The following is a 115,343-nucleotide window of genomic DNA, read 5'->3' as shown; positions in this document are numbered from 1 at the left end:
TTCATCAACTGGATGATGGCACCAGAAAACATTGCCATTGCATCTAATTTTACCGGCTATAACAACGCCATTAAAGGCTCTGACAAGTTCATGGATGAATCACTGCGCAGTGATCCGGCCGTGAATACCCCAGCAGCCTTCAAGAGCCGGTTTGTACCTAACAAGGTCTGTTCACCCAAAGCCCTGGCCTTGCGTGACAAGGTCTGGACCAAGCTGAAGAAGTAATTTCCCCCTATCCCCGTCGTGACTGAAACCGACTAGCCCCCTGCAGGTCAGGGGGTGACGGGGAGGGCTACGCATTTTTACCGGTAACCATGTTACCCAAGACGACTGGAGAACCTATGCTCAGCATATATAGTGATACCCATCGCCTGCATCACGGGCAGGCTGAATTGATGGACGGAAAACTGCAGCCCTGCTTCGAGATGCCAAGCCGCGCCGACATGGTATTGGAACGGGTAAAAAAGGTAGGTCTCGGTGATGTGCGCGGCCCGGACGAATTTGGCAAGTCGCCATTGCTGCGCGTGCACTCTGCAGCGTACGTCCAGTTTCTGGAAACCGCCTGGGCACAATGGAGCGCGCTGGGGCGTACCCATGATGCCCTGCCACTGGTATGGCCGGTCCGCGGTTTGCGTACAGACCGCATCCCGACTGATATTGATGGCCAGCTGGGGTATTTTGCCATGGACGCTGGCGTACCGATTACCGCCGGTACATGGGAAGCCATTCGCCAGAGTGCCAACGTGGCTCTGACGGCCATGCAAGCCATGGTAAACGGCGAGCAGAGCGCGTTTGCCCTGTGCCGTCCGCCAGGCCACCATGCCGCTGCCGACTATATGGGGGGCTATTGCTACCTGAACAATGTGGCCATTGCCGCCCAGGGTTTTCTGGACCGTGGCGCCAAAAAAGTCGCCATCCTGGATGTCGACTATCACCATGGCAATGGGACCCAGAGCATTTTCTATGACCGTTCGGACGTGATGTTTGTGTCGATTCATGGAGACCCGCTGGTGGAATACCCGCACTTCCTGGGTTTTGCCGATGAATACGGTGCCGGCCCTGGCTTTGGCTTTAACCACAATTATCCGCTGCCGCACGGGTCAGACTGGAAAGTCTATGAAGCTGCGCTGGCTGACTCTGTCCGCAAGCTGAAAGTCTATGCACCGGATGTGTTACTGATCTCTCTGGGGGTAGACACCTTCAAGGATGACCCGATCAGCCAGTTCAAGCTGGAAAACGATGATTACCTGAAAATGGGGCAATACATCAAGGATATTGGCTGCCCGACCCTGTTTGTTATGGAAGGTGGCTATGCGGTAGAAGACATCGGCATCAATGCCGTGAATGTTTTGCTGGGGTATGAGGGGCGATAATCTTCTGCAAGCAGTAGCCGATGTAACTTGTCGTAACCAAGAAAAACCTCACCGATGCGTGAGGTTTTTCTTCATGGTGCCGTCTCTGTCAACGGGTCTGTCAACAGACATTTTGTTCTGACATGCAGGCTGGTGTGCGCATTAATTTCTAACTTACACTTGACCCATGCAGCGGGCTCTCATATGCTGAATATGAATTAATATTATTTAGACATGCCTTTTGAATCTTGCTTGGGGGAAAAATGCGTCGTGGTTGTGTGGCCTTATTACTGTTGTTGACGGGTATGTGTGGCAGGGCAGAAACCGTCGTGATGGCAGGAACAGAGTGGCCACCATATATGGGCGCCACCTTGCCAAGACAGGGGGCTGCCACTGCCGTAGTCACGGCTGCGTTCAAGGCCATGGACATTGATATCCGCTATGACTTCCTGCCATGGCAACGGACCGTACAGGACGGGACAAGCAATCCCAAATATGCCGGCTATATGCCTGCCTATTACTCTCAGTCACGTGCACTCAGTGGGTATATCTCCGAGAAAATTGCTGCCAGCCGGGTCGGGTTTGCCGAACAACGCGCCAAACCGGTTTTCTGGTCAACAGCAAGACTGCTGCCGTCAACTCGTGTCGGGCTGGTGCAGGGCTATGTCAATACGCCTGAATTTGATCGCCGGGCCAGTGACAGGAATTTTTCCATCGACATGGCCGTCTCCGATGAGAACAATCTGACCAAACTTGCCGCCAACCGGATTGATCTGGCCCTGATCGACTTGTATGTGTTCAATTACTATCTGTCGCACTCAGCCTCGCTGGGTGTCAATGCAAAGTTATTGAGGTTCCAGGGGGAAGTGCTGGATGAAAAGCCCGTATATATCTTCTTCCAGAAGACGCCACAGGGCCTGCGCCTGCGTAACCTGTTTAACCAGGGCATTGCCAAAATCAATGCGCAGAAAGTGTTTGATGACGTGATGGCAGAGATGGCCCCGTCCTCATTTACGCCGTAATACCCAAAAGCGGCAACAAACAAAAAGCCGCCCGGTAAACGAGCGGCTTTTTGTTTGCCTATGGCGCCTATTGGGCCGTCTTGCTTACATGTTCGGGTAGTTAGGACCGCCACCACCTTCAGGCACCACCCAGTTGATGTTCTGGGTTGGATCCTTGATGTCACAGGTCTTGCAATGCACGCAGTTCTGCGCATTGATCTGCAAGCGGGATTCGCCAGAGGCCTCCTGCACAATCTCGTACACACCGGCCGGGCAGTAGCGCTGCTCGGGCGCGTCAAAATTGGCCAGATTCACCTTGATCGGTACCCCTGCATCCTTCAGGGTCAGATGGCAAGGCTGGTCTTCTTCATGGTTGGTATTGGACAAGAATACCGATGACAGACGGTCAAACGAAATCTTGCCATCCGGTTTCGGGTACTGGATACGCTCGCACTCGGCGGCTAGTTTCAGCTTCTCGTTGTCCGGTTTGCGGTTGTGCAGGGTCCATGGCGCATTGCCGCCCAGTACTTTCTGGTCGATCCCGGCCAGCAAAGTACCCCACCACAGACCGCCTTTGCTCATCCACGGCTTGAAGTTACGCGCGCGGTGCAATTCTTCGGCCAGCCAGCTGTCTTCAAAACGCTGGGTGTAGCCGGTCAGTTTGTCCTGGCTGCGTTTTGCCACGAGCGCTTCAAATGCGGCTTCGGCCGCCAGCATGCCGCTCTTGATGGCGGCATGGCTACCCTTGATGCGCGGTACGTTCAGCATGCCGGCATCGTCACCTACCAGTGCTCCCCCCGGGAAGCTCAGTTCCGGCAGTGCCTGAATGCCACCCGTCACAATGGCACGGGCACCATAAGCCACCCGACGCCCCCCTTCCAGATACTGGCGGATGGCCGGGTGCTGCTTGTAACGCTGGAATTCTTCAAATGGAGACAGGTACGGGTTGCTGTACCCCAGACCTACTACCATACCGATGGAGACCTGGTTGTTCTCTGCGTGATACAGGAAGCTGCCGCCATAGGTGTCGGTAGACAATGGCCAGCCAGCGGTGTGGATGGCCAGACCTTCCTGATGTTTGGCCGGGTCGATGTCCCACAGCTCTTTGATGCCGATACTGTAACTTTGTGCATCTTTGCCTTCGTCCAGGCCAAAGTGCTTGATCAGCTGCTTCCCAAGGTGGCCACGGCAACCTTCGGCAAACAGGGTGTACTTGCCGCGCAGTTCCATGCCCGGGGTGTATTCGCCTTTCTGGCTACCGTCTTTGGCCACGCCCATGTCGCCGGTAATGACGCCGCGAACACAGGTGCCTTCATCGTCAAACAGGACTTGCGAGGCCGTAAAGCCGGGGAAAATCTCCACGCCCAGTGCTTCGGCTTCCTGCGCCAGCCAGCGGCAGACATTGCCCAGACTGATGATGTAGTTACCATCGTTGTGCAGGGTAGATGGCAGTAGCCAGTTCGGGGCACGTGTCGCTTCGGTTTCGGTCAGAAAGAAGAAACGGTCTTCGGTCACCGGTGTATTCAGCGGTGCGCCTTTTTCTTTCCAGTCAGGGATCAGCTCAGAGAGGGCGCGCGGATCCATGATGGCGCCAGACAGGATGTGTGCGCCAATTTCGGACCCTTTTTCCAGCACGACAACGGAGAGTTCCTGGCCTTTTTCGTTGGCCAGTTGTTTCAGACGGATTGCAGAGGCCAGCCCGGACGGCCCGCCACCCACGACAACCACGTCGTAATCCATATATTCACGTTCCATGCCAGTCCCTTTCCTGCTGTTCAGGTGGTGTTGTTCCGCATTGCGGTATAAACCCAGCCTTTTAGATGAATTTTGCTGAAGATAAGTCTAATTTGACCGCTATTTTAACCGCAATTCGTGATTTAGCGGATAACAATGTTGCGACGCAATTATTCATTTTTTCTGAATACCGGGCTTGGGCTTGTGGGTGCTTCTGGCCAGCATCACCACTGCAAACAAGACCATGACCCCGCCAGCCCCTTGTTGCAAGCTGAAATGCTCGTTCAGGAAGAGGGCGCCCAGCGTGATGGTAACGACCGGTTCAAAGGTCGACAGGATGGAAGCCTGGCTGGGGCCAACGTGGCGCATGCCCATAAAGAATGTGGATACGGCAAGGACAGTGCAGATGGCTGCAATGGCGAGTACCGGCCACCAGCCCTGTGCAGTATTGGGCAGGTGCAGGCCTTCCCTGAAGGCAAACACCGAATTGGTCATAAAGGCCGTGGTCAGGATGATCAGCGTCCCGACCATCGGGTCTCCCTTCAGCCGGCTACCCATGACAATGTAGACAGAATAAGCAACGGCCGCCCCCATGCCCAGCATGATGCCCAGCGGCGAGCCGCCTAACTGGCCATCCAGCGTCAGCAGGGTGCCCAGCAGGGCTATCCCCAGCGGGATGACACGTTTGAGGGTCAGTTTCTCCCAACCCAGTGCAGCTGTAATTAAAGTGACCATGACCGGGAACGTATACAGCAATAAAGCGACTAACCCGCTACTGGCATACTGTAGTGCGCCAAAATAGGACTGGGCTTGCAGGGTATAGAGAACGCCCCCCATGATGCAAAAGCCGATAAAATGTTTGCGTTCCGGCACGCGGCCTTTTTGCAGCAATACAATCGGCAATACCATCAGGGCGGCAATGCCAAAGCGCAGCAGCAGTAGCGATGAACGGCTGACACCATCCGCGTAGGCTAGCTTGGCGAACAAGGCCATACTGCCAAAGCAGGCTGCGGACGTCAGAATCAGGATGATTCCGGCAAAAGTATGTTTGGACGTGTGTTGTGAATCTGGCATGTTTACCCGGCAATGTAGTCACGTTAAGCGTTTTGTCATGAACAAAGCGCATGATATGGCAAGCTAAAATAGCGGCAGGGTCAAGCTGGATCGTCAATGGATCCCAACAAAACCGGTTGCTACTTGTCTACGTTGTCTGGCAGTCAGTGGAAGGTACTACATGTCGCTTGTTATTGTGATGGCGGGCGACTGGCGGTGTAAGTCAGGGGTGACGGCGGTATCGCTACCGCCGGCCCCTGGAGGAGAGAGTCGAGTTCTTGCAAACTCAAAACGGATTCTAAAGACTTGCATAGTGTTGCGCAAACGGATATTTTTGTGCGTGAGACACAAAATTTTAAGGGCTAAGGGTTATGTCTGCACTCCCCATTGCGGCGGTCAGGGTATTTGAAGTGGCAGCACGGCATGAAAGCTTCCAGCGGGCCGGGCAAGAGCTGTTCCTGTCCGCAGGCGCTGTCGCCCATCAGGTCAAGCAGCTGGAAAACTGGCTGGGTGTGGCGCTGTTTTTACGGCAAGCCAGGGGCATTGTCCTTACGCCGGCGGGCAAGCGATATGCAGACAGCATTCGCCCTCACTTGTCGCAAATCGAGACGCTGTCGAAAACTGTGCAAAGTCGCCGGGGGGAAGACCGGCTGGTAACCGTGTCTGCAACACCCAGTCTGGTGACCCGCTGGCTCATGCCCCGACTGGGGCAGTGGCGGGAAAAGGAACCCGAAGTTGAATTAAGGCTGCTGGCATCCGTAGCGCCAGTGGATTTTCTACGTGATGGTACGGATGTGGCTATTCGTCTGGGGAGTGGTCCTTATCACGGCGTCATGTCAGACATATTAATGGCCGAAGAATTTTGCGTTGTCGCCAGCCCGGTTTTTCTCAAAAAGAACAAAAAAATTAATGCCCCCAAAGACCTGATCCATCTGCCATTGCTGTTTGATGAGGCGGAAAACCGCATTCCAGAGCAGATAGACTGGTTCCGCTGGCTGGCTGCGCTGGGGGTCAAGCTACCTGCAGGAACCACCGGTTTGCGTTTCTCGCACACGTATCTGACCATCGAGGCAGCTATTTCAGGGCAAGGCGTGGCCATTGCCTCATTACCAACGGTAATTGATGACATCCGTGCCGGCCGGCTGGTCGAAGTGTTGCCGCAGCGGGTGCGCGGCCCCTATTGTTACCACTTGCTACGACTACCGGATGCAGAGTGCCGGCCTGCCGTAAAATCCTTTTGTGATTGGGCCCGTGCAGAAGCTGTGTCATGCCTGCAACATGCCAGGCAGGGGTGATTATCTGGTTTATTGCAGTGCAAAAAAGCTGACATGGGCTACAGAGGGTCTGTTATAGTTTCTGCTATAACTTCTGGTGGAGTGTCTGGTGCGGATTGCTCATACTTTCTCTGGTTTGCCCCGGCAATGGTGGATGACGGCCGTGCCAGCAGCTTTGCCAGTAGCAGACTGCATTACACCCGCACAGTTGGAAACGTGGCTTGGTGGCGGACCAGGAGTGCTGGTGAGGGTGGGGGACGAGCACTGGCTACAGCCAGAGATGCTGACAGGTGCCAAAGACCTGCTGGTGATTGATGCCCGGGCCTTGTGGCTGGACGACGTACTCACCGATGGCAGGCACTTTCATGAGCGCCATATCGCTTACCTGGACCAGTGTCCGCCAGATGCCTTTACTGCAGGCATGCCGTGGGTGTTGTCGGGGGATGCGGTGGTGTACCAGCGTTTTGTGGCAGCCATTCAGCCATTCTTTGAGGGTGTGTTGCCCTTGTGGTTTGCCGGTCCGGCCGGTAGCGGCCATTTCTTGCATGCGGTACTAGAGCTGTGCCGCTATCGTACGCTGGTACAGTGGCAGGCCTGGATGGGCGATTATCAGGCACCTACACCCGAGCGGATTGCCATGATGTTCCGTCAGGATCGTCATTTATTGCAGCAATTGTTAGGGCTTTCCGAGTATTTCCTGCAACAGCAAACCGGCATTCCCGCCAATGACACACCTGCGTTCGCCTTGCAACTGGCGCAGTGGTGTGTCGATATGCTGCCAAAGTGGCTTGAAGCCATTCAATAACCCCTGTCCTTGCCGAGTGTCGCGACTTCCTGCTGCGACAAATCTCCTCCCGCCAGTCTGCCTGCGTCAACATGTCGCACCGGCATCTCATGCTGAATCACTATACTTTGGGCGGAAACCCGTGCAGGATAACGTCAATGATGGCTGTGCGCTCCGGATGTTGTCCGTTGCATGGTTGGACAAATCAAAACCTGCCAAGGTAAAAAGGAAAACAGGAATGAAGCGATGGTATCTGGGTGGTGTGCTGCTGCTGATCTGCGGACTGCTGATGGCGTGTTCGAAAAAGCTGGATTTCACGGCCTCGGATGTCACGGGGGGCGATATCGGCGGGGATTTCCGTCTGACGGACATGAATGACCAGCCAAGGTCGCTGAAAGACTTTCAGGGCAAAGTCGTGATTGTGTTCTTTGGGTACACCCATTGCCCGGATGTCTGCCCCACCACGCTGGGGGAGCTGTCGCAAGTGGCCAAGAAAATGGGGCCAGATTTCAAAAAGGTACAAGTGCTGTTTGTGAGCGCAGACCCGGAACGAGATACCACAAAAGTGCTGAAAGACTACGTGCATCTGTTTAATCCGGACTTTTTGGCCCTAAGGGCTACCGGCACCGCGTTTGAAGATTTCAAGAAGCGCTACAAGTTTGTGTCTGACAAACATCAGGAGGCGGGGCAGGAAGGGTACTCTGTAGATCATAGCGCGGGCTGCTATGTGCTGGATGCCACGGGCAAAGTCAGGCTATATGTACCACTGGGTTTTGGCGTAGACAACTGGGTGCATGACTTGAAATTGCTGCTGGATGCCTGAGTGGCGGAGGCGTTGTTACTCGCGCAAACCCCAAAATAACAAAAAGCCTGCGAAAGCAGGCTTTTTGTCTTGATGCAGCGTAATGGCTGCAGGATTACACAGCGAGTGCAACCAGCTCCTGCTTCATTTTCTGCAAGGCTTTTACTTCAATCTGGCGAATGCGCTCAGCAGAGACACCATACTCGGCGGCCAGCTCATGCAGCGTAGCGCCGCCTTCATCACCCAACCAGCGAGATTCGACAATGTGACGGCTGCGCGGGTCCAGTTTGTCCAGGGCATTTAGCAGGCCTTCGCCATGCAGGTGTGCCACTGCGCGGTTTTCGATCTGACGGGTTGGCTCGTTATCATGGTCTGCCAGATAGGCGATGGGCGCCACAAAGTCGTCTTCATCCGACTCCAGCGGTTCAATCGAAATATCCTGACCACTCAAACGGGTTTCCATTTCCAGCACTTCTTCCGCTTTGACGCCCAGTTGGTCCGCAATGTCCTGGGCTTCTTTGTAAGTCAAAGAGGCGAAACCGGTTTTCATGCTACGCAGGTTGAAAAACAGCTTGCGCTGGGACTTGGTGGTAGCCACCCGCACCAGACGCCAGTTTTTCAGGATGAATTCGTGGATTTCAGCTTTGATCCAGTGGACGGCAAACGAGAATAAACGCACGCCACGAGTCGGGTCGAAGCGTTTGACAGCCTTCATTAGGCCGATATTGCCTTCCTGGATCAGGTCAGCCTGTTGCAAGCCGTAGCCGGAATAGCTGCGTGCAATGGATACCACAACGCGCAGATGTGACAACACAAGCTGGCGCGCAGCTTCAACATCATTGTGTGCCTGCAGTTTTTCCGCCAGGGAAGTTTCTTCTTCCTGGGTCAGCATGGGCATCTGATTCACGCTATGAATATAGCTTTCCAGGTTGCCGGCATGCAGCGCAACGGGGAGCGTAGCGTTAACGGTCATCAGGTAAGCCTCCATTACATCAATTGTCAGAAGGAATTATTACTTAATCAGTAACAAGTTTAGCACTCTTCACGTCAGAGTGCTAAGTCTGTTTATAGTTCCGTTCGTGACCAAAACTTTTGACGGTGCCATCAAGTGGTGCAGCTAGACAAGGGAGGGTGGCCAGAGGGTATCTGGCCGGGTACTGCCTGCTAAATTTTATTTGCTGCCGTGCATCTTGATGTATTTTGCGTGCAGTTCGTCCTGGCTTTCCTGATGACTAGGGTCATGCGGAATGCAGTCTACCGGACACACTTGCTGGCATTGTGGCTCGTCGTAGTGGCCAACACATTCGGTACATTTGCTCGGGTCGATTTCATAAATTTCTGCGCCCTGAGAAATGGCATCATTTGGACATTCTGGCTCGCAAACGTCACAGTTAATGCATTCGTCGGTAATCATTAAAGACATCGTAAGTTCCTCAACTAAGGTCCGGAGATTGTATCGATTGGCCTGTCCGGTTCAGACCGCTGTTTCGTGGACAAGTTGCAGCAATGCGTAATGCACTTGTCCGGCCTTGCCCTGCCGGTGGATTTCCCATGGTGCGGAAATCTCCGGCAAAGCGGCAGATTCTATATACAGATAACCATGTGGTTTCAGCACCCGGGCTGCGCCAGCCAGTACCTGCGGCAGCAGGTTGGCTGCAAAGGGCGGGTCTGCAAAAATGACATCGAACCGTTCTTGCAAGCCTGACAGTTGTCGCAAGGCATCGCCTTGACGTACCTCAATCATGCGGGCATCCAGTTTTTTGCGATTATCCTGCAACTGGCGGTAGGCGTGTTGATTGAGCTCAAAGGTCAGTACACGCTCGGCAAACCGGGAGGCTGCTTCAAAGGATAATGCACCGCTGCCGCCAAACAGGTCCAGGCAATGCTGGCCGTGCAAGTCCTGCCCCAGCCAGTTAAACAGGGTTTCACGCACCCGGTCGCTGGTGGGCCGCAGTCCGTCCCCATCCGGAAAAGAAAGCAACTGACGGCGCCAACGGCCGCCAATAATCCGGATCTGGTTACGCAACATGATGGATGAATACAACTTCTAGCATGAAAATAGCAGGCTTATGGTGGCGGAGTAGTCAATCGCTCCGTACAATAGCGACTGACAAAACCGTCGCAAAATCCCGTAGGTTGAATGCGACCTGATTTACAGCAACCACTTAAAATTACTTTAATAAACACACCATTATAACCTACCCGGTGAATTGATGGGTGTGATAGGAACACCGGATGTTCAGTTTTTTTAAAAAAGACAAAAACAAAACGCCTGATGCGGGCGTTGCTGCCGATACACCACTAGCCAGCCAGCCAGAACCAGCGGTTGTTACACCCGTTGCCGAGCCGGAAACACCCAGGCTGGGCTGGGCTGCCCGCTTAAAACAGGGCCTGTCCAAGACCCGTCAGCAATTTACCAAGCAGCTGGCTGGCCTGTTTGGCGGCGGGCAGATTGACGAAGCGCTCTACGAAGAGCTGGAAACCGTGCTGCTGACAGCCGACATGGGTGTGGATGCGACACAAAGCCTGCTGAAAACCGTGCGGGATAATGTCACGCTTCGTGACCTGAAAGACCCGTATGCGTTGAAGGCAGAGCTGAAGGATGCGCTGAACGGGCTGATCAAGCCGCTGGAGCAGCCTCTGGACGTCACAACCCATCATCCGTTCGTGATCATGATGGTCGGGGTCAACGGTGCAGGTAAAACCACCAGCATCGGCAAGCTGACCCACTATTTCCAGAGCCAGGGTAAATCAGTCTTGCTGGCGGCCGGGGATACCTTCCGTGCCGCTGCCCGCGAGCAGCTGGCCGCCTGGGGGGAACGTAACAATGTGACCGTGATTGCCCAAGAGGGTGGAGACCCGGCTGCCGTGGCATTTGACGCCATTCATGCAGCCAAGGCGCGCGGCATTGATGTCGTCCTGGTCGACACCGCTGGCCGTTTGCCAACCCAGCTGAACCTGATGGAAGAGATCAAGAAGGTCAAACGGGTGGTGACCAAGGCTGATCCTTCTGCGCCGCATGAGATCCTGCTGGTACTGGATGCCAATACCGGGCAGAACGCGGTACAGCAGGTCAAGGCATTTGATGACGCGCTGGGGCTGAGTGGCCTGATCCTGACCAAGCTGGATGGTACGGCCAAGGGCGGCGTGATTGCGGCAATCGCCAAGATTCGCCCGGTACCACTGCGGTTTATCGGGGTGGGCGAGACGCTGGATGATTTACGCCCATTTGTGGCGAGCGATTTTGTGGATGCGCTCTTTGATGAAGAGTAAACCGGCCAGTTGCATGCCGGTGTTGTCCCATTCTTACATGATAAAAAGACGGTGCAAGTAAGGTGAATGCATGTCATTGATTAAACTGAGCCAGGTCAACAAGCGTTACCCGGATGGCCATCAGGCGTTGCAAAACGTCAGTATGGAAATTGCTGCGGGTGAAATGGTGTTCCTGACCGGCCATTCCGGTGCAGGTAAAAGTACCGTGCTGAAGCTGATGGCCGCGATCGAACGGCCAACCTCGGGTAGTGTGGTGGTGGCTGGCCAGAACCTGGCGACGTTAAAGCCGGTGGCGATTCCGTTCTTGCGCCGTAATCTGGGCTTGATTTTCCAGGACCATAAACTGCTGTTTGACCGCAGCATTTTTGACAACGTGATGCTGCCGTTATCGATTATCGGCTATCCGCCTTCCGAGGCCGCCAAGCGGGTGCGTGCAGCACTGGACAAGGTCGGGTTGCTGAGCCGTGAAAAGGCGTTGCCGATTACCCTGTCTGGCGGGGAGCAGCAGCGCCTGTGCATTGCCCGTGCGGTGGTTAATCGCCCCGGTATTCTGCTGGCCGACGAACCGACCGGTAATCTGGATGCCGAATACGCAGAAGAAATCATGCAACTGTTCAAGGCATTTCATCAGGTGGGTACCACCGTGGTGATTTCAACGCACGATGAGGGCATCCTCTCCCGCTACAGCGAGCGGCGTCTGCATCTGGACAAAGGGAGGCTGGTCGCATGAAAGCATGGTGGTGGGCTCATAAAATGGCACTAGGGGCCAGTGTGCGTGCATTGATGCGCCAGCCCGTGGCGCTGGTCATGACGTTGCTGGTGATCGGGGTGGCGTTGGCCATTCCTGCCCTGTTGTGGGTCTTGATCAGTAATGGCGAAAAAGTGGTGGCCAACATGCCGGTGACACCGCAGCTGACCCTGATGCTCAAGCAGGATGTGCGTCTCAAAGCCGCGCAGCCGCTGATCGAGGGATTGAAAAAGTTGCCGGGTGTGACGGTAGAACCGGTAGACCGTGATGCAGCTTTTCAGGACCTGATCAAGCGCGGTCAGTTGGGCGAGCTGGGTGAAGCCTTGCCGGATAATCCGCTACCGGACGCCATCGTACTGAAATTTGATGATATGGCTGCTCCGGCGCAATACCTGGCACAGCTGGAAGCCAGACCAGAAGTCGAAGAGGTGATTCATGATGCGGCCTGGGTTGAGCGCCTGTATGCGTTTGCTCGCCTTGGCCGTACCATCGTGATCTGGTTGGGTGGGTTGTTGGGCGTCGGGTTGCTGGTGATCATGGCCAATACCGTGCGGCTGCAGATTCTGCTGCGCAAGGATGAAATCGAAGTCAGCCAGCTGATTGGTGCCACGAACCGGTTCATTCGTCGGCCATTCCTGTATTTTGCAGCCTTGCAAGGCCTGCTGGGCGGCGCGGTTGCCTGGGGGCTGGTCACGCTGGCGATTTCACAGTTGCATGGCCCGGTGACAAAGCTGGCCAAGCTGTACGGTACCGACCTGGCCCTGACCGGTCTGCCCTTGCTGGACGGGCTTGTGTTGCTGGTGCTGGTGCTGTTGTTGTCCTGGACAGGAGCGTGGATTGCCGTCACCCGGCATTTGCGATCGTTCATGCCAAAGTAAGGACGATGGATTCTCCATGCAATACATGACAAGGACGCTTTATGCGTCCTTGTTTGTTTGTACCGTATTTTCTTTTACTGTGCGGGTGGCTCGGTCGTAACGACACCAATACTCAGCGCCGTTGCGTTCTCGACTGGCTGGCAGGTTTCTACTGTCAGGTCATCCTTGCAGTGCAGGACCGGGGCATTGAACGGAGGCAAGGGCTGGGGAAAGATGAACAGGCCGCCACCGTGGGTGAGCAGGTCGGCGTGATAGTGGTCCAGCAAGGGTTGGAGTTTGTCTTGCGACTGGGTTTTGAACCAGAGGTTGGACATGGCGGTGACACGCGGGATGGCATCGCCAAAGGTTTGCTCATACGGGAAGTGGATGCCGATGGCTTCTGCTCCCAGTGGCAAGCCGGGGAAAAAATAACGGTTCTTGCCCCCCATGAATATGGTGGCGCAGGCAGAGAGACATTGTCCGGCCACAATAGTATCTACATCGCCACGACTCTTGATGGCACGCCCAAGCGCCATGCCGGTCCATAAGTCGCCACCCGGCGAGTTCAGCAAGGTGACTTTGTGAATCTGCTTGCTAAAGGCAGCGTTGAATTTGACGTAGTCAGTGTCGATGATTTCCCCTTCCAGAAACAGAGTGTCATCGACGGTCTTGAAGGTCATGGCGTTTGCTGGGATACCGTGAGCCAAGACAACTGCCAGCATCAGGGCTTGCCGCGACATGATCAAACGGTTACGCATGTAGGCCACCCCTCTGGATGCAACGACGTAAATCAATGCACCAGCAGCACACCTGCCAGGATAACAGGCCCGATATGGGCCCCGAGCAGATTAGCAATTAGTGCTTCTTTCATCTGCGCAGGTTCCCCTTTGATTTGCCATGTACGGATCAGGCTCCACATTTGTGGCAGCAAGCCGATGACGGCCAGCATATTGAGCCAGTGCTGTCCAAAGAGGCCGCTGGCTACCAGTGCCATAAAGCTGAACTGGATGAGCGCCAGGTAGATCAGGCTGGCTTTGCCTGCGCCCAGGCGCACGACCCAATGATGCTTGCCTGCGGCCTTGTCGGCCTTGCGGTCCGGGTACTGGTTGAGAAACAGGACAGCCGTGGCCTGCAGCCCGAAATAGAGGCTGGCCGGTAATGCGTCTTCCAGCCGGGTGTGCAGCATGCTGGCGAGACCAAATGGGATCAGGCCAAACGCAATTGCGAGAGACAGTTCGCCCAGACCGCGGCTATTGAGCCGTAAGGGGGAACTAGAATAACCCCAAGCCAGTACGATGCCGGTCAGACCCATCAGCCAGAGTGATGGATATCGGGCAAGCAAGGTCAGACCGCACAGGATGGCCAAGCCGAAGCAGACCAGGGCGTTGCGGCGCACCTGTGTTAACTGCAGTATGCCGTTCTGGATGAAGCGGCTACCGCCGGTGAATGGACTGATACGGTCGGTATTCAGCCGGTCTGTGCCGTTATGTTCGTCGGCAACGTCGTTGATCAGATTGGCGCCTGCGTGCACCAGCAGCACCGTGATGATGGCGAGCAAGTCGTCGACCAACGGCAGCGGATGGCCGCTACTGACCTGAAGACCAAGACCCAGCAGCAAACCTGAGAGGCTTAGGGTAAAGAATTGCGGGCGGGCGGACTGGAGATGCGTTGCAAATGTAGGCATGTGGATGATGATCACTTACGTGCAGCAAAGTGGGAATGGGAGGACGAGTGCCAATTATAAACAGGGCAGGCAGGATTGTCTTTGTCTGGTTGGCGGCGGGGCAATTCTGGCTCGTGACGACTAAACGCCGGGTGCATAGTAAACTGACGGTTGTTAACGCCGGATGGTGATGGACATGAAATTTCAGCAAATCAGTGCATTCAAAGCGGTTTTTGAGCTGGGTACCGTCACCGCAGCGGCAGATTACCTGCATGTAACGCAACCGGCCATCAGCCGACTGATTGCTGCGCTGGAACGGGATGTCGGGTTTCATCTGTTTGAACGTATCAAAGGCCGGTTGCTTCCTACCAAGGAGGGGCAGGCGTTTTATCACGAAGTTGAAAGGTCTTTTCTCGGGCTGGATCGCCTGAAAAAAAGTGCCAGGGTGATCAGCCAGCAGCGACTGGGGTCATTGACCATTGCCGCCATGCCCTTGTTATCCAACCTGTTTTTACCCGATGTCTTGATCCGTTATGCCAGAGACGAATCGCCTGGCATGATCAGTTTGCGTACCTTTCGCAGTGAAGAGGTTGCTCAGCAAGTCGCCATTCAGGCATGCGATCTCGGCTTTGTGCTGGATACAGAGTTTGGCGCGGGCGTGACCGGCCTGAAAGTCTCATGTGATTGCGTGTGCATATTACCGCCGGGGCATGTGCTGGCGGACATGCCGGGGGAACTGACCCCACCCATGCTGGCAGGGACTTCGTTTATTCGTAACGAGAAAGATCCGGCTCAAAACCTGCTAGACCAAGCCATGCAGGAAGCTGGCATTCACCAGCAGGATTTCATCGAGGTATCTTTTGCCAGCTCGTTAGCCAGTCTGGTGGCTGGCGGATTGGGTGGCGCGATTACAGACCCGTTTACAGCACATATCGCCCGTAACCAGAACGAGCAGGTCACGATTCATCGTTTTTCTCCCCGTTTACCGTTCGAGTTTTATCTCTTGTTCCCGGCGCTACGTCCGCTTGCCTCCGCCGTGCGGCAATTTCTGACACTGTTTTTCGAGAATGCCAAAGATGAGGGCATTCATCTGCATGTAGCAGAATCGGCATCGGTAAGGGCCTTGTTTGAGTGCAACATGCCATGGGAAGTGACGGAGCCATAACTTTTTGGTATGGGTTGTGCTGATTCTGGCATTTGTGAGGCCTTGGCTGCACTCGCATAATCTTTCCAACACACACGGTTGGAAAGACGGGGTACATCATGCGGGTAACGGTTTTGGGGACTGGCAATGCGGCAATTACAGCCGCGTATCATCAGGCCCGCAACGGGGTGGATGTCTGTCTGTTTGGCATGCCGGGTTATGAAAAGCCGTTGCAGGACATCCATGAAGCAGGCGGTATAGAAGCATTGGCTCACCATGAAGGCAATGCACTGATTCTGCCAGGAAAAGCCAGCCCGCATACCTTGACCACGGATATCCAAACAGCTGTTTCGTTTGCGGATCTGATGATCATGCCGGTACCGTCGTTTGCGCAGGTGCCAGTGTTTCGGCAGATACTGCCATTTTTGAAAAGTGGCCAGACAATCTGCCTCATGCCGGGAAATTATGGCTCATTGGCCTTGAGGCATATCCAGCAGCAGGCAGGCTATGGGCATCTCATGCTGGATTTTGTGGATTGTATTTCCATCCCTTGGGCCACGCGTCTGGTAGGGCCAGCACAGCTGGCCATTTATGGCATGAAGCAGCAGTTGCCCGCCGCCACGCTGCCTGCCAACCGCAGCGAGCCTATTCTGGCGCGTTTATCTTCACTGTTTGGTCTGCCATTTACACCACTGGCTAATGTGATAGAGGCTGGTCTGGAAAACATCAATTTTGGCGGCCATCCATTAATGACCATTTGCAATATTGGTTTACTGGAAAACTTTGCCGGCGACTTTAATTTTTACCGCGACTGCTGTTCACCCTCCATTGCCCGGGTTGCCGACAAGTTGGACCAGGAAAGACTGTCGGTCGGCCGTGCCTTTGGCTTGACCCTGAAAACCGAGCTGGCTGCCATGAATGCGTTGTATGGCACAGATTTTTCCAGTGTGTATGAACTCAATCGAGGCAGTGAAACGCATGGAAAGATTAATTCGGCGCCTGCAAGTGCGGATTCGCGATACATCACGGAAGACGTGCCTTATCTGCTGGTGCCGTGCCTGGCGCTGGCCAGACTGGCTGGGGTGGAAACGCCAGTGCTTGAAGCCTGTGTTCAGCTTGCCAGTACCCTCAACGGGACGGATTACCTGGCGCAGGGCCGGACACTGGACTCGCTCGGGCTGGCTGGCTTGAAGGCGGTGGAAGTCTTGGAACGGTGTTAAAGCGTTGAAACAGTGTTACTGGTTGTGAATTCGCCGGGTACTTACCCGGTATAACAAAGGAGAGATGACATCATGAATCTTAAATCCATTCCGTTAGGGGTGTTGCTCTGCATGAGCCTTGGTCATGTGCAGGCGGCAGAACTTAAAACCATCCGTTTTGGCACCGAGGCGTCATATGCCCCGTTTGAGTCCAAGTCGCCCTCGGGGGAGTTGATTGGCTTTGATATTGATCTGGGCAATGCCTTGTGCGCAGAACTCAAAGCCAAGTGCGAATGGGTCGAGTCCAGCTTTGATGGGTTGATTCCTGCGTTGCAGTCCAAAAAATTTGACGTGATTAGTGCAGCAATGAACATTACAGAAAAGCGGCTGAAGAATATTGATTTTACCGTTCCACTTTATGTAGCGCCTACCCGATTGGTCGCCAGAACAGGCAGCCAGCTCTTGCCGGATGCGAATGCCCTGAAAGGTAAACGGATTGGGGTGTTGCAAGGCTCTGTGCAGGAAAACTATGCCAAGACCGTCTGGTCGCCTGCGGGTGTCGAGGTCGTCTCTTATCAGGACCAGAATCTGGTTTATTCCGATCTGGCGAATGGCCGGTTGGAAGGGACACTGGTAGATGCCATCTCTGCCAGCGATGCATTCTTGAAAAAACCGGCTGGCAAGGGGTTTGCATTCGCGGGCCCAAGGCTGCAAAACCCGGCCATTTTCGGTGTAGGGGTTGGTTTGGGGGTACGCAAGGGGGATGCATCGTTAAAAAATGCGCTGAATACGGCTTTTGCGCGCCTGAAATCCAATGGTACGTATGATCGCTTGATGAAAAAGTATTTTGATTTTGATATTTCCGCGGATTGACCTGCGTGAGCCTCTCTCTGTCTGGTGTTGGCGGAGAGGGGTGGCAGGTGACCCGTTAGCAGGAGGCGCGCAGCGCCTTTTGTACTTGTCGGCGCAGGTACGGAATGACCTCCGTTTCAAACCAGGGGTTTTTGCGGAGCCAGAGGTTGTTGCGCGGGCTCGGGTGGGGCAGGGCGATCATGCTGGCCGGATGCTGTTGCGAATGTGATAGCGTTTGGGCGACCGTCCGGGTGACGGATGTGCTGGCATCTGGCAGATGATAGGCCTGGGCGTATTGCCCAATCACCAGCGTCAATGCAAGGTCAGGCAACTGCTGTAGCAATGGCTGTCGCCAGGTGGTGGCGCATTCCGGCCTCGGGGGCAGATCGCCGGATGTGCCGGTACCCGGATAACAGAACCCCATCGGCAAAATGGCCACTTTGGTCTCGTCGTAGAAGTCTTCTTTCGATATGCCCATCCAGGCACGCAAGCGGTCGCCACTGGCATCATCAAACGGAATGCCGGATGCGTGCACTTTGCGGCCGGGGGCCTGCCCGGCAATCAGGATGCGGGCCTTTTCATGAATCTGCAAGACCGGGCGTGGGCCAAGTGGCAGGTGAGCCGCGCACAGGGTGCAGGCACGTACTTGCGCACATAAGGTGACGAGGGATGTTGTCATTTAACAGTCTGCACGTAAGGGGGTGGGCGTCAGAAAATGTACCATAGCCAGGGCCGGTGTGTGATCTGCTGCATATCTGACCGCATATTTTCTTGACCGCGGGTGGAATTAAGCGGGCGCAGCCTTGTCCTTATCCATGTCGTTTTCCTTTAAACCAGTGTCATCGCGTCTAGGCTTATGGCACACTGGCGACCTGACTCTTTGGTCGAACATGGTGATGTGTGCATTACTTTGAAATTCTGCTGGGGCTGCGCTACACGCGCGCCAAGCGTCGCAATAATTTTATCTCGTTCATTTCGCTGGCTTCCATGCTGGGGATCGCGCTGGGGGTGCTGGCGCTGATTACTGTACTATCGGTCATGAACGGTTTCCAGAAAGACATCCGTGCCAAGCTGCTGGGCGGGGCGTCGCATATCGAGGTGGGCGGCAACCCGCAACTGGACAACTGGCCCCAGGTGCTGGCGGCGGTCAGCCGGCAAGAACATGTGACGGGCGCCGCGCCGTATGTGTTCTCGCAAGGCTTGCTGACCTGGGAGTCCAATGTACGCGGGGCGATGATCCGCGGCATTGATCCGGCCATTGAAGGCCGGGTGGTGGACGTGGGGAGCCACATGCAGCAAGGCCGGCTGGATAGCCTGACGCCCGGCAAGTTCAATATCGTGCTGGGGAGCGAGCTGGCACGGCAGCTGGGTGTGTTTGTGGGCGACAAAGTGGTGCTGGTAGCGCCTGACGGGCAGGTAACGCCTGCGGGGGTGATGCCGCGCATGAAGCAGTTCCGCGTGAGCGGCATCTTTAACATGGATTTGTTCGAGTACGATGCCGGCATGGCGATGATCCATATCAAGGATGCACAGCGGCTGTACCGGCTGGGGGATGCGGTCACGGGGATTCGGGTCAAGGTGGATGATCCTGACCGGGCGCCCGCCATCCGCCAGATGATATTGAGGGATTTACCCAAAGAGGCGTATGCCACCGACTGGACCTTGCAGAACGCCACGTACTTCCGCGCGGTGCAGATCGAAAAGAACATGATGTTTATCATCCTGACGCTGATTGTGGCGGTAGCGGCGTTTAATCTGGTGTCGACACTGGTGATGTCGGTGACCGACAAGCAATCAGACATTGCCATTTTGCGAACCCTGGGGGCCAGCCCGTCCAGCATCATGGGCATCTTCATGGTGCAAGGGACGCTGACCGGTTTTATCGGTACCTTGCTGGGGGTTGTGGGTGGTGTCTCGTTGTCGTTGAATATTGATGTGGTGGTACCGTGGCTGGAGCGTTTGCTGGGGATTCACTTTTTGTCGAAAGAGGTTTATTTTGTGAGCGAGTTACCCAGTGATTTGCATTGGGGCGATGTTGGCGTGATTACCGTCATTGCCTTGTTGCTGTCGCTGCTGGCGACGATTTACCCAAGCTGGCGGGCGTCCCGCGTGCAACCTGCGGAGGCACTGCGCTATGAATAAGCCGGTCATTTTGCAGGCAACGTCTGTTAGCAAGCGGTTTGGCAAGGGGAGTACCGCTGTCGAGGTGCTGACATCGGTGAACCTGACGCTGGCGCATGGTCAGCGGGCAGCCATTGTGGGTGCATCCGGCTCTGGCAAGAGCACTTTGCTGCATGTGCTGGGCGGGTTGGACAAGCCCGATAGCGGGCAGGTGGTGTTGCAAGGGCAGGTATTGTCCGGTCTTGGGGAAGCAGCCCGGGGACGGTTGCGTAACCAGTCGCTGGGGTTTGTGTACCAGTTTCACCATTTGCTGCCAGAACTGACCGCGCAAGAAAACGTGGCCATGCCGCTATGGATTCGCCGCATGGACAAAGCTGCCGCGATGCAGAAAGCACTGGACATGCTGAAGGCGGTGGGGCTGGCAAACCGGGCAGATCACAAGCCGGGGGCATTATCGGGCGGGGAGCGGCAGCGGGTGGCGATTGCCCGCGCGCTGGTGACTCAGCCGTCGTGTTTGCTGGCCGATGAGCCAACCGGCAATCTGGACCGGGAAAACGCGAACCGGGTGTTTGACGTGATGCTGGAACTCAACGACCGGCTGGGCACGGCGCTCTTGCTGGTGACGCATGACATGGAACTGGCGGCCAAAATGCAGGATGTGTTCCGTCTGCAAGACGGGATATTGAGTCCCGTGTCAGCAGGGCACTAGGACAATACCAAGGCTTTGACCAGTGCCTGCATCTCGATGATCATGTGCTGGCGGTTCAGGGTCGGGTCCATGTGACTGCGGACCATCAGGCCTTCAAACAGGGCCATCATCATGTTGGCCTTGGAGGTCAGCAGGGTTTCGTCCGGCATAGGCAACCCCTGTTTCTGGATGGAGATGGCAATCAGGTCGTGCAGTTTCTGGCGGATGGCCTGATCAAAGTGCAACAGGATATCGTGCAAGGCGGTATTGCGGCTGGCTTCTGCCCAGACTTCGACCATCAGGCTGGTCTGCTCCGGGTCGGTGCAGTCGGAAACGCCTTCTGCCATGTGGCTGAGCATGGAAGCGAGCGGATCATCTGCTTCGCTGAAGCGGTCGAACAATTCATTGTGCTTGGCCTGATCCTTCTCGGAAATGGCCGTAATGATGGCTTCTTTATTCTCAAAATAATGATAAATATGTCCCACGCTCATGCCGGCGGCTTTGGCGATGATGGACATACTGGCCTTGTGAAAGCCATATTGGCGGAAACACGTCGAGGCGGCGGCAAGTATCTGCTCGCAGCGCTGTTCGTTTCGACTGGTGCTTTTTGCGGTTTCCTGGTTCATACGGCTCTCCTGAGGGGGGCTATTCTAACGGATTTTGTGCCGGATTTCTGAGTAAACATTTTTTCTATCTGGATGTTTGTCCATATGACATCTGAAAATTTTTTACATTTGTGCTGTTGAACAAAACTATAAACCAATTTAGAATGAACGCTCAATCTAAATTTTGATCTGTCGCAAACAATGATGAAATACGAGGCCAGCAATGAGTAAAAGGGACATACAACAATCGTCATGGATCTGGGTGCTGGGCCTTTCTGGCGTGCTGTTGGCCGGGTGTGGCCAGCAGCAAGGACAGGGTGGTCAGGGCATGGGGGGCGGCAAGCCCGAGGTGGTAGTGGCAGACATCAAGCCGTTACCGGTGACCATGACCTCTGAACTGGCCGGTAGAACATCGGCGACCGAAATTGCAGAAGTCCGGCCACAGGTGAGCGGGATTATCCGCAAGCGCCTGTTTACCGAAGGCGGTAGCGTCAAGGCGGGCGAGGTGCTGTACCAGATCGAGCCGGACAGCTTTCAGGCCAATTACGACAGTGCTGCCGCATCGCTGGCGCGTGCTGAAGCAAATCTGGTGTCGGCCAAATCCAAGTCAGAACGCTTGTCCGAACTGGTCAAGATCAATGCCGTCAGCAAGCAGGATGCCGATGATGCCGCCGCTGCCTATAAAACTGCGCTGGCCGATATTGCCACCAGCAAGGCCGCGGTGCAGTCTGCCCGCATCAACCTGAACTATACCAAAGTCGTGTCACCGATTTCTGGCCAGATCGGCAAATCCTCCGTGACGGTAGGGGCTTTGGTGACAGCGAGCCAGGCGACAGCCCTGACGACCGTACAGCAACTTGACCCGATCTATGTCGACCTGACCCAGACTTCCAAAGAACTGCTGGCACTGAAACAGCAACTGGCTTCCGGCGCATTGCAGGCCGAAGGCGAGGCTAAAGTGCATCTGAAACTGGAAGACGGCTCCGTGTACCCGCAAGCCGGCAAGCTGGCCTTCAAAGACGTGACGGTAGACCCGAGCACCGGTACCGTGACCTTGCGCGCCGTGTTCCCGAACCCCAAGCATGAACTGCTGCCAGGCATGTTTGTAAAAGCCATGCTGGACGAAGGCGTGCGCAAGGATGCGCTGCTGGTGCCGCAACAGGGCGTTAGCCGCACCCCGACGGGCGATGCGGTGGCAATGGTGGTTGGCAAAGGCAACAAGATCGAACCACGTGTACTGAAAGTAGAGCGGGCCATTGGCAACCAGTGGCTGGTAAGCGGTGGTGTGCAGGCAGGCGATAAAGTGGTGGTGGAAGGCCTGCAGAAAATTGCACCGGGCGCAGAAGTCACGATCGCCGCCCCAGGCAAAGCACCGGCTAAACCATAAGGATAACGCGTCATGGCACGTTTTTTTATTGACCGTCCCATTTTTGCATGGGTGGTCTCGATTCTGATCATGCTGGCGGGGGTGCTTTCGATCACCTCGCTGCCGGTATCCCAGTACCCCAGCATTGCGCCGCCGGCGATTGCCATTCATGCCAGCTACCCTGGTGCATCGGCCAAGTCTGCCGAAGATGCCGTCACCCAGGTGATCGAGCAGAAAATGAAAGGGATTGACCGTTTGCGCTACATGTCGTCTAACAGCGACAGCGCGGGCAATGTGAACATTACCCTGTCGTTCGAGGCCGGTACCAACCCGGATATCGCGCAGGTGCAGGTGCAGAACAAACTGCAACTGGCTACCCCGCTGCTGCCGCAAGAGGTGCAAAAGCAAGGTGTGCAGGTCAGCAAGGCCACCATGAACTTCATGATGGTGATCGGCTTTGTATCGACCGATGGCAAGCGCAGCAACATCGATCTGGCCGACTATGCCGCCAGTAACGTGGTGGATGTGCTGAGCCGGGTGGAAGGCGTGGGCGACGTGCAGCTTTTTGGTGCCCAATACGCGATGCGCATCTGGATGGACCCGGCCAAACTGTTGTCTTACCAGCTGACGCCGGCGGACATCAAGACGGCTTTGCTGGCCCAGAATACCCAGATTTCTGCCGGTCAGCTGGGTAGCCTGCCTGCGACACAGGGGCAGCAGCTCAACGCCGTGGTCACGGTACAGAGCCGGCTGAAAACACCGGAAGAGTTTGGCAACATCCTGCTGAAAACGTCGGCTTCTGGTGCGACGGTGCGCTTGCGTGATGTGGCGCGTATCGGCATCGGGTCCGAGAGTTACGACATTGTGTCCCGCTTTAACGGCCAGCCGGCCGCCGGTGTGGCGATCAAGCTGGCATCCGGCGCCAATGCGCTGAGTACCAGCCAGCGGGTTAAAGCCAAACTGGATGAACTGCGTCCGTTCTTCCCGTCGGGCATCAATGCAGTGATTCCTTACGACACCACGCCGTTCATCAAGATTTCCATTGAAGAAGTGGTGAAAACCCTGGCCGAAGCGATTGTGCTGGTGTTCCTGGTGATGTGGCTGTTCCTGCAGAACTTCCGCGCTACCCTGATCCCGACCATTGCCGTGCCGGTGGTGTTGCTGGGGACGTTTGGCGTGCTGTTTGCCGCAGGGTATTCCATTAACACGCTGACCATGTTCGGCATGGTGCTGGCCATCGGTTTGCTGGTGGATGATGCGATTGTTGTGGTGGAGAACGTCGAGCGGATCATGTCCGAAGAGGGCTTGTCGCCGCGCGATGCTACCCGCAAATCCATGAGCCAGATTACCAGTGCGCTGATCGGTATCGCGCTGGTGCTGTCGGCCGTGTTTGTACCGATGGCGTTCTTTGGCGGTTCTACCGGGGTGATTTACCGTCAGTTCTCGATCACCATCGTGTCTTCCATGGTGCTGTCGATTCTGGTGGCGATGACCCTGACACCGGCCCTGTGTGCCACTTTGCTGAAACCGGCCGAAAAAGGCCATGTGTATACGCAAAAAGGCTTCTTTGGCATGTTCAACCGCTGGTTCGAGCGGAGCAGCAACCGCTACCAGAGCTGGGTGGGTGGCATTCTGAAGCGTGGAGTCCGTTTCATGCTGGTGTATGGTGGCCTGGTGGCGGTGATGGGGTTCCTGATCGTGCGTCTGCCAACCTCGTTCTTGCCGGATGAAGACCAGGGCATCATGTTCACCATGATCCAGCTACCAGCCGGCGCCACGCAAGAGCGGACACTGAAGGTGGTGAAGGCGGTTGAGCAGCATTACATGAATCAAGAGAAAGAGAACGTCGACAGTATCTTCTCGGTCGCCGGTTTCAGCTTTGCCGGTAATGGCCAGAATGCGGGCTTTGCGTTTGTGCGCCTGAAGGACTGGTCCAAACGTCAACGGCCGGACCAGTCGGTGGCGGCGGTGGCGGGGCGCGGCATGATGATGCTGTCTGCCATCAAGGATGCATTCGTTTTCAGTTTTGCGCCGCCAGCGGTGCTGGAGCTGGGCAGCGCCAACGGGTTTGACTTGCAGTTGCAGGACCGGGCCGGACTGGGACATGAAACCCTGATGAACGCCCGCAACATGTTGCTGGGCGTGGCCTCTCAAAGCAAGGACGTGATGGCGGTACGCCCGAACGGCCAGGAAGACGGCCCGCTGTTCCGGGTGGATGTTGACCAGAACAAGGCGCAGGCACTGGGCTTGTCGACCTCGGATATCAACGATGTGATTTCGACGGCCTGGGGTGCCAGCTACGTGAACGACTTTGTGGACCGCGGTCGGGTCAAGAAAGTGTATCTGCAAGGGGCAACCGATAGCCGCATGGCGCCGGAAGACCTAGGCAAGTGGCATGTGCGTAACAACAAGGGCGAGATGGTGCCGATGTCCGCATTTGCTTCTACCACCTGGGACTATGGTTCTCCGCGCCTGGAACGCTACAACGGCATGTCGTCTGTCAACGTGCAGGGGATGGCCGCGCCAGGAAAGAGTACCGGCGAGGCAATGAAAGCCATGGAGGCCATGATTGCCAAACTGCCACCAGGCATCGGCTATGAATGGACCGGTGTGTCGTCAGAAGAGCAGGCTTCCAGCGGGCAAACACCTTTGCTGTATTCACTGTCGATTCTGGTGGTGTTCCTGTCGCTGGCGGCGTTGTACGAGAGCTGGTCGGTGCCGTTTGCGGTGATCCTGATCGTACCGCTGGGGGTACTGGGTGCTTTGCTGGCGGCGTATGGTCGCGGTTTGTCCAACGACATTTACTTCCAGGTAGGTCTGCTGACGACTATTGGTTTGTCGGCCAAGAACGCGATTCTGATCGTCGAGTTTGCCCAACACCAGCTGGAATTGGGCAAGGGGCTGGTAGAAGCCACCCTGGCGGCGGTGCGGTTGCGGTTGCGTCCGATCCTGATGACGTCACTGTCGTTCGCGCTGGGGGTGATGCCGCTGGCGATCAGCTCCGGTGCCGGTTCCGGTAGCCAGCATGCCATTGGTACCAGCGTGCTGGGCGGCATGATGTCGGCGACGATTTTAGGCCTGTTCTTTGTGCCACTGTTCTTTGTGCTGGTACGCAAAGTATTCAAGCAAAAAGCGGTTCATCACACTGATGATCAGGCAAGTGTAGACGCTAACGAGGAGTCCGCTCGATGAAACATATTGCATTAACCCTCGTTACCTCGGGCCTGCTATTGACCGGTTGCGGTTCAATGGCGCCAGAGTACAAACGACCGGATGCGCCGGTACCGCAAAGCTACCCGGGTGAAGCCGGGGGCCAGCGTGCCGAGCTGGCGGCCTGGAAGCAGGTCATCCTGCAACCGCAGCTGCAGCAACTCGTTGCACTGACGCTACAGAATAACCGCGACATTCGCATTTCTGCCCTGAATATCGAGGCGGCCAAAGCTCAGTACCAGATTACCCGGGCGGACAGCTTCCCGGCAGTCAACGCAACGGGCACCAATACGGCGACCGGATCGCTCGATGGTGGCAATACCTCCCATGCTTATGAGGTGGGTGTGAGCGTACCGTCTTTCGAGCTGGATTTCTTCGGGCGGGTCCGTAGCCTGAAGAACGCCGCGCTGGACAGCTATCTGGCATCGGAAGCCGCGCACCAGACAGTGCAGATGTCGCTGGTGACGTCTACCGTGCAGGCGTGGATGCAGCTATCTGCCGACCTGAACGGGGTAGAGCAGACGCGCAACAGCCTGAATGCCCACATGAAGACGCTGGAACTGACCCGCGCCCGGCAGTCTCGCGGGGTGGCAAGCGAGCTGGATGTCCGTCAGGCAGAAACTGCCTTGCAGGCTAGCCGTATCAGCCTGATCGGGTATCAGGGCCAGGTTGCGCAAGACAAGAATGCCCTGCGCTTGCTGGTGGGGGCGGATGTACCGGAGAACCTGCTGCCGGATGCTCATGCGCTGCAACAGCCGCTGCTGGCGGATGTGCCGGCTGGCATGCCGTCCGACCTGTTGGCCAGACGCCCCGACATTGTAGAGGCAGAACATAACCTGAAAGCAGCCAACGCCAATATCGGGGCAGCCAAAGCGGCTTTCTTCCCGAAAATTACGCTAACCGGTTTTGCCGGTTCTGCCAGCAGCAGTCTGGATGGTTTGTTTGACAATGGTTCCGGTATCTGGCGCTTTGTCCCGCAAATCAGCCTGCCGCTGTTTAATGCAGGGCAGAATCAGGCCAGTCTGGATCTGGCGGAAGTGCGCAAGAACCAGCAGATTGCCAGTTATGAGAAAACCATTCAGACCGCGTTCAAGGAAGTTGCCAATGCATTGGCATTACGCAGCCAGCTGACCGAGCAGCAAGATGCGGTGGATGGCCAGTTGAAAGCGGCAGAACGGGCACAAGTATTGGCAGAGGCCCGGTATACACAGGGTCTGGACAGTTATCTGCCGCTACTGGATGCACAGCGGACCGTTGATGCTGCGCGCATCAGCCAGATTAACCAGCTATTGCAAAAGCAGAAAAACAGCATGTACCTGTTCCAGGTATTGGGCGGGAAAATGAACGACTAGTCATTGCCTGTCGATACCGTGATCTACCAGCCGCCCTGTCTTGCCAACAGGGCGGTTTTTTTATGAATTTTGTTTACAAACCTACTGCTGAAGGGCATTCAGAGGGCTTTTTTTGCCATTTTGTTTGTCGATTGGTCCAGAATATGTTTACACTGAAACATGAAACAGCACTGGCAGAAATATGCCAGCAATGCGTATTGACAAGAATGATCAGGCATCTGGAAATCTATGGCAGAACATATCGGGCGATTTGAACGGGTACGCGAGTTGGGGCATGGCGCTCAGGGGACAGTATTTCTGGCCAATGACCCGGTACTTGGACGTCAGGTCGCCTTGAAGCAGATGCGTATTGCCGGGGCCAATGAGCAGCAAAGAGCCGCCTTGCTGAATGAAGCCCGCGTTGTCAGCAAATTGCAGCATCCCAATATTGTGCAGCTGTTTGACGTAGTGGAGCACCAGCAGCAGCACGTGCTGGTATTCGAGTTTGTCGATGGCCTGACCCTGAAAGACTGGCTGGTGCAGCACCATCAGATGGAGGCCGGGCAGGCCGCCAGCGTATTAAGAGATGTATTGTCCGGCCTGTGCGCCGCACACGACCAAGGCATTTTGCACCGGGACATCAAGCCAGCCAATGTCATGCTGGACAAGGAAGACCGTGCCCGGCTGATGGACTTTGGCATTGCCGTGCCAGCCAATGCCAAAGGACAGCCGGAAGTCTCCGGTACTTTGCAGTACATGGCCCCCGAGTATGTGGCCGGCCGCCCGGCCGGGGTGAATGCTGACCTGTTCTCCGTCGGCGTGCTGGGTTACGAATTGCTGACCGGTAAAAACCCGTTTGAAGGCAGTAACCATTTTGAGGTGTTAAACCGGATTGCCAATGTTCCGGTGTCACCGCCATCGCAGCTGATCGCTTCGGTGCCGGTGGCGCTGGAACACGTCATCATGGTGGCGCTGAACAAAGACGCTGGCGAACGCTACCAGACGGCGGCCGAGATGCTGGCCGCCATCGAGCAGTATCTGGCGCCCGGTGAAAGTGGGCAGGACAGTTCCGGCTCGGCTACCATCGATTTTCTGTTGCGTCGTCTCAAGCATTCGCAAGACTTCCCGGTATTGTCGCAATCGGTCAGCTCCATCAACAAGCTGGTGGCGGCCGATGCCGAAAGTATTCACCGGCTGGCAGAAACCATCCTGCACGATTTTTCGCTGACCAATAAACTGCTGCGGCTGGTCAACTCTGCCGTGTATGGCCAGTTTGGCGGCACGATTAGCACCATTTCGCGCGCGGTACTGATTCTGGGTTTCGAGACGGTTCGTAACCTGGCAATCGGTCTGATCGTGTTTGAACATCTGCAAAACCGGAATCAGGCCGTCAACCTGAAAGACCTGATGCTGGGGAGCTTCCTCAGCGGCCTGATTGCCCGCAAGGTGTCCAAGAAGGTAGGGCTGCGGGGCGTGGAAGAAAGTTTTATTGGCGGCATGTTTTACCACATGGGCAAGTTGCTGACCGCTTACTACCTGAACGAAGAGTTTCAGGAGATTACCCGCCGCGTGCAGCAAGGCATGCCGGAAAACCAGGCCGCCTCGCAGGTGCTGGGGGTGGAGTTTTCTGCGCTGGGTATCGGCGTGGCCCGTGAATGGCGCTTCCCGGACAAATTGCTGAACGCCATCATGCCGTATCACGGTAAAGTGCCTGCGCTGAAGTCAGATGCAGATCGCACCCGTCTGACAGCCAATTTTGCCGGGGAACTGGCACAACTGGCAATGGGTACCCAGGTAGCTGACCGGGACAAACGCCTGGCTGAACTTACCCAGAAGTATGGCGAAGCCTCAGGCATCAGCAGTAATGACCAGATCACGTTTTTGCAGGATGGCCTGAAAGACCTGGTGGCAGAAGCACATTATTTTGGGCTGGATGCCAGCAAAGGCCAGCTACTGACCAAGATGAAGCAGTTTGCCGGTATGGCAAGTGCAGCCCCGGCCACGGCTGCCAGTAGTGCGCCGATGGATACGCTGGAGCGGGTCAGCCATGCCTTCCAGGAGGCTGAAGTCCAGGCCATGACGCAGGACAAGCCGGATGCAGAAGGCATTCTGTCTGCCGGTGTTCAAGACATTACCAACACGCTGGTGAGCGATTTCAAGCTCAACGACCTGATCAACATGATTCTGGAAGCCATGTATCGCGGTGTGGGGTTCCGCCGTGTGCTGTTCTGCATGCGGGATGTGCGCAAGAACCAGCTGGTAGCCCGTTTTGGCTATGGGGAAGGCATCCCCGAGATGAAGCAGTTTTTTGTGGTGCCGCTGGACGGCGTACACGATGTTTTCCAGCTTTCGCTGAACAAGAATCTGGATGTGCAGATTGATGATGTCAGTACCGGGTCGCTCGCCGACCGCGTACCCGCCTGGTTTAATACCCATGTCAAAGCGAAGGCGTTCGTGGTCTTGCCGGTGGTGATCGACAAGAAAGTCATCGGCATGTTTTATGGCGACCAACCCGACGCCAATACCCTCAACCTGTCGCCCAAATCGCTGACCTTGCTCAAAACCTTGCGCAACCAGGCGGTACTGGGCATTCGTCAGCGCCAGGGCTAAGCCCGCGAACCCTTGCAAGCCACCATCCGGACGCAGGTCGTCCGGATGCGATCCTTTATTGCGATCCCGATAGGCTATAATACCGGATTGAATCAAATCACAGGAGTATCGCGGTGGAACCCATCCGACTCAGTAAACGAATGGCCGAGCTCGGCCTGTGCTCCCGCCGGGAGGCCGATGATTATATTGCCAAGGGCTGGGTGAAAGTCGACGGTGTGGTCATCAGCGAGCTGGGCAGCAAAGTATTGCCGAACCAGAACATTGTGCTGGATCGCAAGGCAGAAGCCAAACAGGCGCAGCGCGTCACCATCCTGATCAACAAGCCGGTTGGCTTTGTGTCCGGCCAGGCCGAAAAAGGGTACAAACCGGCGGTGACGCTGGTTACGCCCGAAAACCACTTTGCCGGTGATACCAGCGGCATCGAGTTCACGCCTAAACACCTGGTGGGTCTGGCGCCAGCCGGCCGGCTGGATATTGATTCGGTGGGCTTGCTGGTGCTGACGCAAGACGGCCGGGTGGCCAAACGCATTATCGGTGAAACCTCTGAACTGGAAAAAGAGTATCTTGTGCGGGTGAGCGGTCGCTTGTCCGACCAAGGCTTGCGCCAGCTGAACCATGGGTTGTCGCTGGATGGCGAGGCACTCAAGCCGGCCCGTGTCTGGTGGCAAAACCAGGACCAGCTGCGGTTTATCCTGCAGGAAGGCAAAAAACGTCAGATCCGCCGCATGTGCGAAATGGTCGGTCTGCGGGTCGTGGGCCTGAAGCGTGTGCGCGTGGGCCGGGTGATGCTGGGTGATCTGCCGCAAGGCCAATGGCGCTATCTGCGTGCAGACGAGCGTTTCTGATGCTGCAACGAGTCGACGTATTACTGGTTGAAAAGGGGCTGGCGCAGTCGCGCAGCCACGCCCAGCAGATGATCGAGGCCGGGCGGGTCAGCCATGTGTCGGGCAGCGCACCGGTACGGGTGAGCAAGTCGTCACAAAAGCTGCTCGACGATACGGTGTTTGAGGTATTGCCTGATGAAGGCGACCGCTATGTGTCCCGTGGCGGCCTGAAACTGGCCGGGGCCATTGCGCATACGGGTGTGTCTTTGCAAGGTGCTACGCTGCTGGATGTCGGCATGTCGACCGGGGGCTTTACCGATTGCGCTCGCCAGGCAGGGGCCGCCAAGGTGGTCGGAGTGGACGTGGGGCATAGCCAGTTGGCTGAGCGCTTGCGACACGATCCTGCGATTGTCTGCATTGAAGGCATCAATGCCCGGAACCTGACCCCGGACATGCTGGGCGACCATTTGCCTGCTACCGGGTTTGACGGGATCGTGATGGATGTCTCGTTTATTTCCCAGACCCTGATTTTGCCGCAATTGCCGGTCTTGCTGAAAAAAGGCGGCTGGATACTGAGTTTGGTCAAACCTCAGTTTGAAGTCGGCCGCGAAGGCTTGGGCAAAGGCGGTATCGTGCGCGATACTGCTTTGTACGGCAGCGTCAAGGACAAGATCGAGCAATGTGCGACCCAGCATGGACTGATGTTGAACGATTGGTTCGACAGCCCGATTCTGGGTGGCGACGGCAACCGCGAGTTTTTCCTGTATGCAAGCCGTTAACAAGCGCAACCGGCCCGATGACCGGACCGCGGGAAGACGGGAGTTCATGAAGTGAGTCAGATGCTGGATTTATCCTCTCCGGATGGATTGTCTGCGGTGGTGGACGCACTGGCCGAGAAGGGCTGGGCGGTTACGCGGGGTTTGTTGCCGGCTGAAACGGTGGCCAGGTTGCGCGAAGAATGCCTGGTCGCGCATCGTCAGGGCGGTTTTCATGTGGCAGGCATTGGCCGTGGCGGTGATTTTACCGTCAGGGAAGGCATCCGTTCTGACGAAGTGATGTGGCTGGATGCTAGCACTGCTACGCCAACCCAGCGGCAATACTTCGAGCGACTGGATGCTTTGCAGCGCGAGATCAATCAGGGCTTGTATCTGGGGTTGTTCGAGTTTGAAGGCCACTTTGCCATTTATGACGAAGGCGCTTACTACAAGAAGCATCTGGATGCGTTCCGTGGCGACAAAGGCCGGGTGGTGACAGTGGTGTATTACCTGAACCCGGACTGGCATCTGGGCGATGGCGGGGAGTTGCGGCTGTATCTGGATGAAAAAGGCGAGACGGATTTTATCGATATCGAACCGACGGCCGGTACGGCGGTGATCTTTTTATCGGAACGTTTCTGGCATGAAGTGTTGCCATCGTGCAAGGACCGGGTCAGCATTACCGGCTGGTACAAGGTACGCCCGGTCTGAACCGGTTCGGGCGGGCAAGCTGCGAGTTGCAAAAATACCAATAAACATTTTCTGGCCATAAAAGTGGATGAAACCCCTTTACTTATAGAACGATCGTTCTATAATAAAGTCATCGTCTCAACCACTTCAGGAGCATGGCCATGAACTATATCCGTCAGATTACCGGTGATTCTGCCCGTTTGTCTACCCTGGGCGATAAAATGGTATTTACCGCCTCGACCCTGGTGGGCTTTTATCTGATTTTCATCACCGTGACGGGTTAACTCGCTTCATTCATCCAAATCCGCTTCGCGTTTCTTTTTCAGTTCATATAACAGTTCCAGCGCCTGTCGCGGGCTTAGCTCATCCGGCTGGATGTCATCCAGATACCGCAGGGCTTCAGACGCAGGGGCAGCAGGCTCTGGCAGGTCTTCCAGGGCCTGCATGGCAAACATGTCGGCTTGCGGGCCGCCCGCACCGATGCTCATGGCTTCTAGCTGCTGCAAGTGGCGGCGGGCAACGCGGATGACACTGCCGGGCACGCCGGCCAGTTGAGCTACCGCCAGCCCGTAACTTTGGCTGGCCGGGCCATCTTTCAGCGCGTGCAGAAACACCACGGTATCTTTGTGCTCGACAGCATCCAGATGTACGTTGGCAATCTGCGGGTAGTCCTGTGCCAACCGCGTCAGCTCGAAGTAGTGGGTGGCAAACAGCGTGTAACTGCGATTCTTGTCGACCAGCTGCCGCACGATGGCATAGGCCAGTGCCAGACCGTCAAAGGTCGATGTCCCGCGACCTACTTCATCCATCAGTACTAGGCTGTGCTCAGTCGCGTTATGCAGAATGTTGGCGGTTTCCGTCATCTCCACCATAAAGGTTGAGCGGCCCCCGGCCAGATCGTCCGATGCGCCGATACGGGTGAAGATACGGTCAATCGGCCCCAGGCGCGTACTGGTGGCCGGCACAAAGGCGCCGACATGCGCCATCAGGACGATTAGTGCGGTCTGACGCATATAGGTCGATTTACCGCCCATGTTCGGGCCGGTAATCAGCAACAGTTTGCGCAGCAGCGACAGGGAGGTGCCATTGGAAATGAAATGGTCAACCTGCGCTTCGACGACCGGGTGACGCCCTTCTTCGATCTGGATGATGTGGTCTTCGACAAACTCGGGTTTGCGCCAGCCGAGTGCATCGGCTCGCTCGGCAAACGAAGCCAGTACATCCAGCCCCGCTACCGCTTGTGCCAGTAGTTGCAGATTGGCCAGATGCGGCTGCAACGCATCCAGTACGGCTTCATAGAGCTGCTTTTCCAGCGCCAGCGAACGATCCTGGGCAGATAGCGCCTTATCTTCGAAGGTTTTCAGCTCGGGCGTGATATAGCGTTCGGCGTTTTTCAGCGTCTGGCGACGGCGGTAATCGTCCGGCACGTTATCGCTTTGGGCTTTGCTGACCTCAATATAGAACCCGTGTACGCGGTTGTACTCTACTTTCAGGGTGGCAATGCCGGTACGCTCGCGTTCGCGGGCTTCCAGTGCCAGCAAGAATTCATCACAGTTGTTCTGAATGTTGCGCAGTTCATCCAGGTCCGGCGAGTAACCCTGATTGATTACGCCGCCGTCGCGTATCAGGGTGGCTGGCTCGGGCAAGATGGCGGCGACCAGCAGGGCCAGCACATCGGCAGGGGGCTGCAGGTGGCGGGCCAGCTCGGCAATGAGCGGGGCATCAATGCCATCCAGTAGGGGGGTCAGACTGGTCAGCCCGCGCAAACTGTCCCGCAGGCCAGACAAGTCTCTCGGGCGGGCACTGCGCAGCGCAATCCGGCTGACGATGCGCTCGATGTCGACAATGCTCTTCAGTTGCTGACGCACAGACGTCAGCTTGCCAGAATCGATCAGGGCTTCGATGGCCAGATGGCGATGTGCCAGTTTCTGCCGGTCTCGCAGCGGATGGTGCAGCCAGTGGCGCAGCAAGCGGCTGCCCATGCTGGTGACACAGCTGTCCATGATTGATGCCAGCGTCGGCGCGGGTTCGCCGCGAATGGTTTCTGTCAGTTCCAGATTGCGGCGGGTGGCCGCATCCAGCTCGACATACTGGCCGCGGGTCTCCACATTCAGGCCTTGCACATGCGGCAGCTCAGACCCCTGGGTGCTGCGGGCATATTGCAGCAAGGCGCCGGCAGCGCCAACCGACAGGGTCAGTTCTTCTGCACCGTAGCCTGCCAGATCCTGGGTACCAAAATGCTTGCACAGTTGGCGATGCGCGGCTTTTTCATCAAAGTGCCAGACCGGCAGGCGTTTGGTCGGGGCACCGGTCTGCTGTAGCAGGGAGATGTCCAGGTCTTCCGGCATCAGGATTTCGGCCGGGCGCAGGCGCTCCAGTTCTGATAACAGGTGGTCGATCCGGGTTTCCAGCAGCGAGAAGCGGCCGGATGCCAGTGACAGCCAGGCCAGGCCCAGTTTGCCTTTTAGCGGCAGCACGGCCAGCAGCAGGTTGTCTTTTTTATCGTCCAGCAGGGCGGCGTCGGTTAGCGTACCGGGCGTGACCACCCGCATCACCTTGCGCTCGACCGGCCCTTTGCTGGTGGCGGGGTCGCCGACCTGTTCGCAAATGGCGACCGATTCACCCAGTTTGACCAGTTTGGCCAGATATTGCTCGGCCGCATGATAAGGAATGCCCGCCATCGGAATCGGCTGCCCGGCGCTTTGCCCGCGGGCGGTCAGGGTAATGTCCATCAGACGGGCGGCTTTTTCTGCATCACCATAGAACAGCTCATAGAAATCCCCCATCCGGTAAAAGAGCAGCTTGTCCGGATGGTCTGCCTTCAGGGCCAGGTACTGCTGCATCATCGGGGTGTGCTTGATGGCTTCCGTGGAAGAGGTTGGGGTATTTTCTGTGGTCATGGTCGCTGCAGGTCGGTGCATGAATGCATACAAATGTCGGGATGCCCGATTTTATGACAGATTGCCCCTGCTGCGTTAGCCGGACACGGATATTTCGGTACTGCTGAGGCGCGTGGTGTGTATGCGAATCGAAAAAGGTGCGCGGAAAGACAAATTTTTATTCCTCCTGCTGCAAGCGGTAAAGCCGCCGACTCCCTAGCATGGATGACACGATGGTTGCCGGTGTTTTGCCAAACCGGTGACTGTCATGCATTTCGCTAAACCCGTCCAAGGGTGGACGGGGCAGCAATCACAGACTGGGAGAGTCTTATGGCATCAATTCAAACGTCCAAGGGAGGCGCGCACACCGGCAAGGATATTGCCGCACTGGCTGTGCCTCATGATGCGCGCATGTCGCGCGGTGCACTGACCATGGCCTGGTGGGCCGTGTGCAGTGCCATGTTCTGGCTGGTGGTCTCGGCCACCCTGGCATTGTATTACGGGGCAGTAAATACCCTGATTGGCCTGGTATTGTCTGCCGTGGTCTATAGCGTGATCAACGCAGTGCTGGCCCGGCATGCCATCAAGAGTGGTTTGTCCGTGGCGCTGTTTTCCAGAAAGCTGTTTGGCAGCGGCGGTGCAGCACTCGCCACACTGGTGTTTTTTGCCACGGCCATTTATTACGGTGTATTCGAGGGGTCGGTGATTGCGGTGGCGATCAATGCGTACTGGCCGGGCATCAGCCTGAAAATGGCTTACCTGATTGTGGTGCTGTATAGCGCACCGCTGGTGTTTGGCAGCGTGCAGCAATGGCTGGACAAGCTGAACGGTGTGTTGCTGCCGTTTTACATTTTGGGCTTGTTGGCGGCCGTCGTACTGACTCTGAGCAACTACGGTTATAGCGATGCCTGGCTGCAACTGGCGCCAGCAGGTGGTGCACCGGCAGACGGCTGGTGGCGCTGCTTTACCTATTTCATGGGCGTATGGATTCTGATGATGTACACCTGGGATTACGCCCGTTTTGGCAAGCGTGAAGATGCGGACTACCATGCACGGCTGAATTTCGGCATGCCGTTTTATGTGTTTACGTTTGTGCTGAACGGCGCAGCCGGCATTTTCCTGGCCACCAGCATTCCGCATATCGGCGCGGTGACCGAAGTATCGGTGGTGCTGGGCTTGCTGAAACTGATGGGCTTTGCCGGGCTGCTGTTTGTGTGGGTCAGCCAGACGCGTATCAACACCGCCAACTTCCATCTGGCCACTGACAACATGCAAACCTTCTTTGACCGCACCATGGGCATTCAGGCTCCCCGCATTGTCTGGGCGTCTGTGGTGGGTGTGGTAGTGTACCTGCTGATGCTGACCAATGTGTTCAGTTTCATCCTGCAGGCGTTGGCGTATCAGGGCATTTTTGTGGTGTCGTGGGTAGGTATTGCCATGACCTACATTCTGGTCGACCACGCGTCGCTGGAAGACCTGGAGTCACCCAAGCATCGTCGCCTGAGTTTTACCGCCTGGGTGTTGTCGTCTGGTGTCGGCATCGGCTGCATGCTGGCCGGTGGCGTACTGGCGGACTGGTCTGCGCCGATTACATTGGGTGTATCGGTACTGGCCTACCGGATGCTGACCTACTCAGCCAAACAGGCGGCACTGGAAGGCGCATCCGCCTAAGGGGCTTGGCGGACATCGCTGCGCGCCTTCCGTCCTGCGGGGCCGGTTGAGCGGGCTGGTTGGGTAGGGTGTATGGCGCGCAGCGATATACACCAAGCTGCCGTTAAAAGTCCCCCAGCAAACCAGTCCCATACGTAGCAAGAAAGCGACAGGGTGTTTCGGTTCCGCAAGGCCGATACACCCTGTTTTTTTGGGGTTACTGACCACCGTTTGTCCGCTGGTTGCGGGAAAAATGCGCTATGCACCTACAGTCAAATCTTGGTGCGCTGTGCTGCAAGAACAAGCGCCGGATAAGGCATATCTTTCTCTTACGCGTGACACATCTGAACGTCACAGTCACAGGAGAGACGAAATGCAAACCTCAGGGAAGATAGACCCGATCACACTGGCCGTTGTCCGTGGTGCCTTGGAAACCGCCCAACGCGAAATGACGCTGACACTGGAAAAGACCGGTCGTTCCAGCGTATTTAACCTGGCGCACGATTACAGTAATGCGCTGTTTGACCATCATCCGGAAATGATCCTGCAAGGCCAGGACATTCCAATCCATCTGGGCTCGCTGATCCCCGCCATGAAGGCCGTGGCCGAATATTTCGGCGACGACATCCACGAAGGCGACGTGATTTATCACAACGACCCGGCCTACAAAGGCAGCCATATTCTGGACTGCTGCATGTACAAACCGGTGTTTTACCACGGTGAGCTGGTGTTCTGGGCCGTGTGCAAAGGCCACCTGACCGACATTGGTGGCCCGGTACCTGCCGGTTATAACCCGGCTGCCACGGAAATTTACGCTGAAGGCTTGCGCATTCCGCCCGTCAAGCTGTGGGACCAGGGCCGCCGTCGCGAAGACGTGGTGAACCTGCTCTTGACCAATATGCGTGCCCGGCGCGATCAGGAAGGCGACCTGAATGCCCAGTTTGGTGCCTGCCGCGTGGGCGAACGTAACCTGATCGCCCTGCTGGACAAATACGGTGTGGCTACCGTGCGTGCTGCCATTGCCGAACTGAAAGACATGGCCGACCGCCACATGCGCACGCTGATTCGCAGCATTCCGGATGGCGAATATGCCGGGGAAGCGGTGCTGGAAGACGCCGGTCACGGTCACGGCGAGCTGACCATTCGGACCAAGGTGACGGTCAAGGACGACCAGGTGCATATCCAGGTGCAAAGCCCGCCGCAAGTCCCATATTTCATCAACTCGTATGCCGGTAATTCCATGTCCGGTATCTATCTGGGGCTGATGATGTTTGCGCAGGTGCCGCCGCCCTACAACGAAGGCCTGTATCGCTGCGTAACGGTGGATCTGGGGCCGGAGGGCACGCTGTGCAATGCCAAAGAACCTGCGCCGCACGTCAACTGTACGACCACGCCGATGGAAACCCTGACAGATGCAGTGCGCAAAGCCTTTGAAGCCGCTGCACCAGACCGCGTGACGGCCTCCTGGGGGCACGCCAGCGGGGTCAACATTGCCGGGATTGACCCGCGTACTGGCGAACAATACGTGACCATGGTGCTGGCTTCGATCATCTCTGGCGCAGGCGCGACCCGCGAGATGGATGGCTGGCATGCCTGCGGCCCGCTGTGCTGCTTTGGCGCGCTGAGTTCTGGCGATATCGAGCTGCTGGAGTACGCCTATCCGATCGTGATCCACCGCTACGGTTTGTCGACCGACAGCGGCGGCGCTGGTCAGATGCGTGGCGGCAGCGGCACGGTCTGGGAAGTCGAGCCGCTGGGCCATGAAATGACCGTGATTGCCTTTGGCGAAGGCCGCCAGATTCCGACCATGGGGGCCTCTGGTGCCCGCGACGTGATGATCGAGCCAAAACTGGGCCGCCTGGAAGTAGACGGTGAAGATGCCCGCATCTACCGCCAAAACACCATTACCACAATCAAGCAGGGCGAGCGTGCTCGCAACATCAACCCCGGTGGCGGCGGATTTGGCCACCCGTTCAAACGCCCGGTCGATGCCGTGGTGAACGACGTGCGTAACGGACTGGTATCCCGCGAGGCCGCCAGAATCGAATACGGCGTGGTACTGAAAGACAACAGCCTGATCGTGGATCTGGCCCAGACAGAACAATTGCGCGCGGTTTGCTGCTAAACCGCCAGGAGACTCTCATGAACTACAAATACCGTTTAGGCATCGACGCAGGTGGCACCTTTACCGACTTTGTGCTGGCCGAGCACAGTGGTGCTGTCCACCTGTTTAAAAGCCCGTCAACCCCGGATGACGGCACCCGCGCCATCCATGCCGGCCTGACCCAGATTTCCAACGCCATGGGCCGGTCGATTCCGGAACTGATCCAGGAATGCGACCTGTGCATTAATGGCACCACCGTGGCGCTGAACGCGCTGATCGAGCACAAGGGCGTCAAGGTCGGCCTGTTGTGTACCGACGGCCACGAAGACAGTATCGAGATCCGTCTGGGGCACAAAGAAGAAGGCTACCGCTACGATGCCAGCTACCCGCCGGCTCCAATGCTGGTACCGCGCCACTTGCGCAAACCGGTGCGGGGCCGGGTGCTGGCGGACGGTTCCGTCCACACCCCGCTGAACGAAGACGACATCATGGCAGCGATTGAGTACTTCCGCCGCCAGGAAGTCGAAGCCGTGGCCATTTCGTTTGTCTGGTCGGTTCGCCATCCGGAACACGAGGCCCGTGCCAAAGCCTTGGTAGAGCAGCACCTGCCTGGCGTGTTTGCGTGTACCGGTAGCGAGGTTCACCCGCAAGTCCGCGAATACACCCGTACTTCGACTACGGTGGTGAACGCCTATCTAAGCCCGGTCATGGCCAAGTATGTTCGCCGCATCGACCAGTACTTCAAGGAGCTGGGAGCCAAGTCGCCAGTGCGTTACTTCCAGTCCAACGGCGGTCTGGCCACCGGGCGCATCATGCAGGAACGGGCCGTGAACGCGATCAACTCCGGACCGGCTTCCGCACCGCAAGCCGGGTTGTATATTGCCCAGCCGTTCGGCATTGATAACGTGATTACCGTGGACATGGGCGGGACATCGTTCGACATCACGCTGGCCAAGGGCGGACAGACTAACCTGAACCACGATATCGATTTCTTGCGTTACCGCATCGGCGTACCGATGATCCAGGTCGAAACACTGGGTGCTGGTGGTGGCTCGATTGCTCATATCAACACCTTCGGCATGCTGGAAGTCGGCCCGCAAAGTGCAGGTGCCACACCCGGCCCGGCTTGCTACGGCAAGGGCGGCGAAAACCCGACCGTGACCGATGCCAATCTGGCACTGGGCTATCTGCGGCCGAACGCCGTGCTGGGCGGTACCATCGTGCTGGACGAGCAGAAAGCCCGCCGGGCCATTCAGACCGGGGTGGCCGAACCGCTAGGCATCAGCATTGAACGTGCGGCCTATGGCATCAGTACCATTGTTAACCTGAACATGGCCAACGGCATCCGCCGCGTCTCGATCGAGCGCGGATATGATCCGCGTGACTTTGCGCTGATTTGCGCTGGCGGGGCTACCGGCATGCACATTACCGCGCTGGCGGAAGAGTTGGGCGTAGAAACCGTGCTGGTGCCTAAACTGGCTTCTTGCATGTGTGCGTTTGGCCAGGTGATTTCGGACGTGAAATACAACTTCCTGGCCAGTTCGCCAATGCGCCTGAGCGCCAGTTCACCGCTGGAAGAACTGAACCGCCTGTTTGACGAGATGGAGCAGAAAGGCCGTGCCCAGCTGGCGGATGACGGCATCGGTGCCGAACGTGTGCGGGTGAGCCGCAGTCTGGAAATGCGCTACGTAGGGCAGATTCATGAATGCCGTGTGGACATCGGCCCGGGCCGCATTACGCCGGAGCGCATCCATGAATTGCTGGACGCCTTCCACCGCCGTCACGAAGCACTGTTTACCTACAGCGAACCGGGCAGCGCCGTGGAGCTGGTTAACCTGGAAAGCACCGTAACCGGGCTGGTCGACAAGCCTTCTCTACCGTCATTGGCCGCAAGCGCCAGTGATGTGAGCGATGCGCTGGAGAGCTACCGCGACATGCTGTTTGATGACCAGGGAACGGTGGTCTCTGCACCCGTGTACATGGGCGAAAAGCTGGCGGCCGGCCATACCGTCACCGGCCCTGCCGTGATCGAGGAACCCACCACCACGCTGGTAATCCGTCCCGGCTGGCAGGCCACCCTGCATGAGTCCGGTTGCTACCGTGTCACTCACTGGGCCGGCTGATCACCAGACTGGTGTGTATTAAGCTGATTAAATACCCTCATCCAAGCGATGGGGGTATTTAATTGGTGGTAGGTTACTGACCAACATGTTATTGTTTTATAAGGAAATACATATAGTAGATCAGGTCTGTAGATCTGGGCTTTGTTCAATAAAAACGCACAAGAAACCGTGAACAATGACCCGTGGGACATAACCCTATAAAAATACCCGACATTCTATCGTCAGACATTCTGATGACTGTGTTTTGCTGTTAAAGGAGAGAGAGCATGGCGCAGCTATTTACTACCGATGGCCAGCCGCCACTGGAACGACATCGTTTCTGGCAGAACGCCATAGGGGAAACCTATTTTCATCTCAATTTGCAATTCAAGGACCCCGCCAACTTCGAGGGCAACCTCATGTCGTGGGAGCTGGGCAATGTGTCGTTGTCGCGGCTAGAGTCCAGCGCGCTCTGCTATCAGCGGTTGCGCCAGCACTTGCACCAGGCAGACGATGCCGCAGAACAGTTTCTGGTGACCATGCCGGAGCGGGAGACGGTGCACTTTAGCCAGCAGGGACGCACGGTCGAGTGTGGCCCTGGCGGGTTTATCCTGGAGCGTAGCGACGAACCCTACGAATTCAGTTACGCCAAAGACAACGCCATGTGGGTGATGAAAGTGCCGGGGCAGGCTCTGCGGGCCCGTTTGCGTGCGCCAGATTATTACTGTGCCTTGCAGCTGGATTCCAGCCGTGGCGTGGGCAAACTGTTTTCCGAATACGTCCGCCTGCTGGCAACCCATCTGGACGATACCCAGAGCCTCACCCAGCCGATTCTGGGGCAACAGCTGATTGACCTGCTGGCCGCTGCCATCGAGGCCGATCCGAGGATCCTCAATTCGCAAGAATCTGCGGTGCGCATGGCTCACCTGCGGCGTGTCGAACATTACGTGCGCCAGCACATCAGCGAGTGCGATCTGTCGCCAGACCGGATTGCCACTGCCTGCCATATTTCTACCCGCTATCTGCATGTGCTGTTCAAGGACACCGGACAGACGGTGACCCAATGGCTGAAAGAGCAGCGGCTCAAAGGAGCCTACGCCAGTTTGCAATCCATGCCGGCCAGTTATTCGGTCGCGACGATTGCCTACCAGTGGGGATTTTCGGACCAGTCGCAGTTTTGCCGGTCTTTCAAGCAGGCGTTTGGCTGTGCCCCCAGAGAGGTAAGAGGGGAACGCAAGCCGCAACCTTGATGACTTGGAGGTCATAAATAACGTTTGTTGTAAACGGTACGCGCCGGATTTTCTTTGAAATAACGGCATTTGTTGCGCTGGATCAAATGACGAATGAGTCATTTCCCGCAGTATCCAACACATGAATGTCATAATGTACTGCTAACATCATCTAATTAGATGACATCTAATGAGACCTGCACAAAAACCAAGGCAGGCGTTCAGCAGTTTCAAAAAATCCGGAGGGTATCATGAAGATCAAGAGCAAGCTGTGGCTTGTTTTTGCGCTCAATTTTATTGTAGTGCTTTGTCTGTTTGCCTGGTTGCTGGTGCAATACCGCACCGATCTGTACCGGGAACGCGAACTCAAAACCCGTCACCTCGTCGAGTCTGCCTTTACCATTGCCAGCCAGTATCAGCAGGAAGCCAAGGCTGGCAAGCTGACCGATGCCCAGGCCCAAAAAGCAGCCATGGATACCATCCGCGGCTTGCGTTACGGCCAGAATGATTATTTCTGGATCAACGATTTTGATGCCAAGGTGCTGATGCACCCGATGAAGCCCGAACTCGACAATACCTCCGGCGCCGATATCCAGGACGCCGATGGCGTTTACCTGTTCCGCGAGTTTGCCAGAGTCGGCAAGACCGAGGGCGAGGGGCTGGTGAAGTATCACTGGACCAAACCGGGCGGTACCGAAGCGCTGGAAAAAATCTCCTATGTTAAAGCAGTGCCTGACTGGGGCTGGGTCATCGGTTCCGGCATTTATGTGGATGACGTGAACCAGGCGTTCTGGGCCCGGGTCCGGGAAGCCGGGGTTGGCGTTTCCGTGGTGCTGTTTGCCGTCATGGTGGTGTTGTTCCGCCTGATTCGTGCCATTACGTCCCGCTTGTCGGTCCTGTCTGCCGCCATGTCGCATATCCGCGGCCATAACGACCTGTCCTTGCAGGTTGGCCTTGAAGGCAAGGATGAACTGACCGCGCTATCCGGCGATTTCAATGCCTTGTTGGGGTATTTCCGGGACGTGGTCAGCAAGATGGGTGAGGCCTCGCACAAACTGTCTGGCGATGCAGTCCTGTTGTCGCAAACGGCAGCAGAGGTCAAGGCCAGCACCGCATTGCAGGCCGAGTCTGCACATGCAATGGCCTCGGTAACCGAAGAAATCTCGGTATCGGTACACCAGATTGCCGAACACACCAAAGAAGCCGAATCGCTGGCCGAACGTTCTGCCGACAACGCCCGCGAAGGCGCTGGTGTCATTAACGATGCGGTCGACGAGATCAAGACCATCTCCAACAAGGCCAACGGTGCAGCCCGCTTTGTCGAACAAATGGTAGTGCAGTCCGAGAGCATCTTTGAAGTGGTGCGCGTGATCAAGGAGGTCGCCGACCAGACCAACCTGCTGGCGCTCAATGCAGCCATTGAGGCCGCGCGTGCCGGCGAAAGCGGCAGAGGCTTTGCCGTGGTGGCTGACGAAGTGCGCAAGCTCGCCGAGCGAACCACGCTGTCGACCCAGGAGATCTCTCGTCTGGTATCGGAAATCAAGGGCGGTTTTGCCAGCGCGGCCAGCGAAATGCAGGGCGTGGTACATAGCGTCGAAAAAGGCGTGGCACTGGCCGACAAAGCCTCAGCCGCCATTACCGAGATTACCGAGGGCGCACGCGAGGTGATCCGCATCGTCAGCGATATTTCCGGTGCGCTGGAAGAGCAGAGCGTAGCCATTGGCGATATCGCCACGCACGTTGAAAAAATTGCAGACGAATCTGCCCAGATTGACGGCCAGGTGGGCGTGGCCTCCAGTGGCGCCAGCAAGGTCGACAAGATGGCTGGCGAACTGAAAGGCATTGCGGCCCGATTCAAGATTGCCTGACCGGACGATAGATAATCATAGGTGGTACACGACAGGCCCCGGTGACGGGGCCTGGTTGTTTGCAGGACCGAGGCACTGCCGACTGACCGGGGATTCAGGTAGAAGCTGCAAATCCCCCAAAGCCTGTCTATACTCTGTCTGGTGATGCATCCTCTTTTTTCTTGTTTGAACAGGTGGCTATGAAGCTAACGGTGTTAATCAAGACATGCCTGATCCTGTGCCTGTGCGCAGGGGTGGCACCCGTGTCTGCCGTGAAGGCGCAGGGACAGCCCGTCTGGCACTTTATCCACAATGGCCCGGAGGGCAGCAAGGATCATCGTTACGATTATCACTGGCGGGTACTCCAGGCGGCGCTGGATGCAACGGTCAAAGACTTTGGCCCGTATCGCATGACGTCGGCCAAGTACATGTCTGAAACCCGGCAGATTCTGGAAATGCAGAACCGGCGGGGGATGATCAATACCCTGGTACATGATTCGACAAATACGCTCGAAAACAACCTCTACCCGGTCAAAATTCCGATTGATAAAGGCATTATCGGTTACCGGGTGTTTCTGATCCGCAGTGAAGACCAGCCGCGCTTTGCCAGTGTCCAGTCACTGGAAGACCTGAAACGATTCTCGATCGGGCAGGGGGCTGACTGGTCGGAAGTGGATATCTATCGGGCGGCAGGTTTCAAGGTCGTACCAGCCGCTACCTATGAAAGCCTGTTTCCCATGCTGGCGGCCAAGCGGTTTGATGCCATTGGCCGCGGGGTGAGTGAAATTGCCAACGAAATGGCCATGTTTGGCGAAGCCTATCCGGACATGATGATCGAGAACAGCCTGCTCGTGTATTACCCCATGCCAGAGTACTTCTTCTTTCCGAAAACCGATGAAGGCCTGCGGTACGCCCGCCGGGTGACGGCCGGCATGCAGTTGCTGGTGCAGAACGGTACGCTCGACCGGATGTTCAAGGAAGAATTCGGCAAGGTACTGGCGTCCCTGAACCTGCGGCACCGGCGCTTGTTCCGCATTGCCAACCCGACGCTGACGACCAGTCAGCCCTACGATAATCTCCAATACTGGTATACCCCGGGCAGTTAGGTCGTGACTGTCTGACCTGCTTGCCTGTGCATTGATTGTGCAGGCAAGTATTCCTGTTGTTTGTATGATAGCTAAAAACAATCAACAATTTATTTATTATAAATTGGATTAATTGTTTTGGCGTCCCTATACTCACTCCATCGAATCACTTAACAGCTAACACCCACAGGAGTTCATCATGACGACACGCCCGGAAATCAAAACCATCCAGAACCTCGAAGCCGCTTTTGCCGGTGAATCCATGGCACATATCAAATACCGCTACTTCGCCAAGATTGCCAGAGCGCAAGGTGACGAAGCCACTGCCAAAGCATTTGAAGAAACCGCCGATCAGGAAGTCATGCATGCCTTTGGCCATTTGGATTTGCTGTACCCGAAATCGACCCTGACACCGGCCAAGTGCCTGGAAATGGCAATTGCAGGCGAAACCTACGAATACACCGAGATGTATCCGAAGTTCCGCGAGACCGCTGTTAGCGAAGGCAACGCGGCTGCCGTATCAGAGATCGACGAGCAGATCGAAGAATCCAGAGAACACGCAGCGTTCTTCCAGGCCACGCTGGAAAAAGCCGCCAAGCGTTTTGCCGCACTGGCCAAGGTAGAAGAACGGCACGCCAATGCCTACCAGGCACAGCTCGACAAAGTAAACGCACGCTAATCCGAACACAGAACTTGTTAAATCAGACCGATATCAGGAGAATCCAGAATGAAAACTTGGCAATGTATTGTATGTGGCTATATTTATGATGAAACCGCAGGTGATCCGGATCACGGCATTGCTGCCGGCACCCGCTGGGATGACGTACCCGACGACTGGGCCTGTCCGGATTGCGGCGTCGCCAAAGCAGACTTCGAGATGGTCGAAATCTGATGAACTTTCCCCTCTGGTGCGATCCATCGTGCCAGAGGGCATTTAAACGTATCCGGTCTCTGCACCCACACAAGGAAGCACCATGCACCCTGTCATCATCATCGGTACCGGTCTGGCGGGTTACAGTGTCGCCAGAGAGCTCCGCAAGCTCGATCCGGCGCAACCTATCACGCTCATCAGCGCCGATGCCGGGGATTTCTACGCCAAGCCCATGTTGTCCAACGCCTTTGCCCAGGGGAAAAATGCCCCCCAGCTGGTGAATACACCAATGGAAAAAATGGCAGAACAACACCAGTTAACCATTCTGGCGCATACCCGGGTGGTCAGCATTGATGTGGCTGGCAAAACCGTGCACACCGTGAATGACGCCTTGCCCTACCACAAGCTGGTGCTGGCCATCGGCGCAGACCCGATCCGCCTGCCGCTGGGCGGCAACGGTGCGGACGAGGTACTCTCGGTCAACGATATTGCCGATTATGGCGTATTCCGCGGGCGTCTGGAGGGCAAGCAGCATGTCACGATTCTGGGGGGCGGCCTGATTGGCTGTGAGTTTGCCAACGATCTGGCAAGTGCGGGTTATCAGGTCACCGTGGTAGACCCCGGTACGCATCCGTTGTCGAGTCTGATACCGCAAGGTGCGGGGCAGGAAGTGCAACAGGCGCTGGAAAGCCTCGGTGTGCAGTTTCACTTCGGTCGTAGTGTCCAGGTGGCCGATATCGCAGCCGATGGCGATGGTTTTACCCTGACAGAAGACAACGGCGACATTCTGGATACCGATATCGTCTTGTCCGCCGTTGGGTTGCGGCCACGGACCACGCTGGCCCAGTCTGCCGGCTTACCGACTAATCGTGGCATAGTGGCGGATGCCACTTTGCGTGTGGCTGACGACGTGTATGCCATCGGTGATTGTGCCGAAATTGACGGACAATGGCGTCCGTATGTGATGCCCATCACCACGGCAGCCAGATCGCTGGCACAAACGCTGCACGGAACCGAGACCCCGGTTCACTTTCCGGCCATGCCGGTGCTGGTCAAAACCCCGGCCTGCCCGCTGCTGGTAAACCCGCCGCCCAGAGGCGAAACGGGTGAATGGCAGCAGGAGGTCGCGGAAGGCGGCAGCATCTGGCAGTTCATTAATCAGGCCGGGCTGATGACCGGGTTTGTCCTGACGGGAAAAATCATTGCCGCCAATCGTCAGCGAATGATCAGTGCATTGCGTTAAACAGAGTAAGCTTTGACGATATTGCCGTAAAAGCGGTTAAAGCATGGAACCATGCCTGCGTGTAACCGCTCTATTGGCTAGGTCGTCAGATTTTTTACTTACTCATGGAAATCCTATGCGCAAACTCTTACCTGTCGCGTTAATGCTGTGTGCCTTGACGGCCGGGGCCGAAAACTGGATCTCGGTCGGCAACGATAACCGGGTCGATCTGGATGCCGTCAAACGCAACGGTGACCTGCTGACCTACGCCATCCGCTGGGATAGCCCGACCCCGCCCGAAGAATACGTGTTTACCGAGATCGAAACCAACTGCAAAACCGGTGATACCCACTTCCCGCGTGTGTTCTTCCACAAGAAAACCGGGCCGCAAGGCTACCAGCCCACCACGGGCGATGAAGTCAAGCATGCCGTACCGGAAGAAGGCACGGTTGTGTCTGTGTTGAACCACCAGCTCTGCAGTGGCAAAGCAACGGCTGCTTCTATCGAGCGCATTTTGCTGGGTGAGTAACGGATACCTGGCGTGATGCTGGCTGTCATATACAATCCCCCTGCTGCCCGCTAACCGGCAGCAGGGGGATTTTTCTTGGTGCGGTCATATCATCGGTCGCAAGGTTGACAGCCAGTGCGTTAATCGTTAACGTCACCATTCATTATCCGGCAACTTACCAAAGGGGAGGCGACACATGCAGTTACGCAACACGCATGCCTTTGTGGTTCCCCGTTGCCTGCCGCACCATCTCCCCGCGCCTTCGCGCTTTGCGCCCGCATTATCCATCGGCTTTTTTGTTCAGCCGTTTACCTCCGTCGGTTACTAGGGTTTCTCTGGCTGACATCCCGTTGGCCTGATTCATTCATCGTACATTTTTTGCATGTGGCGTTTGCTGCATGCCTTATCGACCATGAAATGGAAACCCTGATATGGATATGAATGCCTGGCTGGAAGCCCATGCCATTCGCAAAATCGAATGTTTGTTCCCGGACATGACGGGGACTGCCCGTGGCAAATCTTTACCAATAGAAACCTTTCGCAATCTTTCGGAGCTGCGCTTCCCGATGGTGGGCGTGGTACAGAGCGTCACTGGCGACTGTTTGCAAGAGCTGGTGCCAGAAGTGGACCCAGACATGATCCTGGTGCCGGATACCGGGTCGTTGCGACAAATCCCTTGGGCCAAGGAGCCCACCGCCTTGCTGATTCATGACTGTGTGCATGAAGACGGCTCGCTGGTAGAGCTGGCGCCGCGTAATGTGCTGAAGCGGGTGCTGGCCCGCTATGAGGCCATCGGCCTGCAGCCGGTGGTGGCACCCGAAATGGAATTTTACTTTCTGGCGGCCAGAACCCACGCCGACGAACCACTGAGCCCGCCGGTTGGCACAGCCAGCAGCGAGGTACGGCAACCTTACTCGATCGAGACCCTGGCTAGTCTGGAAGCGGTACTGGATGACATCCAGCGTTACTGCCAGCAGTTGAATATTCAGGCCGATACCGTCCTGCATGAAGTCGGGCGCGGGCAGGTAGAAATCAACCTGTTGCATGGCGATGCCCTGGCCTTGGCCGACCAGACCTTCCTGTTCAAGCGGGTCGTCAAAGAGGCGGCTCGTCAGCACGGACTTGCTTGCACCTTTATGGCCAAACCGTTTGCGGAAGACGCCGGCAGCGCCATGCACATCCACCAGAGTCTGGTAGACGCCAAGACCGGGCGGAATGCTTTCAGTACCCCAGATGGCGGCGATGCCCCCCGCTTTGCCCACTACATTGCCGGTCTGCAACGCTACTTGCCGGATGCCATCCTGTTATTGGCGCCCTATGTGAATTCGTTGCGGCGGCTGGCGCCTTATACGGCGGCGCCGATCAATGTGGAGTGGGGGGTAGACAACCGTACATGCGGTCTGCGTGTACCCAGAAGTTCTGCGGCGGCGCGTCGGGTAGAGAACCGTTTGCCGGGTGTCGATGCCAACCCGTATCTGGCAATGGCCGTTACGCTGGCTTGCGGGCTCCTGGGCATGCAACAGGAACTCATGCCCACACCGGCACTGACAGACAGCGCCTATGGTCGCCCGTTTGCCTTCCCTAGGACGATGCACGAGGCCATCGACCGATTGGCAGCCGCTGATGCGTTGGCCGACATGCTGGGGCCGCATTTTGTGAAAACCTACTGTGAACTGAAAACCACGGAACTGAAAGCGTTTAACCGGGAAGTCACGCCTTGGGAGATGCGCTACCTGACCCACGCTGTGTAGGGAAGGGGATTGCACCATCGGTAACGGCCGGTAGACCTTTGCCGATGGTGTGTTACAGGATGAGCAAACAGACAGGGCTTAGCTGCTGGCAGACTCCAGCACAAAATCTGCGCCACGGTCATTGCCCAGCAGTTTTTTCAGAACCGGCATGCAGTCTTTTAGTGTGGCTTCCAGCGTATAGGGCGGGTTGACGATGAACATGCCGCTACCATACATGCCAAAGCCGTCCTCGCGTGGTGTATCGACCTGCAGCGATACATTGATCCAGCCTTTGACAGGCAGTTGTTTGAGTTTGTCGACCATCTGCTGCCAGCCCGGACGCTGCAACTGCGGATACCAGATGGCGTAGGTGCCGGTAGCAAAACGGCGGATGGCCTCCTGCATCGCTTTGACCACGGTCTGGTAATCCTGCTTGTCTTCATAAGGCGGGTCGATCAGCACCACGGCCCGGCGGGTGGGCGGCGGCAATACGGCTTTCAGTCCGGCAAAGCCGTCACCGTGCTGTACCAGTACCGGCCGGCCGGAACCCAGCATGTGCAGCTCGTCAAACGTCGCGTTCAGCAGCTCAACATCCGACGGATGCAGCTCAAACAGACGCATCTTGTCATCCAGTCGTAACCAGTGTTTGGCCACCCACGGGGAACCCGGGTACAGCTGCAACTGGCCCTTGGCGTTATCCTGCTTGATGATCTCGACAAAGCGGGCCAGCGGGGCCGGCAGGGCAGGCTCATTCCACAAACGGGCGATCCCGCTCTGGAATTCAGCGTTTTTGGTGGCAAAGCCGGTCGACAGGTCATACCGGCCAGCGCCAGCATGGGTATCAATGTACCACCAGGGTTTGTCCTTCTGGTTCATGTAAAGAAGCAGTTCCTGCAAGACCAGATGCTTAAGGACATCGGCGTGGTTGCCGGCGTGAAAGGCGTGGCGATAACTTAGCATGATACTCAGGCTTTAACGGGTAAAAGCAGATTGTACTGTATGCTGTCGTATCCTCACCAATCCGGATGCTATAAAACGCAAATGGCGGCAGATTTCTGCTAACCTACGCGGCCCTTTTCAAGAATGGACACACTGGATGGCACGCGCTTGTGGCATTGACTTTGGCACTTCTAACTCGACAGTCGGCTGGCTGCGGCCGGATGCGCCCATCCTGCTCCCGCTGGAAGACGGGAAAGTTACTTTGCCGAGTGTGGTGTTCTTCAATGCCGAGGAAAACAGCGCCCATTTTGGTCGCGATGCGCTTAACGAATACCTGACCGGCTATGAAGGCCGCCTGATGCGGTCGCTGAAAAGCATTCTGGGTACCAGCCTGATCGAAGGCCAGACCGAGGTGATGGGGCGGGCGCTGAAGTTTCGTGACCTGCTAAGCTATTTTATCGGCGAGCTGAAAACCCGTGCCGAAGCCGCCGGCAAGCATGAATTCCGTCAGGTGGTGATGGGGCGTCCGGTGCACTTTGTGGATGACGATACCAAGGCCGACCAGCTGGCTGAAGACACGCTGGCCGGTATCGCCCGTGCCTGCGGGTTTGAAGAGGTCAGTTTCCAGTTCGAGCCGATTGCCGCTGCCTTCGATTACGAGCAGCAGATTTCCTCTGAGGAGCTGGTGCTGATTGTGGATATCGGCGGGGGGACATCGGACTTCTCGCTGGTGCGCCTGTCGCCTGAGCGTCGTCGGCAAGTCGACCGCAAGGCAGATATTCTGGGTAACGCCGGTGTGCACATTGGCGGGACCGACTTTGACCGCCGTTTGAGCCTGGAAACCGTCATGCCCTTGCTGGGCTACCGCACCGGGCTCAAGCACCGCAATGCTGAAATTCCTTCCAGCTATTATTTTAATCTGGCGACCTGGCACACCATCAACTTTGCCTATACCCGCAAAGTCTGGGCTGAGCTGCAAGATGTCTTGCGGGATGTGGCCGAACCGGTCAAGTTCAATCGTCTGCTGAAACTGATTGATGACAAGGCCGGACACGAACTGGCCATGCGCATTGAGGCCGCCAAAATCACCTTGTCGAGCGATCAGCAAACCGACATTGATCTGGATCTGGCAGAACCGGGCTTGACCCATGGCATCACCCAACAGGATTTCTTCCAGGCCATCGATCCGGAAGTGGACCGTGTTGCCGCCACCGTGGACGAGATGCTGAAAACCGCCGGCTTGTCGGCCGCGCATATCGACACCGTCTTTTTTACCGGGGGTTCCAGCGGGATCCCGCATCTGCGCGCCAAGATTGCCGCCGTGCTGCCGGAAGCCCGGCACGTAGAGGGCGACCTGTTCGGCAGTATCGGTGCCGGGCTGGCCATTGATGCCGCCCGTCGCTACGGCTGATCAAACGGTCAGGCAGCGCCAACTTGGTGTAAAATAACGTTTTTTTGCCGCACATATCGTGTGTGGGCGTTGATTAACCGCCGGTCTGTTTTACCGGCAGGTCTGCGGTTTGTGCCTGCAAACCGCATCAGGAGTTAGCATGTCTTTGAAATTCACCCTTCACAAAACCGAGGGCAAAGCCCGCCGGGCAACCGTCCAGCTGAACCACGGCAATGTTGAAACCCCTGCTTTCATGCCGGTGGGTACCTACGGCACCGTCAAGGCCATGGCGCCTAACGAGCTGCACGACATTGGTGCCCATATCGTCTTGGGCAACACGTTCCACCTGTGGCTGCGCCCGGGGCTGGACGTCATTGCCGCCCATGGTGGCTTGCATCAGTTCATGGGCTGGGACAAACCGATCCTGACCGACTCGGGCGGCTTTCAGGTATTCAGCCTGGGGGCACTGCGCAAGATTACCGAAGAAGGGGTCAAGTTTCAGAGCCCGATCAACGGTGACAAGTGCTTCCTGACACCAGAAGAATCCATGCGTATCCAGACGGTGCTCAATTCAGACATCGTGATGATTTTTGACGAATGCACCCCTTATCCGGCCGATGTCAAACAGGCCGGAGACTCCATGCGCCTGTCTAAGCGCTGGGCGCGCCGTTCGCGTGACGAGTTTGATCGCCTGGAAAACCCGAATGCCTTGTTCGGCATTGTCCAGGGCGGCATGCACGAAGGCCTGCGCGATGAGTCACTGGCGGCGCTGGTGGACATCGGCTTCCACGGTTTTGCCATCGGCGGCCTGTCGGTGGGCGAACCCAAAGAAGACTTTGCCCGCATTCTGGCGCATACCGCACCACAACTGCCAACCGACAAACCGCGTTACCTGATGGGCGTGGGCACACCGGAAGATCTGGTGTATGCCGTCAGCCAGGGCGTGGACATGTTCGACTGCGTCATGCCAACCCGTAATGCCCGCAATGGCTGGCTGTTTACCCGTTTTGGCGATATCAAGATCAAAAACGCCAAGCATCGCCTGTCTACCCGTCCGCTGGACGATACCTGCACCTGCTACGCCTGCAAGAACTTCTCGCGCGGCTATCTGCACCACCTGCACCGTACCGGTGAAATTCTGGGCGCACGACTCAATACCATCCATAACCTGCACTACTACCAGCAACTGATGCGTGAAATGCGCGGGGCACTGGATGAAGGCCGCTTCGAATTGTATAAAAAACAGTTTGCGGAAGAGCGCGCCAGCGGAACTGATTAACCGCCCGTCTTTCTAATCCGGTAACCCTGCTGCATGTCTGTTTTGCAGGGGTACCGGGCAAATCGCCCAAATGATGCAGCGTGCAGTACCTGCGTGCATCATTTGGGCGTTGTTTATTGTATGCTGCTGTAATTACCTGATATCGGAGTCTCTTGTGGTTCTTCGCCGGTTCTTTCTTGCGCTGTTAAGTAGCGTGCCTGTCTGGTTGCAGGCCGCAACATTGCAACCCCATCCTGATATTCTGCAAGGCCAGTTACCCAACGGGGTGAAGTACCTGATCCAGAAAAATGCCTTGCCGGCCAACAAACTGGAACTGCGGCTGGTCATGCAGGCCGGGTCCATCGGAGAAACCGAACAGCAGCGCGGCTATGCCCACTTTGTCGAGCATATGGCGTTCCAGCACACCCGCCATTTCCAGAAGCAAAGCGTGGGCCAATTCATCGAATCGCTCGGCATGCGTATCGGGCCAGACTCCAATGCCTATACCGGTTTTAACGAGACCGTCTACATGCTGCCGGTACCTGCCAACGAACCCGAGAAACTGAAAAAATCCTTTACCTTGCTGGCAGACTGGGTGGACGGCATCCGTTTTGACCCCGCAGAAGCCCGCAAAGAAGCACACGTCATTACCGAAGAATGGCGGCTGAGCGAACACCAGCGCCAGCAGATGGAACCCTATGAAAACGTACTGATGGCCGGTTCTGCCTATCTGAAGCGTCGTCCCATCGGCGACATGTCGCTGGTCGGCAAGGCAGACATCAAGCAACTCGAAGACTTCTACCATCGCGAATACCGCCCCGAGCGCGCGACCATCATCGCCGTGGGAGATGCCGAACCGAAACAGATAGAACAGCTGATCCGGCAAGCTTTTCAGGACATGCCAGCATCCAGTCCACGCCTGGAAGCTGCGCCGCCGTTGTTGCCGCTTTCCGCCTTGCCAGGCGTGGTCATCAACCGCTATGACGAACTGCAAGACCCTCTGATCCGTGTGCTGTATCCGTCTGTCCGCCTGCCGGTCGATACCGAAGACGCGCTGCAAAAAGGACTGGCCATTCAGCTGGCACTGGACATGTTTACCCGCCGCATCATGCTGCAGGCCGAGTCGGCCGACTACCCGATTACCAAGGGTGGCAGCTTGTCGGATGAACTGGTAGACCGTCGGGATTCTGCCGGTATGGTGGTGATTCCGCGTAATGGCCAGATCGTACCGGCCTGGCAGCGTCTGCAGCAGGAAATCGCCCGCGTCAGTCGCGACGGGTTTACCCGTGCCGAGTATCTGCAAGCCCAGAAAAACCTGTTGACCACCATGCAGCAGGAAGTGACAGAAGCCAAAGCCACCGAGTCTGATCAACTGGCATCACAGTGGCTGCATGATGTCCTGCAGCAGAATGTTCCGACGTCACCAGCACAAATGCTGGCGGCAGCCCAGCACTGGTTTGACAGCGACCGCCTGCCGGACGTGAACGAAAGCTTCCGTGCCACCGTGCAAGCCCGCCAGAAGCTGGTCAACGTCATCGTGCCTGCACAGACGCCGCTGGCCTCGGTCGACGCCCGACAGTTCGAAAATACTCCGCAACTGGCGGCCTTGCCAGCTTGGCAGGAAAAGTCGGTGGGCAGCCTGACGGCGCAGCAAGTCACCCCGGGGACCATCTTGCAGCGTACCCGCTTGCAAGAAGGCATCTGGCAGTATCGTCTGTCCAATGGCATTACGCTGTACTTCAAACCCAGCCAGAACACACCGCAGAAAGTGCAACTGCTCGCCTACGCACAGGGCGGAGCAGCGACACTGCCACCCCAGGATTTTACCGCCAGCCTGTTGCTGGATGACGTGCTCAACCAGAGTGGGGCGGGCAGTTTTTCCCTGTCCGACCTTGATAACATCCTGACCGGCAAGGCCGTGGATGTCCGCGCCTGGGTCAGCAGCTACGAACAAGGCTTGTCTGCCTCGGCCAGAACGCCGGATCTGGAAGACATGCTGGCACTGGTGCATCTGGGGCTGACCCAGCCAAGGCTGGATGATGTGGTGATTCAGGACGTGAAACAAAGCCAGATCAAGTCCATCCAGCAGGAAGATACCCGCATGTACAACCAGGCACTGAATGCCTTGGGGACCAAAATCTGGCAGGGCGATTTCCGCAAAAAACCGCTAGACCCTGCCGCCGTGACGGCGGTGACCCAAGACCAGTTGACCCGGCTGACCCGCCAGATGTTCCAGCAGTCCGGACCATGGACATTTGTGATGGTGGGGGATGCCGAGCCGGCCCAGGTGGAGTCGCTGGCCGCTCATTGGCTGGCCAGCCTGCCGGACAATCATCCTGCAATAGCGCCTGTAAAAGATCTGGTGCCTACCGGTGGCTTCCGGGAGATCCGCCAGAACACGGCGGAGACCCAGCAGTTCGACGCCAAAGACCGCAGCCAGACCACCATCCTGATCCGCACCCCGGCTCCCACCGGTATTACCGCGTCGTTGCAGCGCCAGTTGCTGGATGATGTGCTCTCCCAGCGGCTGGAACAGGTGCTCCGGCAGCAATATGCGCTGGTGTATAGCGTGGCGGTGTCATCGGAAATTCGTCGCCATGAAGGGTTCCGCGCTGATATCGATTTTTCCAGTAAGTCGGACAATGCCGCCGCTGCCCTGAATGCTGCGCTGGACGTCATCCGCGCGGTGCGGGAGCAAGGCATCTCTACCTCAGAATGGGAGGCTGCCCAGCAGCGTCTGGTCCGTGTCTGGTCAGAAGCCGAAAAGAGCGACAGTGCCATTTTGTCGACCCTTGCCAGCAACTTGCGTAATCAGGAACCCTTGATGAGCATTGCCGAGCGTATCCGCCAGCTGGGCTTGATCAGCCGGGATCAGGTCAACGAAGCCGCGCGCCAGTGGCTATCGGACAAAGCCATCTCGGTCGTTCAGGTTAACCCTTTCTCAGGAACCTAATTCCGATCTGGGCGTCCATTTTAAGAGTGTCGCCCCGTTATGCATCAATGGCACGACGGGGCTTGCTTGCTGTTTCAACAACAAGGACAGGCTTTTAATGGATGCATTGCTAAATAAACTGCTGCTCAGGCCAGAGGCGTGTGATGCCCGCTGGCTGGTACAACTGGTCGATCTCCTTCGACCTTCAAAGGCAACCGATGTTGCCCTGGTCAAAGACCGGATTCGCTCACTGTGTTACCTCCTCGCCCAACGCCCCGATTTCCGCCGTGCCCTGCAAGACTACCTGATCAAACTGTTGCTGGATCGCAAACTGGTCCATGTGCTGACCGATACCGGCATCCAGGGCAACCGCGGCTTCTGGAGCGCGCTCTGGCAACGGGTGGCATACCGCATTTTGCCGCCGGAAACCAACCAGGCCTACCTCAAGGATCTGCTGGGCGAGGTGTTTTACCGGAAAAACGATTACATCTGGGTGCAGGGTGTCGGGATGGAAACCTGGCAAACCCTGTTCCAGTATGTCTGGCACCGGCAGGCGAATACCCGAAAACTGCACCGGCACATGCTGATGGAAACACTGGAAGCCTTGCAGGTGCTCTCCTACCGGGTCAGCGCCATCGGTCTGGAGCCAGAGCTGGTCAGGAATTACCCCGATATCGAACGCTACGAATCCCCCTTTGTCCGGCAGAATGTGGAAACCATGCGGTTTATCCAGCATTACCACCACACCGTCGTCAACTTGCAGGATCGCCGCACCGATGCGCGGCACATTCTAGTGCTGCTATCCCAGTGTGAAACCATCATGCAGAAGATCCGCAAGCATGCGGCCACCCACGGGGTCAGCGTCAGCCTGACCCGCCTGCTACTGCGGCTGACCCAAAGCATTGACCGCATCCGCCATCTGCTGACGATCCTGGACGAGCGGAAACCGGCTGCCTGGCGGCAGGAGGCCGTTCAGCTGGTGTTCGGCCTGGTCGAGGCCGATAACCGCAAGTTCAGCCTGCGCGACCTGCTCAAGACCAATACCGAGCTACTGGCATTGCAGGTCACAGAGCATGCAGGCAGAACCGGCGAGCATTACGTGACCACCACACGCTCAGAATGGCTATCCATGCTGCGCTCTGCGATGGGGGCCGGCTTGGTAATCGGCTTCATGGCCTGGCTCAAGATACTGGCGTCCAGACTCGACCTGGCACCGTTTGGCTATGCCGCCCTCTACAGCCTTAACTACGGGCTTGGTTTTGTGTTGATTCATATTCTGCACTTTACCGTGGCCACCAAACAGCCCGCCATGACTGCAAGTAAAATAGCGGCCAGCATGGATAATGCCGCCGCTAAAGGCAAACAGCAGCTGGACGAGCTGACCGACCTGTGCGTACAGGTGGCGAGATCCCAATTTATCGCCATTGTCGGTAATATCATGGTCGCCATTCCGGTGGCGATGACGATTGCCGCGCTGGTTGGCGAGTTCACTGGCAAACCGTTTGCCAACCCCGAGAAAATCGCCCATTTGCTGCATGATCTCGACCCGATTCATAGTCTGGCCTTGCTGCATGCAGCCATCGCGGGGGTATGCCTGTTCCTGTCCGGGCTCATTTCCGGCTACTACGATAATAAATCCACCTACAATCGCATCCCCGAGCGTCTGGCCAGACTAGGCTGGCTGAACCGCCTGCTGGGCGCACGGCGAGTAGCGACCGTGACGACGTATATTGGCAACAACCTGGGGGCATTGACCGGTAATTTCTTTTTCGGCTGCATGCTGGGTACCATCGGTACGCTGGGTTACATGTTTGGTCTGCCACTGGATATTCGTCATATTGCCTTTTCAAGTGCCAACTGGGCCTTTTCGATGGTGGCCAGCGGGTTTGATGTCCCGCTGCAGGTCGCCTTGCTGACGCTGGCCGGCTTCCTGATGGTCGGCATGGTCAATTTGCTGGTCAGTTTTTCCCTGGCCTTGACCGTTGCCATCCGCTCCCGCGGGGGCAGCTTTGGCCAGGGCCGTGCCTTGCTGGCACGCTTGGGCCGCCGGTTCCTGGAGACGCCGCTGGCCTTCTTTGTGCCGCCCAAAGCAGAGGTTCCGCCAGAGACGGAACCAAAAAGCTGACCAAAAAGTCAAATTCCGTCCGGCAGACTTGTGGTTTTTGACATCGCCCCGATATGTCCCCATAGCGGGTTTTGCTGCTAACCGCTAGAATGCCGGTTTGATGCTCGTACCAGAAGTACCTGCAAGACCTCAATTTTAGACAAATCAAGGATGTGAATTACCATGTGGATTACTTCTGCTTTCGCTGCTGGCGGCCCGACTGATGGCTCCGGCATTGTGCAATTCTTGCCAATGATCGTTATTTTTGCAGCGTTCTACTTTATCCTGATCCGTCCACAACAGAAAAAAGCCAAAGAACACCGTGCCATGCTCGACGCATTGCAAAAAGGCGATGAAGTCGTGACCAGCGGTGGAGTTGTCGGCAAACTGGTGAAAGTGTCAGACCAGTTCGTGACTGTTGAAATCGCCGCTAATACAGAAGTTGTGCTTCAGCGTTCTGCCATCTCCGGCAAGCTGGAAAAAGGCACCATCAAGTCTCTGTAATTTCCCTGTCTCACAAAATATCGGGTGCTTGCGCACCCGATGTCACTGGAAAACGCCATGAACCGTTTCCCGTTATGGAAAAACCTGATGATTGGCCTGTTTTTGCTGGCCGGTCTTCTTTATACATTGCCGAACCTGTTCGGCGAAGCGCCTGCTGTTCAGGTTTCCCCGCTAAAAGCAACCGCCAAGGTTGACGAAGCCATGCTGGCCAAGGTCGAACAGACCCTTACGGCTGCGCACGTTGCCTATAATGGCCTGGAACTGGAAACCAACGGTGCCAAAGTCCGCTTTGCCGATACCGAAACCCAGCTAAAAGCCAAAGACATCCTGCAAAACGCCTTTGGCGACAGCTACGTGGCCGCGCTGAACCTGGTGCCAAATACGCCAAACTGGTTGCGCAGCATGGGTGGTCACCCGATGTTCCTGGGGCTGGATTTGCGCGGTGGCGTGCACTTCATGCTGGAACTGGACATGAAGGCTGCCATCGACAAAACCATGGAAGGCCATGCACGCGATATCCGCATGACGCTCAAAGATCGCAAGATCCGCTACGTCAATGTGGTGCGTGATACCGATACCACCACGGTCAAGTTCCGTGATAGCGACGCGCTGGAAGCGGCCTTTCCGGTCCTGAAAGCCAAACTGACCGGCATTGGCCTCAGCAAATCGACGGACGGTGGCGAGTTCCGCATTATTGCCAAACTGTCTCCAGAAGAACTGACCGCCGTTCGCAAGGCCGCTGTAGAGCAGAACATTGCCACCCTGCGCAGCCGGGTGAATGAACTGGGCGTTTCCGAGCCGATCATCCAGCAGCAGGGCGCAGACCGCATCGTGGTGCAGTTGCCAGGCGTGCAGGATACGGCCAAGGCAAAAGACCTGATCGGCCGTACCGCAGCGCTGGAAGTGCGTATGGTGGTGGCGGACTGGCGCAGCCCGGACGTGATGGAAGCCGCGCTTAAAGGTGACTTGCCACCTAACACCGTGCTGGTGGATGACAACGAGCCTTACAACCCGTTCAAGAAGCTGCTGCTCAAGGGCGATGTCGAGCTGACCGGTGACAATATCGAGAAGGCTGATCCTTCCTTTGATTCCCGTTCCGGCCAGCCTGCCGTGTCCATCAAGCTGGATTCTGTCGGTGCCGACATCTTTAAACAGCTGACCCGTGAAAACGTGGGCAAAACCATGGCCATGGTACTGATCGACCGCGGTCGTGCCGAGGTGATTACCGCACCGCGCATCAACGAAGAAATTGGTGGTGGTCAGGTGCAGATCTCGGGCGCCATGTCTCCGCAAGAAGCGGGCGATGTTGCCTTGCTGTTGCGTTCCGGTTCATTGGCCGCGCCGATGCATATCGTGGAAGAGCGCACCATTGGCCCGTCACTGGGTAAAGAGAACATCTCCCGTGGCTTCCACTCTACCTGGGTTGGTTTTGCGCTGGTGACGCTGCTGATGGTGGTGTACTACCGCGTGTTCGGGGTGATTTCTGTGGCTTCGCTGGCAGTGAACGTTTTGCTGCTGGTGGCGTTGCTGTCACTGTTGCAAGCTACACTGACCTTGCCGGGTATTGCCGCGATTGCGCTGGCACTGGGGATGGCGATTGACTCCAACGTGCTGATCAACGAGCGGATTCGCGAAGAGCTGCGTGCAGGCAATGCTCCACAAATCGCGATCAGCGAAGGTTACAAGCACGCCTGGGCGACGATTATCGACTCCAACGTGACAACCCTGATTGTTGGCCTGATGCTGATGATCTTCGGTACCGGTCCGGTTCGCGGTTTTGCCGTGGTGCACTGCCTGGGGATTCTGACCTCCATGTTCAGCGCGGTGCTGGTATCACGCGGTCTGGTCAACCTGATCTACGGTGGACGCAAGAAACTCAAAACCCTGTCGATTTGATCGGCTTGAATGGCTGGCAAACGCCAGCCGTGTATTCAACACAATTGACTGGTTTAAAAGGGAATTAAAACATGGAAATTTTCCATCCCAAAAAAGACATACCGTTCATGAGCTACGGCAAGCTCACCACGTTCATTTCGCTGGTGACGTTTCTGGTGGCCGTGTTCTTCCTGTTTAGCCGTGGCCTGCACTTCGGTGTCGACTTTACCGGCGGGACGGTACTGGAAGTTCAATATGCGCAGGCACCTAACCTCAACGTAGTGCGGGAAGACGTGCAAAAGCTCGGTTATACCGAAGTGGCGGTACAGACCTTCGGTACCTCGCGTGACGTGATGATCCGCTTGCCGCTCTCTAAGAGCGCCAATGCGGCCAAGCAAAGCGAGCAGGTACTGGCACTACTGAAAGCCAAAGACGCCTCTGCCACCCTGAAACGGGTCGAGTTTGTCGGCCCGCAGGTGGGGCAGGAGCTGGTGAGCAGTGGCCTTATCGCCATTGGTCTGGTGTGCGTCGGCATCATCATCTACCTGGCAATCCGCTTTGAATGGAAGTTCGCCGTTTCGGCCATTATCGCCAACATGCACGATGTGGTGATCATTCTGGGCTGCTTTGCGTTCTTCCAGTGGGAGTTCAACCTGACCGTGCTGGCCGCGGTTCTGGCGGTGCTGGGGTATTCCGTGAACGAATCCGTGGTGGTATTTGACCGGATTCGTGAAAACTTCCGTAAAGCGCGTAACAAGACGGTGACAGAAATCATCGACAACGCCATTACCACCACCATGAGCCGGACCATCCTGACGCACTTGTCGACCCAGCTGATGGTGACCTCCATGTTGTTTCTGGGGGGCGAAGTGCTGCATAACTTCGCACTGGCGCTGACCATCGGTATTCTGTTCGGTATTTATTCGTCGGTACTGGTGGCATCGCCGCTGCTGTTGATGTTTGGTGTCAAGCGCGAAGACTTCATCAAACCGAAGAAGAGCGAAGTCGAGCACGCATTGCCATAAATCCGCAGATTGACGCAATGCGCTAAAAGACAAGGCGGATGGGGGAACTCATCTGCCTGTTTTTTTGACCAATCTTTTTACGCCGGAACCCGCTGTCAGGACTACCATGTTTATTATTGATTTCATCCTGCATATCGATGTGCATCTGCAAGCCTTGTTTGCACAATATGGCCTGTGGATCTATGGCATCCTGTTTGCCATTGTCTTCTGCGAGACCGGGCTGATCGTCACCCCATTCCTGCCGGGGGATTCGCTCCTGTTTGCAGCCGGGGCATTGACGGTAGGTTCAGGGATGAGCCCCCACCTGCTGGTACTATTGCTGATCCTTGCCGCACTCTCGGGTGACAACGTCAATTATCTGGTCGGGCGCAAGCTGGGCATGACTTTGTTCTCCAATCCGGACTCCCGCATTTTCCGTCGGGATTATCTCGATCGTACCCATGCGTTTTTTGCCAAGCATGGCGGCAAGACCATCATCGCCGCCCGGTTTGTGCCGATCATCCGCACCTATGTACCGTTTACGGCAGGCGCGGGCGGACTCAGGTACCGCCGCTTTATCGGCTTTTCCGTACTGGGTGCAACACTATGGGTGACGCTGCTGGTGTATGCCGGCTATCTGTTCGGCAATTTGCCCTGGGTGCGTTCCAACTTTACGACCTTGATCCTGGCGATCATTGCCGTGTCTTTCCTGCCCATGGTGCTGGAGTACATCCGGCACAAGCGTGCCGGTATTAGTTGACCAAATTAATCGGGTATTCTACAATTGGGTATCCGTTAATTTTGTCAATGACAGGCTATCTCACATGCGTTTAACAACAAAAGGTCGTTTTGCAGTTACTGCGATGATCGATCTTGCGCTACGCTCATCGTGTGGCCCTGTCACACTGGCCGCGATTAGCGAAAGACAGAATATTTCGCTTTCTTACCTTGAGCAATTGTTCGGTAAGCTAAGACGCGCAGAACTGGTTGATAGTGTCCGTGGTCCGGGCGGCGGTTACTGCCTGGCAAAAGACACGGCATTGCTGTCGGTGGCAGACATCATCATGGCGGTCGACGAGCCTATTGATGCAACCCAGTGCGGCGGCAAAGAGAACTGCCTCGAAGATCGCCAGTGCATGACCCACGAACTGTGGAGCGGTCTGAACGAGACCATTTACAAGTTTCTGGCTTCTGTGACGCTGGCTGAACTGGTAGAGCAACAAAAGGCCAAACAGAAAGAAAGCTGTTCTGACACCAAGGTCCTGCAGGACAAGCGTCAGGCAGCAGCAGTATAAACCTAGCAGGTACGATGATACGCGGCAAAAACAGCGCCGCCAGATAGATAGGATAGAGCAGAATCATGAGCAAAAAGCCGATTTACCTCGATTACTCCGCCACCACACCCGTTGATCCACGCGTGGCTGCGAAGATGATCCCATGGTTGACAGAGCAATTTGGCAACCCGGCCAGCCGTTCGCATGCGTATGGGTGGGAAGCGGAAGAAGCGGTAGAGAATGCCCGCGAAGAAGTGGCCAAGCTTGTGAATGCTGATTCCAAAGAAATCGTCTGGACCTCCGGTGCGACCGAATCCAACAACCTGGCCATCAAGGGCGCTGCCAATTTCTATGCCAGCAAAGGCAAGCACCTGATTACCATGAAAACCGAACACAAAGCCGTGCTGGACACCATGCGCGAACTGGAACGCCAAGGCTTTGAAGTCACTTACCTGACCCCGCTGGAAAACGGCCTGATCGACATGGAAGCCTTCAAGGCAGCCCTGCGTCCGGACACCATCCTGGTGTCGGTCATGATGGTGAATAACGAAATTGGCGTGATTCAGCCAATTGCCGACATTGGTGACATCTGTCGCGAAAAAGGCATCATTTTCCATGTGGACTCAGCGCAAGCAACCGGCAAGGTAGCGATCGACCTGTCCGCACTCAAAGTGGACCTGATGAGCTTCTCTGCCCACAAGACCTACGGTCCTAAAGGCATTGGCGCGCTGTATGTACGTCGCAAACCGCGTGTGCGTATCGAAGCCCAGATGCACGGCGGCGGCCATGAGCGCGGCATGCGCTCCGGTACACTGGCGACCCACCAGATTGTCGGCATGGGCGAAGCCTTCCGTATCGCACGTGAAGAAATGGCCAGCGAAAACGAACGCATCCGCATGCTGCGTGACCGCTTGTGGCGCGGCATTTCAGAAATCGAAGAAGTGCACCTGAACGGTGACATGGATGCACGCGTGCCGCACAACCTGAACGTGAGTTTCAACTTTGTGGAAGGCGAATCCCTGATCATGGCCCTGAAAGACCTGGCCGTTTCCAGTGGTTCTGCCTGTACCTCGGCAAGTCTTGAGCCATCTTACGTGTTGCGCGCGCTGGGTCGTTCCGACGAATTGGCACACAGCTCCATCCGCTTTACGATCGGTCGCTTCACAACCGAAGCCGAGGTGGATTTCGCGGTGCAACTGATTCATGAAAAGATTGGCAAATTGCGTGAGCTTTCTCCACTGTGGGAAATGTTCAAGGATGGTGTAGACCTGAACTCGGTTCAGTGGGCTGCCCACTAATCGCACCCTGTAAGTACTGATATAATTTCTGGTGTGGCTGCATGCGTGATGCAGGCGGTGCACCGGATGACGGAGGTTACAAAATGGCTTATTCAGATAAAGTAATTGATCACTACGAAAACCCGCGCAACGTTGGCTCCTTCGAAAAAGGTGACGAAAGCGTCGGGACTGGCATGGTGGGTGCACCAGCCTGTGGTGACGTGATGAAACTGCAAATCAAGGTGAACGAAGCCGGTGTGATCGAGGACGCAAAGTTCAAAACTTACGGCTGCGGCTCTGCCATTGCATCAAGCTCTCTGGTGACCGAGTGGGTCAAGGGCAAATCGCTGGATGAAGCACTATCCATCAAGAACACCCAGATTGCCGAAGAACTGGCATTGCCACCGGTGAAAATCCACTGCTCTATCCTGGCAGAAGATGCCATCAAGGCAGCGGTAGAAGACTATAAAGCAAAGCATACTGCATCATAAACATGCAGCGGTTTAACCGGCGTCTGGCCTGACAACCTCAGTCGGTCGCCGTTGTCTTGGCGGGCAAACCCGTTATACAGACTAAAGGACAGATCATGGCAGTAACCCTATCAGAACGTGCGGCAAAACATGTTGCCAATTTTATTGCCCGTCGCGGCAAGGGAATCGGCTTGCGCCTGGGTGTCAAGACATCCGGCTGTTCAGGCATGGCGTACAAGCTGGAATTTGCTGACGAACGGGTAGACGGTGATCTGGAGTTCGTTTCCAATGGCGTGACGGTGCTGGTTGACCCGAAAAGCCTGTCTTACCTTGACGGTACTGAACTGGATTTCGTGCGGGAAGGCCTGAACGAAGGGTTCCAGTTCAATAACCCTAACGTCAAAAACGAATGTGGTTGCGGCGAAAGCTTTAACGTCTAAGCTTTTCCAGACAGGGCACAATGAATACCAATTTCTTTGAATTGTTTCATCTGCCGCAATCGTATGCGGTAGATTTGCAACAATTGGACAGTGCCTATCGTGATGTGCAGAGCCAGGTGCATCCTGACCGGTTTGCCATGGCGTCGGAGGCCGAGCGGCGCGTTGCCATGCAATGGGCTACACTGGCAAATGAAGCCTATCAGGCCCTGAAAAAACCATTGGCGCGTGCAGAATACCTGCTGAAACTGGGTGGGGTGGACCCGGAGCTGGAGTCCAATACTTCCATGCCGGTAGATTTCCTGATGGCGCAGATGGAATGGCGGGAAGAGTTGGCAGAAGCTGTCAGCAGCAAATCCGTGCCGGCCCTGTCAGGTTTGTCTTCACGCTTGCAGTCAGAAATGAATGCCATGTTATCCCGGCTTGGCTCCACGATTGATCAGGAGCAGGATCTTGCAGCGGCGGCGTTGCTGGTCAGAAAACTGAAATTTCTGCACAAGCTGGACGAAGAAATTGAAAATGCACTGGATGCCATCGGCTAAAGTGTTATCTGTATGAACGTTGCGGATCATCCAGTCATGATCCCATAACGGTACAAGAATTCGTTTTGTATCAGTAAACCATGCCGGGACAACCCGGCGTCATTTTTTGTAAGGCAATACCTGTATGGCGCTGTTACAAATATCCGAACCCGGCCTGAGTGCCGCTCCTCACCAGCACCGACTGGCAGTGGGTATCGACTTGGGGACGACCAATTCGCTCGTGGCTACTGTACGCAGCAGCATGCCTGTGGTACTGCCGGACGAGCAGGGACGCGCCTTGCTGCCTTCTGTGGTGTACTACCCGGCCGAGGATAAGGCGCTGGTCGGCTTTGAAGCCGTGCCCATGCAGGCTAAAGAGCCACAAGATACGCTGGTGTCCGTCAAGCGCTTCATGGGGCGTGGCCTGAAGGATATCCAGACCGAACATTTGCCATACCGCTTTGTCGATGCACCCGGGATGGTGCAGTTCAAACTCAAGTGCGGGCAGAAAAGCCCGGTGGAAGTCTCTGCCGATATTCTGCGCAACCTGCGCGAGCGGGCAGAGGCCTCGTTGGGCGGTGAACTGGTGGGTGCCGTGATCACCGTGCCGGCTTACTTTGATGATGCGCAGCGCCAGGCAACCAAGGATGCAGCTCGCCTTGCGGGTCTGAATGTCCTGCGCCTGCTGAACGAACCTACGGCTGCGGCCATTGCTTATGGACTGGACAATGCGTCGGAAGGTACCTTTGTTGTTTATGATCTGGGCGGCGGTACCTTTGATGTGTCGATTCTCCGCCTGACGCGCGGTGTATTTGAAGTAGTAGCTACCAGTGGTGATTCTGCTCTGGGCGGGGATGACTTTGACCACCGTATCTACTGCTGGCTGCTGGAGCAGGCCGGGCTGTCCCAGCTGGGCGGACGCGATAGCCGCTTGTTGCAGCAGAAAGCCCGGGAGGCCAAGGAAGCCCTGACGGATAAGCTGTCGACCCAGATTGCAGCCGTACTGGAAGACGGTTCTCCCATCAATGTCGAACTGACCCAGCAAACCTATTTTGACCTGACCCGCCATCTGGTGGATAAAACCCTGATGCCGGTCCGCAAGGCCCTGAAAGATGCCGGTCTCAGTACAGACCAGATCGACGGTGTGGTGATGGTGGGAGGCTCGACTCGTATGCCTCACGTGCAACATGCCGTTGCCCAATACTTTGACAAACCGCCGCTCAATAATCTGGACCCGGACAAAGTGGTTGCGCTGGGGGCAGCCATTCAGGCGAATGTGCTGGCCGGAAACAAGTCCGGTGACGAATGGCTGCTGCTGGACGTGATCCCGCTATCGCTCGGGCTGGAAACCATGGGCGGACTGGTCGAGAAAATCATTCCGCGCAATAGCACCATTCCGACGGCACGTGCGCAAGAATTTACCACTTTCAAGGATGGCCAGACCGCCATGCGGGTGCATGTGCTGCAAGGCGAACGCGAGCTGGTCAAGGATTGCCGGTCCCTGGCGACCTTTGACCTGAAGGGCATCCCGCCGATGGCTGCGGGTGCTGCGCGGATCCGGGTGACGTTCCAGGTGGACGCCGATGGCCTGCTGTCCGTTACCGCAATGGAAATGACCAGTGGCGTCCAGTCCAGCGTGGTGGTCAAACCGGCCTACGGCCTGACGGATGATGAAATTACCCGCATGCTGAAATCCAGTATCGAGCACGCGCAGGATGACATGGCGGCACGTCGCTTGTCGGAAGCAACTGTGGACGCAACCCGCCTGATAGAAGCTACCCAGGCGGCCCTGGCAGAAGACGGCGACGCTCTGCTGGACGCGGATGAACGCGGCATCATCGATCAGGCATTGCAGCAACTGAGTGCGGCGATCGCCGCCCAGGATGAAGCCCGCATTCGCCAGGCCTCCGACGAGGCCTCACGCGTGACCGATGAATTTGCCTCCCGCAGGATGGACGCCAGTATTCGTAAAGCACTGTCTGGCCAGAAACTGTCAGAATTAGGATAAAACCATGACCCGAATTACCATTTTACCGCACGAAGAAATCTGTCCTTCCGGTGCCGTGATCGAGGCAGCACCCGGCACAACCATCTGTGATGCCTTGCTGGATCAGGACATTGATATTGACCACGCCTGTGGCCAGGTGTGCGCCTGTACGACTTGCCATGTGGTCGTGAAAGAGGGATTTGACTCTCTTAACGATACGACGGAAGATGAAGACGACATGCTGGACCGTGCCTGGGGATTGACGGCACAGTCCCGTTTGTCCTGTCAGGCCAAAATCGGTGACACGCCAATCGTGATCGAAATCCCGAAATACAGCCTGAACCACGCAAAAGAGGGGCATTAACATGAAATGGACTGATTCCCGTGAAATTGCCATTGCGCTGGCAGATACGCATCCGGATGTGGACCCGAAATCCGTGCGCTTTACCGATCTGATGCATTGGGTCATGGCCTTGCCTGGCTTTGATGATGTTGAAGGTCACTGCGGCGAAAAGATTCTGGAAGCCATCCAGCTGAACTGGATGGATGAAGCCGACTGACGGTCTCGCAAGGTTTGTCCGTGATCAAAGCCCCGCCATTGCGGGGCTTTTTCATGTGGCTGACACCGGGCTTTTGCTGTCCATATCGGGTCGCCTCTGGCACAATCGGGTTATCTGAAGCTGTGCTGGGACTCCATGAAGCGTTTTTTGTTTATTCTGTGCATCCTGTGGTTGTCAGCCGTTGGGCGGATGGCGAGCGCCGCACCGGTCTGGAACAGTGCAGAATCTGCCTGGCTGACGGCGCACCCGGTGATTCACGTCGGGCTGGTCACTAACCCGCCTCACGCGCAAATTGATCCGAGGACCGGGACGCTGCTGGGGTACTCGCCGGCCTTTCTGGTGACCTTGCAACGCCAGCTGGGTATTCACCTGCAGCCCAAATGGTATGAATCACCAGAGGCACTTGAAAGTGCGTTCAGGTCTCACGAAATTGACCTTACCCTGCCTGCGCAGCAAACGCCGGATGCCCTGAAATACGCCATTTTTTCGGACCCCTATCTGCGGTTGTCCAACAAGTTGCTAGTCCGTAATGACTATCACGGCGAAAGCATTCTGGAAGATTTGTACGATGTTCGCCTGGCGGTGGTGGCCGGTTCACCGGTCTCGGCTTTTCTGACACGCAATTACCCGATTTTGCCGCAGCAAACCTACGCAACCGAGGCCGAGGTGGCCGGAGCTGTCGTGCGTGGCGAAGCCGACATTGCCGTGCTGGACCAGGGCAAGAGTACCTTCCTGATCCGGCAGATTGCCTATGCCCGTTTGCGGATGATTGGGGATAGCGGCTACAACTCGCTGATGCGTATTGCCGTGCGTTCCGACTGGCCTGATTTTGCCCACATTCTGGACAAGGCAATTGCAAGCGTGCCGGATACCGACATGCGGGTGCTGTATAACAAATGGATGCTGCCACCCCAGCCTCAACTGCTGGACAGCCGCATTTTCTGGGGCCTGATCACTGCTGGCTTGTTCTTGCTGGCGTTGTGGATGGCCTGGCTGACGCTGGTCAACCGCCGCTTACGCCGTCAGTCACAGCAGCAGTTGCTGCAGCTGGAGCAGGATTTGCTGGACCGCCATGAAATGACAGCCCAGTTGTCCCAAACCCAGTTCACGGTAGACCACGCCACCGTCGGCATTTTTCAGGTGAATTGGGATGGACGCATACAATATGTGAACCAGGCGGCCGCCAGTCTGACTGGTTTTACCTGCCTGGAACTGACCAACCTGACCCTGCAGCGCCTGATGCCCGGGTTCACGGTCGATTTGTGGCTGGATTTCTGGCACCAGATGCGCCAGCAGCAGTCCTCGGCCTTTGAAAGCACGCTGGCCCGGCAAGGGGGTGGTACTATTTCGGTCGAAGTTACCGCCAGTTATCTGGCTTGGACAGAAAACGAATATGTGGTGTGCTTTGTCACGGACATTACCGAGCGCCAGCGTATCCAGCAGGCATTACGCAACAGTGAAGAGCGGTTTAAAGGCATTGCAGCCAATGTGCCCGGTGTCGTGTTCCAGCTGGAAAAACGCACCGACACCAAGCAGGTTTCCCTCACCTATCTTTCGGAAGCCAGTTTTGCATTGCTAGGTTATAGCCCGGAAGAAATTCATCACAGCCAGCTCGATATCAGCCGCTTTGTCCATCCGGAAGACAAGGCGAGCTTTGAGCTCAGCTGGGCATCTGCCAAGGGCCACTTGTCCGACTGGCACTGGCAGGGCCGGATGCTGACGGATAATCAGCAGGTCCGCTGGGTGGACTTGAAGGCCAGTATGCGGCACTTGAGCAGTGATACCATCGTCTGGGACGGTACCTTGTGGGACATCAGCGAGAACAAGCGCAACGAATTGTCTCTGGCGGAAACCAGTGCACGCCTGAGAGAGCTGTCGGTTCACCTTGAAACCGTGCGGGAAGAGGAAAAGGCCCGTATTGCCCGGGAAGTGCACGACGAGCTGGGGCAGGTTCTGACGGCGCTGAAACTGGAAACCTCGATGTGCGAGCTGGCATTTGCCAGCCAGACCCCGGGTTTGCAAGAGCGACTGTCCAGCATGAAGAAGCTGATCGACCAGACCATCCAGATGGTACGCAATGTGGCAACCGCTTTACGTCCCCCGGTGCTGGACCTGGGGTTACCAGCAGCGCTTGAATGGTACGCCCGGCGGTTTGAAGCCAGGTTTGTGATTCCGGTCGCGGTCACTTTGCCACCCGGGTTGCCGGAGCTGGCCGATAGCGAGGCGACGGCGCTGTTTCGTATTGTGCAAGAGGCGCTGACCAATGTTGCCCGACATGCCGAGGCCGGTAGCGTCCGTATTGATTTGGCGATGACGCCGACAGGCTTGACGCTGACCATCGCGGATGACGGCAAAGGCTTTGATCCTGGGCACGCTTCTGAAGAGCGTTCTTTTGGCTTGATCGGTATACGCGAGCGGGTAGAGATGATGGGCGGCAGCTTCCTGATTGAAAGCCGCCTGGGACAAGGGACGGTACTGACCGTTAAAGTCCCGCTAACGATGGAGCATACACGTCATGATTAGGGTAATTGTTGCAGATGACCACAAGATCGTCAGGGAAGGGCTCAAGCAACTGATCGGCTTGGCACCAGATCTGTCTGTTGTCGGCGAGGCGACGAACGGCTCTGAGGTGCTGGAGCGGGTAAGAAGTACGCCATGCGACGTATTGCTGCTGGATATTTCGATGCCGGACTGCAACGGCGTGGAAGTGATTCCGCGCATCAAGGCCATGGCTTCGTCCCCGGCCATCTTGATGCTGTCGATGCATAACGAGGCTCAAATTGCTGCCCGTGCGCTCAAGAATGGCGCTTCGGGCTATACCACCAAGGATAGCGACCCTGCGCTGTTGCTGGCCGCCATCCGCAAGGTGGCGGCAGGCGGCCGTTACATCGAGCCAGAACTGGCAGACCGTCTGGTGTTTGAGGTGGGTTTATCCAGTGACAAACCGGTGCATTCGGCCTTGTCAGAGCGTGAACTCCAGGTATTCGAGCGTCTGGTCAAGGGGGCGCACCTGAACGATATTGCCGAACAGTTGGCCATCAGCTCCAAAACCGTCAGTACGCACAAGGTACGGATCATGCAAAAGCTGGGGGTCACCTCCAATGCCGAGCTGGTCCGCTACGCACTGGAAAACCAGCTCTTCCACTAAGCCATCGGCCTGTTGTACCGACTCCTCTGTCATGCCGGACACCTGTTGTCAGGTGTCCGGCTTTCTTTTTTCTCGGTGCGCATCATCATGAAGCGCGGCTGTGAATCAATTACCGCAAAAAAATCGGCTGATTTTTCCCCATAGTCTGCCTGAGCGTCGTATCAGGCATGGATGGGTAATACCATGGCGGTTGCATGTTTGTTGTCGCCTGATGTGTTCGGATTTGTATTGCTTTTCAATGACTTAATCGTCAGTTAAAACTACATTTTGACTACATAAATCTTCGGGTGACTGTTCTTTGTAGGGAAAACCCTACAAAGAAATAGGACTTTTCCCTAAGTGAAAATCCGCGACCACTGATATTGCTACCCCAAAACAAAGCGCATCATACGATCCATTACTAACCGGATGGATCAATCATGTCCGACACATCAAAAGACATCCTAGTCAGCTTCCGCAACGTACAGAAAAGTTACGACGGTGAAAGTCTCATCGTCAAAAACTTGAATCTGGATATTCAGCGCGGAGAATTTTTGACACTGCTCGGACCATCTGGTTCCGGCAAAACCACCAGCCTGATGATGCTGGCCGGTTTTGAAACCCCGACTGCCGGCGAAATCCGCCTGGGCGAACGCACATTGAATAATGTGCCACCGCACAAGCGCAACATCGGCATGGTGTTTCAGAACTACGCCCTGTTCCCGCATCTGACTGTGGCAGAGAACCTGGCCTTCCCGCTGAAAGTGCGCAAACTGAGCGCCAGCGTGGTGGACGAGAAGGTGAAGAAAGTGCTGGGCATGGTGCAGCTGGACAAGTTTGCACACCGTTACCCAGGCCAGATGTCTGGCGGCCAGCAGCAACGTGTGGCACTGGCCCGTGCACTGGTGTTTGAACCGCAACTGGTGCTGATGGATGAGCCGCTGGGCGCGCTGGACAAACAACTGCGTGAACACATGCAGATGGAAATCAAGCACATTCACGAGCGCCTGGGCGTTACCGTGGTGTACGTGACCCATGACCAGAGCGAAGCATTGACCATGAGTGACCGTGTGGCTGTATTTAACAACGGTGACATTCAGCAGATCGACGCACCGCGTGCCTTGTATGAAGAACCGACCAGTTCTTTCGTGGCCAACTTCATCGGTGAAAACAACCGCATGAATGGTGTACTGCAAAGTGCCAACGGCAACAGCTGCCAGGTACGCCTGCAGCACGGCGAAGTGATCGAAGCCAAACAGGTGAACGTGGGCGAAATCGGCCAGCCGGTGTCTATCTCTATCCGGCCTGAGCGCATCTTGCTGAACAATGACAGCGAGTCTTGTACCAACCGCTTTAGTGGTCGTGTGTGTGAGTTTGTATATCTGGGTGACCATGTGCGCATCCGGATGGAAGTTTGTGGCGAGACAGACTTCGTCGTGAAAATGCCGATCGCCCGTCTGGACGATAAGCTAAAAGTGGGTGATGTGGTGCCGATTGGCTGGGCGATGGATCATGCCCGGGCGCTCGACCCGCTGTAATCCTTGTCTGGGGACTGCCAGACGCGGCGGGGTAGCAGCTTTCATACTGCCACCTGGTCACAGAGTTTTGAGTTGTCGATTTATTTAAATTTGATGCTGTAACGCAAACCAATTTTTGTGTGAGGAGCGAGTTAAATGAGTAACGTACGTATTAAACCAATCGTGTTGGCTGCTGGTGTTGCTTTCATGGCACTGTCTGCATCTGCCAAAGACATCACCGTGATCTCTTTCGGTGGCGCTAACAAAGCTGCTCAGGAAAAAGCCTACTACACCCCGATCAAGGCTCAGGGCATCAACGTGATTGCATCCGAGTACAACGGTGAAATGGCCAAAATCAAGGCCATGGTAGACACCAAGAGCGTGTCTTGGGACGTTGTAGAAGTTGAATCTCCAGAACTGGCTCGCGGCTGTGACGAAGGCATGTTCGAAAAGCTGGATTACAGCAAGATCGGTAACAAAGCCGACTTCGTGCCAGGTGCCGTTCAGCAATGTGGCGTTGGCGTGTTTGTATGGTCTACCGCACTGGCCTACAACGCAGACAAACTGAAAACAGCACCAACATCTTGGGCTGATTTCTGGGACACCAAAAAATTCCCAGGCAAACGTGGTCTGCGTAAAGGCGCCAAGTACACCCTGGAAATCGCTTTGATGGCTGACGGTGTTGCTGCAAAAGACGTTTACAAAGTACTGGCTACACCAAAAGGCGTTGACCGTGCATTCAAGAAACTGGACCAGCTGAAAGCTAACATCCAGTGGTGGGAAGCCGGTGCTCAGCCACCACAATTCCTGGCTTCTGGCGACGTTGTGATGAGCTCTGCCTACAACGGCCGTATCTCTGCCGCTGCCAAAGAAGGTAAAAACCTGAAAGTGGTCTGGAACGGTAGCTTGTACGACTTCGACTACTGGGCCATTCCAAAGGGTAGCCCAAACAAAGACGAAGCCATGAAGTTCATCGGTTTTGCTAGCCAGCCAGCTAACCAGAAAGTGTACTCAGAGAACATCTCTTACGGTCCTTCTAACAAGAAAGCCGTTGCACTGCTGGCACCAGCCGTTGCTGCTGACCTGCCAACATCACCTAAGAACATCAAGGGTGCTGTCGGTGTTGACACTGTATTCTGGGCTGACTTCGGTGAGTCTCTGGAACAGCGCTTCAACGCATGGGCTTCTAAATAAGTTCCCCTCTGATTGCGTGTGCAATCCCGCCCTCATGTGAGGGCGGTCTTTTGTAAAAAGGACCCCTCGGATGAGGTCAAGGTTAACTCGGCAGGCATTGACGGCAGCACTGGTATTTTCAGGGTTGCAGCTGGCAAGTGCAGGTTCATTGACCATCGTCTCGTTCGGGGGAGCCAACCAAGAAGCACAGGCAAAAGCTTTTTATACGCCTTTTCAGTCTGCATCAGGTACGCAGGTGATTCCTGCCGATTACAACGGCGATATCGCACAGGTAAAGCAGGCCAAAGACACCCATGTACCGGCCTGGGATATCGTGGAAGTCGAATCTCCCGAGTTGCTGCGCGGCTGTGAAGAAGGGTTGTATGAAAAGTTGAGCTGGTCAAGGCTGGGTAATGCATCCAGTTTTGTGCCTGGTGCAGTAAGTCATTGTGGTGCAGGCATTTTTGTCTGGTCTACGGTGATGGCTGTCAAGAACCAGGGCGTTCAACCGTCATCCTGGTCAGAGTTTTGGGATGTCAGCAAGTTTCCAGGTAAACGGGGCTTGCGCAAAGGTGCCAAATACAATCTTGAATTTGCGCTGATGGCAGATGGTGTAAAACCGACAGACGTTTATCGTCTGCTACCAACACCGGAAGGCCAGAATCGTGCGTTTAAAAAATTGCAGCAGCTCCGCCCCTATATCCAGTGGTGGGAAGCTGGTGACCAGCCGCAGCAATGGTTGCAAAGCGGTCAGGTCGTTGCAAGTACCGCCTATAACGGCAGAGTTTCGCTGGCCCGACGCAAGGGTAGTCCGCTAAAAACGGTCTGGCGTGATTCGATTTATGATTTTGACAGCTGGGCGATCATCAAGGGTTCTCCCAACAAGGATGCCGCACTCAAGTTTATCGAGGCCTCCTTGAAACCCGGGCGCCAGGCTGCTTTTGCAGAAATGATGACTTACGGCCCGACACAGTACGATGCCGTCAGTCTGGTAAACAAGAAGATTCAGGGTGATTTACCCACCTCGCCTGAAAACATGGTCCAGGGCATTCCGCTGGATGTCGTGTTCTGGGCTTTATATGGTGACAAGCTGGAAAAGCGTTTTAGCAGCTGGTTGGCTGGTAAGTAACAGACAAAACGCACTGGAGAAAAAGAAATGACCACGAGTGCTGCGCCTCAGGCGCCCATTCTCACCGTTGACGGTGTACCCCTCAAGACCCAGTTACACCGTGCAGAACGGATGAACCGGATCAAGTCACTGGCGCTGATTGCACCATTGGCCATCTTTCTGATTCTGGTATTTATCGTGCCACTGGTGGCCATGCTCAAAAAGAGCGTGGATAACCCCGAAGTGCACGATACCCTGCCAAAAACCTCTGCTGCGATTTCGCACTGGGACGGTAAAGGCCTGCCTGCCGAAGACGTCTACCAGTCGCTGATTGCCGACCTGCAAGTAGCCTATGACAACCAGACCATGGGCGACCTGGGCAAGCGCCTGAACACCGAACTGCCAGGCTACCGCAGCCTGATCAACAAGACCGCGCGTGCCTTGCCTTTCGATCCGAAGCCGGCATCCGTGAAAGCGGCCATGACAGAGTTGGACGAGCGCTGGGGCGATCCGACCTACTGGCAGGTGATTCGCCGTAACGCCTCTGCCTATACCCCGTATTATCTGCTGGCCTCACTGGACCACCGTATTGACGAACAAGGTCAGATTGTCGCGGCCGAACCTGAACAAGCCATTTACCTGGACGTGTTTGCACGTACCCTGTGGATGAGCTTTGTCGTGACCATCCTGTGTCTGGTGTTCTCGTATCCGGTAGCATATCTGCTGGCGACCTTGCCAACCCGCAAGTCCAACCTGCTGATGATCTGCGTGCTGCTGCCATTCTGGACCTCGGTACTGGTGCGTGTTGCTGCCTGGATCGTCTTGCTGCAATCCGGCGGTATCATCAATAGCACCCTGATCCATCTGGGCATCATTGATCAGCCGCTGCAACTGGTGTTTAACCGTACCGGTGTGTATATCTCCATGGTGCACATCCTGATGCCATTCATGATTTTGCCGATCTACAGCGTGATGAAAGGGATTTCCCCAAGTTACCTGCGTGCCGCCATTTCGCTGGGTAGCCATCCGTTTGCCGCCTTCTGGCAAGTGTACTTCCCGCAAACCGTGGCCGGCGTGGCTGCAGGTGGTTTGCTGGTGTTCATCATGTCCATTGGTTACTACATTACGCCTGCCTTGCTGGGTAGCCCGAATGATCAGATGGTCAGCTACTTTGTTGCCTTCTACACCAACACCACCATCAACTGGGGTATGGCAACGGCACTGGGCGGCCTGCTGTTTGGCGCCACACTGATTCTGTACATCGTTTATAGCTGGCTGGTAGGTGCAAACCGCCTGCGTCTGGGTTAATAGGGAGGCTCTCATGTTGCAACCATACGCGACACCCGTTGAACGTATCTGGTACTGGGCTTTCCGTATCCTGTGTACCCTGGTGGTTCTGTTTCTGATTCTGCCAATTCTGGTGATCGTGCCGCTATCATTTAACGGCGGCTCGTTCCTGGTCTATCCGCTGCAAGGTTTCTCCCTGCGCTGGTATCAGGACTTCTTCACCTCGGCCGAATGGATGCGCTCGCTGAAGAACAGCATGATCGTGGCGCCTGCGGCTACACTGGTCGCGATGACACTGGGCACCATGGCAGCTGTTGGCCTGACCCGTGCCGAGTTCCGCTTCAAGTCACTGCTGATGAGTACCCTGATCTCCCCAATGGTGGTGCCGGTGGTGATTGTCGGTGTGGCGACATACCTGTTCTTTGCACCGCTGGGCATGTCCAACAGCTACCTGTCACTGATTCTGGTGCACGCCGCACTGGGCGTTCCGTTCGTGATCATTACCGTGACGGCCACGCTGCAGAGCTTCAACCGCAACCTGACCCGTGCAGCGGCCAGCCTGGGTGCCGACCCGCTGACCACGTTCTTTAAAGTTACGTTGCCATTGATCGCCCCTGGCGTGATTTCCGGTGCCCTGTTTGCGTTCGCGACTTCATTTGATGAAGTGGTGGTGACCCTGTTCCTGGCGGGTCCGCAACAGGCGACACTGCCACGGCAAATGTTTGGTGGTATCCGTGAAAACATCAGCCCGACGATTGCTGCCGTTGCAACCATCCTGATCGCTTTCTCGGTGGTGATGCTGCTGACGCTGGAATGGCTGCGCGGCCGTAGCGAAAAACTGCGTACAACAGCAGAGTAAGAAGCAGAGAACTGGCAATGCCAGTCGCAGAAAATTTGATATCCTTTGTACTAGAACTTGGCGAGCCTGTGGCTCGCCATCTTTTTTTGCCTGCCCATACTGCGTTTGGCAGTGTACAATCTCGGCATTCTCCCTGTTGCCAGAATGGAAACAGGTGCTTTTATAGCAATAAATGTAAAAAATTCAGATAAATAGGTCTTCAAACATGAGTCTAAAGTGCGGTATCGTCGGTTTGCCTAACGTCGGAAAATCCACCCTGTTTAATGCGTTAACCAAGGCGGGTATCGAGGCTGCAAACTATCCTTTCTGTACCATCGAACCTAACGTAGGTGTGGTCGAGGTGCCGGACCCAAGGCTTGATCAACTGTCAGCCATCATCAATCCGCAGCGTGTCGTCCCCGCCATTGTGGAGTTCGTGGATATCGCCGGTCTGGTGGCTGGTGCCAGCAAGGGGGAAGGGCTGGGCAACCAGTTTCTGGCCAACATCCGTGAAACGGATGCCATCGTTAACGTGGTGCGTTGTTTTGAAGATGACAACATCGTTCACGTCGCTGGCAAGGTAGACCCGATCTCTGATATCGAAGTGATTCTGACCGAGCTGGCGCTAGCCGACCTGACCGCGGTCGAGCGTACCATCCACCGTGATTCGAAAAAAGCCAAGTCCGGTGATAAAGACGCACAGAAACTGGTCGCCATCCTGGAAAAACTGCTACCGCATCTGAATGAAGGCAAGCCTGCCCGTTCAGCAGGCTTGTCAGAAGAAGATAAAGCACTGATCAAGCCATTGTGCCTGCTGACTATCAAACCGGCCATGTATGTTGCCAACGTCGCAGAAGACGGTTTCAAAAATAACCCGCTGCTGGATCGCGTAACGGAACTGGCAAAATCAGAAGGTGCGCCTGTGGTTGCCGTCTGTGCTGCCATCGAATCTGACATTGCCGAACTCGAGGACGCCGACAAGGCCGAGTTCCTGGCAGAGCTGGGCCTGGAAGAGCCCGGCCTGAACCGTCTGATTCGCGCGGCTTATGAGCTGCTGGGGCTGCAAACCTACTTTACCGCCGGTGTGAAAGAGGTTCGTGCCTGGACCATTCACAAAGGGGATACGGCTCCTCAGGCCGCCGGCGTGATTCACACCGATTTCGAGCGCGGCTTCATCCGTGCCCAGACCATTGCCTTTGATGACTTCATCACCTACAAGGGCGAGCAGGGCGCGAAAGAAGCCGGCAAGATGCGCGCCGAAGGCAAAGAATACATCGTGAAAGATGGCGATGTACTCAACTTCCTGTTTAACGTTTAAGCGATCATAGAAAAACCGCCATGAAACATGCTATGTTCAAACTCTTTATGTGGTTTGTATCTGGTTTGATGCTGTCGCATATTGCCCATGCAGAAGAAACCGTGCTGGAAGAGCCGGATGACATGCCCTGGGAAGAGGTGAAGACACAGCTTCCGCCATATCCGGAGAATCCGGAATGGCTGAAGTTTACTGTCACGTCTGCCACGACCAATACCTTCTACATTGATGCCAAGAGTCTTGAAATCACCAAAGACGGTGTCGTGCACTACACCATGCGTGTTGTCAGCGAAAACGGCGCCGTAAACGTGACGCGCGAAGGCATGCGATGCGCGACCCGCGAGCAAAAGCTTTACGCCATTGGCGATGACAGAAGCAAAACATGGCGTGAACCCCATAACAGTCAATGGGTGTTTTTCAAGAAATGGGCCGTCAACAGACAGCTTAACGTTCTGTACGATGACTACTTTTGCCCTGGCAGGATTGCCGTGTACAAGGTGGAGCAATCCATCAATGCACTGCGCAGAGGGGTGCCGGTTGCAGGAAATGTAAGCAGAGATTGATGTACTTTGTGGCAAATTGTCACAATTTTGGTCGCTAGAGGGTTAAGGAATCCTCCTCTTTGCGTTAGAATAGAAAAGTTTTAGATCATGGCGGGAAACGAGCGATGAGCAATCAAGTAGTTGATAGTGGAAAGCGCCGGTTTCTTCTTACCGCTTCAGGCGTGTTAGGAGGAGCTGCAGTGGCTGGGGTTGCGACCCCATTTGTAGCAAGTTGGTTCCCTAGTGCCCGCGCAAAAGCGGCTGGTGCACCAGTGGAAGTCGACATTAGCAAAATCGAACCGGGCCAGTTGCTGGTGGTTGAATGGCGTGGCAAGCCAGTATGGGTTCTGAACAGAACACCAGAAATGCTTGCTGCCTTGCCAACACTGGACAGCAAACTGACAGACCCTAAATCCGAGCAGCCTCAGCAGCCGGATTATGCCAAAAACGAAGGACGCTCTGTAAAACCAGAGATCTTCGTGGCGCTGGGCGTCTGTACGCACTTGGGCTGTTCGCCAACACTTCGCAAAGAAGTGGGTCCAGCCGATCTTGGTGCTGACTGGAAGGGCGGTTTCCTGTGCCCTTGCCATGGTTCTCGTTTTGACCTGGCTGGCCGCGTGTTTGCCGGTTCTCCAGCACCAATCAACCTTGAAATTCCACCTTACAAGCTGACTGGTAATACATTGCTGGTTGGTGACGATGGCAAGGGAGCTTAATTAAATGTCGAACAATAGCAAAGCTGATCAGTTGCTAGGCTGGGTGAATGCCCGTTTCCCGCTGACAAAGATGTGGGAAGAACAATGGGGCAAATACGCTGCGCCTAAAAACTTCAACTTCTGGTACTACTTTGGTTCACTGGCAGCCCTGGTGCTGGTCATTCAGATTGTGACCGGTATTTTCCTGACCATGAACTACAAGCCTGATGCACAAACCGCATTCTATGCGGTGGAATACATCATGCGTGACGTTCCTGGCGGCTGGTTGATCCGCTACATGCACTCTACCGGCGCTTCCATGTTCTTCGTGGTGGTCTACCTGCACATGTTCCGCGGTTTGCTGTACGGCTCGTACAAGGCACCACGCGAACTGATCTGGATCTTCGGTGTCATGATCTTCCTGGCCCTGATGGGTGAGGCATTCATGGGCTACCTGCTGCCATGGGGTCAAATGTCATTCTGGGGCGCCCAGGTGATTGTGAACCTGTTCGGCTCTGTGCCATTCATCGGCCCTGATCTGGCTGTCTGGATTCGTGGTGACTACGTTGTGTCTGACGTTACCCTGAACCGTTTCTTCGCACTGCACGTGATTGCATTGCCGCTGGTGCTGATTGGCCTGGTTGCCGCTCACCTGATGGCGCTGCATGAAGTGGGTTCAAACAACCCGGACGGTGTAGAAGTCAAGAAACAGCCTAAAGATCCTAAAACCGGTCTGTATCTGGATGCAATCTACAGCCACCCTTACTACACCATCAAGGATATTTATGGTGTTGTGGTGTTCCTGATTGTGTTCTCTGCGATCTTGTTCTTCTTCCCTACCGGGGGTGGCTACTTCCTGGAAGATAACAACTTCTTCCCGGCTGATCCGCTGAAGACACCGCCGCACATTGCACCAGTCTGGTACTTCACACCATTCTATGCCATCTTGCGTGCCATTCCGCCATTGTTCGGTTCCCAGTTCCCGGGCGTTGCCCTGATGGGCCTGGCAGTGATTTCTTTTGCACTGTTACCATGGCTTGATCGTAGCCCGGTCAAGTCTATCCGCTACCGTGGCAATATTTACAAGATTGCACTGGCATTGTTTGTGGTTGCCTTCTGTGGCTTGGGGTATCTGGGGGTTCTGCCTTCTACACCTTCTCGCACCGTACTGGCCCGTATTTATAGCGTGATCTACTTCGCCTTCTTCTACTTGATGCCGTTCTACACCAAGATCGACAAAGTGAAGCCTGTGCCTAGCCGCGTGACCATGTAAGGAACGGAACAAGTCATGAAATTCAAGTCAATCAGTAAAAAAATACTTGCCCTGGCCTGTGTGGTTCCGATGTTTGCCATGGCAAATGAAGGTGGCCCGACGCTGGACAAGTTCGATGTGAATACACACGACCTGGAGTCACTGCAGCGTGGTGCGCAAACCTTTGCGAACTACTGCCTGTCATGCCACTCTGCACAAGCCATGCGTTTCAATGGCCTGGCTGACATCGGGATTCCCGACCAGCAAGTCAAAGACAACATGCTGTTCGCCGCAGACAAAGTGACTGACCCGATGAAGGTTGCGTTGAACCCGAAAGAAGCCAAAGGTTTCTTCGGTGCGACCCCACCGGATTTGTCCGTGATTGCACGTGCACGTGGTGCAGACTGGCTGTATACCTACCTGCGCAGCTTCTACCGCGATCCATCCCGTCCAACAGGCTGGAATAACGTGGTGTTTGACAAAGTGGGCATGCCGCATGTGCTGTGGGAACTGCAAGGCGAACAGCACGCTGTGTTCAAAACCGAGAAAAATGCAGAAGGCCAGAGTGTTCAAGTGCTTGAAAAGCTTGAGCTGGTAAAAGCCGGTACGCTGACCAGCCTGTCTGGCGGCAAAGCCAATACAGCTGATTACGATCAGAAAGTTGGCGATCTGGTGAACTTCCTGGTATGGATGGGTGAGCCACACCAAAACCTGCGTGAACAACTGGGCTATGCAGTCCTGCTGTTCCTGGGTATCTTGTTGTTGCCATTTGTCTACTTGCTGAAACGTGATTACTGGAAAGAAATCCATTAATCAGGCATCTGCAGGTGCAAAATGAAAAACGGAGGCTTGCCTCCGTTTTTTTATTGTAAATCAATGGGTTAAGAGATAGTTCTGGAAATTGCACCCCCGAGTTTGGTAGAATCATCCTTTATCTCTGTTTTGACTGGAAGTTTTTCTCATTATGATGACACTTTACTCGGGCACAACCTGTCCATTTAGCCATCGTTGCCGGATTGTCCTGTTTGAAAAGGGCATGGATTTCCAGATCGTTGATGTGGACATTCACAATAAGCCTGAAGATCTGGCCGTGATGAATCCATATAACCAGGTGCCGGTTCTGGTTGAACGTGACCTGATTTTGCATGAATCCAACATCATCAATGAATACATTGATGAAAGATTTCCGCATCCACAGTTGATGCCTGCAGACCCTATCATGCGTGCTCGCGCTCGTCTGTTCTTGTACCGTTTTGAAAAAGAGCTGTTTGTTCATGTCGAGTCTCTGGAAAAAGAAGACAAAAACCTGGACAAGGCACGTGCAGCCATCCGTGATGGTCTGTCGCAATTGGCACCCATTTTCACCAAGCAGAAGTTCATCCTGGGTGAAGAGTTCTCCATGCTGGATGTGGCGGTTGCCCCGTTGCTGTGGCGCCTGGAGCATTATGGCATCGAGCTGCCAAAAACTGCTGCGCCAGTACTTAAATACGCTGAGCGGCTGTTTAGCCGTCAGGCATTTATTGATTCACTGACTGCTTCTGAAAAGGCAATGCGTAAGTGAGCGATCAACTTTCGACGACACCGTATTTTATCCGCGCGATTTACGAATGGTGTACTGATGCCGGTGAAACCCCGCATATTGCAGTCGCGGTGTCGCCTCAGACGATTGTTCCGGTCCAGTTTGTGCGTGATGGCGAAATTGTCCTGAATATTGGTGCACGTGCAGTACAACGGTTGCAAATTGATAATCATGCAATTACGTTTTCTGCCCGCTTTAATGGGGTTGCACAAGAATTGTATGTCCCCATTCATCGAGTGCGTGCCATCTATTCTCGCGAGAGCGATACCGGAATGATGTTTGAGATATCGGATGATCCGGAATTTGCGGGTGCAAACCAGAATATTGAAGAAAAAATAGAGAAATCTGAAAAAAGCACTTCCAAACCCGGATTAAAGTTGGTAAAATAGCTGTCTAATTTGATGCCGGTTTAGCTCAGCTGGTAGAGCAGCGCTCTTGTAAAGCGAAGGTCAGTGGTTCGATTCCTCTAACCGGCACCATTTGCATAAAAGCCCGATACACATTGTGTTTTCGGGTTTTTTTGTATCTGCTGTATTTGTAATTCTGCAAAAACCATCTATTGTTCAATTGTCGGGATGAATCGTTTCTATGTGATTCATCGCATGATTGCCTTGCGTTCATTTGTGAGCAAATTAATTAAATACACGCTATATGTGTATTTATTGTGCAAGATTCGCCGTATATGCCGGGAAAATTTAAAATTTATCTTAAATTGTCCGTAAACAGTTGCACATGAAGTCACATATGGCTAATACTTCTCTTTGTTAACATTTAGCTTGATCCTATATGACTGCATCCACCCCACAATCCAAGATGCACCGCTATGTCTTCAACAAATACCTCCCGCATGTATTTGGATTGGGTATGTTATGGACAGCCGGATGCGTTAGTGCATTGCAATTGGGTGAGATTAATGTCCGCTCGAAATTGGGCTTTCCATTTTCTGCGACCATCCCCGTTTATCTAAAAGATGATGAACAGATCGACAGTAACTGCATTCATCTGGACTCCGAAGGCGGGGAAGATGCGTCACATTTGCGGCAAGCCAGTCTCCGGGTAGAGAAAAGCAAAAGTGTTACCAACATATTTTTGGCGACGCGCAAGCCAATCAATGAGCCATTGCTCCGCTTGTCACTGACGATCAACTGTTCTGGCGTGGGTACAGTCACGCGCGATTTCCCGATTTTGCTGGACCCGACAGAAATGCAGCAGCCGGTTGCTGTCAGCATTCCTTCTGCCGGGACGGTCAATCTGCCGTCGTCTGGCAAGGCGCCGGTCAAGAAAATACCAAGTAATGTCTGGGTGGTTGCTAATGGTGAAACGTTGCAGCGGATTGCCAAGAGCCGTTACCCTGGAGACAGAAGGCTGCAGCGCCTGATGCAAGATCGGGTACTGAAGCAGAATCCTGACATAGCTTCAGCTGCAGAGCCTCTGGAAGAGGGACGGAAACTGACCTTGCCTTCGACACGGGCGCTGAAGCGCACATTGGCGGCCATGAATAGGGCCGCTGCTGCACAAAATGCACCAGTCCAGAAGCCTGCCCCGGTGCCAGCACAGGCACCTGTTGCCGAGAAGGCTCCGCAAGCCGCTAATGAGAAAGGCCGCTTGAGCGTATCGGTAGAAAATCATGCCGGTGGTGCAGATGTACCGACCGATGCAGGCAAGGCCCCGTTGAAATTGAGTTATCAGCTGGTGCCGTCCGTCAAGGACCTGTCACCAGAAGAGCGTGACAAACTTCGCCAGAAGCTCAACATCATCAATTCTGACGATCAGCTGGCTTATCTGGTCGAGATGCAAACACAAATTCAGCAGATGCGCCAGGAAATGGCCAAGCTGAAAGCAGAGCAGGTTCAACAGCAGCAAAAGGCTGCTGCGGATCTGATCGCTGCAAAGTCTCAGGCTGTTCAGGCAGAGGCCAAAGCCAAGGCAGCGGCGGACGTATCCGTCATGTCCCTGCCTGGAAGTTGGTGGCTTGCACTATCTGGTCTGATTGTTGGCGGTACGGGCATGTGGTTTTATCGCCGCAAAAAGCCAGCGCAAAACTGGACATTTGACGAAGAGCTGATGGCAGCTGCCAGTCTGCCTGAAGCGAATGTACGCCCGACTGTTGCACCTGCTGCGGCAGTTGGCGCACCGGTTACCGTTGCTGCGGCCGCTGCTGTTGCAACAAAGCCTGCTGCCACAGCGTCTGAAGCGCCGCTAGCGCCAGCGGGAGGGGATGCATCCATTGTGGTGGATGACGCCGAGCGCTGGGCAGTGGAAGAAGCGCAGGTGTTTTTGTCCCATGGCTGGAATGAGCATGCGATTTCGCTATTGCGCGAAGAAATCGATAAGAATCCGTACCATCTCGACTTGTGGCTGATGTTGTTCGAGATTTACAAAAAACAAAAAATGGCAGCGCCATTTGCTGCCTTGGCCGAGCGTTTCAAGGAAATCGCATTTGGTTTGCCTATCTGGGACAAAGTCAGCGAAATGCAGGCAGAAATGGATGCGGTAAGCAGCAAGACTGCTACGGCACCCGTAAAAGAAGCACCTCCGGTGCAAGCTGCTGCGGTTCCTGCTGCAGCCGAACCAGTGGAAGAAGTCGCGGTCCCCGTGGTGCCTGAAGAACCCGCTGCTGTTGCGGAAGCTGCTGAGACAGACAAAGCGCCAACGCCTGAGAATAATACGCTTGAGTTTGAGTCAGTCTGGTTGAAAGATGAGCCAGGTATCGAGTCGCCATCAGCTGGCTTTGAAGGGCGGGGCAAGCCTGCAGAGAACAACGCTGCAGCAAGAATTGAACTGGACCTGGAAGCTAAATTGCCAACAGCGGCAGTACCGACCAAGGTGGATGAGATTGACTTTAGCCAGGCTGAGGCGATTGATCTGGATGCCTTGCCACCGTTGCCGGAAGATGAGAAACCCAAAAAGAGTTAAGCTTCTTGCGACGCCACCTCTGGAAATGCGTGGTTGTGGTTACAAGCATCAAAAAAGCCCTCAACATGTGTTGAGGGCTTTTTGTTTTGTGCTGGCAAGTGTGACCGTACTGTGTCATGACCAGCCAGGCATCAAGAGGTTTTGCTGACTTTGCTCTCTTTGCCTTTTAGCAAGTCCTGGATATTGCGTTTATGTCGATAAATCAACAGGATAGAAACAATCACCAGTGCGACGGTTTCTGGCTGTGTGCCCAGAAAGTAGAGGGCAAAGATCGGGGTGCAGAGGGCGGCCACAAGGGCTGACAAGGATGAAATCTTGGACAGCTTCAGGGTAATGACCCAAGCCGCAAGGCTAGACAACCCCAGTAACGGGTTTAGGCCAAGCAGGATGCCGAGTGCGGTAGCCACGCCTTTACCGCCATAGAAGCTGAAAAAGACCGGCCACATGTGCCCGAGTGTGACGGCAAGCACTACGCCTGCCATCGCTTCGTGGGAGAGTCCGTACTGACTGCCCCAGTGTTGTGCAATGAACACGGCCAGCCAGCCTTTGGCACCGTCTCCCAGCAGCGTCAGGGCCGCAGCTTTCTTGTTACCGGTACGCAGCATGTTGGTGGCGCCAGGATTTTTGGAGCCAAATGTTCTTGGATCGGGTAGACCAAAGCATTTGCTCGTCAGAATGGCGAATGAAATCGAGCCAATCAGATAACTGAGCACAATGAAACCTATTGCTGCCATGTTGAAATCCCTTACAATCCAAGAACGGTCGATTGTAAGGGATTTTTTGTGCGGGCCATAGCATGAGTGGCGATCTGTTGATATTTATTGGCTATTTGCACACGTTGGGGATACGTGCTGCTTGCTATGATATGTCTGGGAAGTGGCATTGTTCGCCGGTGAATTGTTCGCGTACGGGGTAGTGGCTGCATGGTTCGACCAAAGAGAAATATGGCGTTGTTCCGGCAAAATATTGCCGAAGCAGCGTTTGCCATTTTGCTGGAAGCAGATAGTGATGCATTGACCATGATCAATCTGGCCAAGCGGCTGGATATGTCGGTGGGCAATGTGTACAAGTGCTTTGAAAGCAAAGACGAGGTGCTGCTGCTGGTGTGTACCCGGTTTTATCGGGAGCTCAATGAAGTGTTGTCTGCACACGCGGGCGACCAACTGCCGGTGCTGCTGAGCGACTATATGAGCTTTGCGCTCTCCCGTTTTAATCTGTATGCCCTGGTGATGCAAAAGCCGCTCTGGTATCAGTCATTCCGCCAGACCGCGCTCGCACCGCTGGGGTTTGCACTGCAAGTGCAGATGTTGCGTGCGCTGGCGCAGGCAAGACGTATTGTCCGAGTGTCTTTGGCCAAGGAAGGCATTGTGCTGGCACCAGATGCGCTGTCCTCCCGACTGGTGTTTCTATTCAACAGCCTGCATGGTCTACTGATGAGCCGTCATACCGGCATGATGTCTGGCATGAATCTGGACCTGGAGGCTTTGCTGCCAGACCAGCTGCTATGGCTGCAAAAGGCACTGACTGCCCGCTAATCATCAGCGGTTGATGATGTGCACAGGTTATTTGTGATTACCGCCGGAGTACCAGTTGCCACCTGACAGGCCGCGATTGCTGCCGCTCCAGCTTCGGCTGGACTTGCCGGTGGCCGAGGTATCTTCCTGCATGTTGATCGCCGTGCTGCCGATGGTGATGATGAGGGCGTAGACGACATAAACGAGTTTTGGCATGGTGTTATTTATCCCGTCCAAGGCTGACCAATACCGGTAGCCACAGTAAAACCAATCCTGCCACGATCACCATCAGACTGCCATCATACGATTCCCATACCGCCAGGTTGACCCCGATAAAAACCCAGGTGATCGTCTTGGCAATGCCAAACAGCGGGGAGCCCGAGATTGAGCTTGTGCTGCCGGATGACTTCTCTGGCGCAGCTAACGGTTTGCCAAACCATTCGCCTACGGTTTGGGCCGGGACTTTTTTGGCCATACTCCAGTTCAGTTCGGATGCACTGGTTTCCAGCGTCAGTTTCTGGTCACCTTTCTGGTAGTCGGAAATACGGGTCTGGTCGCCCACCTTTACACGCCAGTTAAAGGCACCTGCCGCATAAATGACTTTGGAGGGGTAGTCGTACAAATGGGTAAAGGTGGTGTTCTGATAGGGCATCTGGTTGCCACTGATGCGCGTTGGCCAGTTATCTAGTACACGCACCTGTTCCCAGCCCTCATCGGTCTCGATCAGCCACATGAAGCCTTTGTTGGGGTGATACAGCAGATACTCCCACCAGGTGGAGGGTTCTTCGGGGTCGGGTTCCTGGCATTTCATCTGGCCGATAAGCTGCCATTCCACTCCCTGAATTTTCGCGACGTCTCCCAGTTTGAGCGTGCTGGTGACATTGCTTTGCTGGGTATGCTTTTCCAGCACCAGTGCCTGATCGGTGGAGCAGTCGATTTCGCTGCTGCAACCCGGGCAGACAAGATGAAACGCAGCACCGGCCTGATAACTGAGCGTTGAGCCACAGCTCGGACAGGCCAGGGAGGTGGTTTTACCTTTGATCTTGCCGGCCTTTTCCAGAATCAGGCTGTCATCCCGCAGGCGTTCCATCTTGAGCTCGTCCAGCGTGTAGGCCTTGCCGGTAAAGCGTTCTGGCGGTGTTTGCTCAGAATAGTCCAGCGTCAGGAACTGGGTGCCGGTCCGGAAATCGGCTACCTTGGCCTCCCAGCCTTGGCCGACCTGAAAGGGAAGTTCTCCTTCGCCGGCGACGCAACGGGCGGTACGGACATCCGAGGCAAAGTAGACATTGTCTTTGTAGAGATAGGTGCTGCCTGGAACCAGCTCTGCAAACGCTTGTGCTTCTTCTGCGATGCCATCCTGAAAGCTGACCACGTACTGGCCGCTGGCGTCGGATAGCCATCCGGTTTTGCCATCATCCAGCCAGATATACCATTCGTTCCAGAACCCGTCCTCATAACGCAGCTGGATGCGGCCAATCACCTGGAAGGCCTGCCCGGCACACATGCCGCACGCGGTAATCTGAATAGGGGAGTAGTCCTCGATGATGGCAGACATCTTGCCGGCATCGCGTACGGCATCGGCCTCCCGCAACAGGGTGCTATGGCAGTATTCGCATACCGCCATGGCAGAGGTTGCCGAACGGAAGCTGACATTGGCGCCACACGATGGGCAAGCAGTCTGGAACATGGGGACTTAACCGATCATCTTTTTGATAATTTCTGCTTTGGCGGTGTCAAAGTCTGCCTGGGTTATCAAGCCTTTGTCGAGCATGCCTTTTAGCTTGAGCAAGCGGGCTTCGTTTTCGTCCGCCACCGGTGGCGCAGCCGGGGCTGCCGGTGCTGCTGCCTGGGGCGCGGCTTGTCCGGGCTGCAGGGCTTGTGCCATGACCTGGCCAATTTGCAGGCCGGCTCCCAGACCCGCGCCCATGCCTGCAAGACCACCTTCATTCTGGGCGGCCAGTGGAATGGCCTGTGCGGTCTGATATTGGGTATAGGTACCCATATTGCCAATCATGCCCATGGAAATGCGGGTATCAATGGCTTTTTGCAGTTCTTCCGGCAGGGAGATGTTTTCGATGGCAAAGTTGTCTAGCGCCAGACCGTACTGGTCAAAGACGGATACCAGTGCGGCCTTGACCTGATTGCCGGCTTCCAGCTGGTTGCCGGCCATGTCCAGGAACGGAACTGCACCACTGCCCAGGGTGGTGGTCAGGGTAGAAACCACCAGATTCCTGAGTTGCTGTTCCAGCTCGTCACGCGTGTATTGGTCGCGGGTGCCACTGATTTCGGTATGGAATTTTTTGACATCCGCCAGCTTGTAAGAATACATGCCGAATGCGCGCAGACGCACCATGCCGAAATCCTGATCACGGATGGTGACGGGTTGCGGGGTACCCCATTTGCGACCCAATTGCAGCCGGGTACTGAAGAAGTACACGTCTGACTTGAAGGGGGATTCGAACAGCTTGTCCCAGTTTTTCAGGTAGGTGAGAACGGGCAGGGTCTGGGTTGTGAGCTTGTGCGTACCCGGGCCGAAGACATCGGCAATCTTGCCTTCATCGACAAAGACGGCCATTTGCGATTCGCGCACTGTCAGGCTGGCACCGTACTGGATTTCGAAGTCTTCCATCGGATGGCGCCACGCCAGTACACCGTCGGTATCCTCTGTCCATTGCAGGATATCGATAAACTGCTTCTTGATAAACGAACCGAGTCCCATGTTTAACTCCAGACTATATTGGTTGAGATCCGACTTGAATTCAGGACAGACAAGCGGCATTCAGGATGCCGACCGTGAGCGAAATAGTGCCCGCCAGCCCGCCCATGGCCACGTTGTTGTTGTCCAGCTCTGTGTTGAGCGAAGGGATCAGCCGGCTGATGATGACGTAAGTCAGTAACTGGACCAGCATGGCGATGATGCCCCAGACCAGAAACAGATAATAAGTGTTGCTGTGCAGTACGCTGGAGGCCAGTGTCAGCGAGAAGCCGAGAAAGGCACCGCCAAAGGAGAGGGCGGCGGATGCCTTGCCCTTGCAGATCATGTCGATTTCGTCAATCGGGGTGACTTTGGTATAGATCACCACAAACGCGGCCAGCAGCGCAAAACCGCTCAGCAGATACAGCAGATAACTGTAGAAACCTTCCAGGTGCATCATCTGTATGCCTCTTGTAAATGGGTGGCTTATAAGGTGACATCCTAGTCGCTTATGGGGTTTTTGGCAAAGTCTGCATGCTGTTGGCGTATTGGCCGATGAAAACTCGCAGAAAGCCGTGTCATTGCTGCGGATTTTCGGCTACCCTCTGAGCCTGTTGATCAGAGCGCTGACGGGATGTGTCATGGTGGACCGGTTGCTGGTGTTTTCGGTGTTTGTGGTGGCGTCATGCGGCTTGGCTTACGAGCTGATTGCCGGGGCCTTGTCGAGCTATCTGCTGGGCGATTCCCTGTTGCAGTTTTCCAGCATTATCGGTTGTTACCTGTTTGCCATGGGGGTGGGCTCCCATTTCTCCAAATATATCCGTGACGAAGATGCGCTCACCCGGTTTGTCGATATCGAGTTGCTGGTGGGCTTGCTGGGCGGGATCTCGGCCGCCTTGCTGTTTGTGGTGTTTGCCTGGCTGTCCGCGCCGTTCCGCTCGGTGTTGTATGCGCTGGTGTTTCTGATCGGCGTGTGTGTCGGGATGGAGATTCCACTGGTCATGCGGGTGCTGGACCGGCAGCAGATGGCGCTGCGGGATCTGGTCAGCAAGGTACTGACCTTTGATTATCTGGGGGCGCTGGCCGTATCGCTGTTGTTCCCGCTGGTGCTGGCGCCGCAACTGGGGATGATCCGGACCGGTTTGCTGTTTGGCATGTGCAATGTGGCGGTCGCATTATGGACGACCCATTTGTACCGGCAGCACATTGCGGCGTCTACGGCCCGTCTGGTCAAAGGCGGGGTCATTCTGGGCGGTCTGCTGGCGGCTTTTCTGTACGCTGACCGGATTACCCATTGGTCGGAACACGGCCTGTTTGGCGACGAAGTGGTGTATTCGACCACCACGCCTTACCAGCGGCTGGTGGTGACGCAATGGAAGGATGACCTGCGGCTATACATCAATGGTAACCTGCAGTTTTCCAGCAAAGACGAACACCGTTATCACGAGGCACTGGTGCACCCGTTGCTGACCAGCCTGCCATGGGCGAGACAGGTGCTGGTGCTGGGGGGCGGGGATGGTCTGGCTGTACGTGAACTGCTGAAGTACCCGCAGATCGAACACATTGCGCTGGTGGATCTGGACCCGGCGATGACCCAGCTGTTCAGTACGTCCCCCCGACTGACGGCGCTCAACAAAGGATCGCTGCGTAACCCGCGGGTGACGGTCGTCAATGAAGATGCCGGCCAGTGGCTGGAACAGCATTCGCGCATGTTTGATGCCATCGTGGTGGATTTTCCGGACCCGTCGAATTTTGGTCTGGGCAAACTGTATTCTGTGCCGATGTTCCGGTTGATGTCACACCATCTGGCCGAACATGGCCGTCTGGTGGTGCAGTCGACCTCACCGTATTTTGCCCCTCGTTCTTTCTGGTGCATCGATGCCACGCTGAAAGAGGCCGGCTTCAACACTTGGCCCTACCATACGTATGTGCCGTCGTTCGGGGAGTGGGGATTTATTCTGGCAGGCAAGACCAAAGACTTTACCCCGCCGGCGAAGTACCCCATCCCGCTGAAATACCTGGATGACGATGAAACCCGGCGCATGTTCCGGTTCCCTGCAGATATGTCGCCCCTGAAAATGGAACCCAACCGGCTGGACAACCAGTCGCTGGTGCATTATTTCGAGCAGGACTGGCATGAGGTATCCCGCTGATGGACCGTCGCCAGTTTCTGCTACTGGGTGCGACGGCTGCAGGGGTGAGTGCCTGTCATGCGTTCCCGGGGCTGGAGATTCCGGTCCGGGTAGACATGCCGGGTATGGCGCTAGGGCATCAGCTCAGGGATGCGCATGCATGGCCTGCTGCAACGGAACATCGTGACGTCGATACCTTGATTCTGGGGAGTGGCGTTGCGGGTCTGACAGCTGCATGGCAGTTGCAAAAGCATGATTACAGAAATTACCTGCTGCTAAGCGGTCCGGAGCCATTAGGGAATACCGCCTACGGGGATGCCGGTCGTGGCTTGCGCTACCCAAAGGGCGCGCATTATCTGCCTTTCCCGACCCGTTCCTCTACCCATGTGCGAGAGCTATTGGCCGACATGGGGGTATTGGTTTCCGGCGAGCATGAGAGCCATCCCTATTATGATGAAGCGGCCATTTTGCACGCGCCCGATGAGCGTATCTGGGCTGACGGCAAATGGTCCCCCGGGGTCATTGCCCCGGTCGCCGCCCATAGTGAATCTGCCCGGCAGCAAGCCAGGTTTTTCCGGTGGGTGGAGCAGCTGAAAACGCAAAAGGGGTCGGACGGTTTGCGCCTTTTTGATATTCCGCTGGTGCTGTCGTCACAGGACGATGACTGGCGACGTCTCGACATGATGCCGTTCTCCCGTTGGCTGGATCAGCAAGGTTACACGGATAGCGCGCTGAGGGCGTATCTCGATTATGCCTGCCGGGATGATTATGGAGCGGGGTGTACGCACGTGTCTGCCTGGGCCGGGTTGCATTACTTTGCCTGCCGGGATGGCCATGCAAGCAATGGGGCCGATGGCGGATTGCTGACCTGGCCAGAGGGTCTGGGCCGGTTAACGCAGTGGATGTACAACCGGCTGCCAGCTGCTAATGTAATGGCCGGCAGTGCCATCCGCATTCAGGAAGGCCAGCATAATGTCACAGTGGATGTGCTTGCCGGTAAAACACGAATGACGATTGCCGCCAGACGCGTGATTTGTGCCATGCCGCTGCATGTGCTGAAGCATCTGGTCTCCCTGTCCGATTACGGATTTGACGTGCCTCAGCAGATGCCTCCACACGCACCATGGCTGGTGACCAATCTGGTCCTGCAGGGATTTCCGCCAGAGAAGGATGGGGAGCCTTTGGCCTGGGATAATGTGCGCGCAGGCAGCGACGGTTTGGGTTATGTGGTGGCAACCCATCAGTGGATTCGGGAGGCCATGCCTGAACGGACGGTCTTTACCGCCTACCGTAACTTGCCGCAATTCTCGCCCGATGCCGCCAGAAAGTGGTTGCTGGCTGCAAAACCTGCCGATTTGTTTGATGCCGCCATGGTAGACCTGGATGAGGTGTATGGTCGTCCGCGCTTATGGCGACATGCGCAGTATGCTGAGATCACGGTACGTGGACACGCGATGGCGACGCCGGCAGTGGGCTTCTTGCACAATGCGGGGCTGGCTGCCTTGCGCAAGCAGGATGGACGTCTCCTGTTTGCGCATTCGGACCTGTCTGGCCTGTCGCTATTCGAAGAGGCTTCCTGGTGGGGATATCAGGCGGCGCAGAAAATTCTGGGCTGACCCGTACTATCAGGGCATTGGCCAGTCAGCGAGCTGCTTCACCAGCGATCGGCATATACCTTGCCAGGGTTCATCAGGTTATCTGGGTCCAGCGCATTTTTGATCAGCTGCATCGCGTGCAGTTTGACCGGGTCTGCGTACAGCGGAAGCGTATTGCGTTTGAGCTGGCCGATGCCGTGTTCTGCGCTGATCGAGCCCATATTCAGCTGTACCCGTTGGTAAACCAGGCTGTTGATCTGGGGTTCGAGCGCCAGCAGGTCAAGACTGGCGTCTGGCGATTTGCCGACGTTGAAGTGCAGATTGCCATCGCCCAGATGACCAAACACCTGCAAACGCAGTGCGGGTTCGAAATAGCGCAGTTCCTCGGTCATTTCCTCTACAAACGCCGGAATGGCCGAGATGGGCAGCGAAATATCATGTTTTATCGATAGCCCGTCCTGCTTCTGTGCTTCGGAGATTTCTTCCCGCAGCAACCACAGCACAAGGCGCTGTTGTTCATTGTGGGCGACGACCGCATCCACTAGCGCATGCTGAGCCGTCAGGTGGTGCACCAGCATCTCGTCTAGCGCACTGTCTGCACGGGTTTCGGATAGCTCCATCAGGACATACCATGGCGCGGGCGCATCAAACGGCAGCCGAGCCTGGGGAATATGCTGCCGGACCAGCGTCATGCAGACATCCGAGATCAGCTCAAATGCGGTCAACCGGTCGCCAAATGCTGCCTGGGTGGCGTTCAGCAACCGGATGGCCGCGTCGATGGAGGGCAGGGCTGCCATTGCCGTGGCTTGCACCTTGGGTAACGGGAACAATTTCAGAGTGGCGGCGGTAATGATACCGAGGGTGCCCTCGGCGCCGATAAAGCATTGTTTCAGGTCTAGGCCGGTATTGTCCTTGCGTAACCCGCGCAAGGTGTCCAGGCGTTGTCCGTCAGCCAGGACGACCTCTAGCCCGAGGGTCAGTTCCCGCATGTTGCCGTAGCGCAGTACTTGCACGCCGCCGGCATTGGTAGAGAGATTGCCACCAATCTGGCAGCTGCCTTCGGATGCGAGTGATAGCGGAAACAGGTGGTTATGCTGTCGTGCTGCGTCTTGTACGGCTGCCAAGGTACAGCCGGCCTCAACCGTGATGGTCTGGTTTTGCGGATCGATGTGTCGAATCCGGTTCAGGCGGCCGAGCGAGAGCACGATGGCATTGCCATCATCAGCGGGTGTCGCGCCACCACATAACCCGGTATTACCCCCCTGAGGCACGATGGCGATCCCTTGTTTGACACAGCAGGCAACCACCTCGCTCACTTCCTCCACGGTCGCCGGTCTGACGACTGCCAACGCCTTGCCATGATAGCGGCCACGCCAGTCAGTGCAATAAGGGGCTTTGTCTGCATCGCTGGTCAATACTTGGGCTGGGCCGACGATTTCTTTAAGCTGATGAATGATCATACCGGTGATCCATAGCAGAGGAGGACAGTACTCAGTATACGCAATCTCTTGAAATTACGGGGTCTGGATACCATATTGGTTCATGTACAGATGCAAAAGCGGGCGCCGGATTTTCCCCATCAATGCTGCCATATGGGCATCTGTACCCAAATCTGATAGTTGCATGTCCTATTTCCCGGATTGAGTCGCACTTGTTTGCGGATTTGCCAGATAAAGCACGAAGCGTATTGATACATCTCAATGCATACGATGAAAATTGGTGGCATTCTCATACAAGCCCTATTTAGTATTTGATCATTCGTGATTTCCAGGATTTTGAAAGGCCCCTTATGTCTGTAATCAAGTCTCCGTTTCCCCTGCTTCGCATCCGGGGCAAGTCTGTATTGCCTGTGGTGCAGGGAGGCATGGGCGTAGGGGTCTCCGCGCACCGCCTGGCGGGTAGCGTGGCAAAAGAAGGTGCGGTTGGTACGCTTGCCAGCGTGGATTTAAAGCACCACCATCCGGATTTGCTGGAACAGTGCCATCGTGTCCGTGATCAGGACGTGCTGAACCAGGCCAACCTGACGGCGCTTGACCGTGAAATCAAGATGGCCAAAGACCTGTCTGGTGGCGAGGGCCTGATTGCCGTGAACGTGATGAAGGCGGTTGCCGACCATCCTGCCTATGTACGCCAGGCATGCGAAAGCGGTGCCGATGCCATCGTGATGGGCGCAGGCCTGCCGTTTGACCTGCCAGAAATGGCGGCCGATTACCCGAATGTAGCACTCGTGCCGATTCTGTCCGAGGTACGTGGCATTGCGCTGGTCCTGAAAAAATGGATGAAGAAAGGGCGCAAGCCGGATGCCATCGTGATCGAGCATCCGCGTTACGCCGGTGGTCACCTGGGCGCCGCCAAAATTGAAGACCTGAAAGACGAAAAATTCAACTTCGATATTGTGCTGGCGGGCGCGCTGGAATTATTCAAGGAAATGGGTGTTGAAAACGAGATCCCGCTGATTGTGGCGGGGGGTATCAATAGCCATGAAAAAGTAAAAGACGTGTTCTCGTGGGGCGCATCTGGCGTTCAGCTGGGAACCGCGTTTGCCGTATCGACAGAGGGTGATGCGCACCCTAACTTCAAGGCCGTACTGGCTGGCGCCAGAGATGAAGACATCGTTGAATTCATGAGCGTGGCCGGCTTGCCTGCCCGTGGTGTTCTGACACCATGGCTCAAGAATTACCTGAAGCGCGAAAGCTTCCTGCAAACCAAAGCCAAGTGCGATGCTTCCCGTTGCACCACCGGGCTGAACTGCCTGTCTACCTGCGGTCTGCGTGACGGTATCGCGAAAATCGGCCAGTTCTGCATTGATTCCCAACTGGCAGCCGCCCTCAAGGGTGAAGTCTCCAAAGGTTTGTTCTTCCGGGGTGCAGAATCTTTGCCGTTCGGTTCGGCCATGCGGCCTGTCAAAGAACTGATCGACTACCTGTTGACCGGGGTCATGCCGCAACTGAATCAGGAAGACGAGCTACAACGTGCAATTGCCTGACGACCTCCCTTCGCTGGAAACGCCACTGGAAATGCTGGTGGCGTGTCACGGGCGTGTGCGCAAGTTTTGCGACACGCTACAAAAACTGTCCAAGCATCTGGCAGCCCATGGCAATACGCTGGATGCCCAGACGGCAGCGGCGAATGTGCTGCGCTATTTTGAGGTTGCGGCACCGCTACACCATGCAGATGAAGAAGAGGACCTGTTCCCGGCTTTGCTGAAGGCCAGCGAGGATAGGATGGATGCTTCTGAACTGCGGCATGCCATTCAGAAACTGACGCACGAGCACCCGCAGCTGGATACCATGTGGCGGCAACTGAAACCCCGGTTGCACAAGGTGCAAGCGGGTGATGAAGCCCATCTGGGCGATGATGGGCTGGTCGAACAATTTGCGCATCACTATGCTTTGCATGCGCAAGAAGAAGAGACCCAGGTATACCCATGGGCAGAACGTCTTTTGACTGAGAAACAGCTGGCAAAAATTTCCGCTAGCATGATCAAACGTCGCCAACACAAAAAATGATCAAGGTTTGTGCATATTTCTGAATGAGAATTGTTTTTATTATTTACAAGTTTTTGCGGATAAGTAATAATGATTCTCATAACGATTCCCCGTTTCTTGTCTCTTAACTATTGAGGTAGCTATGAAAAAACTTCTGGGTGCAGCCTGTATTGCGTTGGTTTCATTGTCTTTTTCTGCTCAGGCAGAAGATGTTCAGGTCTATAAGCTTGAGATCAAGGATGGCGTGATCAGTCCGCAAAAGCTGGAAGTTGTGTCTGGCAAGAAATTCAAGATTGAAGTCAAAAACACTGGCAAAGTGGCTGCCGAGTTTGAAAGCAAGCCACTGAAAAAAGAAAAAGTGATCGCTGCAGGCGCGACCGCCGTGATCAGCATCAATGCATTGAAAGCCGGCGAATACAAGTTTGTGGACGAGTTCCATGAAAACCTGCCAACCGGCCAAGGCGTGATTGTTGCCAAGTAATCGGGCATTGCCAAAGCTGCGGCATACTTAAACAAGGTTGTCATCCATAATTCTGGAGGTATCAGGTGGAGCAGGTGCTATTTATTGTCTGGCGGGAAAGCGTAGAAGCGATGCTGGTTATCGGCATTCTGTATGCGTGGCTGCGCGCCAATCCTGATGCCAAGGCTGGCATGCGTTACCTCTGGGGCGGGGTAGCACTGGGTTTGGGGCTTGCCTTTACGCTGGGCGGTGCCATTCTGGTGTTTGAAGACTTCTTTGCCGGAGAAGCCCAGGATTACTTCCAGATGGGCATGGTGCTGGTGGCTTCTGCCCTGATTGTGCAGATGGTGCTGTGGATGAAAAAGAATGGCCGCCACCTGAAGAAACAACTGGAAAGCGGCATGGCTGCCAATGCAGAAAATGCCAACTGGTGGGGCATGCTGGTGCTGGTCGCTCTGGCGGTAGCCAGGGAAGGCAGCGAAACCGTCATTTTCCTGTACGGTCTGGGGTTGGCGCAGCAAGGCATGGATCTGGTGACGTTTGTGTTGACCGCCATGACCGGGTTTGCCCTGGCGCTGGTGACCTTCTGGTTGCTGCAAGCCGGTAGCAAGATATTCTCCTGGAAAGCGTTCTTCCGTTTTTCTGAAGCCCTGCTGTTATTGCTGGCAGCCTCATTGCTGGTAACGGGTGTAGAGAAGATGCAATCGTTTGAATGGATTCCAACGATTGTTGACCAGGTATGGGATAGCAGTTTCATTCTGGCAGATGACGGCCGTATCGGTGGTCTGATTGCGGCCCTTACCGGCTACCGAGCACAGCCTTCCTTGTCTTTGCTGATCATTTATGCAGCATACTGGGGGCTGGTGTACTGGCTGATGAACCGGCCGGTTACACCTGCCGCGGTAATGAAACCGGCGGGCACACTGCAAGAGACAGCTACAAAGCAAGCTACTTCAAACGTACGCTGATCTGTTTGCTGTTCATGAACCCCATAAAAAACGCCACCTGTGAGTGGCGTTTTTTATGGGGTTCATGTGTACAAGACTTGCTGATACGCACTAGTCTTGACGATTCGCTTTAGAATTTGCGTATCAAACCAACCATGACCCCAAAAATCTGCAGGGACTGGGTCGGGCGAATCACCGGGTAGGCTGCATTTGCCGGGCGTAAAATATAGTGCGGGCCGTCTTTTTCCAGATATTTCAGGGTGAATTCGCCATCCACTACCGCCACCACGATATCTCCGGGATGGGCGGCCAGACGCTTTTCTACCACGGCAATGTCACCCTCCTGAATATGGGCCTCGATCATTGAATCACCTTTCACCTCGATCAGCATGGTCTCGGACGGTTTTTCGATCAGGTACTCATCGATATTGAGGGCATCACGCATGCCGTCGTGGGCTTCGCTAGGCAAACCTGCGCGTACCACGTCTTCTGCCATCGGCCGGCCAAAGAACCGCTTGGTCGGTACCAGCCGTTTGTCGGGTGAGGATTCCAGATAACCTTGCAGTTGCAGCCGCTTGACCAAGGCGGACACGGCAGATTTGGAGGCCAAACCCAGCAGTTGCCCCATGCTGGCATAAGAGGGTAGCGAGCGGAAATCCGCATAATAATCCTGCAACTTTGCAAGATAATCGTGGTCTTTATTGGGTGGTGGCATGATGCCCCCTTTTAAGTTTATTTAGAACGTTCGTTCTTATTGTAAGTGGCGAACGTCATACTTGCAAGCATTGTTGCATCAAAAACAACCCTATTCACAGAAGGGTCTGATTTTCAACACTTTTTCTGTATAATCGCCAACCTTAAACATTACTTTGTTGGATGTACGTCATGCCCGCTTCTCCAGAACTCTTATTGCCAGCCGGTTCTTTAACCAAAATGCACGCCGCGTTTGATTACGGTGCGGATGCCGTTTACGCTGGCCAGCCGCGTTACAGCCTGCGCGCCCGTAATAACGAGTTTTCGTCACTGGAAAGCCTGAAAGCGGGGATTGATGGCGCCCATGCACGCGGCAAACTGTTTTTTGTGGCCAGCAACATCTTCCCGCATAACGCCAAGCTGAAAACCTACCTGAACGATATGGCCCCGGTGATCGAGATGAAGCCGGATGCACTGATCATGGCCGACCCGGGCCTGATCATGATGGTGCGCGAGAAATGGCCAGAGGTGCCGATTCACCTGTCAGTACAGGCGAACGCGACCAACTGGGCGGACGTGAAGTTCTGGCAGAAAATCGGCCTGACCCGCGTGATTCTGTCGCGCGAGCTGAGCCTGGATGAAGTGGAAGAAATCCGCCAGCGCTGTCCGGACATGGAGCTGGAAGTATTTGTCCATGGCGCCTTGTGTATTGCTTATTCCGGCCGTTGCCTGCTGTCTGGCTACTTTAACCACCGTGATCCTAACCAGGGTACGTGTACCAACTCTTGCCGTTGGGACTATAACGTCCAACCAGCTGCGGAGAATGAAACCGGCGATATCGCCCGCATTCCGGTCGAGACCCTGAAGTTTGATTATCGCAAGGCCATGGAAGATGCCGACCAGTCGTTCTCTGGTCTGGGCAACATGCCCCGCCATCCGGAAGCCGACAAGGTCTATTTGATCGAAGAAGCCAATCGTCCTGGCAGCCTGTTGCCGATCATGGAAGACGAGCACGGCACTTACATCATGAACAGTAAGGATCTGCGTGCGGTAGAGCACGTGGAGCGTTTGGCCAAAATCGGTGTGAATTCGCTGAAGGTAGAAGGCCGTACCAAATCCTTGTACTACGTGGCACGTACTGCACAGGTTTACCGTCGCGCCATTGACGACGCCATGGCGGGCCGTCCGTTTGACCCGACCTTGCTGGGCGAGCTGGAAGGCCTGGCAAACCGCGGTTATACCGATGGGTTCTACCAGCGCCACCATACGCAAGATCACCAGAACTATCTGACCGGTTATTCCGAGTCTGGCCGCAGCCAATATGTCGGTGATGTGGTCGAGATCGTCGATGGCTGGGCCAGAATTGACGTGAAAAACCGTTTTGGAGTGGGCGATCGTCTGGAAGTGATCCATCCAAGCGGTAATCGCGTGATCGAAGTGACCAGCATGCGTAATTCCAACAACGAACAGCCAGTGGAACTGGCCGCCGGTAGCGGTCACGCCGTGAGCATTCCGTTGCCAGCTGAACTGAATGGCGCTTTGCTGGCACGTCTGCTGGCACCTGCTGCTTAACAACACCTTGTTTTTCTCCTCCTTGCGGGGAGACCTATCACATCATGGATGGTCATTTGTGCAATATATGGCGCAATACTGACCATCCATGTCGCGCTCTCTGACTACATAATCTGTTTCTCTCTCTAGAATTAGGCCGCGGCCAGAATTTAATACGTAGATTTACGTATGTCATCCGCCTAGCGCAATGACGTATCTGGTTGCATTACCCAAGGGGAGAGCTTGTGTACCAACTTACCATCAGACAAAAACTGTGGCTATTCGCCATTTTCTCGTGTGCCTTGCTTCTTGCCGCCAGCCTGACCGGCTTGTGGGGCATGCACAAGCAGTCCACCAGGCTGGATGAAGAATTCAATCTTCGCACCGTGCCACTGACTGAAGCTGCGATTTCTCTGGATGAACTGCACCGCTCCAAGGCCTTGCTGCTGGTTGCCTTTGGCACGCCGGATGCAGACTACGCCAAAAAGCCGCTGGCCAAAGTCACCTTGCTCGAAAAAGATATCGATACCCATCTGACGCACATCCGCCAATCCGCCAGTGATCCTGAAGAGGTCAAACTGATTGGTGAGGCGGCCAAGGCGTGGGAAGCTTATAAAAAAGCACGCCAGCCAGCCATTGCGAAGGCCTTGGCCGGGGTGGGGGACGAGGGTCTGCAGATTTACCGTTCTGAAGCGCTGGATATCTTTGACCAGTTAACCGGCCAGATTACCAAGCTGCTGGAAATGAAGCGCAAGCTGGCTGATGCCTCCCATATCCAGGCCGGTTCTGACATGACGACCATGCAGAACCTGTTGCTGATCGTTACCGTGGTCGGTTTTGTGCTGGCCATCGGGCTTGGATTCTCGGTGATCCGTTCGATTACCAACCCGCTCAACCATGCCATTGGTTTTGCGCAGAAAATCGCCTCGGGAGATTTGTCTGGGCGACTGACGCAACTGCACGCCGACGAAACCGGGGTATTGCTCAGTGCGCTGGTCAAAATGCAGGATGAACTGCGCAGCATGTTTGCCAAAGTGCGCGAGCAAGCTGACCAGCTGGCGGATTCGGCCACCATTCTGGATGAAACCTTTGGGGTGGTCAGCAACAGTGCCTCACAGCAAAGAACGGCAGCAGAAGAAGTGTCTGTAGCCATTCACGAAGTCGCTGGCAGTTTTTCCGAGCTCAGTCAGCGCAGCAAGTCTGTGCAGACGCGCGCCTATGAAGCGGCCAACTTGTCTGGCGAGGGGAGTGCATCGGCAACCAGCGCGGCGAACGAGATCAACCTGCTGGCGGACGGTATCCAGAAATCGGCAGGTAATATTGATCAGCTGGAACAACGCGCCGCACAGATTGGCGGCATTGCGACCGTGATCAAGGAGATTGCAGAACAGACCAATTTGCTGGCCTTGAACGCTGCCATTGAAGCCGCACGTGCCGGCGAGGCGGGGCGCGGCTTTGCGGTGGTGGCGGATGAAGTGCGCAAGCTGGCAGAAAAAACCGCCAATGCCACGACCGATATCCAGCAGGTACTGATGGCGCTACAAACTGAAGCCGAGCGTGCCGTTCAGTCCATGCAGCAGGGTACACGCCAGGTCGCCAAAGGGGTCGAGAGTATCAACGACCTGCTACCCGCGCTAGACCGGTTAAACCAGGGGGCTCAGCAAACCTATGCAGACCTGCAGGCGCTGGTACAAGTGTACGATAATCAGGTTGGGGTGACCGACATGATGGAGCGCCACGTAAACGATATTGCCTCTCTGGCGAAAGAGAATGTGGTGCAAGTATCGAGCACTGGTGAAATTGTGGCCCGACTAAGCCATCTGGCGGGGGATTTGCGTCAGTCCGTGGCACGCTTCTCGCTGTAAATCGTTCGCTGCACAAGGTAGTAAAAGCCGATGCTCCACGATGGTGGCATCGGCTTTTTCACATCAGCCTGCTGGCTTGGTGTGCCACGCGAGCTTGGCGTGCAGTTTGACTACTTCCCCGATGATGATCAGCGCGGGAGATTTGACCCCTGCCTCGATGATCTTGTCGGGCAGGGTAGACAGCGTGCCGACCACGACCCGCTGCTGTGCCGTAGTCGCCTGTTCTACAATGGCGACCGGTGTCTCTGCGGCACGGCCATGCTGGATCAGCTGCTGGCAAATCTCTTTGGCCTGACCCACGCCCATATACACCACCACTGTTTCATTGGCTTGTACCAGCCGCGGCCAGTCCAGCTCGGTTTCGCCTGCTCGGCGATGGCCGGTGACAAATGTACAGGCCTGGGCATAATCCCGGTGCGTCAGCGGGATGCCCGCAAAGCAGGAGGCGCCGGAGGCAGAGGTAATGCCGGGTACCACTTCAAACGGAATGCCTTCTTCGGCCAGAGTTTCGATTTCTTCACCGCCGCGACCGAAAATGAACGGGTCGCCTCCTTTGAGCCGCAGCACTTTCTTGCCTTCTTTGGCCAGTTTGACCAGCAGCTGGTTGATATCGTCTTGTGGCAGGGCGTGGTTATTGGTTTTCTTGCCCACATAAATCCGCTCTGCATCACGGCGGACCAGGTCCAGAATCGCCGGGGCAATCAGGTTGTCGTATAGCACCACATCGGCCAGCTGCATCAGCCGCAAGGCACGGAAGGTGAGCAAGTCCGGGTTGCCAGGGCCTCCACCTACCAGGTATACCGCGCCTTGCTGCAAACGCGCGATGTCGGCTGTCTCTAGCTGATGGTCCAGATCCTGGCGGGCTTCTTCCACTTTGCCGGCAAATACCTTCTCGGCCACTGTCCCTTGCAGGGCTTCTTCCCAGAACAGGCGACGGGTACCTACGTCTGGCAGCTTCTGCTTGGCCTTGTGGCGGAATTCGCTGGCCAGCTTGGCCAGCACGCCGTAGCCATGCGGGATCAGGCTTTCGAGTTTGGTTCTTAGCTGGCGAGCCAGCACCGGTACGCCGCCTGATGTGGAAATGGCAATCACCAAGGGAGAACGGTCTACGATGGCCGGCATGATGAAACGGCACAGGTCGGGCTGGTCCACCACATTGACCGGGATACCCAGCTGCTCTGCCAGTTCATAAACCTGCCGGTTGACGGCTTTGTCATCCGTGGCGGCAATGACCACCCGTTTGCCAGTGAGATGCTCAGGCGCAAACTCGCCGGCAATGTAGTGCATGGCACCTGCGTCGACTTGCGCTTGCAGGTCCGGATGCAGCTCGGGCGACACCAGCGTGACAATCGCCTGTGCCTGGGCGAGCAGGCTGGCCTTGCGTAATGCAACTTCTCCCCCGCCTACCACCAGGCAATGTTGCTGTTTCAAATTCAGAAAAATGGGGAAGTAATCCATGACAGGTTCCAGTTGGGTAGGGCGGCAGAGAAAATCTTATTTTAAACCAGCTTGCCAGAAGCAACGGTTGAAATATTGCGGTTTCCCAATTGTAAATCGTTGTTAAGCCGTGTGCATTCTGCCGCTTCATGGCATGGTCACACCCTTCTGCCTGAATTATGATGAAAAAATCATCGAATGACGCAGGGAGAACAGGATGTGCTGGAAACGCATGATGACCGTGGGTGTACTGACGCTGACCCCTTGGCTAAGCCAGGCGGCAGATGATCCTTTCCCGATCGAAGAAAAGAACAATGTGCTGAAGTACGCCAAAGATATTCTGCCGGTGACCAAGGTGGCCATCAGCGGACTGAATGTCAAACTTGGGGTGCATCTGGAACGGCTGACGCTCCTGAGCGGGGAAGGGCATACCGACAGCAAAGTAACGTCCGGCTTGCTGGCAGGGGCGTTTACCTTGATGGGGGCGGGTAGCGGGGTGGATTTTGCCAGTCGGGAACCGGTAGAAGATCATTTGTCTGCTGACATGGCCAAGGCCATCGCGGCGGATATCGCCACGGCAGTGGTAGGGGCTGTACAGCAAAACAAACTGGAACTGGTACCGCCGGACACCGTGACCAGTGCCCCTTTTTATGGCAAGGTGAAAGGGGAAGTCGCGCTTACTACCGATACCGAGAATGTCAAAGGCGGGCTTTTCAAGCCGGATTATTACTTTGGCTATCAGCAAGTGCCGGTGCTGGGCTATAAATATCGCAGCCCGGGCATGTTTGATATCTCTGACAGTGAGGTATCACCAAAAGTCCGGGAACTGGCCGGTGTGCCGGTCACGTTGGCCTGGTCGGTGAAGGTGGTGAATGACCGCAAGACGATGCGGGTGATCGAGCTGTCTCTCAAGTGTCTGGGTAAAGGGCAGGGATTTGGCAATGGGGATCAGCCACTGCTGTGGTTGTCGATGAAACCCGATGCGTTGAGCGTACCCTCCGGCGAGAGTCACAAGAATCTCGAGTACTGGTCGGCGCTGTCGCCAAAATTTGCCATGGCCGTCAATAGCATGATGCAAAAGGCCGTGGCTGAACTGTCAAAAACGGCTAACTAGAAATGCCGGTGCGGGGAAGGCGGAAAGCGAACGGTGACTTTCAGCCCGCCTTCTTCTGCATCACTCAGGCTGACGACAGCCTCGTGGGCCTGAGCACATTCCTTGACGATGGCCAATCCAAGGCCACAGCCGGATTCTTTGGTGCCCAGAATACGGTAAAACCGCTCGAAGACCCGCAATCGCTCTGACCGTGGAATGCCGGGGCCGCTATCACTCACGGTCAGATAGATGTCGGCATGCTGTGCTTCTACCCGAATGGTGACAATGCCATTTGCCGGAGTGTAATGAATGGCATTGTCCAGCAGGTTGGATATCAGTTCATGCAGCAGCAGGGTATTGCCCGAAATGTAACAGGCGTCTTCGCCTTCGAATCCCAGATCAATTTGCTTGCTTCTCGCCGCAGGTGCAAATTCGGCGGTCAGGGACCGGGCAAAATCTGTCAGGTCCATGGGTTCAAAGGCCAATTGTCTGACGCTGTCAGGCTCTGCGCGTGACAGGGAAAGCAGCTGGTTGGCCAGCCGGACGGTCTGGCGGGTGCTGTGATGCAGCTCTATCAGCGCTGCATGCATGGCCGCAGGTTCCTGGGCACGCAAGGCCAGCTCTGCCTGGGTATTTAACAGGGTAAGGGGGGTGCGTAGCTGGTGCGATGCGTCCGCAATAAACCGCTGTCGGGCGTCCAGTTCTTCCTGCAAGCGTTGCATGTTCTGGTTCAGGCTGACCACGAGTGGTTGCAGTTCGGTTTGCACCTTCTGGACATTAAACGGGTATAGCTCGCCTTCATCCCTGCGCTGGATCTTATCCCTCAGTGTCAGCAATGGTCTTAGCCCCCGCTGAATGCCAATCACTACAAAAATGGCGGCCAGCGCCATCATCCACAACTGATCCCGCATGGCATCCCAGACAATCTGCCTGGCCAGCGCCTGGCGGGATGACAGGGTTTCCCCCACCTGTACAATGGCACTCAACCGATTGTCCTGCTCAAACAGTGGCCGGCTATAGATGGCAAACCGCACGTCTTCACCTTTATAGCGCGCATCAAAGAAGACAATGCGGTCCAGCCCGGGTTGATGCAAGCGGTCGGGTTGGGGCAGCTGGTCGTAGCCGGTGAGCAGTTTGCCGTTATTCAGATGTACGCTGTAGTACACCCGGTCCTGGAACTGGGACTCAAACATTTCTAGCGCAGCGGCGGGGATATCCACGTGGACTCCATCCTGATCGACGGTGACCCGTTCGGCGATGGTGCGCACAGAGGCTTGCAATGTCCTGTCGTAAGCGACATTGGCCAGCTCTCTGGAGGTATCAATGGTGCGCCAGCTGTTGAAGGCAAACAGAATGCCCAGCGGTACCATTAGCCACCAGAGCAATTCGGCCCGCAGGCTTTTGGCCACCTTAAACGTCATGCCGCTGCTCCAGCAAATAGCCTAGCCCGCGCAAGGTAACAATCTGGACATCCGCGCCTTCCAGCTTTTTACGCAGACGATGGATGTAGATTTCAATGGCCTCGATACTGACACTGTCGTCAAAATTGCAAATTTGCTCCAGTAGCGCTTCTTTGCTGACGGTTTTTCCCTGTTTCAGCAGCAAGACTTCCAGCACCGCGTGTTCGCGTGGCGGCAGGCTGACAGGCTGGTCTGCCAGGGTAAAACGCCGCTGGTTGCTGTCATAGCACAGGCTGGCACAGCAAATATCGGCGGAAGGTGCGCCATTGGCCCGGCGGAGCAGGGCCCGGAGCCGTGCTTCCAGCTCTGTCAGTTCAAAGGGCTTGGCCAGATAATCATCCGCCCCCAGGTTGAGTCCTTTAACCCTGTCTTCAACACTGCCGTGAGCGGTCAGAATCAATACCGGCAGGCTGCTGCCGCGTTTGCGCAGGCGTTGCAAGACATCCCAGCCAGATAATTTGGGTAGCGATAAATCCAGAACCAGCAGCGCATAGTCATCCCGATGCAGTGCCTGGTCTGCCGCCAGCCCGTCGTGTACCACATCTACCGCAAAGCTGGCTGCCGTCAGTGCCCTGCGTAATGATTCGGCCAATTCCAGATTATCTTCAACCAGCAGTAAACGCATATCGGTAACCTTGCAAAAAAACAATATCAATGAAAGGTGATTGAAAGCTTGTCTTTTTTATCATGCCATCACTGCCTGACGATTGTCTGCAAAAAATGGTTAGGCCAGATAATTATTACAAACGTAGATATTGGAGACACGAAGATGAATAAGCAACGTCGCGTTATGCTGGCTGTACTGGCCGCTCTTCCATTTGCACAAGCGTTTGCCGCTGTGCCCGCTGGCTACCCTGCCAGCTATCAGGCTGTGATTGATGCTGCCAACAAAGAAGGCAAGCTGGTGGTGTATTCGACGACCGATACCGCCCTGATGCAACCCCTGCTAAAAGATTTCCAGAAAATGTATCCAGCGATCAAGCTGGAATACAACGATGTGAACTCTACTGAATTGTATAACCGTTACATCAGTGAAACGGCCGCTGGCGGCGCATCTGCAGACGTTCTGTGGAGCTCTGCCATGGACTTGCAGGCAAAGCTGGTGAACGATGGCTATGCCATGAAATACGCTACGCCAGAAGTGAAGAACCTGCCAGACTGGGCCCACTGGCGTGATGAAGTGTTCGGTACTACCTACGAGCCGATCTCCATCGTGTACAACAAGCGCCTGGTTCCTGCCGGCGAAGTGCCAAAAACCCACGCAGAGCTGGTCACCCTGCTGACCAAAAATACCGCCAAGTACAAAGGCAAGGTTACCACTTACGATATCGAGAAATCCGGTACCGGCTTCCTGTTTGTCACCCAGGATGCCAAAGTAAACCCCGCCTTCTGGAATCTGGCCAAGGCATTTGGTGCGGTGGATGTCAAACTGCAATCTTCCACCGGCGGCATGATGGAGCGTATTTCCTCCGGCGAGAACCTGATCGGTTATAACATTCTGGGTTCTTACGCCATTACCCGTGCCAAGACAGACCCGAACATTGGCTTTGTGATGCCAACAGACTACTCGCTGGTGATCTCTCGTCTGATGTTTGTGTCCAAAACAGCCAAAGCGCCTAATGCCGCCAAGGTGTGGGTGGATTATGTATTGTCCCGTCGTGGCCAAAGCATCCTGGCCATGTCTGCCGATCTGTACTCCGTTCGTAAAGATATCGCCGGCCAGGCTTCTGGCGACTATCTGGGACGTGTCCTGGGTGCCGCACTCAAGCCGGTTGCCGTCGGCCCAGGCCTGTTGACCTATCTGGATCAGGCCAAACGTCTGGACTTCATCAAACAGTGGAAGCAAGCGCTAGGTCGCTAAGCAACTGCTGATCCTGCCGGCTGTACCCCCGGGTGCGGCCGGCAACATTCCCTGGTTTATCTGCCTGACATGGTTACATGCGTAACCCTGCAGGATGTCTGCTGTCTGAAAGGAATCATCATGAACGCTCTTGCTCGTTACGGGCTATCGCGGACGATGGTCGTACTGGTCATGGCGTTGGCCGTCTTCATGCCGATTGGCCTGGTGTTGTGGCAAAGCACGCTGAACGCCCCATTTTTCATGCCCAACCATGCGTATGGTCTGGATGCATTCAGATTCATCTTTGATGACTCGGATTTCTGGAGTGCATTAAAGAACACGGTCTTCATTGCCGTCTCCATGCTGGTCATTGCTGTACCACTGGGTGGCGCGCTGGCCTTCTTGCTGGCCAGAACCGACTTGCCCTGCCGTCGTCCGATCGAACTCATGGTTATGGTGCCCGTATTCGTGTCACCTTTCGTGTTGGGTTTCGGTTATGTGGTCGCTACCGGCCCGGTGGGTTTTTATACCCTGTGGGTGCAAAACCTGATCGGCACGGTACCCTGGAATGTCTATTCCCTGCCAAGCATCGCCCTGATTGCCGGGTTGACCCATGTGCCGCACGTTTATCTGTATGCCAGCTCCGCACTGAAAAACCTCGGTTCTGATGTCGAAGAAGCCGCACGGGTAACGGGCGCGAGTCCATTCGAAGTGGCCAGACGCGTCAGCTTGCCGATGGTTGCCCCCTCCCTCCTGTATTCAGGTGTGCTGGTATTCTTCCTTGGTTTCGAGATTTTCGGCCTCCCCCTGATTCTGGGCGATCCGGAAGGCCATCTGGTATTGGCCTCCTACCTGTACAAGCTGACCAACAAACTGGGTATCCCCAGCTATCACCTGATGGCCGCCGTCGCTGTCTGCATTATTGGCGTGACGTTTCCGCTGGTGCTGCTGCAACGCTACCTGCTGCGCAGTGCTAACCGCTATATCGCCGTCAAAGGCAAGGTCACCCGCCAGAAACGACTGCCTTTAGGGCAATGGCGTTTGCCAGCCTTGGCGCTGGTGCTGTTCTGGTTGCTGGTTACCGTTATCGTACCGCTCAGTGGCATTACCTTCCGGGCATTTGTCAGCTTCTGGGGGGAGGGCGTCAGCTTTGCCGAAGCCTTCAGCTTGCACGCCTTTGTCGAAATCTGGAACCAGCCTAACCTGCTGCGCGCCGTGCTCAACAGCGTGCTGATCGGTGTGATTGGTGGCGGGGTTGCCGTTATGGCCTATACCGCCATCGGTCTCGCCTCCCATCGCAAGCAAGATGGCCTGACCCGCATTGTCGACTACATGGTGCTGATCCCTCGCGCCGTACCTGGATTGCTGGCCGGTCTGGCCTTCCTGTGGGTGTTCCTGTTTGTCCCGGGGCTGAAAGAAATTCGCAGTACGCTGATCAGTGTCTGGCTTGCTTATATGGTGGTGTGGCTGGCCTACGGCATGCGCCTTATCTCCAGTGCACTGCTACAAGTCGCACCCGAGCTGGAAGAAAGTGCCCGCACCCTTGGTGCATCTGCTGCACGCGTCAGTAAAGACGTGACATTACCGCTGATCCGCTTTGGCTTGCTGTCCAGCTGGGTCCTGATGTTCATGATCTTTGAGCGCGAATACTCAACCGGTGTTTATCTGCTGTCCCCAGGTACCGAAGTGATCGGTTCCATGCTGGTATCCCTGTGGGCTGCCGGAGCTGTCGATATTGTCGCTGCCCTGTCCCTGATTAACGTGGCGCTGGTTGCCATTGGCCTGGCCATCGCCCTGAAGTTTGGAGTAAACCTTCATGAATAAGTCAACCCAACACGACGCACTGCATCTGACCGTCAACAATCTGCACCTGCAATATGGCGACAACCCGATCCTGAAAGGCGTGTCCTTTACCCTGGCCCCCGGCGAAGTGGTCGCACTGCTAGGCGCATCCGGTAGCGGTAAAACTACCTTGCTGCGTGCCGTTGCCGGTCTGGAGCATCCAAGCCAGGGAGAAATCACCCTCGGTAAAACCACCTTGTTCGATGGAGCCAAAGACTTCGAGCTGGCCGTAGAAAAGCGCAATCTGGGGCTGGTGTTTCAAAGCTACGCACTCTGGCCGCATCGCACAGTGTTTGATAACGTCGCTTACGGTCTGAAACTGCGCAAGGTCGGCACAGAAGAAACCAAAGACCGTGTCTCGCAAGCCCTGAAAAACCTGGGTTTGGGTCATCTGGCAGAACGCTATCCGCACCAGTTGTCTGGCGGTCAGCAGCAACGTGTCGCCATCGCCCGTGCTTTGGTCTATAACCCGCCGGTTATCCTGCTGGACGAACCGCTGTCCAACCTGGATGCCAAACTGCGGGAAGAAGCCCGGGCATGGCTGCGTGAGCTGATCGTCACCCTGGGCCTGTCGGCACTGGTTGTGACCCATGACCAGACCGAAGCCATGGCGATGTCAGACCGCATCTTGCTGCTCAAAGACGGCCGCATCGAGCAAGCCGGTACACCGCAATCCCTTTATGCGCATCCAGAGTCACTCTACACCGCCGACTTCATGGGCAGCAACAACCACCTGCCGGCCAATGTCGTACAGGCAGAAGGCAGCATGGCCAGCATTGAAGTTGCGGGCCGGGTACTCAAAGGGGTCTGCAAAGGTATCATCCAGGCCGGGAAAGCCTGCACGGCGCTTATCCGTCTGGAACAGGTCAGAACCAATGCAGAAGGCGAAAATGTCATCCAGGCAGAGCTGATTACGTCCATGTTCCTGGGAGATCGCTGGGAGCACCTGTTCCACCTGCATAACGGAGCAGACACCATTCGCATCCGCGCATTCGGGGCGGTGCCACTGGCAACAGGTGAGCACCAACTCTCATTCCCGGCAGATGCACTATGGCTCTTCCCGACCGCCTGACAGTTCTGGTTAACACTGCCATATTAAGCCTGCTTGCAGGATGGGGGGCAGCGGCTATCCATCTGCCGCTGCCCTGGATGCTGGGCCCGCTGTTTGCTACCGGGCTGGCAGGTGTCTATGGTGTAAAAACCAATGTTGTAGAGGGCGGGCGTCAATTCGGACAACTGCTCACCGGGGTCGCCTTGGGGCACTACTTCACCGCGCCCGTCCTCGCTGCCGTACTGACAGATGCCCCCTGGCTCTTGGCTAACTGTCTGGCCGCGCTGTTTGCAGGTCTCCTTACCATGCGGTTGCTGGCGAACCACTTGACGCCAGCAACCGCCTTTTTTTCCATGCTCCCCGGTGGCGCGGCCGAAATGGCCGTTTTAGGTGCCAGACAAGGAGGCGATCCCGCCATGATTGCCCTTTGCCACAGTCTCAGGGTTGTCAGTGTCGTCTCGACCATTCCCTTTGCCATGCTCATCTCAGGGGTAGAAGGGCACGATAGCTACCAAAGCATCTATCTAAACTATGATCACCAGCAGTTTGCCCTCCTGATGGCACTGGCTCTACTGGCCGGCTTTCTGTGCCATCATGCAAACCTGCCAAATGCATGGCTATTCGGTCCCTTGCTGATCAGCATCATCCTGACAGCCTCAGGTACACCACTTTCCGCCTTACCCCACTGGATGCTTAATGCCGCCCAATGGCTGATCGGCAGTGCACTTGGTTGCCGCTTTAAACCCGGCATGTTTACGTCCATTAAACAACTGATGCCTAGATTGCTAGCCAGTCTGGCACTCAGTCAGCTGCTCTTGGTGCTGTTTGGCGTGCTACTGGCCAAGGTTCACCATATTCCGGTTGCTACTGCCATACTGGCTACCGCACCAGGCGGTATGGCCGAGATGTGCCTGACCGCACGCAACCTGCATCTGGGCGTTGCCTATATCACTGCCAGCCAGTTATGCCGACTAGTCTTCTTGCTGTGCTCAGCCAGCATTATCTATAAATTGTGGTTTGCAGATAAAAAAAGACCGCCCGGTTAGGGGCGGCCAATCAATACGGCAATCAACGGATGTGCTGCAAATGCCTATCCATTTACGACTTAGAAGTCGTGAGACAGACCAATGCTGATCGTACGGGCACTGGTATTCACTTTGGTTGCTGATACGGCTTTGCGGTTAATCTTGTCATTCAGGTATTCAGCAAAAATGGATGTACGCTTAGAGAACGCATAATTCACGCCAAGCACCAGACGCTTCTGGGTGTAATCATCTGTTGTGTCCAAGCCATCATTCTTGCTGGCCTTCAGATGGCCATAGAAACCACGCAGCGTCAGATTTGGGGATGCCTTGTAGGTAGCAAACAGGCCATAACCCTTGTCTTTGATGTCTTGTGCAGCATTATTTTTCTGTGAGTAAACTTGGCCACCCAGTGTCAGGTTAGGCAAAACGTCATAGCCAATGCTCAGCAGGTTGGCAGTCTCTTTGTTGCCAGGTGCACTTGCACCTGTCTTGTTCTGCTCAAAGCCCCAGTCAACAGACAAACCATCCGCCGCGTAAGATAAGCGTGTAGAAATGCCACGGCCTGCTTTTTGGGTTGTTGTCGCATTTTCGTTCAGGTAGTACTCGGCAGCACCGCTAAACCCGTTGATGGTCGGAGAGGTATAGTGAATTGCGTTATTTTTACGGTTCTGCTTCACGTTAATCGGGAAGTTGTAAACACCGCCGGTAGCAGATGGGTCAACGTCGGTGTTGGTCTGTTCAAAGAAACCATTGATACGGTCACTACCGACAAAACCATCAAACTTGGTACCCACGTTGTCGTATGGAGAGGTAACACGACCAATTTTCAGTGTCCCCAAGCTCGCGCTTTGCAGGCCGATAAAAGTATCGCGAGAAGCCAGCGTACCGTTACCGTTCAGTTTCTTGGAAGAGGACAATGTATCCATTGAACCATCATCCGCATTAAAACCGCTCTCAATCTGCCATACGGTACTCAGACCGTTACCCAAATCTTCGGTACCTTTAAAGCCGATACGGCTCTTGAAACTGCTGACCAGTGTCTGAGAAGTGTGAGAACTAGAGGTAGGGTCAGTCGTTTTTGCATCTGCATTCAAAAACTCAACACCCGCACGTACTTTACCGTAGATGGTGACATTACCGCTGTCTGCAAAGACGGCTGGAGAAACAAACAGTGCCGCAACTGCGACAGATAGTACTTTACGCATTTAAATAAACTCCCTGATTAAAAATAAGATCATTGCTGATCGGTAAGCAGGGCGATTTATACAGAGGCAATGCTACACAGCCGTGACGTTTATATGACACCGCAGTCATTTCAGGTAAATACCAACAGCTGGGACATCTAGGTGGAGGGGGCTACAACAGTAGAAATAAAAAAAGCCACAAAGTGGCTATTGAATGACATATATAGATATATATGGTGGCCGGGGGCAGAATCGAACTGCCGACACACGGATTTTCAATCCGTTGCTCTACCAACTGAGCTACCCGGCCAACACAACATAAGTTGACTTCAAGTACGATGGTGGCCGGGGGCAGAATCGAACTGCCGACACACGGATTTTCAATCCGTTGCTCTACCAACTGAGCTACCCGGCCACATGCACAAGAGTCGAGCATTAAACCCTATTTAAAAGGCCCCGTCAATAGACAAGGAGCTTATTATGCAAAAAACTTCAACTGACCATAAAGCCTGGAAGAAGCAGCCTAAAGAAAAGATATCTAACACAATAACTTTTCGCGCCTGAGAAGGGTTAGGTAAAAAGCTATATCAGCAATATTCCGGGAAGAAACTGCCCTCTATATAAAGCCTGATAGTCGGCATTGGCCTGACATCTGTGCCTGGCAAGACCAGCGGCAGACGCCAAGCCACTATTAAGTGAAATTTATTTCATCAATGCCTAAAATAAATTACTGTATGAATTCATGGGTTTAGATAGTTAATATGGCTGAGTGTCACGATTTCCTACAAAATGTGATGCAAATGGTGTTGACAAGCTTTGTGTAGGTATTCATAATGCGCATCTCTTTTGGAGGGGTTCCCGAGCGGTCAAAGGGATCAGACTGTAAATCTGACGGCACTGCCTTCGAAGGTTCGAATCCTTCCCCCTCCACCAAAAGATTATGCTGCAACTAGCGGTCGGCGATAAGGTTGTATATATAAATATACAGTCCGAATTACTCGACAGAAGTTTAAGGCGGGTGTAGCTCAATGGTAGAGCTGAAGCCTTCCAAGCTTAAGACGAGGGTTCGATTCCCTTCACCCGCTCCAGGTTTCTAGTTGTGCCCATGTAGCTCAGCGGTAGAGCACTCCCTTGGTAAGGGAGAGGTCACGAGTTCAATTCTCGTCATGGGCTCCAACCGCCCTTGGTTGGGTTGTGAACTTTCGCATTTACATTTATATATAAGACGAGGTTTTGCGCAATGGCTAAGGAAAAATTCACGCGGACGAAACCGCACGTTAACGTGGGCACGATTGGTCACGTTGACCATGGTAAAACCACTCTGACCGCAGCGATCACCACGATTCTGTCCAAGAAATTCGGTGGCGAAGCAAAAGGTTACGATCAGATTGATAGCGCGCCAGAAGAAAAGGCACGTGGTATTACCATTAATACTGCACACGTAGAATACGAAACAGAAACCCGTCACTACGCTCACGTTGACTGTCCAGGTCACGCTGACTATGTGAAGAACATGATTACCGGTGCAGCGCAGATGGATGGCGCGATTCTGGTATGTTCAGCAGCTGATGGTCCTATGCCACAAACCCGCGAGCACATCTTGTTGGCTCGTCAGGTTGGTGTGCCATACATCATTGTGTTCCTGAACAAAGCAGACTTGGTTGATGATGCCGAGTTGCTGGAACTGGTAGAAATGGAAGTTCGTGAATTGCTGTCTAAATACGACTTCCCAGGTGACGATACACCAATCGTTACTGGTTCAGCCAAACTGGCGCTGGAAGGTGACCAGTCTGAATACGGCGAGCCAGCGATTTTCAAACTGGCAGCTGCGCTGGATAGCTACATTCCAGAACCAGAACGCGCTGTTGACGGTACGTTCCTGATGCCAGTAGAAGACGTGTTCTCTATCTCTGGTCGTGGTACTGTGGTGACTGGCCGTATCGAACGTGGTATCGTTAAGGTTGGTGAAGAAGTTGAGATCGTTGGTCTGAAAGCAACTCAGAAGACCACATGTACCGGTGTTGAAATGTTCCGCAAATTGCTGGATCAAGGTCAAGCTGGTGATAACGTGGGTGTTCTGTTGCGCGGTACCAAGCGTGAAGACGTAGAGCGTGGCCAGGTTTTGGCTAAGCCAGGTTCTATCAACCCACACACAAAATTCAGCGCAGAGATCTACGTGCTGTCTAAAGATGAAGGTGGTCGTCATACACCATTCTTCAATGGCTACCGTCCACAGTTCTACTTCCGTACCACAGACGTGACCGGTGCAGTAGAATTGCCAGAAGGTACAGAAATGGTGATGCCAGGCGATAACGTGTCAATCAAAGTTGCCCTGATTGCGCCAATCGCGATGGAAGACGGTCTGCGTTTCGCTATCCGTGAAGGCGGTCGTACCGTTGGCGCGGGTGTGGTTGCTAAGATCATCGA

The 115,343-nt window shown here is 55.4% G+C and carries 102 protein-coding genes and 6 tRNA genes (1 of these 108 running past the window's edge); 84 read left to right on the top strand and 24 right to left on the bottom strand.

What is annotated here, in order from left to right; translation table 11 throughout:
* The 3 genes from F552_RS0113965 to F552_RS20145 form a co-directional block, all read left to right on the top strand.
* On the top strand, positions 1-225 hold the final stretch of the coding sequence (locus F552_RS0113965) for an extracellular solute-binding protein (protein ID WP_018152371.1). Its footprint begins 810 nt before the window's first position; the window shows 225 of its 1,035 coding nt (coding positions 811-1,035); its start codon lies beyond the left edge, outside the window; the stop codon is at positions 223-225.
* Between the two features lie 116 nt (positions 226-341).
* Positions 342-1,373 carry a histone deacetylase family protein gene (locus tag F552_RS0113960; protein ID WP_018152370.1) on the top strand — a complete coding sequence of 344 codons (1,032 nt, stop codon included), beginning with the start codon at positions 342-344 and terminating at the stop codon, positions 1,371-1,373.
* 242 nt (positions 1,374-1,615) lie between these two features.
* Positions 1,616-2,374, top strand: coding sequence for a substrate-binding periplasmic protein (locus tag F552_RS20145; RefSeq protein ID WP_083917516.1), 759 nt, complete (start codon positions 1,616-1,618; stop codon positions 2,372-2,374).
* Between the two features lie 84 nt (positions 2,375-2,458).
* On the opposite strand, the gene F552_RS0113950 is transcribed toward F552_RS20145, so the two are convergent.
* Together F552_RS0113950 and F552_RS19440 are read right to left on the bottom strand one after the other, a co-directional pair.
* Positions 2,459-4,108: an electron transfer flavoprotein-ubiquinone oxidoreductase gene (locus F552_RS0113950; protein WP_018152368.1), complete on the bottom strand. Its 1,650-nt coding sequence runs from the start codon at positions 4,106-4,108 to the stop codon at positions 2,459-2,461.
* A gap of 153 nt (positions 4,109-4,261) precedes the next feature.
* Complete coding sequence (locus F552_RS19440; protein WP_018152367.1) at positions 4,262-5,161, bottom strand: DMT family transporter; 900 nt, start codon at positions 5,159-5,161, stop codon at positions 4,262-4,264.
* Positions 5,162-5,511: 350 nt separating this feature from the next.
* Between F552_RS19440 and F552_RS0113940 the strand changes: the two genes are divergently transcribed.
* The 3 genes from F552_RS0113940 to F552_RS0113930 all read left to right on the top strand — a co-directional run bounded on the left by F552_RS0113940 (position 5,512) and on the right by F552_RS0113930 (position 8,021).
* The gene (locus tag F552_RS0113940; protein ID WP_018152366.1) at positions 5,512-6,435 is read left to right on the top strand and encodes a LysR substrate-binding domain-containing protein; all 924 of its coding nucleotides are present in this window, start codon (positions 5,512-5,514) and stop codon (positions 6,433-6,435) included.
* Positions 6,436-6,523: 88 nt separating this feature from the next.
* Positions 6,524-7,219 carry a hypothetical protein gene (locus tag F552_RS0113935; protein ID WP_156802335.1) on the top strand — a complete coding sequence of 232 codons (696 nt, stop codon included), beginning with the start codon at positions 6,524-6,526 and terminating at the stop codon, positions 7,217-7,219.
* Positions 7,220-7,436: 217 nt separating this feature from the next.
* Positions 7,437-8,021 (top strand): SCO family protein, encoded by a 585-nt coding sequence (locus F552_RS0113930; RefSeq protein ID WP_018152364.1) that lies wholly within the window; start codon positions 7,437-7,439, stop codon positions 8,019-8,021.
* A gap of 94 nt (positions 8,022-8,115) precedes the next feature.
* Here F552_RS0113930 and rpoH read toward each other — a convergent pair whose 3' ends face one another.
* The 3 genes from rpoH to rsmD form a co-directional block, all read right to left on the bottom strand.
* Positions 8,116-8,973, bottom strand: a complete 858-nt coding sequence (gene rpoH / locus F552_RS0113925; RefSeq protein ID WP_026182734.1) for an RNA polymerase sigma factor RpoH — start codon at positions 8,971-8,973, stop codon at positions 8,116-8,118.
* A 198-nt stretch (positions 8,974-9,171) separates the two neighbouring features.
* Positions 9,172-9,423, bottom strand: coding sequence for a YfhL family 4Fe-4S dicluster ferredoxin (locus tag F552_RS0113920; RefSeq protein WP_026182733.1), 252 nt, complete (start codon positions 9,421-9,423; stop codon positions 9,172-9,174).
* 51 nt (positions 9,424-9,474) lie between these two features.
* Positions 9,475-10,029, bottom strand: a complete 555-nt coding sequence (rsmD, locus tag F552_RS0113915) for a 16S rRNA (guanine(966)-N(2))-methyltransferase RsmD (protein ID WP_018152361.1) — start codon at positions 10,027-10,029, stop codon at positions 9,475-9,477.
* A gap of 206 nt (positions 10,030-10,235) precedes the next feature.
* Here rsmD and ftsY point away from each other — a divergent pair, with 206 nt between their 5' ends.
* The 3 genes from ftsY to ftsX all read left to right on the top strand — a co-directional run bounded on the left by ftsY (position 10,236) and on the right by ftsX (position 12,899).
* Complete coding sequence (gene ftsY / locus F552_RS0113910) at positions 10,236-11,273, top strand: signal recognition particle-docking protein FtsY (protein WP_018152360.1); 1,038 nt, start codon at positions 10,236-10,238, stop codon at positions 11,271-11,273.
* Positions 11,274-11,349: 76 nt separating this feature from the next.
* Positions 11,350-12,003 (top strand): cell division ATP-binding protein FtsE, encoded by a 654-nt coding sequence (gene ftsE, locus F552_RS0113905; RefSeq protein ID WP_026182731.1) that lies wholly within the window; start codon positions 11,350-11,352, stop codon positions 12,001-12,003.
* Complete coding sequence (gene ftsX / locus F552_RS19435; protein WP_018152358.1) at positions 12,000-12,899, top strand: permease-like cell division protein FtsX; 900 nt, start codon at positions 12,000-12,002, stop codon at positions 12,897-12,899. The genes ftsE and ftsX overlap by 4 nt, the downstream gene beginning before the upstream one ends.
* Before the next feature lie 74 nt (positions 12,900-12,973).
* On the opposite strand, the gene F552_RS0113895 is transcribed toward ftsX, so the two are convergent.
* On the bottom strand, positions 12,974-13,636 hold the full coding sequence (locus F552_RS0113895) for an ATP-dependent Clp protease proteolytic subunit (RefSeq protein ID WP_018152357.1): 663 nt from the start codon (positions 13,634-13,636) through the stop codon (positions 12,974-12,976).
* A 32-nt stretch (positions 13,637-13,668) separates the two neighbouring features.
* A complete protein-coding gene (locus F552_RS19430) occupies positions 13,669-14,562 on the bottom strand; it encodes a prenyltransferase (protein ID WP_018152356.1) in 894 nt (297 codons plus the stop codon).
* Positions 14,563-14,737: 175 nt separating this feature from the next.
* On the opposite strand from F552_RS19430, the gene F552_RS0113885 reads away from it, so the two are divergent.
* From F552_RS0113885 to F552_RS0113875, 3 genes are all read left to right on the top strand, one after another.
* Entirely contained in the window at positions 14,738-15,706 is a 969-nt protein-coding gene (locus tag F552_RS0113885; RefSeq protein ID WP_026182730.1) for a LysR substrate-binding domain-containing protein, read from the top strand.
* A gap of 98 nt (positions 15,707-15,804) precedes the next feature.
* Complete coding sequence (locus F552_RS0113880) at positions 15,805-16,905, top strand: NAD/NADP-dependent octopine/nopaline dehydrogenase family protein (protein WP_018152353.1); 1,101 nt, start codon at positions 15,805-15,807, stop codon at positions 16,903-16,905.
* Positions 16,906-16,977: 72 nt separating this feature from the next.
* Positions 16,978-17,757 carry an ABC transporter substrate-binding protein gene (locus F552_RS0113875; RefSeq protein WP_018152352.1) on the top strand — a complete coding sequence of 260 codons (780 nt, stop codon included), beginning with the start codon at positions 16,978-16,980 and terminating at the stop codon, positions 17,755-17,757.
* A gap of 55 nt (positions 17,758-17,812) precedes the next feature.
* Here F552_RS0113875 and F552_RS0113870 read toward each other — a convergent pair whose 3' ends face one another.
* Complete coding sequence (locus F552_RS0113870; protein WP_018152351.1) at positions 17,813-18,415, bottom strand: uracil-DNA glycosylase family protein; 603 nt, start codon at positions 18,413-18,415, stop codon at positions 17,813-17,815.
* A 221-nt stretch (positions 18,416-18,636) separates the two neighbouring features.
* On the opposite strand from F552_RS0113870, the gene F552_RS0113865 reads away from it, so the two are divergent.
* On the top strand, positions 18,637-19,878 hold the full coding sequence (locus tag F552_RS0113865) for a lipoprotein-releasing ABC transporter permease subunit (protein ID WP_018152350.1): 1,242 nt from the start codon (positions 18,637-18,639) through the stop codon (positions 19,876-19,878).
* Entirely contained in the window at positions 19,871-20,566 is a 696-nt protein-coding gene (gene lolD / locus F552_RS0113860; protein WP_018152349.1) for a lipoprotein-releasing ABC transporter ATP-binding protein LolD, read from the top strand. Before F552_RS0113865 ends, lolD begins: the two co-directional genes overlap by 8 nt.
* Here lolD and F552_RS0113855 read toward each other — a convergent pair.
* The gene (locus F552_RS0113855; RefSeq protein ID WP_018152348.1) at positions 20,563-21,171 is read right to left on the bottom strand and encodes a TetR/AcrR family transcriptional regulator; all 609 of its coding nucleotides are present in this window, start codon (positions 21,169-21,171) and stop codon (positions 20,563-20,565) included. The genes lolD and F552_RS0113855 overlap by 4 nt on opposite strands.
* A 202-nt stretch (positions 21,172-21,373) precedes the next feature.
* Between F552_RS0113855 and F552_RS0113850 the strand changes: the two genes are divergently transcribed.
* The 8 genes from F552_RS0113850 (at position 21,374) to F552_RS21000 (ending at position 32,220) form a co-directional block, all read left to right on the top strand.
* Positions 21,374-22,537: an efflux RND transporter periplasmic adaptor subunit gene (locus F552_RS0113850; protein WP_156802334.1), complete on the top strand. Its 1,164-nt coding sequence runs from the start codon at positions 21,374-21,376 to the stop codon at positions 22,535-22,537.
* Positions 22,538-22,549: 12 nt separating this feature from the next.
* On the top strand, positions 22,550-25,708 hold the full coding sequence (locus tag F552_RS0113845; protein ID WP_018152346.1) for an efflux RND transporter permease subunit: 3,159 nt from the start codon (positions 22,550-22,552) through the stop codon (positions 25,706-25,708).
* Complete coding sequence (locus F552_RS0113840) at positions 25,705-27,078, top strand: efflux transporter outer membrane subunit (protein ID WP_018152345.1); 1,374 nt, start codon at positions 25,705-25,707, stop codon at positions 27,076-27,078. The genes F552_RS0113845 and F552_RS0113840 overlap by 4 nt, the downstream gene beginning before the upstream one ends.
* 228 nt (positions 27,079-27,306) lie before the next feature.
* Positions 27,307-29,667 (top strand): serine/threonine protein kinase, encoded by a 2,361-nt coding sequence (locus F552_RS0113835; RefSeq protein ID WP_018152344.1) that lies wholly within the window; start codon positions 27,307-27,309, stop codon positions 29,665-29,667.
* A 113-nt stretch (positions 29,668-29,780) separates the two neighbouring features.
* Positions 29,781-30,512, top strand: coding sequence for a pseudouridine synthase (locus F552_RS0113830; RefSeq protein ID WP_026182729.1), 732 nt, complete (start codon positions 29,781-29,783; stop codon positions 30,510-30,512).
* Positions 30,512-31,270: a TlyA family RNA methyltransferase gene (locus tag F552_RS0113825; RefSeq protein ID WP_018152342.1), complete on the top strand. Its 759-nt coding sequence runs from the start codon at positions 30,512-30,514 to the stop codon at positions 31,268-31,270. The genes F552_RS0113830 and F552_RS0113825 overlap by 1 nt, the downstream gene beginning before the upstream one ends.
* Before the next feature lie 60 nt (positions 31,271-31,330).
* A complete protein-coding gene (locus F552_RS0113820; RefSeq protein WP_018152341.1) occupies positions 31,331-31,957 on the top strand; it encodes a 2OG-Fe(II) oxygenase in 627 nt (208 codons plus the stop codon).
* Between the two features lie 140 nt (positions 31,958-32,097).
* A complete protein-coding gene (locus F552_RS21000) occupies positions 32,098-32,220 on the top strand; it encodes a hypothetical protein (RefSeq protein WP_281168692.1) in 123 nt (40 codons plus the stop codon).
* Between the two features lie 6 nt (positions 32,221-32,226).
* Here F552_RS21000 and mutS read toward each other — a convergent pair whose 3' ends face one another.
* Complete coding sequence (gene mutS / locus F552_RS0113810) at positions 32,227-34,836, bottom strand: DNA mismatch repair protein MutS (protein ID WP_018152339.1); 2,610 nt, start codon at positions 34,834-34,836, stop codon at positions 32,227-32,229.
* A gap of 309 nt (positions 34,837-35,145) precedes the next feature.
* Between mutS and F552_RS0113805 the strand changes: the two genes are divergently transcribed.
* From F552_RS0113805 to F552_RS0113755, 12 genes are all read left to right on the top strand, one after another.
* Entirely contained in the window at positions 35,146-36,486 is a 1,341-nt protein-coding gene (locus F552_RS0113805) for a purine-cytosine permease family protein (protein WP_018152338.1), read from the top strand.
* A gap of 352 nt (positions 36,487-36,838) precedes the next feature.
* Positions 36,839-38,590 (top strand): caprolactamase subunit beta, encoded by a 1,752-nt coding sequence (gene capB / locus F552_RS0113800; RefSeq protein ID WP_018152337.1) that lies wholly within the window; start codon positions 36,839-36,841, stop codon positions 38,588-38,590.
* 17 nt (positions 38,591-38,607) lie between these two features.
* Entirely contained in the window at positions 38,608-40,692 is a 2,085-nt protein-coding gene (gene capA, locus F552_RS0113795) for a caprolactamase subunit alpha (protein WP_018152336.1), read from the top strand.
* 266 nt (positions 40,693-40,958) lie between these two features.
* Positions 40,959-41,921 carry an AraC-like ligand-binding domain-containing protein gene (locus F552_RS0113790; protein WP_018152335.1) on the top strand — a complete coding sequence of 321 codons (963 nt, stop codon included), beginning with the start codon at positions 40,959-40,961 and terminating at the stop codon, positions 41,919-41,921.
* A 230-nt stretch (positions 41,922-42,151) separates the two neighbouring features.
* Complete coding sequence (locus tag F552_RS0113785; protein ID WP_018152334.1) at positions 42,152-43,768, top strand: methyl-accepting chemotaxis protein; 1,617 nt, start codon at positions 42,152-42,154, stop codon at positions 43,766-43,768.
* Positions 43,769-43,959: 191 nt separating this feature from the next.
* Complete coding sequence (locus F552_RS0113780) at positions 43,960-44,853, top strand: transporter substrate-binding domain-containing protein (protein ID WP_245546696.1); 894 nt, start codon at positions 43,960-43,962, stop codon at positions 44,851-44,853.
* A gap of 178 nt (positions 44,854-45,031) precedes the next feature.
* Positions 45,032-45,511 (top strand): rubrerythrin family protein, encoded by a 480-nt coding sequence (locus F552_RS0113775; protein ID WP_018152332.1) that lies wholly within the window; start codon positions 45,032-45,034, stop codon positions 45,509-45,511.
* Between the two features lie 48 nt (positions 45,512-45,559).
* The gene (locus F552_RS0113770; protein ID WP_018152331.1) at positions 45,560-45,724 is read left to right on the top strand and encodes a rubredoxin; all 165 of its coding nucleotides are present in this window, start codon (positions 45,560-45,562) and stop codon (positions 45,722-45,724) included.
* 82 nt (positions 45,725-45,806) lie between these two features.
* Positions 45,807-46,946 (top strand): FAD-dependent oxidoreductase, encoded by a 1,140-nt coding sequence (locus F552_RS0113765; RefSeq protein WP_018152330.1) that lies wholly within the window; start codon positions 45,807-45,809, stop codon positions 46,944-46,946.
* Between the two features lie 115 nt (positions 46,947-47,061).
* A complete protein-coding gene (locus F552_RS0113760; protein ID WP_156802333.1) occupies positions 47,062-47,454 on the top strand; it encodes a hypothetical protein in 393 nt (130 codons plus the stop codon).
* Between the two features lie 175 nt (positions 47,455-47,629).
* Positions 47,630-47,761 carry a hypothetical protein gene (locus tag F552_RS20995; protein ID WP_281168691.1) on the top strand — a complete coding sequence of 44 codons (132 nt, stop codon included), beginning with the start codon at positions 47,630-47,632 and terminating at the stop codon, positions 47,759-47,761.
* Between the two features lie 103 nt (positions 47,762-47,864).
* Entirely contained in the window at positions 47,865-49,184 is a 1,320-nt protein-coding gene (locus F552_RS0113755; RefSeq protein WP_018152328.1) for a glutamine synthetase family protein, read from the top strand.
* Positions 49,185-49,262: 78 nt separating this feature from the next.
* Here the strand turns inward: F552_RS0113755 and F552_RS0113750 are convergent, their stop codons facing one another.
* Positions 49,263-50,123 (bottom strand): 23S rRNA (adenine(2030)-N(6))-methyltransferase RlmJ, encoded by an 861-nt coding sequence (locus F552_RS0113750; protein WP_018152327.1) that lies wholly within the window; start codon positions 50,121-50,123, stop codon positions 49,263-49,265.
* Positions 50,124-50,259: 136 nt separating this feature from the next.
* Here F552_RS0113750 and F552_RS0113745 point away from each other — a divergent pair, with 136 nt between their 5' ends.
* From F552_RS0113745 to F552_RS0113590, 32 genes are all read left to right on the top strand, one after another.
* Positions 50,260-51,513, top strand: coding sequence for an Hsp70 family protein (locus F552_RS0113745; RefSeq protein ID WP_018152326.1), 1,254 nt, complete (start codon positions 50,260-50,262; stop codon positions 51,511-51,513).
* Positions 51,514-51,652: 139 nt separating this feature from the next.
* Positions 51,653-52,771, top strand: coding sequence for a tRNA guanosine(34) transglycosylase Tgt (gene tgt / locus F552_RS0113740; protein ID WP_018152325.1), 1,119 nt, complete (start codon positions 51,653-51,655; stop codon positions 52,769-52,771).
* Between the two features lie 154 nt (positions 52,772-52,925).
* Positions 52,926-55,703 (top strand): M16 family metallopeptidase, encoded by a 2,778-nt coding sequence (locus tag F552_RS0113735; protein ID WP_169333603.1) that lies wholly within the window; start codon positions 52,926-52,928, stop codon positions 55,701-55,703.
* Between the two features lie 97 nt (positions 55,704-55,800).
* Positions 55,801-57,807, top strand: a complete 2,007-nt coding sequence (locus F552_RS19425) for a site-specific recombinase (RefSeq protein ID WP_018152323.1) — start codon at positions 55,801-55,803, stop codon at positions 57,805-57,807.
* Between the two features lie 162 nt (positions 57,808-57,969).
* Complete coding sequence (gene yajC / locus F552_RS0113725) at positions 57,970-58,290, top strand: preprotein translocase subunit YajC (protein WP_018152322.1); 321 nt, start codon at positions 57,970-57,972, stop codon at positions 58,288-58,290.
* 57 nt (positions 58,291-58,347) lie between these two features.
* Positions 58,348-60,186: a protein translocase subunit SecD gene (gene secD / locus F552_RS0113720; RefSeq protein WP_018152321.1), complete on the top strand. Its 1,839-nt coding sequence runs from the start codon at positions 58,348-58,350 to the stop codon at positions 60,184-60,186.
* Between the two features lie 71 nt (positions 60,187-60,257).
* A complete protein-coding gene (gene secF, locus F552_RS0113715) occupies positions 60,258-61,190 on the top strand; it encodes a protein translocase subunit SecF (protein ID WP_018152320.1) in 933 nt (310 codons plus the stop codon).
* 106 nt (positions 61,191-61,296) lie between these two features.
* On the top strand, positions 61,297-61,929 hold the full coding sequence (locus F552_RS0113710; protein ID WP_018152319.1) for a DedA family protein: 633 nt from the start codon (positions 61,297-61,299) through the stop codon (positions 61,927-61,929).
* 64 nt (positions 61,930-61,993) lie between these two features.
* Complete coding sequence (gene iscR, locus F552_RS0113705) at positions 61,994-62,464, top strand: Fe-S cluster assembly transcriptional regulator IscR (RefSeq protein WP_018152318.1); 471 nt, start codon at positions 61,994-61,996, stop codon at positions 62,462-62,464.
* Between the two features lie 65 nt (positions 62,465-62,529).
* Entirely contained in the window at positions 62,530-63,741 is a 1,212-nt protein-coding gene (locus F552_RS0113700; RefSeq protein WP_018152317.1) for an IscS subfamily cysteine desulfurase, read from the top strand.
* 83 nt (positions 63,742-63,824) lie between these two features.
* Positions 63,825-64,211: a Fe-S cluster assembly scaffold IscU gene (iscU, locus tag F552_RS0113695; RefSeq protein ID WP_026182725.1), complete on the top strand. Its 387-nt coding sequence runs from the start codon at positions 63,825-63,827 to the stop codon at positions 64,209-64,211.
* Positions 64,212-64,306: 95 nt separating this feature from the next.
* Positions 64,307-64,630, top strand: coding sequence for an iron-sulfur cluster assembly protein IscA (gene iscA / locus F552_RS0113690; protein WP_018152315.1), 324 nt, complete (start codon positions 64,307-64,309; stop codon positions 64,628-64,630).
* A 20-nt stretch (positions 64,631-64,650) separates the two neighbouring features.
* Positions 64,651-65,169, top strand: a complete 519-nt coding sequence (hscB, locus tag F552_RS0113685; RefSeq protein ID WP_018152314.1) for a Fe-S protein assembly co-chaperone HscB — start codon at positions 64,651-64,653, stop codon at positions 65,167-65,169.
* Positions 65,170-65,293: 124 nt separating this feature from the next.
* Positions 65,294-67,156, top strand: a complete 1,863-nt coding sequence (gene hscA, locus F552_RS0113680; RefSeq protein ID WP_018152313.1) for a Fe-S protein assembly chaperone HscA — start codon at positions 65,294-65,296, stop codon at positions 67,154-67,156.
* A gap of 4 nt (positions 67,157-67,160) precedes the next feature.
* Positions 67,161-67,499 (top strand): ISC system 2Fe-2S type ferredoxin, encoded by a 339-nt coding sequence (gene fdx / locus F552_RS0113675; RefSeq protein WP_018152312.1) that lies wholly within the window; start codon positions 67,161-67,163, stop codon positions 67,497-67,499.
* Between the two features lies 1 nt (position 67,500).
* Positions 67,501-67,695, top strand: a complete 195-nt coding sequence (gene iscX / locus F552_RS0113670; protein WP_018152311.1) for a Fe-S cluster assembly protein IscX — start codon at positions 67,501-67,503, stop codon at positions 67,693-67,695.
* Positions 67,696-67,830: 135 nt separating this feature from the next.
* Positions 67,831-70,218: a PAS domain-containing sensor histidine kinase gene (locus tag F552_RS0113665; RefSeq protein ID WP_018152310.1), complete on the top strand. Its 2,388-nt coding sequence runs from the start codon at positions 67,831-67,833 to the stop codon at positions 70,216-70,218.
* Positions 70,211-70,843, top strand: a complete 633-nt coding sequence (locus tag F552_RS0113660) for a response regulator (RefSeq protein ID WP_018152309.1) — start codon at positions 70,211-70,213, stop codon at positions 70,841-70,843. The genes F552_RS0113665 and F552_RS0113660 overlap by 8 nt, the downstream gene beginning before the upstream one ends.
* A 419-nt stretch (positions 70,844-71,262) precedes the next feature.
* A complete protein-coding gene (locus F552_RS0113655) occupies positions 71,263-72,360 on the top strand; it encodes an ABC transporter ATP-binding protein (RefSeq protein WP_018152308.1) in 1,098 nt (365 codons plus the stop codon).
* A gap of 135 nt (positions 72,361-72,495) precedes the next feature.
* Positions 72,496-73,533 carry an ABC transporter substrate-binding protein gene (locus F552_RS0113650; RefSeq protein ID WP_018152307.1) on the top strand — a complete coding sequence of 346 codons (1,038 nt, stop codon included), beginning with the start codon at positions 72,496-72,498 and terminating at the stop codon, positions 73,531-73,533.
* Positions 73,534-73,603: 70 nt separating this feature from the next.
* A complete protein-coding gene (locus F552_RS0113645; protein ID WP_033375651.1) occupies positions 73,604-74,641 on the top strand; it encodes an ABC transporter substrate-binding protein in 1,038 nt (345 codons plus the stop codon).
* A gap of 27 nt (positions 74,642-74,668) precedes the next feature.
* Positions 74,669-75,928: an ABC transporter permease gene (locus F552_RS0113640; RefSeq protein WP_018152305.1), complete on the top strand. Its 1,260-nt coding sequence runs from the start codon at positions 74,669-74,671 to the stop codon at positions 75,926-75,928.
* A gap of 13 nt (positions 75,929-75,941) precedes the next feature.
* Positions 75,942-76,766 carry an ABC transporter permease gene (locus F552_RS0113635; RefSeq protein WP_018152304.1) on the top strand — a complete coding sequence of 275 codons (825 nt, stop codon included), beginning with the start codon at positions 75,942-75,944 and terminating at the stop codon, positions 76,764-76,766.
* 205 nt (positions 76,767-76,971) lie between these two features.
* Complete coding sequence (gene ychF / locus F552_RS0113630; protein ID WP_026182723.1) at positions 76,972-78,063, top strand: redox-regulated ATPase YchF; 1,092 nt, start codon at positions 76,972-76,974, stop codon at positions 78,061-78,063.
* A gap of 20 nt (positions 78,064-78,083) precedes the next feature.
* Positions 78,084-78,623 carry a CNP1-like family protein gene (locus F552_RS19420; protein WP_083917515.1) on the top strand — a complete coding sequence of 180 codons (540 nt, stop codon included), beginning with the start codon at positions 78,084-78,086 and terminating at the stop codon, positions 78,621-78,623.
* A 104-nt stretch (positions 78,624-78,727) separates the two neighbouring features.
* Entirely contained in the window at positions 78,728-79,318 is a 591-nt protein-coding gene (petA, locus tag F552_RS0113620; protein ID WP_026182722.1) for a ubiquinol-cytochrome c reductase iron-sulfur subunit, read from the top strand.
* 4 nt (positions 79,319-79,322) lie between these two features.
* Entirely contained in the window at positions 79,323-80,570 is a 1,248-nt protein-coding gene (locus F552_RS0113615) for a cytochrome b (RefSeq protein ID WP_018152300.1), read from the top strand.
* Positions 80,571-80,585: 15 nt separating this feature from the next.
* A complete protein-coding gene (locus F552_RS0113610) occupies positions 80,586-81,362 on the top strand; it encodes a cytochrome c1 (RefSeq protein ID WP_018152299.1) in 777 nt (258 codons plus the stop codon).
* Between the two features lie 151 nt (positions 81,363-81,513).
* Complete coding sequence (locus F552_RS0113605) at positions 81,514-82,110, top strand: glutathione S-transferase N-terminal domain-containing protein (protein ID WP_018152298.1); 597 nt, start codon at positions 81,514-81,516, stop codon at positions 82,108-82,110.
* On the top strand, positions 82,107-82,517 hold the full coding sequence (locus F552_RS0113600; RefSeq protein ID WP_018152297.1) for a ClpXP protease specificity-enhancing factor: 411 nt from the start codon (positions 82,107-82,109) through the stop codon (positions 82,515-82,517). The genes F552_RS0113605 and F552_RS0113600 overlap by 4 nt, the downstream gene beginning before the upstream one ends.
* Positions 82,518-82,531: 14 nt before the next feature.
* Positions 82,532-82,607, top strand: a tRNA-Thr gene (locus F552_RS0113595).
* 385 nt (positions 82,608-82,992) lie between these two features.
* Positions 82,993-85,044 (top strand): type IV pilus assembly protein FimV, encoded by a 2,052-nt coding sequence (locus tag F552_RS0113590; protein ID WP_033375649.1) that lies wholly within the window; start codon positions 82,993-82,995, stop codon positions 85,042-85,044.
* 131 nt (positions 85,045-85,175) lie between these two features.
* Here F552_RS0113590 and plsY read toward each other — a convergent pair whose 3' ends face one another.
* Positions 85,176-85,778, bottom strand: a complete 603-nt coding sequence (plsY, locus tag F552_RS0113585; RefSeq protein WP_018152295.1) for a glycerol-3-phosphate 1-O-acyltransferase PlsY — start codon at positions 85,776-85,778, stop codon at positions 85,176-85,178.
* A 189-nt stretch (positions 85,779-85,967) separates the two neighbouring features.
* On the opposite strand from plsY, the gene F552_RS0113580 reads away from it, so the two are divergent.
* Positions 85,968-86,579, top strand: coding sequence for a TetR/AcrR family transcriptional regulator (locus F552_RS0113580; protein WP_083917514.1), 612 nt, complete (start codon positions 85,968-85,970; stop codon positions 86,577-86,579).
* A gap of 27 nt (positions 86,580-86,606) precedes the next feature.
* On the opposite strand, the gene F552_RS20580 is transcribed toward F552_RS0113580, so the two are convergent.
* Genes F552_RS20580 through F552_RS0113560 form a run of 4 tightly spaced genes read right to left on the bottom strand, consistent with a single transcriptional unit; the run spans position 86,607 to position 89,713 of the window.
* Positions 86,607-86,774 carry a hypothetical protein gene (locus F552_RS20580; protein WP_018152293.1) on the bottom strand — a complete coding sequence of 56 codons (168 nt, stop codon included), beginning with the start codon at positions 86,772-86,774 and terminating at the stop codon, positions 86,607-86,609.
* 4 nt (positions 86,775-86,778) lie between these two features.
* Complete coding sequence (locus F552_RS0113570; protein ID WP_018152292.1) at positions 86,779-88,245, bottom strand: DUF4178 domain-containing protein; 1,467 nt, start codon at positions 88,243-88,245, stop codon at positions 86,779-86,781.
* Positions 88,246-88,251: 6 nt separating this feature from the next.
* Positions 88,252-89,277 carry an SPFH domain-containing protein gene (locus F552_RS0113565; RefSeq protein WP_018152291.1) on the bottom strand — a complete coding sequence of 342 codons (1,026 nt, stop codon included), beginning with the start codon at positions 89,275-89,277 and terminating at the stop codon, positions 88,252-88,254.
* A 40-nt stretch (positions 89,278-89,317) separates the two neighbouring features.
* Positions 89,318-89,713: a DUF350 domain-containing protein gene (locus tag F552_RS0113560; RefSeq protein ID WP_018152290.1), complete on the bottom strand. Its 396-nt coding sequence runs from the start codon at positions 89,711-89,713 to the stop codon at positions 89,318-89,320.
* Positions 89,714-89,894: 181 nt separating this feature from the next.
* Here F552_RS0113560 and F552_RS0113555 point away from each other — a divergent pair, with 181 nt between their 5' ends.
* Both F552_RS0113555 and F552_RS0113550 read left to right on the top strand, forming a co-directional pair.
* On the top strand, positions 89,895-91,406 hold the full coding sequence (locus tag F552_RS0113555; protein ID WP_026182721.1) for a polyamine aminopropyltransferase: 1,512 nt from the start codon (positions 89,895-89,897) through the stop codon (positions 91,404-91,406).
* A complete protein-coding gene (locus tag F552_RS0113550; RefSeq protein WP_018152288.1) occupies positions 91,406-93,001 on the top strand; it encodes an FAD-dependent oxidoreductase in 1,596 nt (531 codons plus the stop codon). Before F552_RS0113555 ends, F552_RS0113550 begins: the two co-directional genes overlap by 1 nt.
* A 38-nt stretch (positions 93,002-93,039) precedes the next feature.
* Here F552_RS0113550 and F552_RS0113545 read toward each other — a convergent pair whose 3' ends face one another.
* Positions 93,040-94,440: an FAD-binding oxidoreductase gene (locus F552_RS0113545; RefSeq protein WP_018152287.1), complete on the bottom strand. Its 1,401-nt coding sequence runs from the start codon at positions 94,438-94,440 to the stop codon at positions 93,040-93,042.
* Between the two features lie 338 nt (positions 94,441-94,778).
* Between F552_RS0113545 and F552_RS0113535 the strand changes: the two genes are divergently transcribed.
* The 4 genes from F552_RS0113535 to F552_RS0113520 all read left to right on the top strand — a co-directional run bounded on the left by F552_RS0113535 (position 94,779) and on the right by F552_RS0113520 (position 97,896).
* Positions 94,779-95,966: an NAD(P)H-dependent flavin oxidoreductase gene (locus F552_RS0113535; protein WP_211208312.1), complete on the top strand. Its 1,188-nt coding sequence runs from the start codon at positions 94,779-94,781 to the stop codon at positions 95,964-95,966.
* Positions 95,953-96,489 (top strand): hemerythrin domain-containing protein, encoded by a 537-nt coding sequence (locus F552_RS0113530; RefSeq protein ID WP_018152284.1) that lies wholly within the window; start codon positions 95,953-95,955, stop codon positions 96,487-96,489. The genes F552_RS0113535 and F552_RS0113530 overlap by 14 nt, the downstream gene beginning before the upstream one ends.
* 121 nt (positions 96,490-96,610) lie before the next feature.
* Positions 96,611-96,949 (top strand): cupredoxin domain-containing protein, encoded by a 339-nt coding sequence (locus F552_RS0113525; protein WP_018152283.1) that lies wholly within the window; start codon positions 96,611-96,613, stop codon positions 96,947-96,949.
* 74 nt (positions 96,950-97,023) lie between these two features.
* Positions 97,024-97,896, top strand: a complete 873-nt coding sequence (locus F552_RS0113520; RefSeq protein ID WP_245546695.1) for an FTR1 family iron permease — start codon at positions 97,024-97,026, stop codon at positions 97,894-97,896.
* 109 nt (positions 97,897-98,005) lie between these two features.
* Here the strand turns inward: F552_RS0113520 and F552_RS0113515 are convergent, their stop codons facing one another.
* Entirely contained in the window at positions 98,006-98,590 is a 585-nt protein-coding gene (locus F552_RS0113515; protein WP_018152281.1) for a LexA family protein, read from the bottom strand.
* A 170-nt stretch (positions 98,591-98,760) separates the two neighbouring features.
* On the opposite strand from F552_RS0113515, the gene trhP reads away from it, so the two are divergent.
* Both trhP and F552_RS20140 read left to right on the top strand, forming a co-directional pair.
* Positions 98,761-100,140, top strand: a complete 1,380-nt coding sequence (gene trhP / locus F552_RS0113510) for a prephenate-dependent tRNA uridine(34) hydroxylase TrhP (protein ID WP_026182718.1) — start codon at positions 98,761-98,763, stop codon at positions 100,138-100,140.
* A gap of 224 nt (positions 100,141-100,364) precedes the next feature.
* Positions 100,365-101,984, top strand: a complete 1,620-nt coding sequence (locus tag F552_RS20140; protein ID WP_018152279.1) for a methyl-accepting chemotaxis protein — start codon at positions 100,365-100,367, stop codon at positions 101,982-101,984.
* Positions 101,985-102,047: 63 nt separating this feature from the next.
* Here F552_RS20140 and cysG read toward each other — a convergent pair whose 3' ends face one another.
* Positions 102,048-103,442: a siroheme synthase CysG gene (cysG, locus tag F552_RS0113500; protein WP_018152278.1), complete on the bottom strand. Its 1,395-nt coding sequence runs from the start codon at positions 103,440-103,442 to the stop codon at positions 102,048-102,050.
* A gap of 196 nt (positions 103,443-103,638) precedes the next feature.
* On the opposite strand from cysG, the gene F552_RS0113495 reads away from it, so the two are divergent.
* Entirely contained in the window at positions 103,639-104,535 is an 897-nt protein-coding gene (locus F552_RS0113495; protein WP_156802332.1) for a hypothetical protein, read from the top strand.
* On the opposite strand, the gene F552_RS0113490 is transcribed toward F552_RS0113495, so the two are convergent.
* A complete protein-coding gene (locus F552_RS0113490; RefSeq protein WP_018152276.1) occupies positions 104,532-105,935 on the bottom strand; it encodes a sensor histidine kinase in 1,404 nt (467 codons plus the stop codon). The two genes, F552_RS0113495 and F552_RS0113490, sit on opposite strands and share 4 nt — an antisense overlap.
* Positions 105,925-106,599, bottom strand: a complete 675-nt coding sequence (locus F552_RS0113485) for a response regulator (protein ID WP_018152275.1) — start codon at positions 106,597-106,599, stop codon at positions 105,925-105,927. Before F552_RS0113485 ends, F552_RS0113490 begins: the two co-directional genes overlap by 11 nt.
* Positions 106,600-106,743: 144 nt before the next feature.
* Here F552_RS0113485 and F552_RS0113480 point away from each other — a divergent pair, with 144 nt between their 5' ends.
* The 4 genes from F552_RS0113480 (at position 106,744) to F552_RS19410 (ending at position 111,753) form a co-directional block, all read left to right on the top strand.
* Positions 106,744-107,835, top strand: a complete 1,092-nt coding sequence (locus F552_RS0113480) for an ABC transporter substrate-binding protein (RefSeq protein WP_051078326.1) — start codon at positions 106,744-106,746, stop codon at positions 107,833-107,835.
* Between the two features lie 120 nt (positions 107,836-107,955).
* Positions 107,956-109,638, top strand: a complete 1,683-nt coding sequence (locus tag F552_RS0113475) for an ABC transporter permease (protein WP_245546694.1) — start codon at positions 107,956-107,958, stop codon at positions 109,636-109,638.
* On the top strand, positions 109,631-110,728 hold the full coding sequence (locus tag F552_RS0113470; RefSeq protein ID WP_018152272.1) for an ABC transporter ATP-binding protein: 1,098 nt from the start codon (positions 109,631-109,633) through the stop codon (positions 110,726-110,728). Before F552_RS0113475 ends, F552_RS0113470 begins: the two co-directional genes overlap by 8 nt.
* The gene (locus F552_RS19410) at positions 110,707-111,753 is read left to right on the top strand and encodes an AbrB family transcriptional regulator (protein ID WP_018152271.1); all 1,047 of its coding nucleotides are present in this window, start codon (positions 110,707-110,709) and stop codon (positions 111,751-111,753) included. Before F552_RS0113470 ends, F552_RS19410 begins: the two co-directional genes overlap by 22 nt.
* Positions 111,754-111,812: 59 nt before the next feature.
* On the opposite strand, the gene F552_RS0113460 is transcribed toward F552_RS19410, so the two are convergent.
* From F552_RS0113460 to F552_RS0113450, 3 genes are all read right to left on the bottom strand, one after another.
* Positions 111,813-112,937, bottom strand: coding sequence for a porin (locus tag F552_RS0113460; protein WP_018152270.1), 1,125 nt, complete (start codon positions 112,935-112,937; stop codon positions 111,813-111,815).
* A gap of 213 nt (positions 112,938-113,150) precedes the next feature.
* Positions 113,151-113,226: transfer RNA gene (locus tag F552_RS0113455), tRNA-Phe, on the bottom strand.
* A gap of 29 nt (positions 113,227-113,255) precedes the next feature.
* A tRNA-Phe gene (locus tag F552_RS0113450) sits at positions 113,256-113,331 on the bottom strand.
* A gap of 433 nt (positions 113,332-113,764) precedes the next feature.
* Here F552_RS0113450 and F552_RS0113445 point away from each other — a divergent pair.
* From F552_RS0113445 to tuf, 4 genes are all read left to right on the top strand, one after another.
* A tRNA-Tyr gene (locus tag F552_RS0113445) sits at positions 113,765-113,849 on the top strand.
* An 81-nt stretch (positions 113,850-113,930) separates the two neighbouring features.
* Positions 113,931-114,004, top strand: a tRNA-Gly gene (locus tag F552_RS0113440).
* Between the two features lie 13 nt (positions 114,005-114,017).
* Positions 114,018-114,092 (top strand) — tRNA-Thr (locus F552_RS0113435).
* Positions 114,093-114,156: 64 nt separating this feature from the next.
* A partial coding sequence (gene tuf / locus F552_RS0113430; protein ID WP_026182715.1) for an elongation factor Tu occupies positions 114,157-115,343 on the top strand: 1,187 nt, incomplete at its 3' end.

It is taken from the genome of Leeia oryzae DSM 17879, assembly GCF_000376945.1.
Taxonomy (GTDB): Bacteria; Pseudomonadota; Gammaproteobacteria; order Burkholderiales; family Leeiaceae; genus Leeia; species Leeia oryzae.
Note: the sequence above shows the minus strand (reverse complement) of the source record. Positions and strands in the feature narration are given on the sequence as shown.

Excerpts from the sequence above, each read along its gene's own strand:
- F552_RS0113960 (WP_018152370.1), top strand. The coding sequence starts at position 342 with ATGCTCAGCATATATAGTGATACCCATCGCCTGCATCACGGGCAGGCT.
- F552_RS20145 (WP_083917516.1), top strand. The coding sequence starts at position 1,616 with ATGCGTCGTGGTTGTGTGGCCTTATTACTGTTGTTGACGGGTATGTGT.
- F552_RS0113950 (WP_018152368.1), bottom strand. The coding sequence starts at position 4,108 with ATGGAACGTGAATATATGGATTACGACGTGGTTGTCGTGGGTGGCGGG.
- F552_RS19440 (WP_018152367.1), bottom strand. The coding sequence starts at position 5,161 with ATGCCAGATTCACAACACACGTCCAAACATACTTTTGCCGGAATCATC.
- F552_RS0113940 (WP_018152366.1), top strand. The coding sequence starts at position 5,512 with ATGTCTGCACTCCCCATTGCGGCGGTCAGGGTATTTGAAGTGGCAGCA.
- F552_RS0113930 (WP_018152364.1), top strand. The coding sequence starts at position 7,437 with ATGAAGCGATGGTATCTGGGTGGTGTGCTGCTGCTGATCTGCGGACTG.
- rpoH (WP_026182734.1), bottom strand. The coding sequence starts at position 8,973 with ATGACCGTTAACGCTACGCTCCCCGTTGCGCTGCATGCCGGCAACCTG.
- F552_RS0113920 (WP_026182733.1), bottom strand. The coding sequence starts at position 9,423 with ATGTCTTTAATGATTACCGACGAATGCATTAACTGTGACGTTTGCGAG.
- rsmD (WP_018152361.1), bottom strand. The coding sequence starts at position 10,029 with ATGTTGCGTAACCAGATCCGGATTATTGGCGGCCGTTGGCGCCGTCAG.
- ftsY (WP_018152360.1), top strand. The coding sequence starts at position 10,236 with ATGTTCAGTTTTTTTAAAAAAGACAAAAACAAAACGCCTGATGCGGGC.
- ftsX (WP_018152358.1), top strand. The coding sequence starts at position 12,000 with ATGAAAGCATGGTGGTGGGCTCATAAAATGGCACTAGGGGCCAGTGTG.
- F552_RS0113895 (WP_018152357.1), bottom strand. The coding sequence starts at position 13,636 with ATGCGTAACCGTTTGATCATGTCGCGGCAAGCCCTGATGCTGGCAGTT.
- F552_RS19430 (WP_018152356.1), bottom strand. The coding sequence starts at position 14,562 with ATGCCTACATTTGCAACGCATCTCCAGTCCGCCCGCCCGCAATTCTTT.
- F552_RS0113885 (WP_026182730.1), top strand. The coding sequence starts at position 14,738 with ATGAAATTTCAGCAAATCAGTGCATTCAAAGCGGTTTTTGAGCTGGGT.
- F552_RS0113880 (WP_018152353.1), top strand. The coding sequence starts at position 15,805 with ATGCGGGTAACGGTTTTGGGGACTGGCAATGCGGCAATTACAGCCGCG.
- F552_RS0113875 (WP_018152352.1), top strand. The coding sequence starts at position 16,978 with ATGAATCTTAAATCCATTCCGTTAGGGGTGTTGCTCTGCATGAGCCTT.
- F552_RS0113870 (WP_018152351.1), bottom strand. The coding sequence starts at position 18,415 with ATGACAACATCCCTCGTCACCTTATGTGCGCAAGTACGTGCCTGCACC.
- lolD (WP_018152349.1), top strand. The coding sequence starts at position 19,871 with ATGAATAAGCCGGTCATTTTGCAGGCAACGTCTGTTAGCAAGCGGTTT.
- F552_RS0113855 (WP_018152348.1), bottom strand. The coding sequence starts at position 21,171 with ATGAACCAGGAAACCGCAAAAAGCACCAGTCGAAACGAACAGCGCTGC.
- F552_RS0113850 (WP_156802334.1), top strand. The coding sequence starts at position 21,374 with ATGAGTAAAAGGGACATACAACAATCGTCATGGATCTGGGTGCTGGGC.
- F552_RS0113845 (WP_018152346.1), top strand. The coding sequence starts at position 22,550 with ATGGCACGTTTTTTTATTGACCGTCCCATTTTTGCATGGGTGGTCTCG.
- F552_RS0113840 (WP_018152345.1), top strand. The coding sequence starts at position 25,705 with ATGAAACATATTGCATTAACCCTCGTTACCTCGGGCCTGCTATTGACC.
- F552_RS0113835 (WP_018152344.1), top strand. The coding sequence starts at position 27,307 with ATGGCAGAACATATCGGGCGATTTGAACGGGTACGCGAGTTGGGGCAT.
- F552_RS0113825 (WP_018152342.1), top strand. The coding sequence starts at position 30,512 with ATGCTGCAACGAGTCGACGTATTACTGGTTGAAAAGGGGCTGGCGCAG.
- F552_RS0113820 (WP_018152341.1), top strand. The coding sequence starts at position 31,331 with ATGCTGGATTTATCCTCTCCGGATGGATTGTCTGCGGTGGTGGACGCA.
- F552_RS21000 (WP_281168692.1), top strand. The coding sequence starts at position 32,098 with ATGAACTATATCCGTCAGATTACCGGTGATTCTGCCCGTTTGTCTACC.
- mutS (WP_018152339.1), bottom strand. The coding sequence starts at position 34,836 with ATGACCACAGAAAATACCCCAACCTCTTCCACGGAAGCCATCAAGCAC.
- F552_RS0113805 (WP_018152338.1), top strand. The coding sequence starts at position 35,146 with ATGGCATCAATTCAAACGTCCAAGGGAGGCGCGCACACCGGCAAGGAT.
- capB (WP_018152337.1), top strand. The coding sequence starts at position 36,839 with ATGCAAACCTCAGGGAAGATAGACCCGATCACACTGGCCGTTGTCCGT.
- capA (WP_018152336.1), top strand. The coding sequence starts at position 38,608 with ATGAACTACAAATACCGTTTAGGCATCGACGCAGGTGGCACCTTTACC.
- F552_RS0113790 (WP_018152335.1), top strand. The coding sequence starts at position 40,959 with ATGGCGCAGCTATTTACTACCGATGGCCAGCCGCCACTGGAACGACAT.
- F552_RS0113785 (WP_018152334.1), top strand. The coding sequence starts at position 42,152 with ATGAAGATCAAGAGCAAGCTGTGGCTTGTTTTTGCGCTCAATTTTATT.
- F552_RS0113775 (WP_018152332.1), top strand. The coding sequence starts at position 45,032 with ATGACGACACGCCCGGAAATCAAAACCATCCAGAACCTCGAAGCCGCT.
- F552_RS0113770 (WP_018152331.1), top strand. The coding sequence starts at position 45,560 with ATGAAAACTTGGCAATGTATTGTATGTGGCTATATTTATGATGAAACC.
- F552_RS0113765 (WP_018152330.1), top strand. The coding sequence starts at position 45,807 with ATGCACCCTGTCATCATCATCGGTACCGGTCTGGCGGGTTACAGTGTC.
- F552_RS0113760 (WP_156802333.1), top strand. The coding sequence starts at position 47,062 with ATGCGCAAACTCTTACCTGTCGCGTTAATGCTGTGTGCCTTGACGGCC.
- F552_RS20995 (WP_281168691.1), top strand. The coding sequence starts at position 47,630 with ATGCAGTTACGCAACACGCATGCCTTTGTGGTTCCCCGTTGCCTGCCG.
- F552_RS0113755 (WP_018152328.1), top strand. The coding sequence starts at position 47,865 with ATGGATATGAATGCCTGGCTGGAAGCCCATGCCATTCGCAAAATCGAA.
- F552_RS0113750 (WP_018152327.1), bottom strand. The coding sequence starts at position 50,123 with ATGCTAAGTTATCGCCACGCCTTTCACGCCGGCAACCACGCCGATGTC.
- F552_RS0113745 (WP_018152326.1), top strand. The coding sequence starts at position 50,260 with ATGGCACGCGCTTGTGGCATTGACTTTGGCACTTCTAACTCGACAGTC.
- tgt (WP_018152325.1), top strand. The coding sequence starts at position 51,653 with ATGTCTTTGAAATTCACCCTTCACAAAACCGAGGGCAAAGCCCGCCGG.
- F552_RS19425 (WP_018152323.1), top strand. The coding sequence starts at position 55,801 with ATGGATGCATTGCTAAATAAACTGCTGCTCAGGCCAGAGGCGTGTGAT.
- yajC (WP_018152322.1), top strand. The coding sequence starts at position 57,970 with ATGTGGATTACTTCTGCTTTCGCTGCTGGCGGCCCGACTGATGGCTCC.
- secD (WP_018152321.1), top strand. The coding sequence starts at position 58,348 with ATGAACCGTTTCCCGTTATGGAAAAACCTGATGATTGGCCTGTTTTTG.
- secF (WP_018152320.1), top strand. The coding sequence starts at position 60,258 with ATGGAAATTTTCCATCCCAAAAAAGACATACCGTTCATGAGCTACGGC.
- F552_RS0113710 (WP_018152319.1), top strand. The coding sequence starts at position 61,297 with ATGTTTATTATTGATTTCATCCTGCATATCGATGTGCATCTGCAAGCC.
- iscR (WP_018152318.1), top strand. The coding sequence starts at position 61,994 with ATGCGTTTAACAACAAAAGGTCGTTTTGCAGTTACTGCGATGATCGAT.
- F552_RS0113700 (WP_018152317.1), top strand. The coding sequence starts at position 62,530 with ATGAGCAAAAAGCCGATTTACCTCGATTACTCCGCCACCACACCCGTT.
- iscU (WP_026182725.1), top strand. The coding sequence starts at position 63,825 with ATGGCTTATTCAGATAAAGTAATTGATCACTACGAAAACCCGCGCAAC.
- iscA (WP_018152315.1), top strand. The coding sequence starts at position 64,307 with ATGGCAGTAACCCTATCAGAACGTGCGGCAAAACATGTTGCCAATTTT.
- hscB (WP_018152314.1), top strand. The coding sequence starts at position 64,651 with ATGAATACCAATTTCTTTGAATTGTTTCATCTGCCGCAATCGTATGCG.
- hscA (WP_018152313.1), top strand. The coding sequence starts at position 65,294 with ATGGCGCTGTTACAAATATCCGAACCCGGCCTGAGTGCCGCTCCTCAC.
- fdx (WP_018152312.1), top strand. The coding sequence starts at position 67,161 with ATGACCCGAATTACCATTTTACCGCACGAAGAAATCTGTCCTTCCGGT.
- iscX (WP_018152311.1), top strand. The coding sequence starts at position 67,501 with ATGAAATGGACTGATTCCCGTGAAATTGCCATTGCGCTGGCAGATACG.
- F552_RS0113665 (WP_018152310.1), top strand. The coding sequence starts at position 67,831 with ATGAAGCGTTTTTTGTTTATTCTGTGCATCCTGTGGTTGTCAGCCGTT.
- F552_RS0113660 (WP_018152309.1), top strand. The coding sequence starts at position 70,211 with ATGATTAGGGTAATTGTTGCAGATGACCACAAGATCGTCAGGGAAGGG.
- F552_RS0113655 (WP_018152308.1), top strand. The coding sequence starts at position 71,263 with ATGTCCGACACATCAAAAGACATCCTAGTCAGCTTCCGCAACGTACAG.
- F552_RS0113650 (WP_018152307.1), top strand. The coding sequence starts at position 72,496 with ATGAGTAACGTACGTATTAAACCAATCGTGTTGGCTGCTGGTGTTGCT.
- F552_RS0113645 (WP_033375651.1), top strand. The coding sequence starts at position 73,604 with ATGAGGTCAAGGTTAACTCGGCAGGCATTGACGGCAGCACTGGTATTT.
- F552_RS0113640 (WP_018152305.1), top strand. The coding sequence starts at position 74,669 with ATGACCACGAGTGCTGCGCCTCAGGCGCCCATTCTCACCGTTGACGGT.
- F552_RS0113635 (WP_018152304.1), top strand. The coding sequence starts at position 75,942 with ATGTTGCAACCATACGCGACACCCGTTGAACGTATCTGGTACTGGGCT.
- ychF (WP_026182723.1), top strand. The coding sequence starts at position 76,972 with ATGAGTCTAAAGTGCGGTATCGTCGGTTTGCCTAACGTCGGAAAATCC.
- F552_RS19420 (WP_083917515.1), top strand. The coding sequence starts at position 78,084 with ATGAAACATGCTATGTTCAAACTCTTTATGTGGTTTGTATCTGGTTTG.
- petA (WP_026182722.1), top strand. The coding sequence starts at position 78,728 with ATGAGCAATCAAGTAGTTGATAGTGGAAAGCGCCGGTTTCTTCTTACC.
- F552_RS0113615 (WP_018152300.1), top strand. The coding sequence starts at position 79,323 with ATGTCGAACAATAGCAAAGCTGATCAGTTGCTAGGCTGGGTGAATGCC.
- F552_RS0113610 (WP_018152299.1), top strand. The coding sequence starts at position 80,586 with ATGAAATTCAAGTCAATCAGTAAAAAAATACTTGCCCTGGCCTGTGTG.
- F552_RS0113605 (WP_018152298.1), top strand. The coding sequence starts at position 81,514 with ATGATGACACTTTACTCGGGCACAACCTGTCCATTTAGCCATCGTTGC.
- F552_RS0113590 (WP_033375649.1), top strand. The coding sequence starts at position 82,993 with ATGTTATGGACAGCCGGATGCGTTAGTGCATTGCAATTGGGTGAGATT.
- plsY (WP_018152295.1), bottom strand. The coding sequence starts at position 85,778 with ATGGCAGCAATAGGTTTCATTGTGCTCAGTTATCTGATTGGCTCGATT.
- F552_RS0113580 (WP_083917514.1), top strand. The coding sequence starts at position 85,968 with ATGGTTCGACCAAAGAGAAATATGGCGTTGTTCCGGCAAAATATTGCC.
- F552_RS20580 (WP_018152293.1), bottom strand. The coding sequence starts at position 86,774 with ATGCCAAAACTCGTTTATGTCGTCTACGCCCTCATCATCACCATCGGC.
- F552_RS0113570 (WP_018152292.1), bottom strand. The coding sequence starts at position 88,245 with ATGTTCCAGACTGCTTGCCCATCGTGTGGCGCCAATGTCAGCTTCCGT.
- F552_RS0113565 (WP_018152291.1), bottom strand. The coding sequence starts at position 89,277 with ATGGGACTCGGTTCGTTTATCAAGAAGCAGTTTATCGATATCCTGCAA.
- F552_RS0113560 (WP_018152290.1), bottom strand. The coding sequence starts at position 89,713 with ATGATGCACCTGGAAGGTTTCTACAGTTATCTGCTGTATCTGCTGAGC.
- F552_RS0113555 (WP_026182721.1), top strand. The coding sequence starts at position 89,895 with ATGGTGGACCGGTTGCTGGTGTTTTCGGTGTTTGTGGTGGCGTCATGC.
- F552_RS0113550 (WP_018152288.1), top strand. The coding sequence starts at position 91,406 with ATGGACCGTCGCCAGTTTCTGCTACTGGGTGCGACGGCTGCAGGGGTG.
- F552_RS0113545 (WP_018152287.1), bottom strand. The coding sequence starts at position 94,440 with ATGATCATTCATCAGCTTAAAGAAATCGTCGGCCCAGCCCAAGTATTG.
- F552_RS0113525 (WP_018152283.1), top strand. The coding sequence starts at position 96,611 with ATGAAAAAACTTCTGGGTGCAGCCTGTATTGCGTTGGTTTCATTGTCT.
- F552_RS0113515 (WP_018152281.1), bottom strand. The coding sequence starts at position 98,590 with ATGCCACCACCCAATAAAGACCACGATTATCTTGCAAAGTTGCAGGAT.
- trhP (WP_026182718.1), top strand. The coding sequence starts at position 98,761 with ATGCCCGCTTCTCCAGAACTCTTATTGCCAGCCGGTTCTTTAACCAAA.
- cysG (WP_018152278.1), bottom strand. The coding sequence starts at position 103,442 with ATGGATTACTTCCCCATTTTTCTGAATTTGAAACAGCAACATTGCCTG.
- F552_RS0113495 (WP_156802332.1), top strand. The coding sequence starts at position 103,639 with ATGTGCTGGAAACGCATGATGACCGTGGGTGTACTGACGCTGACCCCT.
- F552_RS0113490 (WP_018152276.1), bottom strand. The coding sequence starts at position 105,935 with ATGACGTTTAAGGTGGCCAAAAGCCTGCGGGCCGAATTGCTCTGGTGG.
- F552_RS0113485 (WP_018152275.1), bottom strand. The coding sequence starts at position 106,599 with ATGCGTTTACTGCTGGTTGAAGATAATCTGGAATTGGCCGAATCATTA.
- F552_RS0113480 (WP_051078326.1), top strand. The coding sequence starts at position 106,744 with ATGAATAAGCAACGTCGCGTTATGCTGGCTGTACTGGCCGCTCTTCCA.
- F552_RS0113475 (WP_245546694.1), top strand. The coding sequence starts at position 107,956 with ATGAACGCTCTTGCTCGTTACGGGCTATCGCGGACGATGGTCGTACTG.
- F552_RS0113470 (WP_018152272.1), top strand. The coding sequence starts at position 109,631 with ATGAATAAGTCAACCCAACACGACGCACTGCATCTGACCGTCAACAAT.
- F552_RS19410 (WP_018152271.1), top strand. The coding sequence starts at position 110,707 with ATGGCTCTTCCCGACCGCCTGACAGTTCTGGTTAACACTGCCATATTA.
- F552_RS0113460 (WP_018152270.1), bottom strand. The coding sequence starts at position 112,937 with ATGCGTAAAGTACTATCTGTCGCAGTTGCGGCACTGTTTGTTTCTCCA.